The sequence below is a fragment of the Azonexus sp. MM2026_4 genome, assembly GCF_055901855.1.
This window is the reverse complement of the sequence record NZ_CM148380.1, coordinates 3,258,675-3,374,017: the sequence shown is the minus strand read 5'-3', so window position 1 is coordinate 3,374,017 and position 115,343 is coordinate 3,258,675. Positions and strand designations below refer to the sequence as shown.

Below are 115,343 nucleotides of genomic sequence, written 5' to 3'. Positions count from 1 at the left end.
CGGTCGGCGTCTCGAAACCGGCCAGCATCATCAGGCAGGTCGTCTTGCCGGAACCCGACGGTCCGAGCAGGGTGAGGAACTCGCCGCGCTGGATGTCGAGGTTGAGATCGCGAACGATCAGATGTTCGCCATCATAGGTTTTCTGTACCTTGCGGAAGGTAACGTGAGCGCTTCCACCGTCTTGCTGGCCCATGGCCTCTCTCCTGAATCACGCCTTCGCCAGCGCCGGGCAAACCGCCCGCTGGCACTCGATGGGTTGATCATAGGGGAACGATTGGTCAAAATGAGAACCAATTTTTCCGAAAAACAGGGAACCAATTCCGGAGCGCACGATGGAAGCCCGACTGATCACCGAATTGCTGGAACAATATCTGGACCGCCAGTCGGCGCCGCTCAAACTGCGCATCAGGATATACCTGGCGCTGCGCCAGGCCATTCTCGACCGCGCCCTGGCTCCCGGCACCAAGCTGCCGCCGACGCGCAGCCTGGCCGAGGACCTCGGCATGGGGCGCAACACCGTGGTCCGCGCCTACGAGCAATTATTGGTCGAAGGCTATATCGAGAGCCGCACCGGCGACGGCAGCTACGTTTCGGAAGCCGTGCAGGGCGGTCTGCGCCGGGTGCCGCCCAAACGTTTGCTCGGCACCCGGCGCGAAGGCCTGTCGCGGCGCGGCAGCATCGTCGCCGCCAATGCCACCAGCAGCGTCGTGCAACGCGGCGCCTTCATGCCCGGCGTGCCCGACATCGACGCCTTTCCCTTCGCCATCTGGCGCCGTCTGCTCGCCAAGTACCACAGCGCCGACCAGGCCCATCTGCTCAATTACGCGCATACCGGCTACGGTCCGCTCAAGGTGATGCTGGCCAACTACCTGCGCGTGACGCGGATGATGCCGGTCGATCCGAAGCAGGTGATCATCATCAACGGCTCGCACCAGGCGATCGACCTCTGCGCCCGCCTCCTCGCCGATCATGGCGACCGCGCCTGGATCGAAGACCCGGGTTACTGGGGGGCACGCAACGTGCTGGTCGCCGCCGGCCTGCAGGTGACGCCGATCCCGCTCGACGCCAAGGGGCTGGCGCCCACCGTCGAAGACTGGGCGCTGCCGCCGCGCCTGATCTTCTGTTCGCCGTCGAGCCAGTACCCGACCGGCACCGTGCTCTCGCTCGACCGCCGCATCCAGTTGCTGGAGAACGCCGATCATGTCGGCTCATGGATCATCGAGGACGACTACGACAACGAACTGCACTTCCACGAACGGCCGATCGGCTCGCTGTTCGGCCTGGCCAACCGGCAGCGGGTGATCTATCTGGGGACGTTCAGCAAGGTCATGTTTCCCGGCATCCGGCTGGCTTACCTGGTGGTTCCCGAGGATCTGGTCGAGGCTTTCGTGATCGGCAATTCCGAGCTCTATCGCGGCGGCCGTCTGGCCGAGCAGGCGGCGCTCGCCGAATTCATTGACGAGGGACATTTCACTGCCCATATCAAACGCATGCGCAGCCTCTACGCGGAGCGCCGCGAAGCTCTGCTGAGCGCCATGCAGTCGCGGCTCGGCGACGTCGTCATGCCCTCGGGCAGCCAAGCCGGGCTGCAACTCCTCTACCGCTTCAACCGACCGATCGACGACACCATGGTCGCCGCCCAGGCGCTCGCCGAAGGCGTCATCTGCCGCCCCCTGTCGCTGTATTACCTCGACCAGGAAGCGCGCCAGCCGGGCATGAACCTCGGTTTCGCTGCCGTCCCGGTGGAGCGGATCGGTCCGGCCACGGACATCCTGGCGCGCGTCATCGAACGCAATCTCAAGTAGGGAACGCAGGCCGCGGCGGCGGCATGGCAAGCGGCAGGAAATTGGGCAGCAAGGGCCGGCGACCTGATCCCGGATGAAGAAAATCCGCGCATATTACTTTTGGCGTAGTACCATATTTCCCATCTTTGGAATGCCGTCATCATGACGATGGCCGGATCGATGCCATGCCCAGCGCCAAACAGCTCATGCAAGTCGTCGCCATCCAGACCGAGATCATCAAGCTCGGCCCTGATCTCGGCGCCGTCCTCGCCATCGCCACCGACCGCAGCCTCTCCCTGATCGCTGCCGACGGCGCTGTCGTCGAGCTGGCCGAGGGCGACGAGATGGTCTATCGCGCCGTCTCCGGGATTGCCGGCGCGCACCTCGGCCTGCGCCTGAAACAAGCGGGCAGTCTGTCCGGTACCTGCGTCCGCGCCGGCACGATATTGCGCTGCGACGACAGCGAAACCGACGACCGCGTCGACCGCGATGCCTGCCGCCTGGTCGGCCTGCGCTCGATGCTGCTCCTGCCGCTCAAGCACGACGGCAAGACGATCGGCGTCCTCAAGGCGATGTCACGGCGGATCGCCGGCTTCGACAAACGCGACGAATCCCTGCTCGGCCTGCTCTCCGAGAGCATCGGTGCGGCCATGTACTTCGCTTCGCAACTGGGCAGCGACGACCTGTTCCACCGGGCGACGCACGACCCGCTGACCGGCCTGGCCAACCGCTCGCTGTTCATGGAGCGCCTGCGCAACGTGATCGCCCGCCAGCGGCGCGCCGACACCCCGGCCGGGCTGATCATGCTCGACATGGATGGCTTGAAGCAGGTCAACGACACTTACGGCCACCGTGCCGGCGATGTCCTGCTCTGCGAATTTGCCCAACGCATCCACGCCACCGCCCGCCAGTCGGACACCGTTGCCCGGCTCGGCGGCGACGAATTCGCGATCATCCTGCAGCCGGTCGAAACCAATCCCAACGGTATCGAGGCGGCCATCCGGCGCCTCGAACAGCAGATCAACCAGCCGTTCGCCTTTGAGGGCATCGAACTGCCCTTGCGCGCCAGCATCGGTGCCGCCGCCTTCCCGCACGACGGCGACGACCTCATGGCACTGCTCGAACTGGCCGATCAACGCATGTACGCCACCAAGCACGCCCGCTACCGTCTCGCTCACTGAAGCGCGACCGCCCCCCTGCTCAGTCCCCCGGCGTGTCGTCGTCGTATTGCCGGCGCAGGCGGTTCAGGCCCTGCTGGAAGGCTTCGGCGTCGCCGTAATCGAAGAATTTCGGGTAGCGATCGTGCGCCGCCCTGATCCGCCGCGCATGCTTGATCGGGCACCAGTATTGTTCGGTGCGCGCCGCCACCTCGCGGGTATAGGCGGCGACGCCGTTGCCGTAGGAGCAGTAGAAGCAGTTGAACTTCTCGATCAGGTTCAGGTAGGGCAGATCGCCGCGGTCGAAAACGATGTAGTCGGCCCGCCGGACGCGCGGTATGCGATAGACCCGGAAGCAGATGTGCTGGTACACCGTGACGAAGAAATCGATCAGCAGGAAGGGAATCCAGCCGGCGTAGATGACCGGCGCGGTGAGAATCACCAGCAACCGGGAACGGACCAGGAAACGGAACAGCCCGGTCTTGTAGCGGCGCTGCTGACGCGCCAGTTCGTCGGCCAGTTCGGCCTTCTTGCGCGCCCAGTCGTCGCGCGCCTGGCGATACTCACCGTCCAGCTCGTCCTGCAGCGCGGCAATGCGCGCCAGCAGTTCGTCGATCCTGCTTTTCATCGGCACTCCTCCGGTCAATCCCGGATCATGCCCGATGCCCCACGGCACAGGCAAACGCGTGCGATACTGCGGACCATATCAACCGCCAGAACAAGATCATGGAGACAGCTCAAGAACAAGGGCGCGGCCCGCTGGCCGGCGTCAAGGTCGTCGAATTCGCCGGCATCGGCCCCGGCCCCTTCTGCGGCATGCTGCTCGCCGACATGGGCGCCGAGGTCACGCTGCTCGAACGCGCCGGCGGCACCTTCGCCTCGCAGCTCTTCGGCGGCGGCCGCAAGGCGGTGGCCAACCGCGGCAAGAAATCGCTGTGCATCGACCTCAAGAATCCTGAAGTCCGGCCGCTGGTGCTGCGCCTGATCGCCGACGCCGACGTGCTGATCGAAGGTTTCCGGCCCGGCGTCATGGAACGCCTGGGCTTCGGCCCCGACGTCTGTCTGGCGGAAAATCCGCGCTTGATCTACGGCCGCATGACCGGCTGGGGGCAGGACGGCCCGCTCGCCCCGCGCGCCGGTCACGACGCCAACTACGCGGCGATCGCCGGCGTTCTCGACAGCGGCCGGCGCCACGGCGGCGCGCCCTGGGCGCCGCCGACGCTGGTCGGCGACATGGGCGGCGGCGGCCTGGTGCTGGCCTGGGGCATCGCCTGCGCGCTGTTCGAGGCGCAGCGCAGCGGCCGCGGCCAGGTGATCGACGCCGCCATGTGCGAAGGCGCGGCGCTGCTCGGCCACGGCCTGTTCAACCTGGAAGCGCTCGGCGAATGGCAGGGCAATTGCGCGATCGATTCGAGCGCCCCGTTCTACGACGTCTATCAGTGCGCCGACGACCTCTGGCTCAGCGTCTGCCCGCTCGAACCGCAGTTCTACGCTAGCTTCGTCGAACGGCTGGGGCTGGCCGGCGACCCCGACTTCAGCGGCGCGCAGTACGACAGCCGCCGCTGGCCGGTAATGAAACAGCGCCTGAGCGAAATCTTCCGCGCCCAGCCGCGCCGGCACTGGGAAACCCTGTTCGCCGACAGCGACGACTGCGTGTGGCCGGTGCTGGCGCTGGGCGAAGCCGCCGACCATCCGCACAACCGGGCGCGCGGCGCCTTCATCGAGCTGGCCGGGGTGCGCCAGCCGGCGCCGGCGCCTCGCCTGTCGCGGACGCCGGGCGCCGTGCAGTCGGCGCCGCCGCTGCTCGGCGAACACAGCCGCGAACGACTGGCCGCGCTCGGTCTCGACGATCAGGAAATCGAAAGACTGGCGGCGCTCGGCGCCGTCACGCTACGCCCGCCGACCGCCGACTGACCCGGATCAGGGCTCGCAGGGGCCGAGCAGGTCGGCCTCGAGCTCGATCTCCATGCCCTTCTGCAAGGGCCGGTCGAGGAACAGGCCGCGGTAGAGGCGGCCGGTGTTTTCCGCCTTGCGCACGTGCGGCGTCTCCCAGTCGTCGACGCGCAGGCGGACGACGCCGACCTGCGCGTCGCGCTCGGCCTCGCCGGCGGCCAGGCAGGGCGTCGCCTCGACCAGGCGGACGTACTCCTGGCGCGTGTATTGTTCGCGGGTCTTGCCCGGCACCGCCGGACACTGCTGCAGCTTGCGCGTCGTCACCTCGCTGCTGACGACGGTACCGCGCAGGTAGTACATCGGTTCGACCATGATCCAGCCGGCGCCGCCCTCGCGGTACACCGTGCAACTGCCCGGGCGCAGCAGCTCGGGATACTTGAACAACAAGCTGGCAGACGGACGCAGCGAGGCTTCCTCGGCTTGCAACGGCACGGCCAGCAGGGCCAGGGCGAGAGCAAGTACACGCATTGACGGGATTCCGGGTCAGTAGACCCGCCTATCTTCGATCACCTTTCCATCGTTCGGCAAGCCCCCGGGGGCAACAAATTCGATCGAACCGCGCAATTTGGTCTGTTCGCGCAGGCTTTCGACCAGTTTTCCGCTCAGTCCGTCCGGATTTGCCGCCATTTCGCAGTGCAGCACCATGCGGTCCTGGGCATCCGGGTTGTCGACGACCAGGCGCATGCGGGCGACTTCCGGAAAGCGGCGGGCGATCTCGGCGATCTGCTCGGGATGGACGAACATGCCCTTGATCTTGGTCGTCTGGTCGGCGCGGCCGAGCCAGCCGCGCAGGCGGATGTTGGTCCGGCCGCAGGGCGAGATGCCGGGCAGGATCGCCGACAGGTCGCCGGTAGCGAAGCGGATCAGCGGGTAGTCGGTGTTGAAGCTGGTCACCACCACCTCGCCGACCTCGCCGACCGGCACCGGATCGCCGGTCCCCGGGCGGACGATCTCGACCAGCAGGTCCTCCTCGACCACCATGCCGTCTTCGGCCTCGCTCTCGTAGGCGATCGCCCCGATGTCGGCGGTCGCGTAGCACTGGCGGACGGCGATCCCGCGCTCCTTCAACCAGGCGCGGGTGACGCCGGGCAGCGCTTCGCCGGAGACCAGCGCCTTCTTCAGCGAAGAAATGTCGGCGCCCAGTTCTTCGGCTTTCTCGACGATGATCCTGAGAAAGGACGGCGTGCCGACGTAGCCGTCCGGGCGCAGGTTGACCATCGCCTGCACCTGTTGCTCGGTCTGCCCGACGCCGCCCGGAAAGACCGCGCAGCCGAGCTTGCGGGCGCCGCCCTCCATGAGGAAGGCGCCGGGTGTGAAGTGGTAGGAGAAGCAGTTGTGGATCAGTTCGCCACGGCGAAAACCGGCGGCGAACAGGACGCGCGCCATGCGCCAGTGGTTGACGTCGCCGCCCTGCAGCTCGTAGATCGGCCCGGGCGACGCGAAAACCCGCCGCGCCTCGCCCGGCGCCAGCGCGTTCAGCCCGCCGAACGGCGGCGCCGCCTTCTGCAGTTCGATCAGGTCGCGCTTGCGCGTCAGCGGCAGGCGCGCCAGCGCCGCCCGCGTCGCACACGCCGCCGCCTCGACCCCGGCCAGCGCCTGCCGGTAATAGGCGGTCCCCGACCGGGCATGCGCCACCTGGCGCGCCAGACGTCCCATCAGATCCGCTTCCCGGTCCTCCGGATCGCGGGTTTCGAGCGGGTCGTAGAAGCTCATTTCATTTTTCTCCGTTTTGACGGTCACCGCGGAAAAGCGGTTCTGCCAGCGCCAGCGTCAGCGTCAGCGTCAGCGTCAGCGTCAGCGCCAGCGCCAGCCGCCTGTGCCTGTGCCTGTGCCTGTGCCTGTGCCTGTGCCTGTGCCTGTGCCTGTGCCTGTGCCTGTGCCTGTGCCTGTGCCTGTGCCTGTGCCTGTGCCTGTGCCTGTGCCTGTGCCTGTGCCTGTGCCTGTGCCTGTGCCTGTGCCTGTGCCTCTGCCTCTGCCTCTGCCTCTGCCTCTGCCTCTGCCTCTGCCTCTGCCTCTGCCTCTGCCTCTGCCTCTGCCTCTGCGCCAAGGGTTGCAAAGTAGCCCCGCAGGGCAAGGCGGAGGCCGGCGCCGTTGGCTCCTGCCAACAAGCCGGCCGACAACGCCGCCATGCGGGGCGCCCTGCAACCCTCTACGAGAGCCAGCGCTTGCGGCGGCGGTAGTGCTTGACGTCCTTGAAAGATTTCCGCCCCGCCGAACTCAGGCCAAGGTAGAACTCCTTCACATCCTCGTTCGTCCGCAGTTCCTCGGCCCCGCCTTCCATCACCACCCGCCCGTTTTCCAGGATGTAGCCGAAATCGGCGTAGCGCAGCGCGACCATGGTGTTCTGTTCGGCGAGCAGGAAGCTGACCTGTTCGCGGGCGTTGAGGTCCTTCACGATTTCGAAGATTTCCTCGACGATCTGCGGCGCCAGGCCCATCGACGGCTCGTCGAGCAGGATCATTTCCGGCTTGGCCATCAGCGCCCGGCCGATCGCGCACATCTGCTGCTCGCCGCCCGAGGTGTAGCCGGCCTGTGAACCGCGGCGCGTCTTCAGGCGCGGAAAATAGTGATAGACCTTCTCCAGGCTGTCCTTCAACTCGCCGCGCGAGATGCTGCGCGTATAGGCGCCGGTCAGCAGGTTTTCCTCGATGGTCAGGTGGCCGAAGCAATGGCGGCCTTCCATGACCTGGATGACGCCGCGCTTGACCAGTTCGTTGGGCGACAACTGGTCGATGCGCTGCCCCTTGTATTCGACCGAGCCCTTGGTCACGTCACCGCGCTCGGCGCGCAGCAGGTTGGAAATCGCCTTCAGCGTCGTCGATTTGCCGGCGCCGTTGGCGCCCAGCAAGGCGACGATCTTGCCTTTCGGCACGGCCAGCGACACGCCCTTGAGGACCAGGATCACGTGGTCGTAGATGACCTCGATGTTGTTGATGCTCAGGTAGTTTTCAGCCGTTGCAGCTTGTGTGTTCATGTCTTCTCCCATCACGGAAGGAAGCGCCGGGCGCGGCAGCGCGCCCGGCGGCCCGGCTTATTTTTCCTTGCTGCAGTCACGCGGCGTGATGCCCTTTTCCTTCGCGTACTGCTTGGCGGACGCCTGGAACAGCGGGTGGATCAGCCCCTTGTTGCCTTCGATCCAGTCGGACACCGGCACCCACTTGGCGCCGTCCCACTGCTGGATCTTCACCTTGCCGGAACCTTCGTGGTTGGCGCACGAGGTCTTGATGGTCGGCAACAGGTTGGTGGCGCCCAATGCCTTCAGGCGGGCCTCGGTGATGTCGAGGTTTTCCAGACCCCAGGCGACCTGGGTGCCGTTCATCGCCTTGCCCTTGCCGTATTTTTCCTGCGCCTTGCGGATCGCCTCGACCGACAAGACAGCAGCGGAAACGCCGCGGTTGTAGAGGATGGTGCCGATCTTGGCCTTGTCCTGCAGGTTGCCCTTGCCGGCGCCGTAGACCACCTTCTCGATGTCGGCGATCACCGGCACCTGCTTGCCGGCGACGTTCCAGGTCGCCGCCATGTAGCCCTTGGCGGCCTCGCCGGCCGGCACCACGTCTTCTTCCGAACCGGTCCACCACGAGCCGATCATCTTGTCGCGCGGGAAGCCGACCTTCTGCGCCGCCTTCAGCGCCGTCTGGTTCATCACGCCCCAGCCCCAGAAGATCACGAAATCGGGCTTTTCCTGGCGAATCTTCAGCCACTGTGCGCCCTGCTCGTTGCCCGGGTGGGCGACCGGAATCTGCACCAGTTCGAACTTGTTCAGGCCGGCTTCGGCGTTGAGGGCGACGATGGCTTCCTTGCCGTAGGCCGAGTCATGGTAGAGATAGACGATCTTCTTGCCGGCCAGGTTGCCGCCCAGCTTGTCCTTGACGAACTTGACGATGGCCGAGGCCTGCATCTGGTAGGTGGTGACCAGCGGGAAGGCGTAGGGGAAGACCGAGCCGTTGACGGCGTCGGTGCGGCCGTAGCCCATCATCGCCAGCGGCAGCTTGTCCTGCGCCGACTTGTCGATCAGCGCGTAGGAGATGCCGGTAGACATCGTGTGGATCGGCCCGGCCGACTGCGCCGCCTTGCCCTTCATCCGCTCGTAGCATTCGACGCCCTTGGCGTTGTTGTACTCGGTCTCGCACTCTTCCCAGGTCAGGGTGACGCCATTGACGCCCTTGTCCTTCAGGTTGACGTAGTTCAGGTAGTCGATGAAGCCGCCGTAGAAGGCCTGGCCGTTGGCGCCGTAAGCGCCGACGCGGTAGCTCGGGATCGGGAAGAACTGGTCGGCGGCAAAGGTGGTCGGCGCGATCAGGGCGAGGGAAACCGCGGCAGCGGCAACAGCGGGTTTGAAAACTTTTTTCATGTATATGTCTCCTCCAGTGTTACGAAAAACGGCCGGTTCTCAGTGCGGGAACGGCCACAGGCGCAGCTTCTCCTTGGCGATCTGCCACAGACGGGCCAACCCGTGCGGCTCGACGATCAGGAAGAACATGATCAGCGCACCGAACACCAGGATCTGGATGTGCGACACGGTGGCGCTGGAAAACGGCAGGCCGAACAGGTCGGCGAAGAAGGGCAGCATGATGTCGAGGAAGATCGGCAGCAGCAGGATGAAGGCGGCGCCGAGGAAGGAGCCGAGGATGGAGCCGACACCGCCGATGATGACCATGAACAGGATGCGGAACGACATGTCGAGCGAGAAGCCGTCCGGCTCGACCGAACCGAGGTAGCAATACGCGTAGAGCGCGCCGGCGACGCCGCAGTAGAAGGAACTGACGGCGAAGGCGAGCAGCTTGGTATGCATCAGGCGGATGCCGATCACCGACGCGGCGACGTCCATGTCGCGCACCGCCATCCAGGCCCGGCCGGTCGTCGAACGAACCATGTTCTTGGCCGCCAGCGCAAGCAGGACGACGATGGCGAGGACCAGCAGGTACTTGTCGCGCGGCGTGTCGAAGGCGTAGCCGAGAATCTCGATGTTCTGCGCCGAGATCACCCCGGACGACGAGTTGTTCGACAGCCAGGGGAACTTGGTCAGGCACCAGACGATGAAGAACTGCGCCGCCAGCGTCGCCACCGCCAGGTAGAAACCCTTGATGCGCAAGCTGGGCAGGCCGAACAGGATGCCGACGCCGGCGGCGGTCAGGCCGGCGCAGATGAAGGAAACCAGGATCGGGATGCCCTCGACGCGCAACTGGAAGTTGTACGCGGCGTAGGCGCCGACCGCCATGAAGGCGGCGGTGCCGAGCGACAACTGGCCGGCGTAGCCGGTCAGGATGTTGAGCCCGAGCGCGGCCAGCGAGAAGATCAGGAAGGGAATCAGGATCGCCGAGAACCAGTATTCGCTGGCGAACATCGGCACCCCGACGAAGGCGACGGCGAGCAGCAACAGCAGGCCGATGCGGTCCTGGCGGATCGGGAACAACTGCTGGTCGGCGGCGTAGGAGGTCTTGAATTGACCGGCTTCACGGTAAAGCATTTGTTGTTTCCTCTCTTACACGCGGTCGATGTGGCGTTCGCCGAACAGACCTTCCGGCCTGACCAGCAGGAAGAGCAACGCCAGCACGTAGGGGAACCAGCCTTCGATGCCGCCGAAGTTGCCGCCGAAGAGGTCCTGCATCACCGGCGGGATGTAGATTTCGGCGAGTTTTTCCGAGGCACCGATGATCAGGCCGCCGACGATGGCGCCCGGCACCGAGGTGAAGCCGCCGAGAATCAGCACCGGCAGCGCCTTCAATGCCGTGAAAGTGAGCGCAAACTGCACGCCGTTTCTGGCGCCCCACATCATGCCGGCGACCAGCGCGACGAAGCCGGCAACGCCCCAGACGATGGCCCAGATGTGCTGCAGCGGGATGCCGATCGACAGCGCCGCCTGGTGGTCGTCGGCGACGGCGCGCAGGGCGCGGCCGATCCGCGTGTACTGGAAGAACAGCGCCAACACGGTGACCAGCACGGCGGCGACGCCGGCGGCGATCAGGTCGAACTTGGAAATGACCATGTTCCAGTTGTCGAGAATCCAGGGAATCGGCTCGTTGACGATGCCGATGTCGAGGGCGCGCGGGTCGGCGCCGAAAATCATCGGCGCCAGGCCCTCGATGAAGAAGGTCAGGCCGATGGTGGCCATGAACAGCGCGATCGGCGGCTGGTTGACCAGCTTCCTGAGCACGAACTTCTCGGTGGCGATGCCGAAGGCGGTCATGATCGCGAAGGCGAGGATCACCGCCAGCCACAGCGGCGCCCCCCACTCCATGACGCCGACCACCGACAGCGCGGCAAGATAGACCATCGCCCCCTGGGCGAAGTTGAAGACGCCCGAGGCCTTGTAGATGAGCACGAAGCCGAGCGCCACCAGGGCGTACATGACGCCGGAGAGCAGGCCGCCGATGAGGACTTCAAGGAAGAATTCCATGGCTTACTCCCGGAAGTCGGCGCGGACGGTTTGACGGTGCCGGCGGGCGGCGTACGAACGGGCGGCGACCCAGAGCAGGATCGACAGCATCGTCGCGGCGAATACGAATTCCATGCTTGTCTCCTCAGTGACCGGCGCCCAGATAGGCTTTGATCACGTCTTCGTTGTTCTTGACCTCGTCGGGGACGCCGTCGCCGATCTTCTTGCCGTAGTCGAGGACGACGACGCGGTCGGAAATGTCCATGACGACGCCCATGTCGTGCTCGATGAGGACGATGGTGGTGCCGAACTGGTCGTTGACGTCGAGGATGAAACGGCACATGTCCTGTTTCTCTTCGACGTTCATGCCGGCCATCGGCTCGTCGAGGAGCAGCATCTTCGGTTCGGCGGCGAGCGCCCGGCCGAGTTCGACGCGCTTCTGCAGGCCGTAGGGCAGGCGGCCGACCGGCGTCTTGCGGATGTGCTGGATTTCCAGGAAGTCGATCACCTCCTCGACCTTCTTGCGGTGCGCCAGCTCTTCCTGGCGGGCGCGGCCGAACCACAGCGCGTGCTCGAGGAAGGTCGACTTCATCTTGGTGATGCGCCCGGTCATGATGTTGTCGAGCACGCTCATGCCCTTGAACAGCGCGATGTTCTGGAAGGTGCGGGCGATGTTCTGCTGTGCCGCCATGTGCGGTTCCATCTTCTTGCGCTCGCTGCCGCGCCAGAAGACCTTGCCTTCCTGCGGGTGATAGACGCCGTTGATGACGTTGAGCATCGAGCTTTTCCCCGCGCCGTTGGGGCCGATGATGGCGCGGATCTCGTGTTCGCGGACGTCGAAGGAAATGTCGGTGAGCGCCTTGACGCCGCCGAAGCGCAGCGAAATATTGTGCAGGTCGAGAATGACCTCGCCGATTTGTTTGCTCATCTCAGGCGGCCTTTCTGACGATCGGGAAGGTCTTGCAATCGACGATGCGCAGGTCGGCGGCAACCTTGCCGCGGCGACCGTCCTCGAACTTGACCTCGGTCTCGATGAACTGGCTGTCCTTGCCGGCGTAGAGGGCGTCGATCAGCACCTTGTACTTTTCCGAGACGAAGTTGCGGCGGACCTTGCGCGTGCGCGTCAGCTCGTCGTCGTCGGGATCGAGTTCCTTGTGCAGGATCAGGAAGCGATGGACCTGCGAATCGGCGACCATGACGTCGTGCGCCAGCGCCGCATTCACTTCCTCGACGCATTGCTGGATCAGTTCATAGACCTGCGGCTTGGCGGCGAGGTCGGTATAGCCGGAGTAGGCGATGCCGCGCCGCTCGGCCCAGTTGCCGACGGCGCCCATGTCGATGTTGATGAAGGCAGTGACCCGGTCGCGGTCGGCGCCGAAGCAGACGGCTTCCTTGACGTGCTGGAAGAACTTCAGCTTGTTCTCGATGTAGTTGGGGGCGAACATCGCGCCGTTGCCGAGCTTGCCGACGTCCTTGGCGCGATCGATGATCTTCAGGTGACCGTCCTCGTCGAGGAAGCCGGCGTCGCCGGTCATGAACCAGCCGTCGGCGTTGATCGACTCGGCGGTGGCATCCGGGCGCTTGTAGTATTCCTTGAGCAGCATCGGTCCCTTGACCAGCACCTCGCCGTTGTCGGCGATCTTGATATCGACGCCGGGCGCCGGCTGGCCGACCGAGTCGAACTTGATCGCCCCGTCCGGCTGGATGCAGACATAGGCGCAGGTTTCGGTCTGGCCGTAGAACTGCTTCAGGTTGATGCCGATCGAGCGATAGAACTTGAACAGCTCCGGGCCGATCGCCGCGCCGGCGGTGTAGGCCACCCTGATCCGGCTCATGCCGAGCACGTTGCGCAGCGGGCCGTAAACCAGCAGGTTGCCCAGCCAGTACTGGAAGCGGTCGCCGGCACCGACCGACTTGCCGTCGAGGATGTCGGACCCGCAGCGTTTCGCCACTTCCATGAAGTGGTGGAACATCTTCTGTTTGAGCTTGCCGGCATCTTCCATGCGGATCATCACCGAAGTGAGCAGGCTCTCGAAGACGCGTGGCGGCGCGAAGTAGTAGGTCGGCCCGATCTCGCGCAGGTCGGTCATCACCGTGTCGCCGGATTCCGGGCAGTTGATGGTGAAGCCGGCGACCATCGCCTGGGCGAAGGAGAACAGGTGGTCGCCGACCCAAGCCATCGGCAGGTAGGACAGGATGTCGCCGTCGGCGCTCATGCGGTCCACCTCGATGCCGCCGCGGGCGGCGGCGATGAAGGCGGCGTGCGTCTGGCAGACGCCCTTCGGCTTGCCGGTGGTGCCCGAGGTGTAGAGCATCACCGAGGTGTCGTCGAAATGCCCCTGGGCGATTTCGGCGTCGAGGAAATCCGGGTGGTTGCGGTCATGGATGCGGCCCATTTCCATCAACTCGTGGATGTCGTGCAGGAAGGGCTGGTTGTAGTGGCGCATGCCGCGCGGGTCGTCGTAGATGACGTGCTCCAGCGTCGCCACCTGCTCGCGCACTTCGAGCATCTTGTCGACCTGTTCCTGGTCCTCGACGACGACGAAGCGGATGCCGGCATCCTGCAGCACGAACAGCATCTCGGCTGCCACCGCGTCCTGGTAGAGCGGCACCGGCACGCCACCAAGACACTGGGCGGCGGTCATCATCATGTACAGGTGCGGCCGGTTGTCGCCGATGATCGCCAGGTTGTCGCCGCGCTTGAAACCGAGCGCGGCCAGGCCGCAGGCCAGCGCGCGGACGCGCTCGGCGACGTCGGACCAGGTCCAGGTCTGCCAGATACCGAGGTATTTCTCGCGCATCGCCGGCGCCTGTGGCCGCGTCGTCGCATGATGCATGAGCAGCCGCGGGAAGGTGTGCAAACCGTCCGGCGCGGCGTATTTCGCCTGCGTGGGCATAAATTGTCTCCTCCGCCGCGACTCGTTGTTCGCGGTCCTGTGTCGTTAGGTTCATTGTGGCGCCGGCTTTCTTACACCAGACTTGCAGGCGCCGGCTATTCCTGACCTGCGGGCCAGTGTAAGCACAGGCGCGACGTATAATTGTCATTCGGCAGACAATCCGGAAAATAAATGAAAAACGCTGAGGAGTTGCTCCGCCGGTCCCAGTGGGGACAGGCGCTGACCGAGGAAGAGATGCAGCGCGCCCTGGCCGGCACCGTCGAACGCAGTTTCGCGGCCGGCGCCTTCGTCTGCATGAAGGGCGAGGCGGTCACCCACTGGATGGGCATCGTCGACGGGCTGGGCAAGATGGCCAGCCACTGGACTTCCGGCAAGACCACGTCGCTGACCGGCATCAGCACCGGCGCCTGGTTCGGCGAGGGTTCGCTGCTCAAGGAGGAGCCGCGCCGCTACGACGTCATGGCGATCCGCGACACGCGCGTCGCCTTCATGAGCCGCGGCACTTTCCTGTGGCTGCTCGACCACAGCATCGCCTTCAACCGCTTCATGATCACCCAGTTGAACGAACGCCTCGGCCAGTTCATCGGCATGATGGAAAACGAGCGCATGCTCGACATCGACACGCGCATCGCCCGCGTCCTGGCGGCGCTGTTCAACCCGGTGCTTTATCCCGGCACCAACCGCCTGCTGCAGATTTCCCAGGAAGAACTCGGCTACCTCGCCGGCGTCTCCCGGCAACGCGCCAATCAGGGCCTCAGGGTGCTGGAGGAAGCCGGCCTGGTGCGCAGCGAATACGGCGGCATCAACGTCATCGACCTCGACGGCCTGCGCAGTTTCGGCGAGTGAGCGCTCGCCCTACTTGGCGTAGCCCCAACCCTTGAGCCGGCTGTAGGCGTATTCGGCAGCCTTGCCCTGGCGGTTGTCGCGCAGGTAGCCGGCATACTGCTGCGCCGCTTCCTGACGCTTGCCCATGCCTTCCAGCGCCACCCCCTTGAGGAAGCCGATGCCGGCGTCTCCCGGCAACAGCCGGTCGTAACGGTCGAGTCCGGCGTAGGCGGCGGCCGGGTCCTTGAGGCCGAGCGCCAGCACGCCGACCAGCTTGTGCGCCTGCGCTTCTTGCGGATAGATCGCCTTCGCCGATTCGGCGTAGCCCAGCGCGTCGCGGTCGCGATCCTGCGCCTGCAGGCATTGCGCCATCAGCAGGTTGGCGGAGTAATCGCGCGGCGTCTTCTGCAGGGCGGCACGGAACTGCCCTTCGGCCTTGCCGTACTGCTTGTCGGCCATCGCCACCTCGCCGTTCTGGCAGGATTCGATGGTCGGCTTGATGCGGCGCAGCGACGCCGTGTTGTCCATGAAGCGCTCGCGCCCGGGGTCGCGCTTCAGGCTCGCCGCGTACTTGCCCTCGGCCAGCCGACGCGCCGTATCGCGCCGCTCGACGTTCATCGGATGGGTCGAGAACATGGTCTGCAGCAAGCCGGGCGCTTCCTTCTGCTGGTCGACCAGCAACTGGTGCAGGCCGTTCATGCCGCTTGCCGGATAGCCGGCGCGCACCATGTATTCCTGGCCCAGGGCGTCGGCTTCGCGCTCGTTGTCGCGCGAATAGCTGGACAGCAGCGCGCTGGCGCCAAGCTGGCCGCCGACCGCGACCAGCCCACCCCACTCGGTGGACGAGGCGGCGATGCTGGCTCCGGCCACCGCCACCTGGGCGACCATCGCCTGCCCCTGGCGCTGCGCCGCGTGCCGCGCATTGACGTGCCCCATTTCGTGGCCGAGCAGCGCGCCCAGTTCGGCTTCGTTCTGTAGATCGACCATGATCCCGCGCGTCACCCCCATCGCCCCGCCGGGGAAGGTGTAGGCGTTGACGTGGTTGGCGTTGAGTACGCGGTAGGAATACGGCATCTGCGGCCGGTGCGTCAGCTTGTCCATGCGCTCGCCGACCGAACTCAGGTAGCGATTGACCTCGCCCTCCTGGACCGGCCCCATGTCCTGCGAAAACTGCTGCGGCGCCACCTGCTTGTCCACCGCCTTTTCGTCGTCCTCGCTCATGCCGACCAGGATCGACTTGCCGCCGACCGGCGACTGCGCGCAGCCGGACAATGCCGCGGCGCCGAACAACCAGAGCAGTTGGCGGCGGTTGAGACGGTTGCGCTGCAGCGCGACACTCAGGGAATCGTGATCGTTCATGGCGTTCTCCTTGCGAAAACAGACGGGCTTCGGAATTTTGCTGGAAAAAGCGGCTTGGGGACAGGGCAAGCCCGGAGATTCGCCGCCGCTCTCCGGCCCCGGGCTAACGTCCCATATCGCCCTCCACTGGACCGATCCGGCTTTCCACCTTGCTGACCTGCCGACGGGCCCGGAGTTCGAAACTACGGTCCTCGTCCGTCTCGGGGTGACGCGTCCATAGTGCGGCAAACAGGCCGCTGTCGGCAGCGTAATTGCCAAACCAGTCGACGACCCGACCAAGCAGGCATTCCTGGCCGATCCACACCGGCACGTCGCCGAGCATCTCATAGGTGTAATGTCCAGCGCCAAAGCCGACATATCTGCTGCGCGACGCGGGGTCGGCCCCCTCCGGCATCGGGCACAGAAGTTCATCCGGCGCCCCGGCGCCAGCGGAGTCCTGCCGGACGAAGCCGGCCAGCGCCCGCGTCAATGCCGCATGGGTTGGCGCGTCGAGCGTGAAGGGCGGCCGGCCATCGCCCCGCTGCTCCGTCGGTACCGACCAATCATAGCGATAGCGCAACGTCAGCGTCGGCACCTTGCCTGGCAGGCCGAAAGGACGCAGCAGGTAAAGATCGTCCTGGCCATAGACGCTGTTCCGGTAGGCAGCATAAACCCGGCCGGCCAGTCGGATCCACACGGCCTGCTGGTTGCTGCCGCGACCGTTGAGCGAATACAGGGGAGCATTGGCGGCGTGGGCGCCGGTGAAACGCTCGCCCTGGCGCCGCAGGACACTGATGTAGTTGAACAGGCCAGTACCACCGACATAGGAATCGACGATCAGGTCGCGTCGGCCGTCGCCGTCGAGGTCGTACAGGGTGTAACTGGCCTGACCATGCTCGCCGCCGCCATCGATCGGGGAATTGCGCAGCGCCCGCCACTCGTCGGGCGTCACCCCGGGCGGCCGATGGCGGGGAAAGCGGGCGACCGAGTCGTCCGCCCCGGCGTCGGACGTGTTGCTGAAGTGCGTCATTCCCTGGCGGATGCGCAAAGCGTCGAGGGTCTTTTCCAGGGGGAACTCGCGCTCGCTCTGCAGCCGCGGTTCAACGGCCGCGCGCAAGGCGTGCAGTGCCCGCTGGTCGGCCCGGTCCGGCATTGTCGTAGCGACAGTAGCCTGCCACTGCGTGGTCAGAACGCCAACTCTCTCGCTGTAACGCTGCTCCAGGCAGCCCGAGTTGCCGGCGCATTGATCGCGGCTGAGTAGCCAGTCCTTTTGCGCCCGCCGCAAGCCGGCAGCCTGATCCGGCAAGGCGCGTTGCAGATGGGCATGGATTTCGGCGAGCGAGCCATCCAGACGCAACAACTGCTCGTCGGCGCAGATCGCGCGCTCGACAGAATTGCTGGCCTTGGCGCAGACGATGCCCGCCGCCGAGGCATTCGCCGTCAGTGCCAACAGGCAGAGCGGCCAAGCGCCGACGATACCCGACCAGAACCCGATTTTCTCCATACGCGACGCCCCGCAGAATTCATGACATCCGCAATTTAACCCCAACACCCTGGCCAACCGCCATTTCTTGCCCGAGAAATTCATCGCCGCTGAGCGCGGGCGACTCAGCCCGCCCCGCCACCGATGAATCCGCCACCCGCCTCGAGCACCGTCACCACGGCCGGATGCTGCAGGCGGCGCTGGGTGGCGATGGCGTACCAGCTTTCGCTGACGCCCGACAGCTCGCCGATGGGCAGCGCGCCGAACTGGACGTGGATGTCTTCCTGCAGGGCGAGCGGCGCCGGAAAGATGCCGAGGCCGGCGCGACCGAAGGTCTTGAGCAGGGCGCTGTCGGAAAACTCGCCGATCACCTGCGGCACGATGTCGTGGGCTTCCAGCCAGGCATCGATGCCGGCCCGCAGCGGGTCGCCGCGTACCGGCAGCAGCAGCGGCGCGCCGTGCAGGCTGGCGGGGAAGGCGGCGCCGTAGGCCACCTGCAGTTGTGGCGAGGCGTAGAAGGCGACGGCCAGGTTACCGAGCAGTTTCGACTGCAGGCGCAAATTGGCGCGTTGCGGCGCCGAGCGGTCGGCAAGCACGAGGTCGAGCCGATTGACTGCAAGTTCGCCGAGCAGGTGGTCGAATTCGCCTTCGCTGCATTCGAGGCGGAGCTGCGGATGCGCGCGCAGGACGCCTTCGAGCACGCGAAAAGCGATCAGCTTGGGCACCGCGTCGGTGATGCCGACGGCAAGGCGGATGCGGCCCGCCGACGGCTCGGCCAGCGCGTCGCGCAGGCGGTCGCCGAGCTGGAAGATCTGGTCGGCATGGGCGAGCGCGGTCCGCCCCGCCTCGGTCAGGGTCAGCGAACGGCCGCGCGGCGCGAGCAGGGCCTGGCCGAGCTGACGTTCAAGCTGGCCGAGCTGGGTGCTGATCGCCTGCACCGACAGGCCGAGACGCTCGGCGGCGCGAGTGATGCTGCCTTCCTTGGCGACTGCCCAGAAGTAGAGCAGATGACGGAAGTTGAGATCGTCGGGCTTCATACGTTTCCATAAAACGGAAGTTGGAACACCAGTATTATCCATTCATTGGAAATCGATGAGGCCGTAAATTGCGTCCATGTGCCGCGGACTTCCCGCAGCCGATACCCAGAGGAGCCCCCCATGATCACCGTCGAAGATTGCAACGCCTTTTGCGATGCCCCGCTCGGCCAGGTCGAGGAAGTCGCCCGCCGCGAGGGACTGCCCCCGGTGCTGGCTTTTGCCCGCGCCCAGACGCAGGGAGGTTTCGCTGCCCCACGCCATGCAATGATGCCGTTCGAACGAAAGGAAACGATGATGATGACGATGCAGGCCCGTGCCATGTTCCCGCAGCCCAGCGAACCCCGCCACCCGCTGCGCGCCTACCCGATCAACAGTGCGTCGGCGAAGGCGCGCCTGGTGGTCCTCGCCCTGCTCGCCGACGGCCGGCTCGACGAATGCGAGCTGGAAGTGCTCAACCGGCGCGGCAGCTTCGCCGCGCTGGGCATCAACCGCGAAGGCTTCGTCCAGGTCCTGCACGAGTTCTGCGCCGACGTCTCGCGGCTGGCCGGCGGTGCCGCCGACTGGCGTGTCTCGCCCGACCTGCTCTCCGGTCTGTTCGCCGAAGTGACCGAAGTTGAGGCCCGCTACGCGGTGCTCCGGCTTATCATCTCGGTAATCAGCAGCGACGGCCACCTGGCGCGGGGCGAGGAACGCCTGTTCCTCGGCGCGCTCGACGCCTGGGGTAACGGTCTGGCCGGCAACGCGGCGCAAGCGCGCAGCACTGCGCGCAACGCCATCCACATCAGCTGAACGAGTTAAATCCGAAGAACGGGAGGGATCATGGAAACCATCGGCAATGTCTGGTTATGGACGGCTTTCGGCAGCACCGTGCTGGTGATGCTGGCCATCGACCTGTTTCTGGTCGGCGGCGGCAAGCAGCACCGCGTCAGCATCCGCGAGGCCGCCACCTGGTCGGTGATCTGGGTTTCCGTGTCCTTCCTGTTCGCCGCCGGCCTGTGGTGGTATCTGGACGGCGCCGCCGGCCGCGAGCTGGCCAACCAGAAAACACTGGAGTTCGTCACCGGCTACCTGATCGAGAAATCGCTGGCGGTCGATAACGTCTTCGTCTGGCTGATGCTCTTCGCCTTCTTCGGCATCCCCCTGGAGCTGCAGAAACGGGTGCTGATCTACGGCGTGCTCGGCGCCATCCTGATGCGTACCGGGATGATCTTCGCCGGCGCCTGGCTGATCGCCCAGTTCCACTGGATTCTCTACCTGTTCGGCGCCTTCCTGCTGGTCACCGGCATCAAGATGTGGTGGTTCGCCAACGAACAGCCGGACCTCGCCAACAACCCGCTGCTCAAGTGGCTGCGCGGCCACATGAAGATCACCGACGGCCTGCACGGCGAACGCTTCTTCGTCCACCAGGACGGCATCCGCTACGCCACGCCGCTGTTCCTGGCGCTGGTGCTGGTCGAAATTTCCGACCTCATCTTCGCCGTCGATTCGATCCCGGCCATCTTCGCCATCACCGGCGACCCCTTCATCGTCCTGACCTCGAACATCTTCGCCATCCTCGGCCTGCGCGCCATGTACTTCCTACTCGCCGACATGGCCGGCCGCTTCTCGCTGCTCAAGTACGGCCTGGCGGCGGTGCTCGTCTTCATCGGCGTCAAGATGCTGCTGATCGACCTCTACAAGATCCCGATCGGCTTCTCGCTGGCCGTTGTCGCGACCTTCATCGGCATCTCGATCGCCCTCTCGCTGCACAAGGAGAAGCTGCTCGCCCGCCAGGGCACCGACCGCGAGGGGTGAGCGGGCGATGGACGGCGCCTGGCTCTCGCTGATGCACGCCTGGCAGCACCCGCTGCTGACCAGCGCCATGAGCGCCGTCACCTGGCTCGGTTCGCTGGCCGTGCTGCTGCCGCTGGCCGCCGGCCTCGCCTGGTACGGCCCGGGGGACGGGCGGCAGCGCCTCTTCCTGCCGCTCGCCGTGCTCGGCGCGGCCGGGGTGGCGCAGATACTGAAGTGGCTGATCGATCGCGAGCGCCCCGACCTCTTCCCGGCGCTGGCGGCAATGCCGGCCGACGCCAGCTTCCCGAGCGGCCATGCGATGCAGGTCACCGCCTTCGTCGCCGCCTGGCTGCTGTGGCGGGAGCGGGCGCAGCAGGCTGGGCCGCTGGCGATCGGGATAGCGCTGGTCGGCTTGGTCGCCGTCTCGCGGACCTACCTGCAGGTGCATTTCCTGAGCGATATCCTGGCCGGGATCATCTTCGGCCTTCTGTGGAGCAGCCTGTTCCACCGGCTGCCTTTCTGGCGTTGGAGCGAACGATGCGGCACAAATTCCTAGGGATCGGCGAACCCGGCTATCACCCGCTGCGCAAGATCGCCACCGTCGTTTCCGGCCTGCGCTACGCGGTGCTCTACGACTGGTCGGTGGCCTACAAGCTCGCGCTGTCGGTCGTCGTCCTCGCCGGCGCCTTCGCCTTGCGCGCCTGGCTGGATTTCCTGCTGATCCTGGTGGTGACCGCCTTCGTGCTCGTCGCCGAAATCGTCAACAGCGCGATCGAAGCCCTCTGCGACTTCGTCGAGGAAAGACACAACGAGAAGATCAAGGTGATCAAGGACATCGCCGCGGCCGCGGTGGGCATCGCCATCCTGACCTGGATGATCGTCATCGGCGTGGAAATCGGCCGCTACCTCGGCGCGGGCGGCTGAGCCGCCGCTCCTATTTCCCCGGCCCGCCGGCGCACGCCGCCTGGCAGCTTTCATAGGCGCCCTGGCAGGACGGGCAATCGGCGCCGGCGCAGCCGCGTTTCTGGCATGTCCACAGACGATCGCCGCAGGCACGCACGCAATCGTTCCAGCCCGCCTGCTGCGCCGTCGGCGCGGCGCGCGGAATGGCCAGCACGTTGCCGCGTCGCGACGAACAGTGGCCGAGATCGAAATCGCGCGGCGGACCGCCTAGCAGCGACCATTCCTCGGGGCTGAACGAAAGCTCCGCCTGGACGGCAGGCAACTCCCGGCGCGTCACCGCGCCGCTGGCGAGCAGCGCATCCACCGCCTTGCAGTCGGCAAGCCGAGCGCGCTCCGCCGCCTGGGCGGCCCCCGTGTCGGCCAGGCCGACACGGGCGCATTCCTGCGTGTAGAGGAAGAAACGAGCGCCCTGGCTCAAGCGGGGGAGCAGGTCGGGGTTGTAGCGCAGGCTGCTCGCACCCGCCGCGCCCGTCGCCCGCACCAGCACCGGCAGTTGCGGGTCGGCGACGGCCTTGAGCAGCCGGCCGCGGGCGTCGACGCAACTTTCGAAGAGCGCGGCGTCGCCGGTTCCGGCGGTCGCCAGTTGCCACGACACACACCAGACCGCAACGCCGGCCAGCCATTTGCCCCAATCAAGGATACGCATCGCACCACCTCCCGGTCTTCATGACCGACACACCTTAACCGAAAGCCGGCCGCCGGGATAGCACGCCCCGAAAACCCCGCCCGGACCGCCCCGCCGCCAAGTCACAGGCGGATTGCCAGGGGCTGCTTGCCGCGCCGTCCGGGCAGCGCGGTGTGGATCAGCCGGCGGGCCGTCTTGTCCCAGACGGGCGCGACGCCGGTGTAGGGATGGTGCAGGCCGGCAGCGGCGCGGGCAATCGCCTCGTCATCGTTGCTCTGGCTGCGCAGCAGTTCGAACTGCAAGGCCACCATGGCATGCAAAGCCAGCAAGTCGTCGCGGCGCAGGAAGTAGCTCCCGTAATCGGCCGCCCCGACGCGGACCAGGATATGGCCGACCGGGTTGCGCAGCGCATAGCTGTCCGCAGTTGCCTTTTCCAGGTCGCGCCGGGCATCGGCGATCGCCCGCCGGTAGTCCTCCCCGGCCAGGGCATCGGCGGCGAGCCACGCGCGGTTCAGCTGGAAATACTCGTTGGCGCTCGCTCCGGGCAGATACAGGCGCTGCCCCAGCGTACCGGCCAGCCAGCGCGGGAGCGGGCTTTCGCTGCTGGCGGCAGCGAACAGCTTCCTCTCGCCCAGGCTCAGGAACATGCGTACACCGCCCCGTAGTTCGGTCAGGATGGCCCGCTGCAGGCTCGTCGCATCGCCGGGCAGCGGCGCCAGCAAGCCGGCGATGCGCGCTTCCCGCTGCCGCGCCGCCGCCGGCGCGTGCAGCATGTACTGATTCAGCAACTGCAGATCGCTGTGCAGATTCGCCAGCGCCAGCAGTTTCTCGATCAGCGTCGACGCTCCCTGCGCCTGCCGGCGGTGGAAGGCCATGGCGCGCTCCAGCAGATCGAGCGCCTCGTCGTGCCGCCCTTCGCTGACGGCGAGGGCGAAGCGGGTCGCGCCGAGCAGCCGGTAATGCTGCGGCTGTCGCGGCAACGCTGAAGTGAACGAGAAATCCGGCCGCCAGGGCTCCTGATACGCCGGCATGGCGAGCGCGACATCGCCGCGCGCCAAGGTAAGGCGCCCCTTCTCGAGCACGGCCCGGGCGTCGGCCGGCCATTTGGCGACCGCCGCCAGACAGGATTCGATCTCGCGGCAGCCGAAATCCTCGACCCGCAAGCTGTCCTTGCGCACTTCAGCATCGATCGCCAGCGCCTGCGTTTCACCGAAGGGCGCCCGATCGGCGCGCAACGCCTCCTGGAACCAGCGATAGCCCCAGGCATGGGGCGACTCTTTCTCCGCCCCCGGCACCCCGATCCAGGCAAAGTAGCCGTTCTCCGCCGCCGCTATCTGCGGTGGCTCGGCGGCCAGCAAAGCAGCCAGCGTCGGATCGAGGGGCTCGTCGTGCAGGTTGGCGAACACCAGGAAGGTCAACGCGGCGACCGGCAGCAAAAGCAGGATTGCCAGGACGATGACGGCGATTTTCAGGATTCTTTTCATCGGAGACTCGGATTCGAGAGAGCGTTCCGGTCGCCCCGGCGCCCCGGAGCAACGCATATGTCATTACCCGGATGCTGACACGCCAGCCGTGGCCTGGCAATCGCGCCGACGCGTCGGTTTTAATAGTTTCGACAGTCTTCCCAGTGCAAACCGGCGTCCCGCGTCTGTGCGACGATCCAGGGGATGGCCGCGGCGGCCTTGCCATGGCTGTCGTGGAACAGGATCACGCCGCGTCGCCAGAGCAGCATCAGGGTCAGCACGCGCTCGCCGGCCTGACGCGCGTCGAGGCTGGCGTTCCAGTCCTGCGCATCGATGTTCCAGAGCGCCACGGAAAGCCCGTTTTCGACGAAGAAGGGGCCGCTGTCGGCGCGCCGCTGACCATAAGGCGGCCGGAAATGCGGACGGTAGGCCGCCCCCAGCGCCTCCTGAACAAGATGTTGCGTGTCCAGGATCGACGCCTGCCAGCGCGGCGACTTCTGGTGACTCTCGTGCGCCCAGCCGTGCAAGGCCACGCACTGGCCGGCGTACAGCGTCTCTACCACCGGCCTGCCGTCTTTCTGCAGACGTTTCTGCAAGCGCTCGCCCAGGACGAAGAACATGCCGTGGATGCCCTGTTGCGCCAGCACCGGCAGCAACGCATCGGTCGTTCCGCCGGCGGCGGTCGGGCCGTCGTCGAAGGTCCACAGGAAGTGGCCGTCAGGCAGCTCCAGCCCGCTCCGCTCATGGGCGCCGAAGCTGTCGATCTCGCTCGACACCTTGGGAAAGAGCGCGGCCAGCCGCAGCAACTCGCCGGCATAGCGGCGATGAAAGGCATCGGCGCCGGCAAACCAGGGACGGTAGCGCGCCGGCAGTTGCGACGCGAGCTGGCGGCCCCGCTCGACCAGGGCGGCAGGGCTGTCCACCGGCGCACAGAAGGCCTCGTCGGGCGCGCAACTCTGCCGGGCGAGCCGGTAATTCTCGTACAGACGAGTCAGCACGCGATCGTGCAGACGCTTGACCGATCCCCGATCGACCGACTTGATGCCGAGCGTCGCCTTCAGTGTCTCGTCATCCCGAGCGGCCAACTCGCTCAAGGCATTGACGAAGACCAGCGCTTCGGCGCGCGAAGCGCGGTTGTAGTCGGCCACCGTGGCCACCCCGTCCGGCCACAGTGCCCGCTCGGCGCGGGCAATCGACGCCGGACCGGCCGCCTGCACCGGCAGGATGGACAGGCAGAGCAGCAGGCCGATCGCGAATTCACGTTTCATTTTCGATTCCCCTTCAAAGCAGCTGCGGGAGGGGCCGGCGGCTGCCGGCCCGCAGTTCTCACTTCACCAGCCTGCCGACGCGATCGATCGCCTTGTCGTACACCGGGTTGGCCTTCTCCCGACGGGCCGCCTGATACTGCTGCAGGGCATCGGCGTACTGACCGGCCGCCTCGTAAAGGCGGGCGATGTTGTAATGGGCGCCGGCCCGCACCGTGGCAGCGGTCGGTCCGCTGGCCAGGGCGATCGCCTTGCGGTTGGCCCAGATCGCTTCGGCGGTGTGACCGGCCTTGCCATGCGCCAGCCCCAGGTTGCCGTAGGCCTGACCGAAGTTCGAATCGATGTCGATCGCCTGCCGGTAAAGATCGATGGCCTGCGCCAGATCGCCGGCGTGATACGCCTGTTCGCCGGCCTTGTTGAGCGCCCTGGCGTTGTCGGCATTGGCGGCGCTCACCTGAACCGCCGCAACTTCGGTCGATGCCTTCAGGTAATTGTTGACGCTGCCGAGGACGCTCGCCGCGCTGACCAAGGTGCCGCGCATGGTGTTGATATCCTGAAACTCGCCATCGGCGGTGATCCGGAACACCGTCCACAGGTTGCCCGGTTGATTGGGCACATAGTAGCTACGGACCAGCGACTGACCGACATAGACCAGGACCTTGGCCTGACTCCTGGCGAGGGCGTCGGCAGCCGGGCTGTGCATGTTGGTGAAATCATGGACAGCGTAAACATACGTTTCGCCAACGCGCTTCCGGTTGATGGTGATGGTCTCCGGCCCGAAAGCATTGACGTCATCGACATCCAGATTGCCCTCGGCGCCGAGCTTCTTTTCCCAGTAGATGTGATTGCCGGGAAAGGCGAGGTGCGAATCCAGATCGGCGGGTTGCGCCCCCCAGTTCAGGACAATGCGCAAACCATCGAGACTGGTCATCACCGGACTCAGGGCGTAGGTCATCCCGGCGCACGGACACTTGGCCACCAAGTTGGAGTAGCCCGGCTTCTTGATGATGATCAGGCTGTCTTCGTGATCGGCGAATTCCGTGCCGAGCGCCGCCATCCCCTGCGCATCGCTCGTCGCTGTGGCACTCCTGGCACCGTTCTTCTGCACGATGACGGTGGCGCCTGCCAGCCGCTGGTCCTTCACCACCGCGCTCAAGACCTGCACATTCACCTCGCCGGCGAAAGCCGTCGCCGCCCCCAGCGACAAACCCAGCGCCGCCAGCCCGCGCAACATGCCCTTCTCTTTCATGATGTTTCTCCTCGCATTTCGATCTTCACCCCGGAAAAAACTGCTGTTGCGCCGATGTCGGGAAGATCGTCGCGATCACTGGCGGCATGCTTCGCATCGTGCCGCGCCATGCCGGGAGGAAGCCAGGCCGGCGGCGGGCGACTTTCCGCCGGCGCGTGAACAGATACTCACGGCCCCCGGCAAAACCTGCTGCGCCGCGCAATTCTATTGTCATCCGCCATGCGCCCGGTATAAATTCCAGCTCCGCGCAACAACGGCGATCGACATCACCCGCCGCAGCGCCACCTGGAACCCCCGCATGCCGAGAACACTCTGCCTCGTCGCCGCCCTGCTGCTCGCCCCGCTCGCCCACGCCAGACCGGCGCCGCCAGCGCCCGATCCGGCGGCCTATCCCGCCACCGTCGCCTTCCACGGCAAGCCTGCCGAACCGGTGCTGAACAGCCGCCAGGCCAGACGGTTTCGTACCGTGATCCGCGAAGGCGCAAAAGACGGACCGAACTTCGCCGGCCACTACACCGTGGTGAGCTGGGGCTGCGGTCTCGGTTCATTCAGCTTTGCCGTCGTCGACGCCATCAGCGGGCGCGTTTACCTGCCGCCGCTGGCCTGCCTGACCCTGGCGGGAGGCTATCACGCCCCCCTGCCCGGCTTCGCCGAGGCCGACAACCCCGGCTACCGACTGGACAGTCGGCTGATCGTCGTCAGCGGCATCGAAGACCGCCCCGAACTCGGCCCGGAGGACCGCCAGACAATCGTCTATGTCTTCGAACGCGGTCGCTTCCGCAAACTCTACAGCGCGCCGGCACTGCTACCGGGCACCGGACGCCGGATCGAGACGCTTCAACCCTGAGCATCGGAAAACCGCCATGTCGCTGCAACGCCTACGTCCTTTCCTGCTGCCACTGCTCCTGCTGGCCAGCAGCACCGCCTTTGCCGCCCCGTTCAAGGTCTGCCCGGCCAGCGGCAAGGTGCGGCTGATCTACATCTGCGTCGGCGACCCCAAGGATCTCGTCTATCTCGCGCCGGACGACGACTCTGGCAACTACAGCCTGGGTTACTTTTACGACCATGGCCAGTTCATCACCATTCGCTGCGAATACACCGATGGCAGCGTGCGCGACATCGAACTCAGGGAACGCGTCGAAATCTGCCGCGCAGCCGACAGCAAACGCCACGGGCTGCAATTGATCTGCGAAGGGGCGACGACAAAATAGGCGGCAGGCCGACCAAAGCAAAGCCGCCGCCGGCAGTTCGTACCCGACGGAGCTAAGCGCTGCCGTCGGCCTTCACCGCCTGCTTCGGTTCAGTCCTTGGCCTTGAACTGCACGCCCTTGGGATTCAGCATGTATTTGCCAGGAGAGGGATCCGCCGACCAGAAGGGCTCGATCGGTTTGAAATCCTGAGCGCTGACGTGTCTGCCGTTCGCCTCGGACCCGCTGGAAGATGACGTCGGCACGCCGGAAACCGGCGCATCGGGCAGCGGCGCCTTCGGCTGGAGGCTTTTCAGGGAAGGCGACGGTTCGCGCGAGATGGCCTCGATGGCAGCCAGATTCCTGGCCAATTCGTGACTCGTCGCCTCCTGAATGGCAGCATCCCCTTGCAAGGGATAGGGCCACAGGCCGGCGTTGACGCAGTTGATCAGTTGTCGCTCGAAAGCGGGAGGGAAACGGATTTGCGCCAGTGGCGTACCGATCATGAACACCTTCGTCAAACGGCCGATTTCGGTACATTTCTCCCGGTTCGGCTTGCCCGTCACCAACACCTTTAGCTGCGCCTTGCCGGGAGGCTGTTCGCTACGTTCCGGCATCAGCGGATCGCTCGCCGTGAATTTGGCGGCGACCGCGGGGAGAGACGTTGCGCCCGGCGCATAGGCCCGGTAGCCGCCTCCGATGCCGTTCGCCTGTTGCTGCAGAACGCTGGACATGGCTGATGTCGAAACCGGTGGCGGCGGCGAGTTATCGGCCACCATGGCAGAGAGCATGCGCACCATGACAAGCACGAGAAAAACGGTGCTCCAGCGCCAGTTGATCCCATGCCCGGCTGAAGCATAGGCAAAAGTGCTGGTTTCCCTGACCACTTTCTTGCGCTGAAACGAGAAACGGCGTTTCCACGCCGGCACCTCTTTATCCAGTTCCCGCCAACGCTGCAGGTTCTCCATGCTGGCGATCATTGGCAACCAGACGGGGAATCGGGCAATCAACCATTCGAACTGCGGCATCTTGGCGATCAATTCGCCATCGCTGGGCGGCGCCGGATCGCGCAGGCGCGCGATCAGATCGCGCTGGAGCTTGCGCTCGCCTTCGGCTTGCTGGTCGAACACCGCCCGCTCGGTGATGGCGCGGTTCAGGGCATTGCCCACCCAGCCGAAACGCGCCAGACGCCGCGGGTCGTCCTGCCAGCAAAAGACCCGGGAGGCGGCAACCAGCAGCGCCTCGTGGCCGGGCCGCCAGCCGGCTGCCAGGACCTCGGCGACGAACCACTCGAAGATATCGCGGGCGGCAATCGACAGGAGACGTGGATCGTCGAGGCAGCGCAGCAGCTTCTCCCGGTGCACCTTGTCCGACGACCAGCCGCTCGCGCTGGACATTGCGGCGAGTTCCGCCATCAACTCCTCAAACACCGCCCGCGCTTCGACCTCCGGTGGAACGGCGGCCAAGTCGGCCGGCGGAAGCGTCTGTGGCATCGCCTCCGGCGCCGCTTCGGACAACGGGGGCTGCGGAGAAGATTCGGCGTCGGCCACGCTTGCCGGCGCGGGATCAAGCTGCTCGGCTGGTGGCGCCGCGTTCTGTTGCTGCTGCCAGCGACTCCATTGCAAGGCCACCTCGTAAGCCTCGCGCAAGGCCTGGAAAGCGGCGGCATCCTTCTCCTGATCGATCAGTTTGAGTTGGCGCGCATAAGCCCGACGAATGGCGCGCTCGTCGGCGGAATCGTCGACACCCAGGTAGTCGAGGAAAGCCAGTTGCGTCATGGTTTCGATCCCGACATTCAGGGCTGGTTGGCCGGCGGGTTGATGAAGGTATCGCGTTCGACGGCGTCGAGAAGTTCCTCGAAGCTCTTCCGGTTCGCCGCAATCGAGCGGCCATCCTGGGCGGCCAGGATCTTTTCGAATTTCAGGATCTGCATCGCGAACCACTCGCGCTGTTCACCGCGCAACTGCTGGTAGAGACGTTCCGCACGCGCCAGGAGCGTCCGGTGCTCGAGGCGGTCGCGCGGATGTATCTTCAACTCGGCCAGCGCACTCAGGCGATCGGCGATTTCCTCCTCGCTCAGCAAGCCCGGATTGCCCTCGATGACCAGGGAGAAACGCTCACCGGTTTTCAGGACAGTCGCCTCGACCTGCAGCAAGCCGTTGACGTCGTAGGTGAAGCGGACGTCGATACCGCATTCCTCGATCTTGCCGGCGGGCAGCGGAATTTTCAGCGTGCCCAGGTGAATGTTGTCCTTGACCATCCGCGCCTCGCCCTGAAACACCTCCAGGTTCAGCAAGCGTTGCCCTTCGCGGGCCGGAAAGTATTGTTTCACCCGACTGATCGGAACCGCGCAGTTCCGCTCGATCACCGGGTCGAAGTGGCCATCCGAGTACTGGTTCTCGCCGATCTGGATCGACAGGGCGATACCCAGCGAATACGGCGTCACGTCGGTCATCACGACTTCGCTGAGGGCGGCGTCCTTCATCTTCAAGCCGGCCTGAACAGCGGCCCCCAACGCGACGACCTCGTCCGGATTGATCTCGCTGGCGGGAAAGCGCCCGAACATGCGGGCCACCAGGCGGCGCACCACCGGCATGCGCGTCGCCCCGCCGGCGAGGACGATGTTGTCGAGTTCGTTGCTGCGCAGGTTGGCATCGCGCAAAGCCCTTTCCACCGGCGTCCGCAGGCGGCCGAGCAAGGGGGCGCAAAGCCGTTCGAGCAAGGGCTCGTCGAGCGGCAGTGAATGGTCCTGACCGTCATGGTGCACGCGTACCGTGGCCTTTGCGGATTCGCTGAGCTGGCGCTTGGCGATTTCGACCTGCGCCGCCAGACGCTGCATGAACTCCCGGTTCTGTTTCAATTTGGCCGACAGTTTGTTGTGCTCGAAGAAGTGATCGACCAGGCAGCTGACGAAATCCTCGCCGCCCAGCCAGTTGTCGCCAGCCGAAGCGCGCACCTCCATGACGCCCTCGAAGAGATCGAGCACCGAAACGTCGAAGGTGCCGCCGCCGAGATCGAATACCAGGAAACGCGACTCGCCGTCCCGGTTGTGGATGCCGTAGGCCAGCGCCGCGCCGGTCGGCTCGTTGAGCAGGCGCTCGACGCGCAGGCCCGCCAGTTCGCCGGCGACACGGGTCGCCTTGCGCTGGGCGTCGGAAAAATAGGCGGGCACGGTGATGATCGCCTCGCTGACTGGCTGGCCGAGATCGGCCTCGGCGTCCTCGCGCAGCGAGCGCAGGACCAGCGCCGACAACTCCTCCGCCCGGAAATCGCGCTTGCCAAGCCGGATCTGCTTGTTGCTCCCCATGTGGCGCTTGAAGGCGCTCGCCGTCAGTTCCGGGTGGGTCTGCAGGCGCTCGCGGGCGGCACGACCGACCAGAATCGTCCCGTCCTCGTCGAGACTGACACAGGATGGCGTCAGTACCTCGCCGAGGCTGTTCTTTATCAGGCGCGGCCCGTTTCCTTCCCAGACCGCGATCAGGCTGTTGGTCGTACCCAGATCAATGCCAACTATCATTAACCGCCCCCACGCATGAAATCGGGATAATGCTACCGTGAGTGGCGCGCCCCCGTCCATGACGGGACGATACTTTGGCGAGTGGCGTCGGCAAGGCGCCTTCAGCGACGCCAGCGCTGCCGGCGGCAAGCAGCACAGGCGGCGGCAAGCAACCCGGAAGGACAGCGCTCGCCTTGTCGGAGCGCTACTTCGCCGCTTCCCTGGCGTTCTGCAGATACGTCTCCCACAGGTGCCCGTAGCGATCGTCGAAGCTTTCTACGAGCAGCTCGGCGGCGCCGATCCGGTTGACGCGGAAGGTGCGGAAGCTGTCGCGCAGTTCGCACCAGGCGCCGAGGGTCCAGCAGTGCCCCCAGAAGACGAGGCCGAGCGGCCAGAGCGTGCGGGCGGAGGTTTCGCCGTCGCCACGCCGGTAGGCAACGCGGACTTTGCGGCCGGTTTCCATCCCACTGCGCAAGACCGCCATCGGTTCGCGCAGCGCCGCCGGCAACAGGCAATCGAGGGCGAGAAAGCGGCGGCTGCTGGCTTCCAGTTTTTCTTCCAGATGGCGCGGCAATACCGCGTCGATACGCGCCAGCGCCTGTTCCGCCGCCTTGCCCAGCGCGCTGTCGCCCCAGGCGCGGACCAGCTTGGCGCCAATCGCCAGCGCTTCCAGTTCGTCGCCGGTAAACATCAACGGCGGTACCTGGTAGCCCCGGCGCAGGCGGTAGCCGACGCCGGCTTCGCCGTCGATCGGGGCGCCGGTCTTCACCAGGTCGGCGATATCGCGATAGATCGTGCGCTCGGACACTTCCAGCGCCTGGGCCAGGGCGGCGGCGGTGACGACGCGACCGTGGCGCAGCAGCAGGATGATCTGGAAGAGGCGATCGGCGGGGCGCATGGGGCTAGTCCGGAACGGGGGAATTTCAGGATAGCACGCGCTTTTTCCCGGCCAGGCCAAGCCTCCTGACACCCTGTTGTCAGGAGCCCGATTCGAGAATGGCGACCAGCAACGACAGCCCGTCGCTGCATTTCAGCGGAGAAAACCTCATGCAAACCCCCATCGCCTGGTTCGAAATCCCCACGACCGATCTGGAACGCGCCATCGCCTTCTACGAGAACGTCTTCGCCATCACCCTTCGCCGCGAGAACTGCGGCGGCGGCGAGATGGCCATCTTCCCCTACGAATGCCCGGCGCCCGGCGGCGCGCTGGTGGCCATGCCGCAATTGCAGCCGCGCGACAACGGCAGCCTGATCTACCTCAACGGCGGCGACGACCTCGCCGTACCGCTCGCGCGCGCGGTTGCGGCGGGCGCCAAGGTCATCATGGCGAAGACCGACCTCGGCAACAACGTCGGCCATATCGCCCTGTTCGCCGACAGCGAAGGCAATACGGTCGGCCTGTACTCGCCGGGCTGAGGCAAACGGCGTGGCAAGGAACAACAAAATTGAAACGGCGAGGTACATCGCCTCGCCGTGTTATTACTCCTCCGCCCTGTTCGGGTCCGGAATGCTGTTCCCCTTCCGGGGTCTCGCTTACATGCTGCGGCGGTACTGTCCACCGACTTCATAGAGCGCCGAGCTGATCTGGCCGAGCGAGCAGCAGCGCACGGCGTCCATCAGCACGGCGAAGACGTTGCCATCCTCGATCACCGTCTGCTTGAGCTTCGCCAGCATGGCCGGGGCGGTCACCGCGTTGCGCGCCTGAAAATCGCGCAGGCGGCTGATCTGCGACTGCTTTTCTTCCTCGGTCGAGCGCGCCAGTTCGATTTCCTGCTGCGCCATGCCCTTCGGATTCAGGAAGGTGTTCACGCCGATGATCGGGTAGGAGCCGTCGTGCTTCTTGTGCTCGTAATACATCGACTCTTCCTGGATCTTGCCGCGCTGGTAGCCGGTTTCCATGGCGCCGAGCACGCCGCCGCGGCTGGCGATGGCTTCGAATTCCTTGAGCACGGCTTCCTCAACCAGGTCGGTCAGTTCGTCGATGACGAAGGCACCCTGGTTCGGGTTTTCGTTCTTGGCGACGCCCCATTCGCGGTTGATGATGAGCTGGATGGCCATGGCGCGCCGCACCGACTCTTCCGTCGGCGTCGTGATCGCTTCGTCGTAGGCATTGGTGTGCAGCGAGTTGCAGTTGTCGTAGATGGCGATCAGCGCCTGCAGCGTGGTGCGGATGTCGTTGAAGTCCATTTCCTGCGCGTGCAGCGAACGGCCCGAAGTCTGGATGTGGTACTTGAGCTTCTGGCTGCGTTCGTTGGCGCCGTACTTGTTCTTCATGGCGACCGCCCAGATGCGGCGGGCGACGCGGCCGATCACCGAGTATTCCGGGTCCATGCCGTTGCTGAAGAAGAAGGACAGGTTGGGCGCGAAATCGTCGATCTTCATGCCACGGGCGAGGTAGGACTCGACGTAGGTGAAGCCGTTCGACAGCGTGAAGGCGAGCTGGCTGATCGGGTTGGCGCCGGCTTCGGCAATGTGATAGCCGGAGATCGACACCGAGTAGAAGTTCTGCACCTGGTTATGGACGAAGAATTCCTGGATGTCGCCCATCATCTTCAGCGCGAATTCGGTGCTGAAGATGCAGGTGTTCTGGCCCTGGTCTTCCTTGAGAATGTCGGCCTGCACCGTGCCGCGCACGGTTGACAGCGTCCATTCGCGGATTTTCTCGGCTTCGTCTTCGGTGGGCTGGCGACCGTTCTGCTGCTCGAACTTGACCATCTGCTGATCGATGGCGGTGTTGAAGAAACAGGCCAGGATGATCGGCGCCGGGCCGTTGATGGTCATCGACACCGAAGTGCTCGGGGCGAGCAGGTCGAAGCCGTCGTAAAGCACCTTGAGATCATCCAAGGTAGCGATCGAGACGCCGGAATTGCCGATCTTGCCGTAGATATCCGGGCGCTCGTCCGGGTCGCAGCCGTACAGGGTCACCGAGTCGAAGGCGGTGGACAGGCGATGCGCCGGCATGCCTTCGGAGACGCGCTTGAAGCGGCGGTTGGTGCGGAAGGCATCGCCCTCGCCAGCGAACATGCGGGTCGGGTCTTCACCCTCGCGCTTGAAGGCGAAGACGCCGGCGGTGTAGGGGAAGGAACCGGGGACGTTTTCCTTCATCAGGAAACGCAGGATCTCGCCGTCGTCGGTGTATTTCGGCAGGATCACCTTGCGGATCTTGGTGCCGGACAGCGATTCCGAGGTCAGCCGGGTGCGGATTTCCTTGTCGCGGATCTTCACCACGTATTCGTCGCCGGAATAGGCCTCGACGGTCTGCGGCCACATGTCGAGCAGCTTCTTCGCCTTCGGGTCCTGCTGGCTGTCCTTGAACGCCTGCAGTTCGTCGAAATCGGCCAGCGGCTTCTCGCAACCGGCGAAAATCTGCTTCGAGATGCGCAGCGACTGGCGTTCGCGGGCAATCGTCACCTGGTCGTCCACATGCTTGTGGTAGCCGCGCACGCTATCGGCGATCTCGGCCAGGTAGCGGATGCGGGCGGTCGGCACGATGGCGCGGCTGGCCGAGGACTGGCGGACGGTGACCAGCGGCAGCTTGCCGGACTTCAGTTGCAGCCCCTTTTCGCTGAGCGCCGGGACCAGCGCCTGGTAGAGCGCGGTGACGCCGTCGTCGTTGAAGCGGGCGGCCATGGTGCCGAACACCGGCATGTTCTCGGTCGGCGTCGTGAACAGTTCGCGGTTGCGCTGGTACTGCTTGCGCACGTCGCGCAGCGCGTCCTCGGCGCCCTTGCGGTCGAACTTGTTGATCGCCACGAAATCGGCGAAGTCGAGCATGTCGATCTTCTCCAGTTGCGAAGCGGCGCCGAACTCCGGCGTCATCACGTACATCGAGACATCGACGAAGGGCACGATGGCGGCATCGCCCTGGCCGATGCCGGAGGTTTCGACGACGACCAGGTCGAAACCGGCGAGCTTGCAGGCGGCGATCACTTCGGGCAGCGCGGCGGAGATTTCCGAGCCGGTGTCGCGGGTGGCCAGCGAGCGCATGAAGATGTTCGGGTGCTCGATCGCGTTCATCCGGATGCGGTCGCCGAGCAGAGCGCCGCCGGTGCGCTTGCGCGAGGGGTCGATCGAGATCAGGCCGATCTTGACGCTGTCCTCCTGGTCGAGCCGGAAGCGGCGCACCAGTTCGTCGGTCAGCGACGACTTGCCGGCGCCGCCGGTGCCGGTGATGCCGAGCACCGGAATGCTCGTCTCGGCCGCCGCCTTGAGCAGCGGCTCCTTGAGCGCCGGCGCGGCACCGTTCTCGAGCAGGGTGATGACGCGGGCGAGCAGGCGGCGGTCACCGGCGCGCAGGCCTTCGAGCACCTTGTCGGCCTTCGGGATGCCTTCGCCGGCGAGGTCGTAGTCGGACTGTTCGACGACCTCGTTGATCATCCCCTGCAGCCCCATGTGCACGCCGTCTTCCGGCGCGTAGATGCGGGTGACGCCGTAGGCGTGCAGTTCGCGGATTTCCGCCGGCACAATGACGCCGCCACCGCCGCCGAAGACCTTGATGTTCTCGCCGCCGTTGGCCTTGAGCAAGTCGATCATGTACTTGAAGAATTCGACATGGCCGCCCTGGTAGGAGGTAATGCAGATGCCCTGGGCATCTTCCTGCAGCGCGGCGTTGACGATTTCCTGCACGGAACGGTTGTGGCCGAGGTGGATGACCTCGGCACCGGTCGATTGCAGGATGCGGCGCATGATGTTGATCGACGCATCGTGACCATCGAACAGCGAGGCGGCGGTGACGAAACGGACCTTGTTCTTGGGCTTGTAGGGAACGAGTTTCTTGGCGACGGAAAGATCGGTCATGACATCGGCCTCGCGAAATTGACGGGAAGGCGCTCATGTTAGGCCGCTTTACGGCCCCCGCCATTGCCGGCCCTGACGACAATCATGCAAATTCCGCCAAGGTGATATGCTGGCGCCGTCCACCGCCGGAACGCAGCCCGATTGCTGCGCCGCACCATGAGCCAACGCGAAACCAAACGCCAAACCACTGTCGCAATGGGATTTGTCACCGGGATGCTGGCCGGGCTCGCCCGCCGCAACATCGACCCGGCGCCGCTGCTGCATGCCGCCGGCGTCGATCTTGCAGACCCCGCCAGGCGGATTCCGGTCGAACGCTACGCCGCGCTGTACAACCTGCTCAACCGCGAACTCGACGATGAAGGCTTCGCGCTGTTCGCCCAACCGATGCGCGTCGGCAGCTTCGAATTCCTCTGCCGCGGCTGCCTGACGGCGGCGACGCTGGCCGAGGCGCTGCAGCGCGCCAGCCGCTTCCTGCATCTGGTGCTGCCCGACCTGGCGGTCAGCGTCCGCCGCTGCCAGGGACGCGCCGACCTGGTGATCGCCGAAACCCGCCACCTCGCCGCCGACCCCGACGACCCCGGCCGCATCTTCGCCTTCGAATGGCTGCTGCGCCTGCTGCACGGCCTGTCGTGCTGGCTCGCCGGGCGCGGTATCGGCCTCGACAGCGTCCTCTTCCCGTACCGCAAGCCGGCACATTGCGCCGACTACGCGCTGATCTTCACCGAGGATTCGCATTTCGCGCCGACCCTGCCCGGCGGCAAGGGCGTGCTGCTCGCCAGCTTCAACGCCAACCTGCTCGAACTGCCGCTGCGCCGCGACGAAGCGGCGCTGACCGCCTTCCTCGACGGCGCGCCGGGCAAGATCACGACCCTCTACCGGCGCGACCGGGCGATGGTGATCCGCGTCCGCGACCTGCTGCGCGCCGCCCTGCCCGCCCCGTTGAGCCTGGACGAAGTGGCGGAGCGCCTGCACCTGTCGCCGCGGACGGTACACCGCCGGCTGGAAGAGGAAGGGTCGAGCTTTCGCGGCATCAAGGACGCGCTGCGCCGCGACATGGCGCTGGCCCGCCTGGTCAAGACCCGCGATCCGGTCGCCCTGATCGCCGCCGACCTCGGCTATACCGACACCTCGGCCTTCTATCGCGCCTGCGTCGAATGGACCGGCATGGCGCCGGCATATTACCGCCGGCATTGGGCGCAAACCCAGGACAGAGCGCGGGAATAGCGGTTGCCGAGTGCTCCCCGCAGGAGGAAAATCAAGGCTGTCTTCAGTGTCCGGTCAATGAAGGGAACCTCGACATGCCTGCCCAGATTCGTTCTTCCGGCATCCTGCGGATGGTCGTGGCGCTGTTCCTCGGTTTCTGGCTATCCGTCGCCGGCGCCCAGCAGGCACCGCTCAAACTCGGCATCATGCCCTTCAACAGCCCGCTGGCGCTGATCCGCACCCACCAGCCGCTGACCGAACACCTGGAACGCGAACTCGGCCGCAAGGTCGTCGTCCTCACCTCGCCCGACTACTTCACCCACGTCAACCAGTTGCTCGCCGGCGACTTCGACCTCGCCATCACCGGCCCGCATTTCGGCGCCATGGCCTCGCAGCGCGGCATGTCGCTGCTCTTCCGCTACTCTGCCGACCTGCAGCCGATCTTCGTCGTCCGTGACGATTCGCCCATCCACCAGGCAAAACATTTCGCCGGCAAAACGCTGGCCTTGTCGAGCCGGCTGTCGATCTCCTCGATCGGCGGCGTGGACTGGCTGCGCCAGCAGGGCTTGCGCCCGAATGTCGACTTCCGCGTCGTCGAGTACAGCTCGCACGGCGCCGCCATCGCCGCCGTCGCCGCCGGCGCCGCCGATGCCGCGGTGACGACCTACACGCCGCTGCGCCAGATTCCGGCCGACCTGCGCCAGCAGGTCCGCCTGCTGTCCAGCGAAATCCACATGCCGCACCTGATGACGCTGGCCCACGGGCGTCTCGGCGAACCCGGCATCGCACGGCTGCGCAAGGCCCTGCTCGACTTCCAGAAAACCCCGGCCGGCGAAGCCTTTTTCCGCGACACCGGTTACAGCGGCTATGCCGCCGTCACTCCCGACGACATCGAGAAGCTGCGCCCCTTCGTCGATCTGACCGTGCAGATGATGAGGTAGCACCTTGCCCCTGCCTGCCTTCACGCGCAGCCTGCGGTTCCGCCTGGTAATCAGCAGCCTGCTGATCGAACTCCTGGTACTGACGCTGCTGATCGGCAACGGGGTGCGGCTGATCGACCACCACCTCAGCGACCAGTCGCTGCGCCACCAGGCCGCCATCCAGCAGGCCTACAAGGTTGCCGTCGCGGTGCCGCTGGCGACCCGCGATTACGCGACGCTGCGCGACATCTTCGACGGCTGGCAGGAAAGCGAGGAAATCGTCTACCTCGCCCTGACCGACCCCGAGGGCCGCCGGCTGGCCAGCAGCCGCTGGCCGGAAAACCTGGCGCTGCCGCCCGCCGGCGCCGACCTGCAGGGCGCCGACATCGTCCACATCCGCTTCCCGATCGAAATCTACGGCCAGCATTACGGCGAACTGCAATACGGGCTGTCGCAGCAATTCATGATCGCCGCCCGCCAGGAACTGCTCACCCAGGGCGTACTGATCGCCCTCGCCGGCATCCTGCTGACAACGCTGAGCCTGATCGCCACCGGTTACTGGCTGACCCGTCACCTGAGAACGCTGGCCACCGCCAGCAGCCGGATCGCCGCCGGCGATTACCGGGCGCCGCTGCCGATCAGCGAAACCGGCGAGATCGGCGCCCTCAGCCACAATTTCGCCGTGATGGCGAACGCCGTCGAAACCCGGATCGAGGAACTGGCCGCCCACCTGAGCCGCCAGAAGTCGATCCTCGACGCCCTCGGCGAAGGCGTTTTCGGCATCGACGAACAACACCGCTGCATCTTCGTCAATCCGGCCGCCTGCGAACTCCTGCACTACCTGCCCGACGACCTGCTCGGCCAGGACACGCACCGCCTGTTCCACCACACCCGACCGGATGGGAGCTTCTTCCCGGAAGCGGAATGCCCGGTACACAAGACCGTCATCGACGGCTTGCGGCGCAGCGGCAACGACTGGTTCTGGCGTCGCGACGGCAGCGGCATCCCGGTCATGGTCACGGTCAACCCGCTGTGGCGCGACGGCCGGCACTGCGGCGCCATCGTCGCCTTCAGCGACATCACCGACCTGATCGGCGCCACCGCCGCGCTGCGCGAGAGCAACAGCCGCCTGACCCGCTTCATCGACGCCCTGCCCGACATCGTCGTCATCAAGGACGGCGAGAACCGCTGGCAGCAGATCAACCACGCCGCCGAGGAAGTCTTCGAGCTGAGCGACTACCCCTGGCAGGGCAGGACCAACCGGGAACTGGCCGAACTCCGCCCGACTTTCCGCAACTTCCACATGGCCGCTGCCGAAACCGACGAAGCCGCCTGGCGCGAAAGCGGTATCAGCCACAGCATCGAGTACCTGAATCCGGGCGATGCGCCGATCCGTATCTGCGAAGTGCGCAAGATCACCAGCCGCGCCGCCGACGGCACACCGCAGGCGCTGATGGTGATCGCCCGCGACATCACCGAGAAGCGGCGTACCGAGGCCGAACTGGAACACTACCGGCAGCACCTCGAGGAACTGGTCGAACAACGCACCGGCGAGCTGGCCGTCGCCAAGGAGGCAGCGGAAAGCGCCAACATCGCCAAGAGCGCCTTCCTGGCCAACATCAGCCACGAGATCCGCACCCCGCTCAACGCCATCACCGGCATGGCGCACCTGATCCGCCGCGGCGGCCTCAATCCGGAACAGGGCGAACGCCTGGACAAGCTGGAAGCCGCCGGCAACCACCTGCTCGACATCATCAACGCGGTACTCGACCTGTCGAAGATCGAAGCCGGCAAGCTGACGCTCGAGGAAATCCCGGTCAATATCGACAGCATCCTCAGCAACATCGTCTCGATGCTGCACAGTCGCGCCGAAGACCGCGGCGTCACGTTGATCGTCGAACCCGCCGCCCGCCTGCCCGGCTTGCTTGGCGACCCGACGCGCCTGCAGCAGGCCCTGCTCAATTACGCCGCCAACGCCATCAAGTTCACCGCCGAAGGCTGGGTCCGGCTCGCCGCCGAAACAGTGGACAGCGACGACGGCAGCGCGCTGATCCGGTTCACCGTCACCGACACCGGCGTCGGCATCGACGCCCAGGCGCAGTCCCGCCTGTTCTCGGCCTTCGAACAGGCCGACAACACGACCACCCGCAAGTTCGGCGGCACCGGGCTGGGGCTGGCGATCACCCGCAAGCTGGCCGAATCGATGGGCGGCGAAGTCGGCGTCATCAGCACGCCGGGCGAAGGCAGTTGCTTCTGGTTCACCGCCCGCCTGCGGCGCAACCTCGACGACAAACGCCTGGCGGAAACGGCCACTGCCGAGCGCCCGGCCGACAGCCTGGTCGGCCGGCGCGTGCTGCTCGCCGAGGACGAACCGGTCAATCGCGAAATCGCCCAGATGCTGCTCGATGAAATCGGCCTCGATTCGGCCTGCGCCGAGGACGGCTGCATCGCGCTGCAGATGGCCACGGCCCAGCAGTACGACCTGATCCTGATGGACATGCAGATGCCGAACATGGACGGTCTCGAAGCCACCCGCCGCATCCGCCAGCTCCCCGGCTACGCCAGCGTGCCGATCCTGGCCATGACGGCAAATGCCTTCGCCGAAGACAAGGCACGCTGTTTCGAAGCCGGCATGAACGATTTCATCGCCAAGCCGGCCCGTCCGGAAGACCTTTTCGCCAAGCTTCAGCAATGGCTGCGCTAGGCTGAAAAAAAGGCCGCCGGGTCAGCGGCGGCCTTGCTGAGATCGACTCCGCGCTTTCAGCGCAAACGCCCCAGCAGTCCGCCCAGCCCGCCAGCACTGGCGGCCTGGCTCTCGCAGGTGGTCCCCGCGGGAACCGCGCTGGCCGCCAACGTCGTCTCGCAACTCCAGTAGAGGTCGCCTTCGTCGTCCATGGTCGGGCTGTAGGTGATCGTCTGCTCGCCCTTCAGGGTCAGGGTGATGATCGCCGACTCGGTGTCGATGCTGCCCTGTACGCCGCTGCCCGGCGCGGCGACGCCGAGGACCGAAAGATCGGCCGGAATCTCGCTGTGTTCGAGGATGTAGCTGCCGGTCGCCCGGGTGATCTGGTCGCCGTAGCTGAACGCCGGCAACGCCGCGGCGCGATTGACGTATTCCTGGTAGGCCGGCAGCGCCACCGCCGCAAGCACACCGATCAGCGCGAAGAACATGATGATGCCGAGCAGCGGGCCGCCGGCGCCGACGCGCGGCATGAACAGCGCGAGCAGCCAGGCCAGCGGATGACGCGACGGCAGCTTGGCCATCGGTTCCTGCAAGTGCGCCATGCGCTTGCACAGCCAGGGATAGTCGCTGGCCAGTTCGTTGAGCGACATCCAGAAGCCGCCGGTGCGTTCGCACTGGGCAACGTAGGCTGCCGCGTCGAGGCTCTTCCAGCGCCGGGTGCCGGCGGCGAGGACGGCCAGCGCGCGCGCCGCCGAACCCTGGTCGGCGCAGCAGGCGAGGCCGTACTGGTCGCAGGTGTATTCCTGGGCCCGGCGGTAGGCGGCGCCGATCAGCGGCAACAGCATCGCCGGCGCCATCCACCAGCCGTTGGCGATGTGCTTGCGGTCGATATGGCCCAATTCATGGCCGATGTAGAAGTTGATCGCTTCCGGATCGTCTTCCAGCGCGTCGACCACGTCGGACAGCAGGACCACGTAATAGCGACGCAGGAAACGGGTGGCGAAGGCATTGAGCATGCCGTCGCCGGTCATCAGGAAGGCTTCCGGCAGATCGACGTCGAGACGCCCGGCGCAGCGCTGCAGCCGTTCGTGCAGGTCGGGAAACTGGGTCGCGCCGATGCGCACGGCGTTGCCCTGCAGGTAGGAAATCAGCGCCGAATGGGCGAACAGCGCAAACAGGTACATCGACAACATGTACAGCCAGACGGTGCCGAAAGTGCCGACGGTGAGCAGCAGCCAGAACAGTACGGAAATGACCGCCAGGACCCCGAACAGGGTTTTCTCGTGACGGTAAGCGGCGACCGGTGTCGCCGACAGCGCACCGATCAGGGAAGGAGAAGTCATGATGAGGCTCCGGGAACGACCAAAAGGCCGGCATTATTTCACGACAACGGGATACCCGCCAGTCATCCGTCATGGTCAGCGCACCGCCACCGTGCCCGCCTTCCACTGCGGACTTTGCCAGCGGTAGAACGGGGTCAGGCTGGACGGCCGGTCGGCCTGCCTTTCGGTGAGCAGCGTGCTCAGGGAAACGGTTTCGAAGCTGGTCCGGTACAGCTGCCCGGCGCGCAGTTCGCGCGCCGCCAGCAGTTGCTGGCCGCCGGGTACCCAGCCGGCGAACTCGATATAGCCGAGGTCGGGATTGTCGAGCGCCGGCGGCAGCACATCCAGTTGCCAGCCGGCCGCCCCTTTGCGGAACACCCACATCTCGCGCCAGGTATCGAGCGGCTGTACCGCCAGGGTCAGCGCGTCGCCCTGCGGCGAGGCAGCGGCCGACGCCGGCCAGACCAGTCCCCAGGTGCAGCGGCTGAACAAGGGGGCTTTCTTTTCATCCTTGGCATCGAGCAGATCGACGCAGCTTTCGCCCGGCTGCCCCGGGCGAACCCGGATCGCCAGCCCCGCGCCGGCCTTGACCGGCGTCGTCGGCGTTCCCGGTGCCGCCGCCCAACGCGAGGCGCCGACGCGGATGGCGGCGTCGCTGTAGGCGGCGGCATCGCTTTCCATCAGTTCGCCGGGATCGATCGCCGCCAGTTCGTCGAGCGAGCGGCGCGCCGCCTCGGCCGCCGCCGTCGCCGGCAGCTCCGGGCGCCGCGCCCGCTGGTAGGCGAGGCTCGCCCAGACGCCGGCGCGGCGCAGGTGCAGGCGGTTCTTCAGCATGCCCGGCAGGGCGTGCAGCGCCACCCGCTCGAGCAGGTCGGCGCGCCAGTTGTCGTAGGCAAAGCGCTCGCTCGGCGTCAGCGTCGGCGGCACGCAGTCGTGATCGGTCAGCGACAGTGCCGCCAGCGCCTTGTGGATTTCCGTCGACGACAGCGTGAACACCCGGCGCTGGGCCTCGCCATCGCTGCACAGGCGGACCGTGCCGTCGCTTTCGTGGCTGAGCAGGCGCACCCCGTAGTGGGCCGCCACTTCGACATGCGCTGCCGCCGCTTCGGCGGCCTTGCCGCTGCGCCCGGCGCTCGCCCGGCGGGCCAGGCGGTCGGCCATTTCGCCGAGGGCGGCGAAGGGCTCGCCGTCGATCGCGCTGGCCGGCGCGGCGCGCAGGTAGGCGGCTGCGTAGGCGATGCCGAGCGCTTCCGAGCCCGGGCTGTCCTTGAGGAAGCGCAGCACCGCCAGCAACTCCGGCGCCGCTGCGGGCTGCAGCGACTGGACGCGGACCTGGCTGGCGCGGATGTAGCCGGCGCGCTCGCGGCGGTGGTCGTAGACCTGCAGGAAATCGCCCTTCTCGCCACGGATTTCCAGGCTGTCGCCCTGCCACAGCACGGCCTGCTGGGCGGCGGAGTTGCGCGGCGCGGCGCGCAGCGCCGACTGGTCCTGGGTGACGATGGCGATCACGGTCAAGGCGGTGGCCAGCATGCTCATTCTCCTTCGTTGGCGGTGGCGACCGGCTGGGCGGCGCTCTGGCCGAGCAGGGCGCTACCGATGAAACCGCCGGCGGCGGGCGGCGGCGCGATGATCACCGAGACCTTGTCGGACAGCTTGTCGGCCATCGCCTTCTGGATCAGCAAGGGGTTCTTCTGGATCAGCGCGCCGTCGCGTTCGAGCTGTGCGCTGGCGATCTTGCCCAGCTTTTCCTGGCGGTAGGCCTCGGCGTCGGCGAGCTTGCGGCGCGATTCGGCTTCGCCCTGGGCTTCGATCTGGCGCGCCTGGGCATTCGCCTCGGCAGTCTTGATGCGAGTGATCTTGTCGGCCTCGGCTTCCAGGCCGCGCTGTTCGATCTGCTTCTGCTTGAACGGCAGGATGTGCTTCATCGCCTCGGCCTGCGCCTTGGCAGCGATGATCTGCTCCTGGCCGGCGGCTTCCGCCGCCTTTTCGCGGCGCACCTTGTCGGCCTCGGCGTCGAGATCGCTTTCCTTGACCTGCTTTTCCTTGAGCTGCAGCGTGTACAGCATCTTCTCGCTGGCCAGTTCCTCGGCCAGCAGGCGATCCATGCCGGCGCGGTATTCTTCCGGCAGTTCCACCTTGCCGATCAGCACCGATTGCAGCTTGATGCCGTCGCGGGCCAGGGCGGCGCGCAGTTCGCCCTCCATGCTGTCGCGGATTTCCTGGCGCTTGGTGGAGAAGATTTCGCGCACCGTGTAGCGCGCCAGCGTCTTGTACATGACGCCCTGCGCCGCCGGCTCGACCACCTGGCCGCCGATGTCGTCGGGCAGGTTGCGGGCGAAGCTGGCCAGACTGGCCGGTTCGAGCGCGTAGCGGACGGTGATGTCGACGCCGATCGACAGCCCTTCGACGGTCTGGAAGACGTCGCCGCCCTGCGCCCGGTAGACCTGGTCGCGCAGCGGGAAGCGGCGCAGTTCGTGCAGGCCGGGGATGACCAGCACGGCACCTTCGCGCACCTCGGCAACGCCGCCGGTGAGCTGGTTGATGCGCACCGCCGCTTCGCCGCGCGCCACCGACTGCATCGGCGGCCGCTGGTAGAGCGCATAGCCGCCGATGGCGGCGACCGACAGGGCGATCAGGCCGAAGCGAGCGCGCAACACCTGGCGCCCCAGGCCGGCGGCGGCACCGGCAGTGCGCGTGGCGGCAAAGGCCAGCCCGTCGTACATCCCTTCGCCCAGCCTGGACAGTCTTTCCTTCATGATCTTTCTCCTCGAATGGTGGGCCGCAGGCCCGGAATCAGCGTTGGCCGGGCGGGTTTTGCATGTCGTCCGGCATGTCGTGCATCGTGCCGCGCCCGCCGGGGAGGAAGCCATGCCGACGCCGGGCGACTTCAGTCAGGCACGGGAAGCGGCGCCGCCGGCGCGTGAACGAACGCTCACGCCGGCGGCATGCAAGGCGCGGGAAAAACGCGGATACTTCCCTCCTCTGCCAAGGAGCCGGACATGATCAAGGTCGCCGTCATCGAAGACGACATCCCCACCAGCAAGCAGTTGAAGGACTGGATCCTCGCCGCCCGCCCCGACCTCCAGGTCGACCAGTGGTTCAACCGCGACGACGCGGAAGCCGCCATCGCCCGCGAGGACTACGCGCTGGTCACGCTCGATATCGAGCTCGGGCGCGAACGCCACGCCGGCGTCGCCGTCATCAACGCCATCAACAAGACCGGGCGCGGCACGCCGGTGCTGGTCGTCTCGGCGATGCCGGCGGCGATCTACCGCAGCATCATGAAGGCGCTCGACGCCTGGGACTACCTGCAGAAAACCAGCTTCGAGGAAGCCGACTTCATCGAAACCTTCCTCGAAATCCTGCGCGCCGGGCGCGACCGCCAGACGCCGGCCGCAGTACCGGCCAGCGAACTCGCCCTCGACCCGCTGCGCCAGAGCACGCCGCTGTGGCGCGGCCAGCGCGTCAACCTGCCGCTCACCGCGCAGCGCATCCTGGCCACGCTCTACCAGCGACGCGGCGAGGTGGTGTCCTACGACGAACTGTTCGCGGTCGTCAAAAGCGGCCGCAACCGCGACAACATCCGCAAGCACATCAGCACCATCCGCGAGGCCTTCCGCGAACTCGACGCCGATTTCGACCGCATCGAGAACGTGCCGATGCGCGGCTTCCGCTGGACCGAAACGGGACGCTGACGGCGATGCGCGCCTTTCTCGGCTGGCTCGCCTCGTTCCGCCTGCGCATCCTGCTGCGCACCTCCTTCCTGTTCCTGGCGCTGGTCGTCGTGCTGATGACGGTCAGCGTGCTGCAGGAGGAAAAGCAGCGCAGCTTCAACAACTACCAGGCCGGCCTGGAGAAGACCAAGGAGCAGATCGTCGCCCGCCTGCATCACCCGGCCGGCCAGCTGGCGCTGCTCAACCCGCGCTGGGACGCCGCTTCGGCGGCGGCCGGGCGGCCGCTGGTGCTGCCCTTCTCGGGCATCGATTTCGACGACCAGAACAAGGTCAGGAACGCCATCGAGATGGCCAACTGCCTGATCCAGTACCCCGACCACGGCAGCCTCTGCGTCGCCATCGGCAACAACCCCTGGGCCGGCGGCTTCATCTACGTCGCCGGCACCTTCGCCAGCGAGCCGCTGCTCGCCCACCGCATCGGCGACGAATTCCTCGACGGCGCGCACCGGCTGCGCGTCACGGTCCGCCTCGGCGAACAGAGCTGGCGCTGGATCGCCCCCTTCGAAACGGTGAACGGCGCCCCGGCGACGGCCGATGAAGGCGTCCGCGGCCGCTTCACCGGCTATCTCGAACGGCCCGGCCGCGATTACACCGGCGCCCGCCCGCAGCGCGAATTCCGCGGCTGGGTCTGGCAGCGCGGCCGCTGCCTGGAGGCAGCACCAGACGATCCCGAGAACTGCCGACGCAAAGCCTTCTTCTCGCTGCGCCTGCCGATCGAAAGCCTGCGCGCGGCGATCCTGCAGCCGGGAAAACCGGCCTGGCCGCCGGCCGACCTCGATCAGTACCGGGTGCAGGTCGAAGTGCTGCCGCCCGGCGACGGCCCACCGCGCTTCGCCAGCGACCGGCCGGGCGTCGAACCGCCGCCGTTCGCGCTCGACGCCCTGGCCCGCCTGCTGCAACCGGGCGAAACCCTGACCCTGGCCCGCCTGCAGGACGAGCGCGAAATCCCGGTGGCACGCCTGGCCGGCCGCGACGAGGCCGGCGAGACGTCGTCGCCGCTACTGACCCGGCTGATCCGCCACCTGCCGGTCGACACGCTGGACACGCCGGTGGTCGAACTGGAGGACGAGATCGTCACCGGGCTGGGCAGTTACCGGCTGCGCCTGGTCGGCGACGCGCGCAGCGTGGACCAGCGGCTGTCGGCGGTCGCCACCCGGCTGTCCTGGTTCTTCAGCGCCATGCTCGGCGCCATCGCGGTCGCCTGGCTGGTCATCGAGGCCGGGCTGATCCGCCGCATCGCCCGGCTGACCCGGCGCACCCGCGGCCTGTCGCGCTCGGTGCAGGCCGACGGCGGGCTGGAGCGCTACGAGCTGGCCGACCTGCGTGGCAGCGACGAACTCGGCCTGCTCGCCAGCGGCCTCGACGACCTCTTGCGCCGGGTGCGCGAGGACGCCGGGCGCGAGCGCATCCGCGCCGCGCAGGAGAAGGACATGTGGCACGCCGTCGGCCACGAGATCATGTCGCCGCTACAGAGCCTGCTGGCGCTGCACGGCGACCCGACCGACCCCAGCCACCGCTACATCAGCCGCATGCAGCAGGCGGTGCGCGTGCTCTACGGCAGCGCCAGCCCGAGCGAGGCCTTCGCCGGCAGCCAACTGGAAATCGCCAGCCTCGACCTCGCCGCCTTCCTGCGGCACGTCGCCGAAAACGCCGGCATCGCCGACCTCAGCTGCGCCGGCGTCGACGCGCCGGTTCTCGTGCGCGCCGACGAGTTCGCGCTCGAGGACGTCCTCGCCCATCTGCTGCGCAACGCCGAACGCTACCGCGCGCCGGGCTCGCCGATCACCCTGACGCTGAGCGCCGACGAACACCAGGCCAGCGTCAGCGTCGCCAATCGCGGACCGGGCATTGCCGAAGAGATGCTCGAACGCATCTTCGAGTACGGCGTCTCCGACCAGGCCGACGCCGGCGCCGCCGGCAACCGCGGCCAGGGACTGTTCGTCGCCCGCACCTACATGGCCAAGATGGGCGGCACCATCGTCGCGCGCAATAGCGCCGACGGCGTCGCCTTCGTCCTCAGCCTGCCGCGCGCCGACTTCGCGCCGGCGCGCTGAACGGCGTCACTCGCCGAAGGTCAGCAGGCTTTCGTCCCAGGCCGGGTGCTTGTCGAAACCGAGCAGGTTGGCGACCGTCGCCGCGATGTTGGAGAGGCCGGCGTCCGCCGTCTGGCGCAGACCGAGGCGGGCATCGCCGCTGGCGTTGAAGAGGATCAGCGGCACCGGGTTCAGGGTGTGCGCGGTCTTCGCCTTGAACGAACCGTCGGCGTTGCGTGCCGGCTGCTTGCTCTTCTTGTCGAGTTCGAACATCTCGTCGGCGTTGCCGTGGTCGGCGGTGATCAAGGCGACGCCGCCAGCCGCTTCGACCGCTTTCAGCACGCGGCCGAGCGCCAGGTCGACGGCTTCGACGGCCATCGTCGCGGCGCGGAAGTTGCCGGTGTGGCCGACCATGTCGCCGTTGGCGAAGTTGCAGCGCAGGACCTTGTACTGGCCGGAAGCGATCGCCGCCACCATGGCGTCGGCGATTTCCGCCGCCTTCATCCACGGCCGCTGCTCGAAGGGAACGACGTCGCTCGGCACTTCGAGATAGGTTTCGCCGTCGAACTTGCCGGAGCGGTTGCCGTTCCAGAAATAGGTGACGTGGCCGAACTTCTGCGTCTCGGAACAGGCAAACTGGGTGATGCCGGCCTTGCTGAACCATTCGCCGGAAGTGTCGCGGATCGCCGGCGGCGGCACCAGGAAGCGCTCGGGCAGGTGCAGGTCGCCGTCGTACTGGAGCATGCCGGCGTAGGTGACGCGCGGGTAGCGGACACGGTCGAACTTGGCGAAATCGGCCTCGACGAAGGCGCGGGTGATTTCCAGCGCGCGGTCGCCGCGGAAGTTGAAGAAGACGACGGCGTCGCCGTCCTCGATGCAGCCGAGCGGCTTGCCGTCGGCGGCGATGACGAAGGGCGGCAGGTCCTGGTCGATGGTGCCGGGATACTGCACGCGCAAGGCTTCGACCGCCGCGCTGGCGCTGGCGAACTGCGGCCCTTCGCCGAGCACATGGGTGCGCCAGCCGCGTTCGACCATCGGCCAGTTGGCGTCGTAGCGATCCATCGTGATGTTCTGGCGGCCGCCGCCGGAAGCGATGCGGGCGTCGAAGCCGGCATCGCTGATGCCGGCCAGGAAAGCCTCGAACGGCAGAACGTAGTCGAGGGCGCTGGTTTCCGGCACGTCGCGGCCGTCGAGCAGGACGTGGATGCGTACCGTCTTCACCCCTTCCGCCTTGGCCCGCTCGACCATCGCCCGCAGGTGGTCGATGTGGCTATGCACGTTGCCGTCGGAAAAGAGACCGATGAAATGGAGAACGCCGCTGCGCGCGCTGGCGACGATTTCCTGCCAGGCCTGGCCGGCCCAGATCGTGCCCTCGGCGATCGCATTGGCGACCAGCGCCGCCCCCTGCGCATAGACCTGACCGGCGCCGATCGCGTTGTGGCCGACTTCCGAATTGCCCATGTCGTCGTCGGACGGCATGCCGACCGCGGTGCCGTGCGCGCGCAGGCGGATGTGCGGGCTGCCCGCGAACAGGCGGTCGAGATTCGGCTGACGCGCTTCGGCGATGGCGCTGCCGACGGGGTTTTCCGGCAGACCGTAGCCGTCCATGACGACGACGACGAGCGGACCGGCCACGCCGGCAAAGGAGTCGAGTTTTTTCAGCATCGGGTTCCCTACGAAAAAAATGGGGTGAAAACGCCGCCGGCGCCTGGACAATCCGCCCAGAGAAATGGAGTTGCGGTATTTTAACGCTTGACGCTTGCCTGAACGGCTGGCGCAGGCCAAAATGACAACAATAACAAATGTAAGAGGAACCACGATGGCTGACGCAGCTGCCTGCGACGACAAGACGGCCCGCCCGGTAGTGCTTGCCGTCGATGACATGAAGGCGAATCTGGCCGTCGTCGAGGCCATGCTCGAAGGCCTCGAGATCGACGTCCGCTGCGCCGAAAGCGGCGAAGCCGCGCTGCGTGCCGCCATCGCCACCCCGCAACCCGACCTCATCCTGCTCGACGTCATGATGCCCGGCATGGACGGCCATGCCGTGCTCGCCCGCCTGCGCGCCGACCCCGCCACCCGCGACATCCCGGTGATCTTCGTCACCGCCCTCAACTCGCCCAACGACGAGCAGAGCGGGCTGCTCGAAGGCGCCGTCGATTACATCACCAAGCCGCTGACCGCCTCGACGCTGCGCGCCCGGGTCAAGAACCACCTCGAACTGAAATGGGCGCGCGACCGCCTGGCCCGACACAATGCCGACCTGGAAATCGAGGTGCAGCGCCGCCTGCAGGAAAACCACGACCTCGCCGCCCGCCTGCAACTGACCCTGTCGGCCTCCGATCTCGGCATCTGGGAATACCATCACGACGACGACCGCCTCGACTGGAATCCCGACCTCTGCCGCATACTGGGCGTCGACCAGGCGCCGGGTACGCTGGCCGCCGCGTTGCCGCTGATCCATCCCGACGAACGGCGGCTGGTCATGGCCGCCATCCGCAAGCCGCCACCGCAGGGCAGCGAAGCGCAGATCCGCGAATTCCGCCTGCGCCACGCCGACGGCCACTGGCTCTGGGTCGAAGGCCGCGGCCAGGCGCTCTACCGCGATGCGGCCGGCGAGCCGCTGGTCAGCGCCGGCACCATCGCCGACATCACCCGGCGCAAGGAAATCGAGATCGAGCGCCAGCTCACCTCGGTCGTCTTCACCGGCATCAGCGACGGCATCTGCATCGCCGACCCGAGCGGCCGCATCCTCAGCGTCAACGAAGCTTTCTGCCACATCACCGGCTACAGCGCCGAGGAAGCGATCGGCCAGACCACCGCCATCCTGCGTTCCGGCAAGCATGGCCCGGCCTTCTACCACAGCATGTGGCAGCGTCTGGACCAGAACAGCGGCTGGCAGGGCGAGATCACCAACCGGCGCAAGAACGGCGAACTCTATTCGGCCTGGCTGAGCATTTCGGCGATCCGCGACCCGCTGGGCCGCGTCACCCATTACGTCGGCCTGATCAGCGACATTTCCGAACGCCTGGAGGCGGCCGAGCGCATCCAGTACCTGTCCAGCTTCGACCCGCTGACCGACCTGCCGAACCGCACCCTGCTCAGCGACCGCCTCGCCCAGGCGCTACACAATGCCAACCGCATGGCACGCCAGACGGCGATCCTGTTGCTCGATCTCGACCGCTTCCGGGTGATCAACGAGAGCTTCGGCGCCCTGTTCGGCGACGCGCTGCTGCAGGAAGTCGCCCAACGGCTGAAGGCACAGGTGCGCGATGGCGACACCGTCGGCCGCCGGTCCGGCGCCGAATTCGGTTTCGTGATGGTCAACCTGGAGCACGAGCGCGACGTCATCGCCCTCGCCCAACGCCTGCTCGACGCCCTCAGCCAGCCCTTCTCGGTCAACAGCCAGTCGGTTTCGCTCAATGCCTGCATCGGCATCAGCCTCAGCCCGCGCGACGGCGGCAGTGCCGACGAACTGATGAAGACCGCCGACGTCGCGCTGTCGCGCGCCAAGCACGCCGGCAGCAACGTCTTCCGCTTCTACTCGCCGGAGATGGACGCCGATGCGGCCCGCCGCCTGGCCCTGGAAAGCGCGCTGCGCACCGCCCTCGACAACAACGAACTGGCGGTTTTCTACCAGCCCCAGGTCAGCCTCGACAGCGGCCGCCTGATCGGCATGGAAGCCTTGCTGCGCTGGCACAGCCCGCTGTTCGGCACGGTCTCGCCGGCCGAGTTCATCCCGCTCGCCGAAGACAACGGCCTGATCGTGACGATCGGCGAATGGGTGCTGAAAACCGCCTGTCGCCAGGCCAGGCGCTGGCTCGACCTGGGCATTGGATCGCCGCTGCGGGTCGCCGTCAATCTCTCGGCCCGCCAGTTCCGCCAGGCCAACCTGACCCGCGTGGTCGGCCAGGCCCTCGCCGAGAGCGGCCTGCCGGCCGCCGCGCTGGAGCTGGAAATCACCGAGAGCGCCTTCATCGACGATGTCGAGCAGGCGATCGCCATGTGCCACGACCTGAAGAAGCTCGGCATCAAACTGTCGCTCGACGACTTCGGCACCGGCTACTCGTCGCTCTCCTACGTTTCGCGCTTCCCCTTCGACAAGATCAAGCTGGACCAGAGCTTCATCAGGGACATCATCGAAAACCCGGTCAACGCGGCGATCGCCACCGCCGCCATCGTCATGGCGCGCAGCCTGAACCTGGCGATCCTCGCCGAAGGCGTCGAAACCGAGGCCCAGGCGCGCTTCCTGCGCGGCCGCCGGTGCGACGCGATCCAGGGTTTCCTGTTCGCGCCGGCCCTGCCGGTCGGCGATTTCGAGCAACTGCTGACCGGCCGCCAGACGCTGCCCATCGCCGACCTACCGTCGGTTGGCGAGAACACGCTGCTCATCGTCGATGACGAACCGAACATCCTGAATGCCTTGTCGCGCCTGCTGCGCCGCGAAGGCTTCCACATCCTGACCGCGGAAACTCCGTCGGCAGCCTTCGAGCACCTGGCCAAGCACCCGGTGCAGGTCGTCCTTTCCGACCAGCGGATGCCGGAAATGTCGGGCAGTGAATTTCTCTCCCGCGTCCGCCAGATCTACCCGGATACCGTGCGCATCGTCCTCAGCGGCTACACCGACCTCGACAGCGTGACCAGCGCGATCAACCAGGGCGCCATCTACAAGTTCCTGACCAAGCCCTGGGACGACGACGCGCTGCGCGAGGAAATCCGCGAAGCCTTCCGCCTGGTCAAGGAAAGACGGCAGCACTTCGCCTCCGGCCACCCGACATGAGCGAACTGACCCTCCTGGCGTGGGCGCTCGTCGCCCTTTGCGGCGGCCTGCTCATCCGCCAGCGCCGGCGCCTGGTCCGCCTGCAGGCGGAACAACGGCGCAGCCAGGCGATCTTCGACAACGCCATGGTCGGCATGGCCAACTCGACGCCGGCCCGCCGCTGGATTGCGGTCAATCCCACCCTTTGCCGCATCCTCGACCAAAGCGCGGCGGCCCTGAGCGGCATCGACTGGCTCGACGTGGTCCATCCGGAAGATCGTTCGGTCACCGAGCGCCTGGTCGACGCCATCCGCTGCGGCGAACGCGATACCTGCACGCTCGAAGCACGCTGCCTGCGCCCCGACGCCAGCGTCGTCTTCGTCAATCTCGCGGTGCAGGCGATCCGCGGCGACGACGGCGAACTCGTTTCGCTGTCCATGGTGATCGAGGACATCACCCAGCGCCAGGTCGCGGAAACGCAGTTCGCCAACCAGGTGAACCGTTCGCTGGTCCTGATCGAACTGCCGCGCCAGGCCGAGCTCCTCGACGAACGCGAATTCATGCGCTACGCCCTGGAACGCGCCGAAGCGCTGACCGGCAGCCGGATCGGCTTCATGCACTTCGTCAACGACGATGGCGAGAACATCGAACTGGCGATCTGGACCCGCAACACGGTCGACCACTACTGCACGGCCGTGGTCGATCAGCACTACCCGATCAGCAAGGCCGGCATCTGGGCCGATGCCGCGCGCACCGGGCAGGCGGTGATGGTCAACGACTACGCCGCCGCCGAAAACAAGCGCGGCCTGCCGGAAGGCCATTCGCACCTGACCCGCCTGCTCAGCGTGCCGGTGGTCGAGAACGGCATCGTCCGCATGCTCGCCGGCGTCGGCAACAAGGACGCGGATTACGAAGGCTACGACAGCGAAACGGTGCAACTGATCGCCAACGAAACCTGGCGCATCGTCCGCCGCCAGCGCGCCGACAAGGCCTTGCGCCTGGCCATGCAGGTGGTCAACGCGAGCCCGGTGATCTGCTTCCGCTGGGCTGCGACTGCCGGCTGGCCGGTCGTCTTCGTTTCCGAAAACGTCCGCCAGTGGGGCTATACCCAGGAACAGCTACAGTCCGGAAAACCGGACTTCTCGGCCATCATCCACCCCGACGACCTCGCCCGCATCTGCGACGAAGTTGCCTGCCACACAGCAGCGGGACTCAGCGCCTACGAGCAGGAATACCGGCTGATCACCGCGCAGGGCGAGGTGATCTGGGTGGTCGACCGGACCAAGGTCAGCCGTGACGCGCAGGGCCAACCGACGTATTATGACGGCGTGATCACCGATATCAGCGAGCGCAAGCAGCAGCAACTGCTGATCGCCGACACCCTGGCGCAGCAACGGGTTCTCAACAAACGCCTGGAAGAAGCCAATACCCAGTTGCTGCAATCCGAAAAAATGGCGTCGATCGGCCAGTTGGCCGCTGGCGTCGCCCACGAACTGAACAACCCGATCGGCTTCGTGCATTCCAACCTCGGCACCCTCGACGGCTACGTCCGCGACCTGATGGCGATCATCGACGCCTACGCCGCCAACAGCGGCGACGACTGCCCGCACCAGAAGGAAATGCAGTTGCTGCGCGAGGAACGCGATTTCGACTTCGTCCGCGAGGACATCTTCAAGTTGCTCGCCGAATCGAAAGACGGTCTCGCCCGCGTGCGCAAGATCGTCCAGGACCTGCGCACCTTCTCCCGCGTCGGCGAACAGGAATGGCAGGAAGCCGACCTCCACGAAGGGCTCGACTCGACGCTCAACATCGTCTGGAACGAACTGAAGTACAAGTGCGAGGTGGTCAAGGACTACGGCGATCTGCCGCCGGTCTATTGCCTGATCTCGCAGCTCAACCAGGTATTCATGAACCTGCTGGTCAATGCCGGCCACGCAATTGCCAGCAAGGGCACGATCACCATCCGCACCCGGCGCCTCGACGAGAAACGGGTCAGCATCGAGGTCATCGATACCGGCTGCGGCATCGCCCCGGAAAACCTCAACCGCATCTTCGAGCCCTTCTTCACCACCAAGCCGGTCGGCAAGGGCACCGGTCTCGGCCTCTCGCTCGCCTACGGCATCATCCAGCGCCACCAGGGCAAGATCACCGTCGATAGCGAACCCGGCCGCGGCAGCACCTTCCGCGTCATCCTGCCGATTCGCCCAGACAGCGCCGGCATCCCCGAGGACCAGCCATGAACGAAACCAGTCCGGCGCCCACCCTGCTCCTCGTCGACGACGAGCCGAGCATCCTGTCGGCGCTGCGCCGCCTGTTCCGCCCGCACGGCTACCGCATCCTGACCGCCGAAAGCGGTGCCGCCGGCCTCGCCCTGCTGGAAGGCGAAGCGGTGGACCTGGTGATTTCCGACATGCGGATGCCGGAAATGGACGGCGCCACCTTCCTCAAGCAGGTCCGCGAACGCTGGCCGCAGGCGAAGCGCATCCTGCTCACCGGCTATGCCGACATCACGTCAACGGTCTCGGCCATCAACGAAGGCGAAATCTACCGCTACATCGCCAAGCCCTGGGACGACAACGAAATGCTGTCGATTGTCCGGGAGGCCTGCGAGCACCAGCGGCTGGAACAGGAAAACCGGCGCCTGACCGAACTCACCCAGGCCCAGAACGAGGCCCTGAAAACCCTCAACGCCAGCCTCGAGCACAAGGTCGCCGAGCGCACCGCCGAACTCAGCCAGGCGCTGACTTTCGTCGAACAGGCGCACGGTGAACTGAAGAAATCCTTCATGACCAGCGTCCAGGTCTTCGCCGGCCTGATCGAACTGCGCAGCGGCCCGCTCGGCAAGCAACTGGCCGGTCACGGCCGGCGCGTCGCCGAACTGGCGCGCAGCCTGGCCCGTCACCTCGGTCTGGCCGAGAGCGACGCCCAGAACATCCTGCTCGCCGGCCTGCTGCACGACATCGGCAAGCTCGGCCTGCCCGACGAACTGCTCGGCCGCCCGTTCAACATGCTGAGCGCCGAACACCGCGCCCAGGTCATGAAGCACCCGGTGGTCGGCCAGAACATCCTGCTCGGCATCGAACGCTTCAAGGAAGCGGCGGTACTCGTCCGCCACCACCACGAGTGCTACGACGGCAGCGGCTACCCGGACCACCTGGCGGCGATGGCGATTCCGCAGGGCGCCCGCATCCTGGCCGTCGCCAACGACTACGACGCGCTGCAGGTCGGCACCCTGGTGCAGCGGCCGCTGAAACCGGGCGAAGCGCTCGACTTCCTGATCGAGAATCGCGGCAAGCGCTACGATCCGTCGGTGGTCGATGCGCTGGTCCGGCTGGTCGCCGAAACCGTCAAGGGCGGTCCGCAGGAAGTTCCCCTGCGCAGCATGCACCTGAAACCCGGCATGACGGTCAGCCGCGACCTGATGCACCGCGACGGCTACCTGCTGCTGGCCGCCGGCAGCGTGCTCAACAACGACATCATCGGCCAGTTGATCCGTCTGGAACAGGTCGAGCAACAGAATCTCACCGTCTATATCCGCCAGGAGGAAAAATGAACCGCATCCTGATCGTCGACGACGAAGCATCGATCCTCAAGGCGCTGCAACGCGTCCTGCGGGTCGCCCCGTGCACCTACGGCAACCGCCACTTCACGCTCGAAGTGCACACCGCCACTTCCCCGCTGCACGCCCTGGAACTCGCCCGCCATGAAGAATTCGACCTCTTCATCAGCGATTACCGGATGCCGGAACTCGACGGCATCGAGTTCCTCAAGCAGGCCAAGGCGCTGCAGCCCGACGCGGCGCGCCTGATCCTCTCCGGCTACGCTGACCTCAACGCCCTGGTACGGGCGGTCAACGAAGTCGGCATCGAGCGCTTCATCGGCAAGCCGTGGAACGATTACGACCTGATGTCGGCGATCGGCCAGGCGTTGGCCCACCGCGAGCTGCTGCTGGAAAACCGCCAGCTCGCCGACCTGGTGCGCGTCGAAATGGGCGACAAGACGCCGGAACAGGTCGAAGCGGAACGCCTGGAACGCCTGGAACCGGGCATCACCAAGGTCAACTGGGGGCCGGACGGCTCGGTACTGCTCGACGAGGCCGGAGCCGACTGAGCATGGCCGATGTCGACCCGGCCCGCCTGAGCTTCAAGCTGGTCTATTACGGCCCGGCGCAGAGCGGCAAGACGACCAACCTGCTGCGCCTGCACGAACAACTGGCGCCCGAGCAGAAGGGCGAGATGATGACCATGGAGACGCAGGACGACCGCACCCTGTTCTTCGACCTGCTGCCGCTCGGTTTCCACGCGCCTTCCGGACTGTCGATCCGCTGCCGGCTATTCACCGTGCCCGGCCAGGTCGCCCACGACGGCACCCGCAAGGCGGTGCTGTCGCGCGCCGACGGCGTCGTCTTCGTCGCCGACGCCCAGCGCAACCAGGAAACCAACAATGCCGAGGCTTTCCGCAGCCTGACCGAAAACTGCGCGCGCGTCGGCATCGACCTCGAACATCTGCCGCTGGTCGTCCAGTTCAACAAGTGCGACCTGCCGGGCGCCATTCCCGCTGCGGAAATCCGCGAACGCTGGGCACAGGCGCCGTGGCCGCTGCATTTCGCCTCGGCGCTGCACGGGCGGGGCGTCCGCGAGACTTTCGCCAGCCTGCTCGGCGCTCTCTACCGGCGCCAGGACCCGCTCTGCGACCTGAACAGCGAACACGGCCTGAGCGAAGCCGCCTTCGTCGCCGGACTGATGGGGACGGTGTGAGCGAGCCCCATTTCGACCACGACTGGCAACTCGGCGAGCTGATCGACAGCCGCGAGCTGCCCGGGCTGGCCGGCGCCCTCGCCCGCCTGCTCGGCGGCGACCTGGCGCTGGCCGACGGCAGCGGCCACATCGTCTGGGGGACGCTGGCCAGCGGCGCCCGCCGACAACCGGTACTGCTCGAGCTGGAAGCCATCGCCACCCTGTACAGCAGCAGCGCCGACGCCGCCACCCTGGCGGCGGCCGGCGAACTGCTGCACGACCTGCTGCGCACCCGCATCCGCTACCGAATGGCGTCGGCGCTGCATCTCGAAGTGGTGGCCGAGGATTTCGCCAGCCTGAAACGCGAGCACGCCCGCCTCGCCGAATCGGAAGCGCGCTACCGCCAGTTGGCCGGCGAACTCGACACCCGGGTCAAGGCCCAGGTAGCGCAACTGGAAGAACGCCAGCAAATGCTCTACGAGGCGGAAAAGCTCGCCTCGATCGGCCAGTTGGCGGCCGGCATGGCGCACGAGATCAACAACCCGCTCGGTTTCGTGCGCAGCAACCTGGGCAGCTTCCGCGGCTACCTGCAGAAATTCGCCGCCCTGCGCGACGACCTCGACCACGCCCGCGCCGCCTGGCAGGCGCTCGACCTCGATTACCTGCTCGCCGACGGCGACGAACTGCTTGGCGAAACCATCGACGGGCTCGAACGCATCGCCCGTATCGTCGCCGACCTCAAGGCCTTCTCCAACGTCGACCGCAGCAGCGAAGCCTACGCCGATCTCAACACCTGCCTGCGCGAAGCCGCCGCCGTGCTCGAGGCGCAGCTGCCGGCCGGCATCAGCCTGCGCCTCGACCTGCTGCCCTTGCCGCCCTTCGTCTGCCTGCCCGGCCATCTCAAGCAGGCCTTCTACAACATCCTGCACAACGCCCGCCAGGCCATCATCGACAGCGGCCGACCGGGCGAGATCATCCTCTCCTCCGCCGCCGAAGCCGGACGGCTGACCGTGCGCATCCGCGACAACGGCATCGGCATGCGTCCGGAACAACTCGCCCACGCCTTCGAACCCTTCTACACGACGCGCCGCGTCGGCCATGGTGTCGGCCTCGGGCTGGCCACCGCGCGCAGCATCGTCGTCGCCCACAGCGGCACGATCACGCTGGACAGCGCGGTGGACGCCGGCACCACCGTCACCCTCTGCTTCCCGATCCCGGATGACTGACTACAGCAGCCTGTTCACCGGCAAGCAGGCGGTCGCCCAGGCGCCGGCCACACACCTGACGCCACCCCGCTACCGCTTGCTGCTGGTCGACGACGAGCCGGGCATCCTGCGCGCGCTGGCCCGCGTCTTCCGCCAGGAAAATTACGAGGTGATCAGCGCCGGCAGCGGCGAGGAAGGCCTGCAGCGCATCACCGAGGGCAGCTTCCACCTGGTGATCAGCGACTTCCTGATGCCCGGCATGGACGGCGCGCGCTTCCTGCGCGAGGTCAAGGAAAAGTCGCCCGACACCATTCGCATCATGCTCACCGGCCACGCCAACACCGACGCGGTGATGGGGGCGATCAACGACGGCGCGGTCTACAAGTTCATCCTCAAGCCGTGGAACGACGACGACCTGCGCATCACCGTCGCGCTGGCCCTCGAACAGCACGACCTGATCAGCCGCAACCGGGTGCTGAAGGCGGACAACGAGAAGAAGCAGAAGGAAATCTCCGCCCTGTCGCGGCTGGCGGCCTCGCACCGCAGCCGGCTGGGCATCATGCTGCACAAGCACCAGTTGCTGAGCGCCGCCCAGTTGCAGGAGCTCAGCCAGCTCCAGGAAAGGCGCAAGGAGGCGCTGATCGTCCTGCTGCTGGAAAAGGACTGGGTACCGGAGCAGCGCATCCGCGAACTGCTGCGCCGCGAAATGCTGATCGACGAAGTCCAGTTGCCGGAATTCCAGGTCGACAGCGCGCTGACCGAACTGATCCCGCACAGTTTCTGCGCTCGCCAGCTAGTGGTACCGCTCAAGCTGCAGGGCCGCCGCCTGCTGTTGGCGATGGCCGACCCGCTCGACGAAGGGCTGATCGACGAGGTGCGCTTCGCCGCCGGTCTCGACATCGACGTCGTCACCGCCGACATCGCGGCGATCAAGCGCAAGATCGACGAACTCTACGGCACCGATACCAGCGATTTCCGGGAACTGGAAACGCTGATCAGCACCAGCGATCCCTACGAGGGCATCGAGATCGTCATCGACGACGACGCCCAGGCCAGCCTCGAGGAGCTGTTGCAGGAAACCACGGCGCCACCGGCGATCCGGCTGGCCAACGCGATCATCCTCGAAGCGATCCGCCTCGGCAGTTCGGACATCCACATCCAACCGCGCACCAAGAGCGTCGTCGTCCGCTACCGGATCGACGGCGTGCTCGCCGACAAGATCAGCATCCCGCACCAGTTGCACCAGTCGCTGGTGTCGCGCCTGAAGATCATGGCCGAGCTCGACATTTCCGAGCGCCGGCGGCCGCAGGACGGACGGATCACGGTGAAGACGCCGCTGCGCCTCGTTGACCTGCGCATCTCGACCTTGCCGACGATCAACGGCGAAAAGGTGGTGATGCGCATCCTCGACCGCAACGCCGCCGTGCATACGCTGGAACACCTCGGCTTTTCCGCCGCCGACCTGCCACGCGTCGCCGACCTGGTCGCCCGGCCGCAGGGCATCATCCTCGCCACCGGCCCCACCGGCAGCGGCAAGACGACGACGCTGTACTCGCTGCTGCAGCACGACGCGACGCCAAGCAAGAACTACGTGACGATCGAAGACCCGGTCGAGTACTACCTCGACATGGCCGGCCAGGTGTTGATCCGGGAGAAGATCGGCCTGACCTTCCCGATGGTGCTGCGCGCCCTGCTCCGCCAGGACCCGGACGTCATCCTGCTCGGCGAAATCCGCGATTTCGAAACCGCCGAGGTCGCCTTCCATGCCGCGCTGACCGGCCACCTCGTCTACTCGACGCTGCACACCAACTCGGCAATCGCCACCGTCGCCCGCCTGTTCGACCTCGGGCTCAAGCCCTACGTGATCGCCACCGCCCTCGAAGGCATCATCGCCCAGCGCCTGGTCCGCCGCGTCTGCCCCAAGTGCAGCAAGGCCGGCGCCGCCGATCCGCTGCTGCGCGCCCGCCTCGGCGGCGCCTTCGCCGAGATCCGGGAAACCCGCCGCGGCAATGGCTGCAACGAATGCCATGGCAGCGGCTACAAGGGACGGGTCGGCATCTACGAGGTGCTGACGCTCAACGACGAACTGCGCGACCGCATCGGCAGCAGCGCCAGCATCCTGGAAATCCGCCGCCTGGTCCGCCACCAGGGCTTGCGCAGCATCGCCCACCACGCCGCCGAACGAGTCGCCGCCGGCATCACCACTTTCGAAGAAATCCTGCGCGTCCTCGGACCGCAGGCAGGAGAGGATTGACCATGGACGCCTTTGTCTGGGACCAACGCTTCACCACCGGCGAAGTCATCGTCGACGCCGAACACCGGGAGCTGGTCCGCCTGATCAACCAGATCATCGAGTCGCAATCGAAGTACGCCGACGCCGCAACCATTGCCGGCATCCTCGATCAGTTGGTCGCCTACGCCGCCCTGCATTTCGCCCACGAGGAGGCGCTGATGGCGGAATGCGGCTGCGATCCGCGCTTTGTCGCCAAGCACACCGCCGTCCATCAGGGCTTCGCCGAACAGGTGATCAAGCTCAAAGGCATGCCGGCCGGCAGCATCACGCTGCCCAGCCTGGTCAATTACCTGACCGCCTGGCTGGCCCAGCACATCCTCGGCATGGACCAGTCGATGGCCCGCCAGATCAACGCCATCCGCGCCGGCAGCACGGCTGCCGCCGCCTACGCCGGCGAAGCCGCACACGTTGCCGACCCGGCGACCTCCAGCATGCTCGACGCGATGGCGGCGCTGTTCCGCATCATCAGCGAACGCAACGATGCGCTGAGCGAGGCCAACCTGAGCCTGGAAGCCAAGGTGGCCGAACGCACCGACGCCCTGCGCGAAAGCAACCGCAAGCTGCTCGAATCCGAACACAAGCGCGCCACCGAAGCCCGCCGCCACCTGCAGCACTTCCTGTCGCAGATCATCGACGGCGACCCGGTGCCGACGCTGGTGATCGACGCCGAACACCGGATCACCCACTGGAACAAGGCCTGCGCCGCCATCAGCGGTCTGCCGGCGGAACAGATGATCGGCGGCAACGAGCACTGGAAGGCCTTTTACCCGGCGGCGCGGCCGATCATGGCCGACCTGATCGTCGACGGCAGCCTCGAAGAGCGCATCGACAGCTACTACCACAACATCTTCCGGCGCTCGTCGACGGTCCCGGACGCCTTCGAGGCCGAAAGCTTCTTTCCCCACCTCGGCGACAGCGGCCGCTGGCTCTTCTTCACCGCCGCGCCGATCCGCAATGCCGACGGCGCCGTCGTCGGCGCCATCGAGACCCTGCAGGACGTCAGCGAACGTCACCACGCGGAAGAACAGCTCCTCAGGCACCAGGAACAACTGGAAGCCCTGGTCGCCGAGAGAACCGGCGCCCTCGAACAAGCCAACCGGCAACTGGCGCGCGAGCAAGCCGAACTGACCGCGCTGCTGCACAAGGTCGAGGAAGCGCAGCAGCAACTGCTGCAATCCGAGAAGATGGCGGCGATCGGCCAGCTTGCCGCCGGCGTCGCCCACGAGATCAACAACCCGATCGGCTTCGTCAATTCCAACCTGAGTTCGCTGAAGCACTACGTCGACCAACTGCTCGCCGTCATCGCTGCCTATGAAGGCGGCAGCAGCGATGCGGTGGCCGGTGCGCGGCGCGCCGCCGACCTCGACTTCCTGCGCGAGGATCTGCCGGCGCTGCTGGCCGAATCGCAGGAAGGCCTCGGCCGGGTGACGCGCATCGTCCAGGATCTCAAGGACTTCTCCCGCGTCGACCAGACCGAACGCCAGAACGCCGACCTCAACGCCGCCATGCAGAGCACGCTCAACGTCGTGCGCAACGAGCTGAAATACAAGGCCGAAGTCATCCTCGAACTGGGCGAGATTCCGGAAGTGGATTGCGTCCCGGCGCAGATCAACCAGGTTTTCATGAACCTGCTGGTCAACGCCGCGCAGGCGATTCCCGAACACGGCAGGATCACCGTCCGCTCCGGCGTCGCCGACGACCGCGTGTGGTTCGAGATCGAGGATACCGGGCGCGGCATGAGCGAGACGGTACGTCAGCGCATCTTCGAACCCTTCTTCACGACCAAGCCGGTCGGCCAGGGGACCGGCCTCGGCTTGTCGATTTCCTACGACATCATCGTCAAGAAGCACCGCGGCTTCATCGACGTCCACAGCGAGCCGGGCAAGGGCAGCCGCTTCCGCATCTGGCTGCCGGTCAAGGCAGCGCGGGAGTCAGCCTAGAAAAGTTCGGCGTCGCCGTAGCTGGGGCTGGGGAAAACACCGGCGGCAACCAGTTCCTGGAAATCGTAGACGCGGTTGCGCCCGTCCTGCTTGGCCTGGTAAAGGCTGCGGTCGGCCCGGCTGAGGACCTCCACCGGCAGGATTTCCGGATCGACTTCGGCATAGCCGATGCTGACCGACAGATGGTCGATGCGCGGAAAGCTGTGCGCCTCGATCGCCAGCCGCACCCGTTCGAAGACGTTGCGGGCAATCGCCTCGCTCTCGGCGGCAACGATGGCGACGAATTCCTCGCCGCCGTAGCGGTAGAGCAGGTCCGAGGAACGGAAGGTGTTCTGCATCAGGCGCGAGACGAGGAGCAGGATCTCGTCGCCGACCATGTGGCCGAAGGTATCGTTGATCCGCTTGAAATGATCGATGTCGATCACCGCCAGCCAGTACTTGCCATGCCCCTGGCGGCGGCGGCCGTCCTCGCGCTCGCGGAAGGTCTCGGGCTGCGCCATCGCCGACCAGATGCGCTCGAAATTGTTTTCCAGCGCCTGACGGTTGAACAGCCCGGTCAGACGGTCGCGCTGGCTGACATCGAGCAGCGCGTAGTAGTTGGAGAAGACTTCAAGGACGCCGCGGATCGTCGCGTCCTCGTTCGCCGATACCTCGTGGTCGCGGCGGAAGACGAAATAACCGCAGACCTCGCCGGCGCCGAGCAAGGGGTAGGCAATCAGCATGTCGCCGTCGAGCACCCGGGTACAGGGCTTGCCGAGCAGACGCACGTTGTCGGTCAGGGCGATGACTTCCGGCGCCACGTCGGAGAGCTGGACGATTTCCTCGATCCGTTCGAGCATGCGGGCAACGCCATCGCCATCGACAACCTTGGAGCGATGGTAATGGATCACCCGGACCAGTAACTGTGCCTCGTCGAGCCGGTAGAGCGAGGTGTCGAGGACGCCGAGCAAGGGCCCCAGCGTGCGCAGCAAACTCTGCTCGAGCAGCTCGGTATCGCGGATCGAGGTCATCACCCCCAGTTTGCCGAGCAAACCGGGAACCCGTAACGGATTGCTGTTGTTCAACATGCGCATGGGCGAAAGACTCGGTGTAGCCGTTGCAGGGAGGCTGAATATGTTAATCCCGGCCTCATATGCCTTGGGCACTTTTTGTAAAAATGTCTAAAAAAAACGGGGCCTTGCGGCCCCGGGAAAGTATGAAGACCGAGGTCGTTTGCTGTTCTCCCTCAAATCTCCAACGCAGAGTTGTGCTGTTTACATGTTCGGATAGTTCGGACCGCCGCCACCTTCCGGCACCGTCCACACGATGTTCTGGGTCGGGTCCTTGATGTCGCAGGTCTTGCAGTGCAGACAGTTCTGGGCATTGATCTGCAAGCGCGGCGCGCCTTCGTCCTCACCGAGGATTTCATAGACGCCGGCCGGGCAGTAACGCGTTTCCGGCGCACCGTACTTCGCGTAATTGATCGACACCGGTACCGACGCGTCCTTCAGCCGCAGGTGACTGGGCTGATTTTCCTCGTGGTTGGTCGCCGACAGGAAGACCGACGACAGGCGGTCGAAGGTCAGCTTGCCGTCCGGCTTCGGATAGTCGATCCGGGCGTAGGCGGTCTTTTCACCCAACTGCGAGTGGTCGTCGTGATGCGCCAGCGTCCATGGCGCCTTGCCGCGGAACAGGAAGGTGTCGAGCGCGCCGTAGGCGAGGCCGCCCCACAGCCCCCACTTGAACGCCGGGCGCACGTTGCGCACCCGGTGCAGTTCGTCCCACAGCCAGTTGTCGCGCAGTGCCAGCGGGTAGGCCTGGGCCTCCCGGCCACCTTCGGCATCGGCCAGCAGCGCGACGACGGCATCGGCGGCGAGCATGGCGGATTGCATCGCCATGTGCGTGCCCTTGATCTTGGGCACGTTGAGGAAACCGGCGGTATCGCCGACCAGCAGGCCACCCGGGAAGGTCAGCCGGGGCAGCGACTGGAAGCCGCCTTCCGACAGCGCGCGGGCGCCGTAAGAGATGCGCCGGCCGCCTTCGAAGAAGCCGCGGATCGCTGGATGCGTCTTGTAGCGCTGGAATTCCTCGAACGGCGACAGCCAGGGATTCTTGTAGTCGAGACCGACGACGAAGCCGACGGCAACCAGGTTGTTTTCCAGGTGATAGAGGAAGGAACCGCCGTAGGTGTCGTTGGCCAGCGGCCAGCCAACCGAATGCACGATCAGCCCCGGCTGGTGCTTGGCCGGATCGATTTCCCACAGTTCCTTGATGCCGATGCCGTAGGTCTGCGGGTCGGCGCCGTCGCGCAGCTTGAAGCGCTCGAACAGTTCGCGGGTCAGCGAACCGCGGCAGCCTTCGGCGAAGATCGTCTGCCGCGCGTGCAGTTCCATGCCCGGCTGGAAATTGTGGCCGGGCTGGCCGTCCTTGCCGATGCCGAGGTCGCCGGTGGCGACGCCCTTGACCGTGCCGTCCTCGTGGTAGAGCACTTCGGCGGCGGCGAAGCCGGGGTAGATCTCGACGCCAAGCGCTTCCGCCTGCTCGCCCAGCCAGCGGCAGAAGTTGCCCAGGCTGACGATGTAGTTGCCGTGGTTGGCCATCTGCGGCGGCGTCGGCAGCTTGAACGAACCGCCTTCGGTGAGGAACAGGAAACGGTCCTCGCCGGCCGGCGTATTGAGCGGCGCGCCGCGTTCCTGCCAGTCCGGAAACAGCTCGGCCAGGGCGCGGGTTTCGATGACGGCACCGGACAGGATGTGGGCGCCGATTTCCGAGCCCTTCTCGAGCAGGCAGACCGACAGCTCACGGCCGGCGGCCGCCGCCTGCTGCTTGACGCGGATCGCCGCGGTCAGCCCCGCAGGGCCGCCGCCGACGATCACGACGTCGTACTCCATCGCATCGCGATCGGTACGCATGATGGCGCTCAGAACAAGTCTTCGGCGAGACCGAAGACGGCCTCGGCACCACCCATCACTTCCGCCGCGTAGGCGGCCGCGAACGGCAGCTGGTGCGTCGCGAAATACTCGGCGGTCGCCAGCTTGGCCCGGTAGAACGGGTCGCTGTCGCCGGCCGAGATGCGCGCAGCGGCAACGCCGGCCGACTTGGCCATCAGCCAGCCGCCGGCGACGATGCCGGTCAGCTTGAGGAAGGGCACCGAACCGGCATGCACTGCCTGCGGCTTGTCGTTGTAGTTGGCGAGAATCCAGTCGGCGGCGGCAGTCAGCGCCGCGGCACCGTTCTTCAGGTTGGCGGCAATGCCGGCCAGGCTGGCGTTGCCGGCGAGTTCGTCGGCGGTGGCGTTGATCTCGGCGAGCATCGCCTTCATGCCGGCACCCGGCACCTTTTCGCGCGCCAGCTTGCGGCCGACCAGGTCGTTCGCCTGGATCGCCGTCGTGCCTTCGTAGATGGTGGTGATCCGGGAATCGCGGTAATACTGCGCGGCACCGGTTTCCTCGATGAAGCCGACGCCACCGAAAACCTGCAGCGCGTTCGACGACAGCTCGACGCCCTGCTCGGTGCTCCAGCCCTTGACCACCGGCGTCAGCAGGTCGATGCGCGCCTGCGCGGCGGCGTCGCCGGCGTGCGCCTTGTCGATCTGGGCGGCGGCGTAGTAGGCCAGGGTGCGCATCGCTTCGGTGCGCGACTTGACGTCCATCAGCAAGCGGCGGACATCGGGATGATGCAGGATCGGCTTCTTCTCGCCCGACTTGTCGCCGACGATGGCGCCCTGGATGCGTTCCTTGGCGTACCACAGCGCATGCTGGTAGGCGCGCTCGGCGATGCCGACGCCTTCCAGGCCGACGTTGACGCGGGCGTGGTTCATCATCGTGAACATGTAACCGATGCCCTTGTTCTCTTCGCCGATCAGGTAGCCGACGGCGCCTTCCTTGTCGCCGTAGGACATCACCGCCGTCGGGCTGCCGTGGATGCCGAGCTTGTGTTCGAGCGAGGCGCAGATCAGGTCGTTGCGGGCACCGAGCGAGCCGTCGTCATTGACCAGGAACTTCGGCACCAGGAACAGCGAGATGCCCTTCAGTCCCGGCGGCGCGTCCGGCAGGCGGGCGAGGACCAGGTGGATGATGTTTTCGGCGCAGTCGTTTTCGCCCCAGGTGATGAAGATCTTGGTACCGGTGACCAGGTAGGTGCCGTCGTCGAGCTTCCTTGCCTTGGTGCTGATCGCCGCCAGGTCGGAGCCGGCGTTCGGCTCGGTCAGATTCATGGTGCCGGTCCACACGCCTTCGACCATCTTCGGCAGATACTTCTGCTTGAGTTCGTCGGAGGCATGGTGGTTGATCGCCTCGATGGCGCCGCCGGTGAGCATCGGGCACAGCGCGAAGGCCATGTTGGCCGACTTCCACATTTCGTTGACCGCCATCGTCACCGCCGCCGGCAGGCCCTGGCCGCCGAACTCCGGCGAGAAGGGCATGGCGTTCCAGCCGGTCTCGCAGAACAACTGGTAGGCGTCCTTGAAGCCGGGCGAGGTGGTGACCACGCCGTCCTTGACCACGGCGCCCTGATTGTCGCCATTGCGGTTGATCGGATCGAGCACGCCGCTGGCGAACTTGGCCGCTTCTTCAAGAATCGATTCGACCAGGTCGACGGAGCATTCCTCGTTGCCCGGCAAGGCGCAGATCTCGTCGAGACCGGCGATATCCTTGAGAACGAACTGCATGTCGCGCAGCGGTGCGGTGTAAGTACTCATTCACAGCTTCCTTTCAGACAAGACGGCGCCCGCGAGCGGACGCCAGGCGGCCCGCCGCGGCGGGCATGACGATGACGCTTCTGATAAGGATGGCCGGACCTGCCGGCCCGGCCAATCTCCTCGCTTTTTACTTCTTAATACCTGCCAGAGTGCTGTTCTCCTTAACGGCCGGTATCCTTCTTGTGGGCCGTAGCATTACAGAACACTCTTGCACAACTATTGGCGCAATGTAACGAATCATTGCATTGTCGTTCAACCGTGGCACCTTGCTCTAGAATCCCGCGATGCCTCATGCTCCCCTCCCCGCCGACCAGTCGAACCGGCTCGCCACGCTGCAGGACGGGCTCGACCTGCTCGACCAGGGGATCAGCGTCTTCGACCGCGACCTGCGGCTGGTCGCCTGGAACCGCCCCTTCCTCGAACTGCTCGGTTTCCCGGACGAACTGGGGCGGGTCGGCACGCCGTTCGCCGACTTCATCCGCTACAACGCACAGCGCGGCGAATACGGCCCCGGCGATGCGGAAAGCCAGGTCGCCGAGCGCGTCGCCGAAGCCCGCCACTTCGTCGCCCACGTCAGCGAACGCCGCCGCCCCAACGGCCGCCTCCTGCTGCTGCGCGGCGAGCCGCTGCCGCACGGCGGCTTCGTCACGCTGTACAGCGACATCACCGAACAACGCTACCTGGAGCAGTTGAGCGAGCACCAGAACCTGCAGCTCGACGAACGCGTCCGCCGCCGTACCGCCCAGCTGGAAAACGCCAACGCCAACCTGCGCCAGGCCAACGCCGAGAAGGAGCGGATCGCCGCCGCGCTCGGCCGCAGCGAGGCCCGCCTGCGCCTGATCAACGACACCATCCCGATCCTGATCGGCTACGTGGACCGCCAGGAAATCTACCAGTACGGCAACAAGGGCTACGCCGACTGGTACTGCCTGCCGGAAGGTAGCGTCACCGGGCGCTCGGTACTCGAGGTGGTCGGCCCCGAAGTCTATGCCCAGGTCGGCGAGCAGGTGCGGCGGGCGCTGTCCGGCCAGCGGGTCAGCTACGAATACCGGATGTTGCGCCACGGCCAGACGGTCTTCGCGCACAGCACGCTGGTTCCTGAAATCGGCAGCGATGGCGACACCCACGGCTTCTTCGTCTTCTCGCACGACATCACCGAGCAGAAGCGGATGCAGACGGCGCTGCTGCAGGCGCAGAAGATGGAAGCGATCGGCCGCCTGACCGGCGGTCTGGCGCACGATTTCAACAACCTGCTGACGGTGATCATCGGCAACCTGGCGGCGCTCCAGGACCACCGGCCGGACGACCCGGGGATCGCCGATTTCGTCAGCCCGGCGCTGCAGTCGGCGCGCCGCGGCGTGCAGTTGATCCGCCGCCTGCTCACCTATTCGCGGCAGCAGCCGCTGGAGCCGCAGGCGGTCGACATCGGCCAGTTGATCGGCGACCTGGCGCGACTGATCCGCCGTTCGCTGCCGGAAAACATCGCCGTCGATTGCCGCAACGCCGACGGCCGGCTGTTTGCCCGGGTCGACCCGGCACAACTGGAAAGCGCCCTGCTCAACTTCGCGCTGAATGCCCGCGACGCGATGCCGCAGGGCGGCCGGCTGACGATTTCCGCCGACCTCACCGAACTACCGGCCGACGCCCCGGAAACCGCCGAATTCGACGTCGCGCCCGGCAACTACATCGCCATCGCGGTCGCCGACGACGGTTGCGGCATGGACGCGCACACCCTGGCGCACGCCTGCGAACCCTTCTTCACCACCAAGCGCCTCGGCCTCGGCAACGGCCTCGGGCTGGCCATGGCGCAGGGCTTCATCCGCCAGTCGGAAGGCGGCATGCGCATCCGCAGCGAACCGGAGCGCGGCACCCAGGTCGAGATCGTCCTGCCGCAGACCGCCGCGCCCGCCGCCCGGCAGGCCGCCGACGACGCACCGCTGCCCGGAGCCGGCGGCGACCTGGTGCTGCTGGTCGAGGACGACGAGAACGTCCGCCGCGTCGTCCGCCAGCAACTGATCGACCTCGGCCACCCGGTGATCGAGGCGGAAAACGCCGGCCAGGCGCTCGACATGGCACGCCACATTCCGGACATCGCGATCGTCGTCAGCGACGTGCTGATGCCGGGCGAACTGAACGGCCGCCAACTGGCGCGACAGTTGCGGCGGGAATATCCACCGCTGCGCATCGTGCTGATGAGCGGCTACACCGAAGACGAGGACGCGCGCGGCCGGGACTTTCCCATTCTGGCCAAGCCCTTCCTCAGGCAGGAACTGGCGCGTGCTCTGCAACGCGCCGCGGGCGAGGAGACCCCATGAAGGAGCAGGACAGCGGCAAACTGATCGCCATCGTCGAGGACGACCCCGACGTCGCCCGCATCATCGAACAGGTACTCGCCGATTTCGGCTTCCGCACGCTGTGGTGCCGCAGCGGCGGCGACCTGCTGCGCCGCCTGCGCAACCTGTCGCCGGCACTGTGCATCATCGACCTCGGCCTGCCCGACATGGACGGCATCGAGGCCATGCAGCGGGTGCGCGCACAGACCGCCTGCGGCATCATGATCCTGACCGGCCGCGCCCATGTCAGCGACCGCGTCATGGGCCTCGAACTGGGCGCCGACGACTACGTGCTGAAGCCGTTCGAGCCGCGCGAACTGGTCGCCCGCGTACGCAGCATCCTGCGCCGCCGCGAGAGCGCCAGCGAACAGACGCCCAGCCAGGTCGCCCATTTCGGCGGCTGGCGCTTCAACCTGGCGAACAACACGCTCGGCGCGCCGGACGGCAACGAACAGGTGCTGAGCACGGCGGAAGCCGAACTGCTCAAGGTCTTCGTCAGCCACCCGAACCGCATCCTGCAACGGGAGAAACTGATGGGAACGCGCGACATCGGCCCCAGCGACCGCGCCATCGACGTCCGCGTTTCCCGCCTGCGGCGCAAGCTGGAGCCGGACGCCGAAAGTCCCTCCTTCATCAAGACTGTCTATGGCGCCGGTTACCTGTTCCTGGCCGCCGTCGAGTGGCACGAGACCGAAGCCGGCACCGGCCACTGAAAAGGCAAGGGCCGCGACGCGGCCCTTGCCAAACAACGATAGCGGGCACTCACTCTTCGTCGTCGTGGAGCTGGAAGCGGCTCGCCAGTTGCTGCTGGACATTGGGCGGCACCGCCGCATAGCGCGCGAAATCGATCGTGTAGCTGCCCTGACCACCGGTCAGCGACTTCAGCCGCGACTGGTAGTCGTCGAGCTCGGCCAGCGGCACCTCGCCGCTGATCGCGGCAAAACCGTGACCGCGCCCGTCGGTACCGGTAACGTGACCGCGGCGGCCGGAAAGATCGCCGGCGAGATCGCCGATGGCGTTCTCCGGGGCGACGATCTCGATGCTGACGATCGGTTCGAGGACGATCGGCCGCGCATTGCGGATCGCCTCGATCACCGCCTTGCGACCAGCGATGGTGAAGGCGACTTCCTTGCCGTCGACCGGATGGGTCTTGCCGTCATAGACGGTGACGCGCAGGTCCTGCACCTCGTAGCCGGCGACGACGCCACCGACCAGCGCCTGGCGCACGCCCTTTTCGACCGCCGGCATGAAGACGCCGGGAATCACGCCGCCCTTAACCGCATCGACAAACTCGAAGCCCTCGCCACGCGCCCGCGGTTCGATGCGCAGATGCACCTCGCCGAACTGGCCGGCGCCGCCCGACTGCTTCTTGTGCCGGTACATCGCCTCGGCCGGCGCGGTGATCGTCTCGCGATAGGGAATGCGCGGCGGCTTGGTATCGACTTCCAGCTTGTACTGGCCGAGCATGCGCGCCAGCTTGGCTTTCAGGTGCATGTCGCCGAGGCCCCGGATGACGGTTTCGTTGCTGCTCGGGTGACGTTCGATGACGAAGGTGGGGTCTTCCATCGCCAGCTTGCCGAGGATGTCGAAGAGGCGCTGCTCGTCGCCCTTCTTTTTCGTCTCGACCGCCAAGCCAGCCATCGGCCTGGGAAAGTCGAGTGGCACCAGGTGAATGTGGTCTTCGTCGTGCGAATCGTGCAGCACGCAATCGAACTCGATTTCCTCGACCTTGGCAACGGCACCGACCTCGCCCGGCAGCAGCGCATCGACCTCGACCGTGTCCTTGCCCTGCAGGCGGTAGAGGTGGGCCACCTTGAACGGCCGCTTGCTGTCGCCGACAAAGAGCTGCATGTCCTTCTTCACCGTCCCCTGATGGACGCGGAAGACGCCGATCTTGCCCAGATAGGGATCAACGACGACCTTGAAAACATGGGCCAGCACGTGCAGTTCGGGATCGGGCTGGGCGGCGAAGGCGGCGCTCTCGCCGCCCGGCTCGCCCCGGTAGAACGGCGGCGGGTTACCTTCGGCGGGATTCGGCGCCAGCGACGCCAGCACGTGCAGCAATTGCGCTATGCCGGCGCCGGTCTTCGCCGACGTGAACAGGATGGGAATCAGGTGACCGGCGCGCAGCGCCTTCTCGAAGGGGGCGTGCAGGTCGCTTGCCGAGGGGTCGGTACCTTCGTCGAGATAGCGGGCGAGCAGGTCTTCATCTTCTTCGACGATCTGATCGATGAGCGCCCGGTGGGCGGCGGCGACCGACGCGAAATCGGCATCGCCGGCGTCGTGTTCGAGGACTTCGACGACATCGGCAGCGGCATGCGCCGGCAGGTCGAGGACCAGGCACTGGCTGCCGAAGCGCTCGCGAATCTCGGCGACCAGGCCGGGCAGGTCGAGGTTGTCGGCGTCGATCTTGTTGACCACGATCATCCGGCACAGGCCGCGCTCGCCGGCCAGACGCATCATCCTTTCGGCGGTCAGCTCGATGCCGGCCTGGGCGTTGATCACGACCAGCGCGGTATCGGCGGCGGCCAGCGCGGCAATCGCCTGACCGGCGAAATCCGGGTAGCCCGGGGTATCGACGGCGTGGATGGTAATGCCTTCGTGGCGGATCGAAAATACGGCGCTGCTCAGGGAATGACCGGCTTCCTTTTCCTGCGGGTCGCTGTCGCAAACGGTACTACCGCGCTCGATGCTGCCCTTCGCCGCGATCGCACCGGTCGCGTAAAGCAGGGCCTCGGCCAGCGTGGTCTTGCCGGCGGCACCGTGGCCGACGAGGACGACACTACGAAGGGATTCACTGGTGAACTTGGACATCTTCTTCTCCCTGAGCAAATTGTCGGTACAACGCTAACGCATTTTTGCCGCCTCGACCATTTCGGCGATCAAACGCCCTGCAAAATAAGGACCAAAAGCGAGAATCAGGATGCCGGCCGCGGCCAACAGGGCGAGCGCTGCGATCAACTGGTAGCGCGCCCGGCGGAACTCGTCGCCCTGGGTCCACGCGAACCACAGCGGTCCGACCACCGGCAGCACGACGACCGGCAGCGCGATGCGCCAGCCGAAGCTGAGCGCTGCCGGCAGCGTATTGATGTAGCCGACCAGCAGCAGCGTGCCTCCGCCGGCCATGAGCAGCGAACTGACAATCGCGAAAGCGACGAACCAGCCATCCATCACTTCTTCTCCTTGACCGGACGCTTCCAGCCGGCCAGCGTGATCTGCTTGGGACGCGAAATGGTCAGCGCGTCGGCCGGCGCGTCCTTGGTCAGCGTCGTGCCGGCGCCGAGGGTCGCCCCGCGGCGGACAGTCACCGGCGCCACCAACTGGGTGTCGGAACCGATGAAGACGTCGTCCTCGATCACCGTCTTGAACTTGTTGGCACCGTCGTAGTTGCAGGTGATGGTGCCGGCGCCGACGTTGACCCGCTGGCCGATCTCGGCGTCACCGATGTAGGCCAGGTGATTGACCTTGGATTGCGCACCGACCGTGCTCTTCTTGATCTCGACGAAGTTGCCGACATGGACCTCGGGTCCGAGCTCGGCACCCGGCCGCAGACGGGCATAGGGACCGAGCACGCCGTCGGGACCGATCACTGCATCCTCGAAATGGCAGAAGGCGGCAATCCGCGTCCCGGCGCCGACCTTGACGTTCTTCAGCACGCAGTAGGGACCGACCTCGACCGCATCGCCCAATTCGACCTGACCTTCGAAAACGCAGCCGACATCAATCGCCACGTCGCGCCCGTGGGCGAGCTGGCCGCGGACGTCGATACGCGCCGGGTCGGCCAGGCGAACGCCGGCGACCAGCAACTGGTCGGCGATGTTGCGCTGATGCTGGCGTTCCAGCTCGGCCAGTTGCACCTTGCTGTTGACCCCGAGCACTTCCCATTCGCCGTCCGGCTGCGCGGTGCGCACCGGCAGGCCTTCCGCCACCGCCAGCGCGACGACGTCGGTCAGATAGTACTCGCCCTGCGCATTGTCGTTCTTCAGGCTGGACAGCCAGTCGGCCAGCCGCGCGGTCGGCATCGCCATGATGCCGGTGTTGATTTCGCGGATCGCCTTCTCGGCCTCGCTCGCATCCTTCTGTTCGACGATGCGGCAGACCTGGCCGCGCTCGTCGCGGACGATGCGGCCGTAGCCGTTGGGATCGGCAAGATCGACGGTGAGGATGGCCAACCCGTCGCGACCGGCCTGCAACAGGCGCTTCAGGGTCGCCAGCGAGGTCAGCGGCACGTCGCCATAGAGGACCAGCGTCTGCGCGCCGTCGCCCAGTTGCGGCACGGCCTGCGCCAGCGCGTGGCCAGTGCCCAGTTGTTGCGCCTGTTCGGCCCACAGGATGTCGGGAGCGGAGAGCGTCGAACGGACGACTTCGCCGCCGTGGCCATAGACCACGATCAGCTTTTCGGGCGCCAGCTCGCGAGCGGTGTCGATGACATGACGGGCCAGTGGCTTGCCGGCGATCGGGTGGAGAACCTTGGGCAAATTGGAATGCATGCGCTTGCCTTGACCGGCAGCGAGGATGACGATGTTCATGATGGTTTTTTCAGGTGATGGCCGGGACACCCGGCCTTGTCTCAGGCGAGTTTCTTGTCCTGGTGGTTGCCGACGATTTCCTCCAGCACCGCTTTGCCACGCGAGGAGACGAACCAGTGCAGGACGTTCTTGTCGTTGATCCGGGTTTCGATGACGCCCAGCGTCTTCATCACGGTCAGGCGCTGGCTGACGTATTCCCGGGGTAGCCCCGTGCGTTCGCAAACGGCCGCCAGATTGCCGTAAACGAATTTCTCCTGGGCGAGCGCCCGCAATATCTCGACGTCGTTGTAGGAAAGCACTTCGCTGGGATTGGCCTCGCTCCCTTCCTTCACCGCCGGCAGAGCGTCGCGCGCCTGCTTGAGATGGCCGACTTCGTCGCGAACCTGTTCGATCTGACCGAGCAGACGCTGGGCGAGGTTTTCGAAAAGACGGCGGGAAGCGACGACGTAGATCAGGCAGAAGCCGGCGAAGACGTAGAAATCGACCGGCTTGTTGCGCGCCCCTTCGAGCAGCGTGCTGGAAATCATGTTCAGGAATAGCGGAACGGTAAGTGCGGCGATCACGCCGAATACCGCATAGCGAGTCCAGTTGCGCCGGTTCTGCTCGCTCGCCTTTTCAGCGAGGAAAAAATTGGCGGTTCCGCCAAGAATACCGGCCAGCACCATGATCGCCAGGATCAGAAACATGTGTCCGCTGAGCAGCGGACCGGGCAAATCGATCTGAAATGCCTGTTGCAATTCCGACGCCATTATTTCTCCCTTTTTGTATCCCCATATTTTTGCACAAACAAAAACCCCGCGGGTCGAAACCGGCGGGGTTTTGCGTTCTCTTCACCCGACTTCAGCGAGGCAGGCTGGTCGATCCCATCAGGAAAGCATCGACTTCGCGAGCCGCCTGGCGACCTTCGCGGATCGCCCAGACCACCAGCGACTGACCGCGCCGTACATCACCGGCGGCGAAAACGCCGTCGACGCTGGTGCGGTAGCAGCCATCACCGTCGGTGCTGGCGCGGGCGTTGCCGCGGGCATCCTTGGCGACGCCGAAGGCATCGAGCAGGCCGCCCACCGGATTGACGAAGCCCATGGCCAGGAAAGCGGCGTCGCACGGCAGTTCGAACTCGGAACCAGCGATTTCACTCATCTTGCCGCCGACCCATTCGACACGCACGGCCTTGAGTGCCTTGACGTTGCCTTGACCGTCTTCGATGAATGCCTTGGTGGCGACTGCAAACTCGCGATTGGTATCGCCTTCCTTGTGCGACGACGAGGTCCGCATCTTCAACGGCCAGTACGGCCAGGTCAGCGGCTTGTCTTCCTGCGCCGGCGGGGCCGGCATCAGCTCGAATTGGGTGACCGACGCCGCACCGTGGCGGTAGCTGGTACCGACGCAGTCGGAACCGGTGTCGCCGCCGCCGATGACGATGACGTGCTTGCCCTTGACGCTGATCGGATTCTTGACCCCTTGCTGGACTTCCTTGTTCTGCGGGATCAGGAACTCGAGCGCCGCGTAGACGCCCTTGAACTCACGCCCCGGCACCGGCAGGTCGCGCGGCACTTCGGAACCGGCGGCGAGGACCACAGCGTCGAAATCCTTCTTCAACTGCTCGGCGGAAACCGTCTCGGTAGCATCGTTGTTGATGCCGGCCGGGATGGCCTTGTCACCGACGATGACCTTGGTCCGGAAAACGACGCCTTCGGCTTCCATCTGCGCCACGCGGCGGTCGATCACCGACTTGTTGAGCTTGAAGTCGGGAATGCCGAAACCGAGCAGACCGCCGATCCGGCTCGACTTCTCGAACACGGTGACGTCGTGGCCGACGCGCGCCAGTTGCTGGGCAGCGGCCATGCCAGCCGGCCCGGAGCCGACGATGGCGACCTTCTTGCCGGTCTTCGCCTTCGGCGGCTGCGGCACGACCCAGCCCATTTCCCAGCCCTTGTCGATGATGAAGTGCTCGATCGACTTGATGCCCACCGGCGCCGCGTTGATGCCCAGCGTACAGGCAGCTTCGCAGGGTGCCGGGCAGATGCGGCCGGTGAAATCGGGGAAGTTGTTGGTGGAATGCAGCACTTCCAGCGCCTGCTTCCAGTTGCCCTTGTACACCAGGTCATTCCAGTCCGGAATGATGTTGTTGACCGGGCAGCCATTGTTGCAGAACGGAATGCCGCAATCCATGCAGCGCGCGCCCTGCGTCTTGGCAGCGTCGTCCGACAGGGTCTGGACGAATTCCTTGTAGTGCGTCAGACGCTGTTCGACCGGTTCGTAAGCCTCTTCCAGGCGTTCGAACTCCATGAATCCCGTCGGCTTGCCCATTATGCGGCCTCCTTGCGTGCAGCAGCGGCCATCTCGGTGAGCGCCCGCTTGTATTCGTGCGGATAGACTTTGACGAATTTCTCGCGGTAGGCGTCCCAGTTTGCCAGGATATTTTTGGCGGTCACGCTACCGGTGTATTCGACGTGGCGGGTCAGCAGCTCCAGCAACTGGGCTTCGTCGGCCAGGCCGCGATGCAGGGGCTCGCCGGCGGCGTGGCGCGCAGCCGGCAGGACCTTCTCGAGGGCCACCTGGGCCAGGTTGCAGCGCTGCTTGAACGTACCTTCCTCGTCGAGAACGTAGGCGATGCCACCGGACATGCCGGCGGCGAAGTTGCGCCCGGTCATGCCTAGGACGACGACGGTACCGCCGGTCATGTATTCGCAACCGTGATCACCGACGCCTTCGACCACCGCCGTTGCGCCAGAGTTGCGGACGCAGAAACGCTCGCCGCCGACGCCAGCCAGGAAGGATTCGCCTTCGGTCGCACCGTACATCACGGTGTTGCCGACGATGATGTTCTGCTGCGTATCACCGCGGAAATCCGGGCTCGGCTTGATGATGATGCGACCGCCCGACAGGCCCTTGCCGACGTAGTCGTTGCCTTCGCCGCTCAGTTCGAGCGTCACGCCGCGCGCCAGGAAGGCGCCGAAGGCCTGGCCGGCAGTACCGGTCAGCTTGACGTGGATGGTGTCGTCCGGCAGGCCGGCGTTGCCGTAGCGGCGGGCGACTTCGCCCGACAGCATGGTGCCGCAGGTGCGGTTGACGTTGATGATCGACGTTTCGATCTGGACCTTCTGGCCCTTTTCCAGCGCCGGACGGGCCTGTTCGATCAGCTTGTGATCGAGCGCCTTCTCGAGACCGTGATCCTGAACTTCGGTGTGGCGACGCGACACCTCGGCGGGGACCGGCGGCTGATAGAAGACCTTCGAGAAGTCGAGACCCTTGGCCTTCCAGTGTTCGATGCCGGCGCGCATATCGAGTAGATCGGCACGGCCGACCAGGTCATCGAACTTGCGAATGCCCAGTTGGGCCATGATTTCGCGTACTTCCTCGGCAACGAAGAAGAAGAAATTGACGACATGCTCGGGCTGACCGGTGAAGCGCTTGCGCAGCTCCGGATCCTGGGTGGCGACGCCGACCGGGCAGGTGTTCAGATGGCACTTGCGCATCATGATGCAGCCTTCGACGACCAGCGGTGCGGTGGCGAAGCCGAATTCGTCGGCACCGAGCAGGGCACCGATGACGACGTCGCGGCCGGTCTTCATCTGGCCGTCGACCTGGACGCGGATACGCGAACGCAAGCGGTTCAACACCAGCGTCTGCTGGGTTTCGGACAGACCGAGTTCCCACGGCGTGCCGGCGTGCTTGATCGACGACTGCGGCGAGGCACCAGTGCCGCCGTCAAAACCGGCGATCACGACGTGATCGGCCTTGGCCTTGGCAACGCCGGCGGCGACGGTGCCGACGCCGACTTCGGAAACCAGCTTGACCGAGATCGAAGCCTGGCTGTTGGCGTTCTTCAGGTCATGGATCAGTTGCGCGAGGTCTTCGATCGAGTAGATGTCGTGGTGCGGCGGCGGCGAGATCAGACCGACGCCCGGCACCGAGTGACGCAGGAAGCCGATGTATTCGGAAACCTTGTGGCCGGGCAACTGGCCGCCTTCGCCGGGCTTGGCGCCCTGGGCCATCTTGATCTGGATCTGGTCGGCATTGACCAGGTACTCGGCGGTGACACCGAAGCGTCCGGAAGCGACCTGCTTGATCGCCGAGCGCAGAGAATCGCCTTCCTTGAACTCGTAATCGCGTTCGATGCGCGATGCGCCGACGATCTCGGACAGCTTCTGGCCGGCCTTGAGCGGCAGGAAGCGCTTGGCGTCCTCGCCACCTTCACCGGTGTTCGACTTGCCGCCGATACGGTTCATGGCGAGCGCCAGCGTGGTGTGCGCTTCGGTCGAGATTGAACCGAGCGACATGGCGCCGGTGGCGAAGCGCTTGACGATTTCCTTCGCCGGTTCAACTTCTTCCAGCGGCACCGGGGCGCCCTGCGGCTTGAATTCGAACAGGCCACGCAGGGTCAGGTGACGCTTGGTCTGATCGTTGATCAGCTTGGCGTATTCCTTGTAGGTTTCGTACTTGCCGGAGCGCGTCGAGTGCTGCAGCTTGGCGATCGAATCCGGCGTCCACATGTGCTCTTCGCCACGGATGCGGAAGGCGTACTCGCCGCCGGCATCGAGCATGCTGGCCAGGACCGGGTCGCTGGAGAAGGCGTCGCGATGCAGGCGGATGGCTTCCTCGGCGACTTCGAAGACGCCGATGCCTTCGATATTCGATGGCGTACCGGTGAAGTACTTCTCGATGAATTCCTTCTGCAGACCGATCGCTTCGAAGATCTGGGCGCCGGTGTAGGACATGTAGGTCGAGATGCCCATCTTGGACATCACCTTGCACAGCCCCTTGCCGATCGCCTTGATGAAGTTCTTGACGTACTTGTCGGCCTTCTCGGCGTCACCCTTGGCCAGCGCTTCGATGGTTTCCAGCGCCAGGTAGGGATGGACGGCTTCGGCGCCGTAGCCGCCGAGCAGCGCGAAGTGATGCACTTCGCGGGCGGAGCCGGTTTCGACGACGAGACCGGCGCTGGTGCGCAGCCCCTTCTTGACCAGGTGCTGGTGGATCGTCGACGTGGCGAGCAGCGCCGGGATGGCGACATGTTCGGCGTTGACCATGCGGTCGGAAACGATCAGGATGTTGGCACCGGAACGCACGGCATCTTCGGCATCGGCCGCCAGCGAGGCGAGACGGGCTTCGATGCCGGCCTTGTCCCAAGCCACCGGGTAGCAGATGTCGAGTTCGAAGGAGCGGAACTTGCCCGAGGTGTATTTCTCGATGTTGCGCAGCTTTTCGATTTCGGCGCAGGTCAGCACCGGCTGCGACACTTCGAGACGGATCGGCGGGTTGATGTCGTTAGTGTTGAGCAGGTTCGGCTTCGGTCCGATGAAGGACACCAGCGACATGACCAGCTCCTCGCGGATCGGGTCGATCGGCGGGTTGGTGACCTGCGCGAACAGCTGCTTGAAGTAGGCGTAGAGCGTCTTGTTCTTGCTCGACAGCACCGGCAGCGCCGAATCGGTCCCCATCGAGCCGGTGGCTTCCTCGCCATTCTGGACCATCGGCTCCAGGATGACCTTGATGTCTTCCTGGGTGAAGCCGAAGGCCTGCTGGCGATCGAGCAGCGAGGCGCGGGCGCCGACGCACTGTTCGTCGGCGGAAGGCACTTCGTCGAGCTTGATGCGGATCTTTTCGATCCACTCGCGGTACGGCTTGGCCTTGGCCAGCGAGTCCTTGAGTTCCTTGTCGTCGATGATGCGACCCTGCTCCATGTCGATCAGGAACATTTTGCCCGGCTGCAGGCGCCACTTCTTGACGATCTTCTTTTCCGGGATCGGCAGCACGCCGGATTCCGAGGCCATGACCACCAGGTCGTCGTCAGTCACCAGGTAACGCGCCGGCCGCAGGCCGTTGCGATCGAGGGTGGCGCCGATCTGGCGGCCATCGGTAAACGCCACGGCAGCGGGACCGTCCCACGGCTCCATCATGGCGGCGTGGTATTCGTAGAAAGCGCGGCGATTCTCATCCATCAGCGCATGCTTTTCCCAGGCTTCCGGGATCATCAGCATCACCGCCTGGGCGAGCGAGTAGCCACCGCCCATGACGAGCAGTTCGAGCGCGTTGTCGAAGGACGCGGAATCGGACTGACCGGGATAGTGCAACGGCCAGACCTTGGCCAGATCGTCACCGAGGATCGGCGAGGAAATCGCCTGCTCGCGGGCCTTGAACCAGTTGACGTTGCCACGCACGGTGTTGATTTCACCGTTATGGGCGATGTAGCGGAACGGGTGGGCGAGATCCCAGGTCGGGAAGGTATTGGTCGAGAAGCGCTGATGCACCAGAGCCAGCGCGGAAACCGTGCGCTTGTCCTGGAGGTCCTCGTAGTAGACGCCGACCTGATCGGCCAGCAGCAGGCCCTTGTAGTTGATCGTCCGCGCCGAGAACGACGGAACATAGAATTCCTGGCCGTGCTTGAGCTTGAGCGACTTGATCGCATTGGCGGCACGCCGGCGGATGATGTACAGCTTGCGCTCAAGCGCATCGGTAACGAAGACGTCCGGACCACGGCCGACGAAGACCTGGCGGATCACCGGCTCCTTGGCGCGCACGGTAGGCGACATCGGCATTTCGGCATTGACCGGCACGTCGCGCCAGCCGAGCAGGACCTGGCCTTCCGCCTTGATCGAGCGCTCGATTTCCTCGACACACGCGTGACGAGAAGCGGCTTCCTGGGGCAGGAAAACCATACCGACGCCGTATTCGCCCAGCGGTGGTAGTTCGACACCCTGCCGGGCCATTTCTTCGCGATAAAACTGGTCCGGTATCTGAATCAGAATGCCGGCACCATCGCCCTGCAAGGGGTCTGCGCCTACTGCGCCCCGATGATCGAGGTTTTTCAGGATCAACAAACCCTGCTCGACGATGCTGTGACTTTTCAGGCCTTTGACGTGGGCCACAAAGCCCACGCCGCAAGCGTCGTGCTCGTTGGCGGGGTCGTACAAACCCTGCCGCTCAGGTACAGCCGATTCCATCACACGCATTCCTTCAAATAATTTGGCCGACTTAACGGCCAATCATGAGAAAGCCGGGCTGGACAACGTCCGCACCGGCAAGCAAAACCCCACAGGCAACCGTTGATTTTAGCGGAAAAAGCCTTTTCAATTCAAGAAACTGTTTTGCACCAACATTGACATCCGAGGGCGATGCAAACACCAGTCAGGTGCATCCCCGCTCTATGGCCTGCGTGATCTCTCGCTCAGTTGCCTCTTCGGTCAGCACGCCGCGCCCCAATTGTTCCAGCAAAACCAAACGCAACCTTCCATCCAGAACCTTCTTGTCGTGCCGCATCAACTCCAGATAACGCGCCGTTCCCAGGTCCGGCGCCTGGACTGGCAAGCCACAACACTCGAACAATCGACGCACTCTTGCCACATCACTTTCCGACAGCCAGCCGAGCGCATGCGATAGATGAACAGCAATCATCGTGCCTGCCGCAACCGCTTCGCCATGCAACCAGACGCCATAGCCCAAACCGGTTTCGATCGCGTGACCAAACGTATGACCAAGATTGAGCAGGGCACGCTCACCACTTTCCCTTTCATCCGCGGCCACCACCTCCGCCTTGTTCCGGCATGAGCGTTCTATCGCGCAGACCAAGGCATTTCGGTCACGCGCCAGCAACGCTCCGACATTATTCTCGATCCATTGCAGAAACTCGGGGTCGCGGATCAGGCCGTATTTAACTACTTCCGCCAAACCCGCCCGCAACTCTCGGTCCGACAAGGTATCCAAGGTGCTTATGTCCGCCAAAACCATCTGCGGCTGATAAAAAGCACCGATCATGTTCTTTCCGAGAGGATGGTTGATCGCCGTTTTCCCTCCCACCGAGGAATCTACTTGCGCAAGCAGCGTCGTCGGCACCTGGACAAATGGCATTCCCCGTTGATAGCAGGCTGCGGCAAACCCTCCCATATCGCCGATCACCCCGCCACCAAGGGCAATTAGAGTAGTTTTGCGCTCACTGTTATTTGCCAGCAAGACGTCAAAAATGTGGTTCAAGGTTTCCCAAGTCTTGAATTCTTCGCCGTCAGGCAGAATGACAGGAAGAACACGAACGCCACCCCGGGCCAGGGTCTCGGTCAAGGTATCCAGATACAGTGGCGCAACCGTTTCATTGCTCACCACCACCACTTGGTTACCGCGTATGTGGGGCAGCAACAGATCTTCCCGGGACAACAGGCCAGCACCAATATAGATCGGATAGGCACGATCACCCAAAGCAACATCCATGGTAAGCATCACGTCTCCACACACAAGTGGTCAAATTCACGTATCAGGTATTGGACGACACCAGCCGCCACCAGTTGCCCCCCCTCCACCACCAAATGCGCTGACTCCCTATACAAGGGGTCACGAGCCTCATGCAGGCTCTCGAGTCGCGCCAGAGGATCCTCCACCATGAGCAGCGGCCGATTGCGATCATGGCGGGTGCGCTGATACAGCATCAGCGGGGGAACATTCAGGTAAACCACCCAGCCGGTTTCATGTAAACGGCGCCGGTTTTCGGGATTGAGCACAACCCCACCACCGGTTGCCATGACTATTCCGGTCTGCGCTGTCAGTTCGAATATTGTTTGAACTTCCCGGCGACGAAAACCATCCTCACCTTCGATTTCAAAGATCGTCGGTATCGGGACACCGGTCCGTTCAACGATTTCATGATCGGAATCGAAAAAAGGCCGTCCAAGGCGCCTGGCGAGCTGGCGGCCGATCGTCGTTTTCCCGGCCCCCATCAGCCCGATCAGATATATATTGGTTTGCTTGTTCACGGCCGGAATTCTAGCCGACTCTTCCCGGAGCACCAAAAAGAAGGCCGGCTTACGCCGGCCTTGCTTTCGCTTGAAGCGACATCAGCACTTAGTTCAAACGCAACTTGTCGGAAATTATGCGCGGCGTGATGAAGACCAGCAACTCGCGACGCGTGCTCTTTTCCGTCTTGTACTTGAAGAGCCAGCCAAGCGCAGGCAAATCGCCAAAGAAGGGAACCTTTTCCACGCCGTTCTGAATATCGTTGATGAAAACCCCACCAACAACTACGGTGCCGCCGTTTTCCACCACAGCGTTGGTCTGCACCACGGAACTCTTGATTGGAGGATTAAGGTACGAAACACCGTTTGCGCCAGTGATAGCAACCGCCTTGGTCCAGTCCGCTTCTTCCTTCTTAACTTCCAGCTTCATCTTCACCGTTCCTTCCGGTGTGATCTGCGGAGTCACGGTAAGCATCAACTTTGCCGGCTTAAACGTGATAGTCGCGGGAGAGTCTCCACTCGCGGGAGTAACGTAGGGAATTTCGGTTCCATCCTCAATCTTCGCTTCGACATTGTTTGCCGTCACGACTCGCGGACTCGAAATAATCTTTCCGAGGCCATCGCTCTGCAATGCAGCGATTTCGAGGTTGAGAATCCGCGTTGCCGCAGCATTGAAAAGGCTGAGCGCAAACGTTCCCCCGGTCGATGAATAGGAGGGCAGATTAATCCCCATCATCGGGTTCTGGATCAATGTCGGCGGCGTAGTCGTCGTAACCCCCCCCGATGTCGTGCTGGTCGCCGGCGTCATTGAGCCACCCGCCGTGTAGACACCAGACCCTCCGAGTTGAACCGCCTTGGAGTTGATGAAATTGATCTTGGCCCCAAGCTCCCGATTGAAATTATCTTGAGCCTCGACAATTCTTGCTTCGATCATTACCTGTCGAGCACCCACATCAATGGTTTTGATGAAAGTACGGATTTCCGCGAGCTTCGAAGGAATATCGGTGACAAAAAGGATGTTCGACTGCGGATCGGCAACAGCACTACCACGTTTGCTCAGAATCTTTTGGGTAGCGATCGCTCCACCACCTTCGGGCGCTGCCCCACCATGCTGCTCAGCACCGGACAACAAGCGAGCCACGTCACCTGCTCGTTGGTAATTGAGCATGAACTGCTCCATCTGCAAAGGCTCAAGCTCACTGATCTGCTGCCGTGACTCAAAATCCAGCTTTTCACGGGTGGCAATCTCGTCGCGCGGAGCAATCATGATGATGTTGCCCTTCTTGCGCATGTCGAGTCCCTTCTGCTGGAAGATGATGTCGATCACTTGGTCGGCCGGCACATCCTTGAGCACCAGAGTCGTCGTCCCGGTGACCGTCTCGCTGATCACGGCGTTCAATCCAAGCTCCTCAGCCATCAGGCGGAGCAATGCGCGCACGTCGCCGTTCTGATAGTTGATGCTGACACGTGGCCCCTGGTAACCGATCTTGGTCCCTTGAACCAGTTTGTTCGGATCCTCTACGATTTCCTTGACCTCGACGACAAATTGATTGTCGGTCTGGTATGCGTTGTGCTCCCACAACCCCTTCGGCGTGATCGTCATACGCACGTTTTCGCCCATAACGCGGGTTTCAACACCCAAGACCGGCGTAGCAAAATCCGTTACGTCGAGCTTGCGGCGCAGATGTTCGGGAACGCTCGTTTTCATGAAATCGACAATCAGACCAGTACCCTGCTTGCGAATGTCGATCCCCGTACCAGCGTCGCTCAACTCAACCACGACGCGACCTTCGCCATCTTTACCGCGACGGAACAGCACATCCCGCACCGCGTGACGAGAACCGACCAGACTCTCTTCGGCGAAGCGCACCGAACGTTCTGCCACGGCATCACCCAGACGTTCGACCGGCGTCAGCGTGACATACAGCGACTTACCGTCAAGACGCGTACGGTAATTCATGTTGCGTACCAAATTCAGGACTAGGCGAGTTCTGCCGGCAACCTGAACGACGTTTATGCTACGCAAATCACCTTGATTGAGAATTTCCGTTGTCTTGCCCAGTGCGTTCGCCGTTCCCGGAAAATCAAATGCAATTTTAGCCGGGTTAGCAACCGCGAACCCGGCCGGCGGCGAAGCCAGCGCCTCCTTCAGATCGATCTTCACGGCTGTTTCGTTGCCTTGCTGGGCGACATTTACCGCTTCTATAGCGTTCGCCGCAACAGTTTCCGCCCGCACGGAGGAAAGCATCAGCACACAGATTGCCGCAACGGCCGTTGCGTAGTTGATCAATTTCATTTACCGCTCCCCTCCGTGGTCTGCAGGAACAACGAACTCTGGCGCTCGCTCCATTCCCCCGCAGAATCCTGAATCAATTCCTTCAATTTCAGTTCACTCTCGCCAATCTCGGTCACCATGCCGAAATCCAGCCCAAGATAATCGCCAACTTTTACCTGCTTGACATTATCTTCATACTTAATGACTGCTATAGGACGCTTATTCACCACCAAACGCCCAATCAAGGTCAACGACTCAAGGGGATATTTTTCCAAGACGCTGTTACGCAATTCCCTAGCCTCGAAATCAGGCTGAAACTGCCCCCCCTTCCCCGTCCCGAAGCGATTCTTGGTATCAGGATCGATTTTTTTCGCCCGGAAGGGCTCAATCATGTCACTCGCTTCATATGGCACAGGCTCGTACGATTTAACTTCCGGCAAGGGCTCAACTTTCCCCCGCAAATCTCTGGAGTTTTCTTCCATCCATGACCTGAGCTCGTCCTGCTCGCTGCCGGAACAGCCAGCTACAGCAATGCACAAGGCCACAAGCGCAATATGTCTCACTTGCCCCCTCCCTTTGCCTTGTCAGATTGTTTCAGCTTCTCTTCTGCCCGTTTTTGCTCAGCCAGTTCTTCATCATCGAGATAGCGGAAGGTTTTCACAGTCGCATCCAGCGAGAGGGTTTCACTTCCCTTCAGAGGGGCAACCGAAATACCGTTCAAGGTCACGATGCGAGGCAATTTGGCCACGTCAGCCGCAAACGCACCAATATCGTGATAGGAGCCGTTGATCTTTACCGTTACCGGCAACTCAGCGTAAAAATCCTTGATCTGTTCTGCCCCTGGCCGAAACAGTTCAAATTGCAGCCCCCGCCCGAGGCCAGCCTGATTGACCTCAATCAATAGCGCCTCAATCTCGGACTTATTCGGCAATTGCTTGAGCAAAGCACCGAAAGAGCGATCAATCTCCGCCAATTGCTGCGTATAGAGATCCAGATTGACCGCTTGGCGCTTCTTGGCAATAAATTGGTCCTTGAGACTCAATTCCTCCTGACCAGCACCTTCGAGCCGCCCTAGCTGATCACTCCAAAAAAACCACCAACCCGCCAGCAATATGACAAGAAAAACACCAGCCAGTACGGTGAATTTTGGAATAGCAGGCCACGCCCCGGGATCATTGGGGTTCATGTAGCGAAAATCGTCGAGAATCGCCTGGTAATTGACACTCGACACTTTCCGACTCAAAGCAGGCATTTTCGGGCTCATTATTTCGCCCCCTCAAGAGGCACGCGGGTCAGCGTAAAGTCCATACCAAACTCATTGACCCTCCGCCCATCGAGAACGACAGCTTTAGTCTCGATTAGACGCGGATTCTCAAGCCATGGAGACCCTTCGACATTACGCATTAATGCCGACACCCTAGCATTGGATTGAGCATAACCCGTGACATTAACTTTCAAGCCTTCTTGTTTAAGTGACTTGAGGTACACGCCTTCCGGCACTTGGCGAACCATTTCGCTCAGCAAATGAACCGTCTCTCCGCGATCACGCTGCAAATCTTCAATCACTTGCTTACGCGCCAGCAAAGCTTGTGTTTGCTCTTTGAGGCGCTTAATTTGCGTCAATTGCTTGTCCAGAACAGCAATTTCCTGCTTGAGAAATTCATTTCTCTCGTTCTGCGCCTGAATTTGCGCATCGATCAGGGAATAAACTGCGAACACGACAACCACACCGAGGGATAACACCAGCCCAGCCAGAACGTAGAACTGCTCACGCCTAGCCTTTCTGGCTTCTTCCCGGTGTGGCAAAAGGTTGATACGTATCATGCTGAATCAAACCTCCGCAAAGCTAGGCCGCACGCCACCATCATGGACGAAGAGTCAGCAAGAAGATTTCTCGCCCTTACTCGGTCGGACAACAACATGTTTGCAAACGGATTGGCAATCAAGGTGTTGAACTGTGTTCTGGTGGCCACAACCTCATCAATTCCGGGAATCACTGCACACCCGCCGGCAAGAACGATATGGTCGACCTGATTGAATTGTGTTGAGGTGAAAAAGAACTGGAGCGACCGAGAAACCTCGAGTGCAAGATTCTCCATGAAAGGATTGAGTAGTTCTGCCTCGTATCCTTCTGGCAAGTTCCCCGAGCGTTTGGCCAACTCGGCTTCTTCGATTGCCATTCCGTAATGACGGGAGATATCAAGCGTCAACTGGCTTCCACCAAAGGCCTGTTCGCGTGCGTATACCTGCTGCCCGTTTCGCATGACCGTGAGATTCATCACATTGGCGCCAATATCGACCAAGGCAACGACCTGATTCTTACCCCCCTCGGGCAACTGACGCTCAACGAGTTCGAATGCCGCCAAGGTAGCAAAGGACTCAACATCCACAACTACCGCCTTGAGTCCAGCAGCCTCGGCAACCGCCACCCGATCTTCAACCCGCTCCTTCTTGGAAGCCGCGATCAACACTTCCACCTCATCAGGAACCGAAGGCGCAGGCCCCAGAAGCTGATAGTCAAGATTCACATCGTCGATCGAAAAGGGAATGTATTGATTGGCCTCGGTTTCGACCTGAACCTCCAGGTCCTCTTCCCGCAAACCGGCCGGCACAATGATCTTTTTTGTAATCACCGCCGAGGCAGGAAGCGCCATCGCGACATTCCGAGTCGAAGTTCCAAGGCGCTTCCAAGCGCGCTTAACCGCTTCAACCACCGCATCAAGGTTCGCAATATTGCCGTCCGAAACCGCGTCCTTGGGCAATACTTCTATGGCGTACCGCTCGACGCGGTAACCATCTCTCCCGTTAGCGGTCAATTCGACAAGCTTAACAGCCGACGAACTGATATCGAGCCCTAGCAAAGGGCGCGCCTTGGGATTTAGCAAAGCTGAGATATCGAAGCCCACCACACCCCCAGAAAGTCCTTACAGATTACGATCTTAGAAGAAAAACCAATAATTCACTTCAGATGCTAACAACAAGCCATAGCAGTGTAAAGCACTTTTATACCCCGAAAATGACCTCAGCGTATAATGCCCGCACACTTGCCACACAACCAAATAACCCATGCCCCGCGCGCTTCGCCTAATCGCTTACCCATTCATCGCCCTATTCGGCATCGCTCTTGTTGGCCTGGCAATCGCCGTCATCGTGATTGCCCTCGCCTACCCGAATCTACCTTCACTCGAAGTACTGACCGACTACCGCCCCAAGATCCCCCTCCGGATCTATACCGCTGACGGCTACCTGATTGGCGAATTCGGCGAAGAACGACGCGCCGTCGTATCGATTTCAAAAGTCCCCGACATCATGAAGCAAGCGATCCTCTCAGCCGAAGATGATCGCTTCTATCAGCATATGGGAATCGATTATACCGGAATCATACGCGCGGCTGCTTCGAACGTGCTGAGCGGCGGAAAAAAACAAGGGGCATCGACAATCACGCAACAGGTTGCCAGGAACTTCTTCCTGACCTCTGAAAAAACCTATACGCGCAAGCTCTATGAAGCCCTGCTGTCGCTAAAGATCGAAAGCAACCTGAGCAAGGACCAAATCCTTGAGCTTTACATCAACCATATTTTCCTGGGGCAACGCGCTTACGGCTTCGGTGCTGCCGCTCAGATCTACTTCGGCAAGTCCTTAGAAAATGTATCGATCGCCGAAGCTGCGATGCTGGCCGGCCTGCCGAAAGCGCCCTCCGCCTACAATCCGGTCGCCAACCCCCGACGCGCGAGAATTCGCCAGCAGTATGTATTGCGCCGCATGCTTGACCTCGGCTTCATTTCGGCAGAACAACACGAGCAGGCACTCAAGGAACCGCTGGTCATCAAACGCGAGCTCTCGGAATATGCAGTGAATGCAGAGTTCGTTGCCGAAATGGCGCGACAAATTGCCGCCGACAGTTTCCCGGAGGACGTTTACACCCGCGGCATGAAGGTTTACACAACCCTGATCCGAGCCGACCAGGAAGCCGCCTACCGCTCCTTACGCAAAGGGGTCATGGACTACGATCGACGAAACGGGTATCGCGGCGCGGAATCCTACATCGACATGAGCAGCCTGACCTCGGATCAGGATGAAACAATCGACATCCTGCTCCAGGACATCCATGACGCGGGGGATCTACGCCCGGCTCTGATCTTGCAGGCGGGACAAAACACCGTTCAAGCCTATGTCAAAGGTGGTGAACTGCTAACGTTATCGGGTGACGCCATCCGTTTTGCACAGCGGATGCTCGACGACAAGGCCCCGCCCAACAAGCGCATCCGCCGTGGAGCAATCATCCGGGTAATCAAGGACGATGCCGGAAAGTGGTCAATTTCCCAACTTCCAGAAGTCGAATCGGCTTTTGTCGCCGTTGATCCGGCAGATGGCGCCATTCGAGCCCTGGTTGGTGGCTTCGACTTCAACCGCAACAAGTTCAATCACACCACCCAGGCCTGGCGACAACCAGGTTCGAGCTTCAAACCCTTCATTTATTCGGCGGCGCTGGAAAAGGGGTTCCACCCAGGCAGCATTGTCGAAGACGAGCCAATCGTCATCTCCGCCGGCGAAACCGGCTCCCAGGCTTGGCAACCGAAAAACTACGACGGCAAGTACGAAGGGCCGATGCCATTGAGAACCGCCCTTGCCAAGTCGAAAAACATGGTCTCAATCCGTTTGTTGCAGGCGATCGGCACGCAATACGCCCAAGACTACATCGGCCGCTTCGGTTTCGATACGGCAAAGCACCCTCCATATCTGACGATGGCACTGGGTGCCGGCTCGGTTACCCCGTGGCAGATGACTACCGCCTACGCGGTATTTGCCAACGGCGGCTTCCGCATCACCCCCTATGTGGTCAGCGAAATCCGCGATGAGAAGAATCGGGTTTTAGCCGTCGCCAAGGCGGCCAGAGCCGGCGACGAATCGATCCGGGCAATCGATGCCCGCAACGCCTTCCTCAGCGATTCGATGATGCGCGACGTGACCATCTACGGCACCGCCGCCCGCGCCTCCAACCAGCTAAAACGACGCGACTTGGCCGGCAAGACGGGTACGACCAACGAGTATGTCAACGCCTGGTTCTGCGGCTATCAGAAGACCGTTGCCGCTTGCGCCTGGGTTGGCTATGACCAGCCGCGAAAACTGGGCAGCCGCGAAACCGGAGGCGTCGCAGCGCTACCAATCTGGATCGGCTATATGGCCACTGCGCTGAAAAATGTCCCCGAGGAACTACCATCACCGCCACCGGGGTTGACTACCGTACCTACCACCGAAGGGAAGAACCCCGACTTGATCTATACGGAAAACCTGCCGAAAGCAACGGCAGAAACCACCGCGCTCCCTGGCGACCTGCCGCAATCACCGCCGGCCTCCCCTCGAAGCGAGGCCGGCGCCTCAGGGCTACCGCAAGGTGTCCGCCAGTTGATGGGAAACCACTGATCAGGAGAAGCTGAACGACTCGCCGGCCTGTTGACTGGCGAGCACCGCCAGCTTTTCCATCAGCGCGGCCCCATCTCGAGTATCTAGCCACTTCACGCCATCCCAGCGAAAATGGAATCCGCCGCTACGCGCGGCCACCCAGATCTCCCGAGCGACGCCGTGACGATTGACGATGATCTTGCTGCCATCGGCAAACTCGATTTCAAGCACACCGCCAGCCAGCGTTTCAAAATCGATGTCGGCACCTTCCAGCACCGCCTCGATCTGCTGAAAAGCCTGATCAGTCAAGGTGTTGAATTCTTTGTCATCCATCGTGTGCTAACATCCCGCTCTTCGCAGACCGCGACCGAAACCATGCCCCGAATCGCTGCCGTACTGATCATCCTGAGCCTTGCCGCCTGCGGCATGAAAGGCCCGCTCGAGTTACCGCCCAAGGGCAACGCGGCAGATGGTAGCACGGCGCAACAAAGCCACGCCCGATGACCCACTTCGCCCTCAAGAACGGCGTCCTGCACGCCGAAGCCATTGCCTTGCCAGCCATTGCCGAACAATTCGGCACGCCCGCCTACGTCTATTCGCGCGCCGCGCTTACCGCAGCGCTCAAGGAATTCCACGACGTCCTCGGCGCCCATCCGGCTGGTGCCGGCGCGCTCGTCTGCTACGCCGTCAAGGCCAACTCCAACCTCGCCATCCTGAACCTGTTCGCCCGTCTCGGCGCCGGTTTCGACATCGTTTCCGGCGGCGAGTTGCAGCGCGTGCTGGCGGCCGGCGCCGACCCGCAGAAGGTCGTCTTCTCCGGCGTCGGCAAGACGGCGGCGGAAATGAAGCTGGCGCTCGAAGCCGGCATCTTCTGCTTCAACATCGAATCGATCCCGGAAATCGAGCGCCTCAACGAAGTTGCCGGCCAGCTCGGCAAGCAGGCGCCGGTCAGCCTGCGCGTCAATCCGAATGTCGATCCGAAGACCCATCCCTATATCTCGACCGGCCTCAAGGAAGCCAAGTTCGGCGTCGCCTACGACGACGCGCTGGCACTCTACCGCCGCGCTGCCGCGCTACCGAACATCGCCGTTGCCGGCATCGACTGCCACATCGGTTCGCAACTGCTCGACCCGTCGCCGTTTGCCGAAGCCCTTGACCGCATCCTGGTGCTGATCGACCAGCTTGCCGCCGAAGGCATCGCCGTGCATCACATCGACCTCGGCGGCGGCCTCGGCATCCAGTACCGCGCCGATGAAGTGCAGCCGACCGTCGCTTCCTACCTGAATCCGCTGCTCGACAAGCTGCAGGGCCGCGGCCTCAAGGTCGTGCTCGAACCGGGCCGCCGCCTGGTCGGCAACGCCGGCCTGCTGCTCACCCGCGTCGAATTCCTCAAGCATGGCGAAGCCAAGGATTTCGCCATCATCGATGCGGCGATGAACGACCTGATGCGTCCGGCCCTCTACGAGGCCTGGCACGACATCGAGCCGGTCGTGCCGCGCGCCGGCGCCACGCGCGACTACGACGTCGTCGGCCCGGTCTGCGAAACCGGCGATTTCCTCGGCCAGGCACGGCCGCTCAACCTGCAGCCGGGCGACCTGCTCGCGGTGATGTCGGCCGGCGCCTACGGCATGGCCATGGCCTCGAACTACAACACGCGCCCGCGCGCCATCGAAGTCATGGTCGATGGCGACCAGGTCCACGTCATCCGCCAGCGCGAGACCGTCGAACAGCTCTACGCTGGCGAATCCGTCCTGCCGTAGTGGCTGGTATCCGCATCGACAAGTGGCTGTGGGCTGCGCGTTTCTTCAAGACGCGCAGCCTGGCCACCGATGCGATCGGCGGCGGCAAGGTCAAGCTGAACGGGGCGCCGACCAAGCCGGCGCGTGAGGCCAAAGTCGGCGACCGACTCGACATCAGCAACAGCGAAACCCGCTGGCAGGTCACCATTCTCGGCCTGTCCGAAAAGCGTGGCCCAGCGCCGGAAGCTCGCCTGCTCTACGAGGAAACGCCGGAGAGCATCGCCGCGCGCGAAGCCGAGCAGATGCGGCGCAAATTCACCCAGGAACCCGCCGCCGACATCCACGGCCGGCCGACCAAGCGCGACCGGCGGCAGATGGATCGCTTCAACAGCTGAACGGCAAAATCCTGCGGTCGACCGCCAAAAAAGGCGAATTTTCTACAACACCAGGGCCAAGGCCAGCGGCAGGAAGATCAGCGCCGCCAGGTTGCCGATCAGCACGATCGACGCCACCCGCTGCGGCTCCTGCTGGTAGCGCTCGGCAAAGAGGAAATTGAGCACGGCCGGCGGCAGCGCGCCAAACACCAGCAACATCGCCGCATCACGCCCTTGCAGTCCAAGCAATTGGATCACCCCGTAGGCAATCGCCATGCCGGCCAACGGCCGCAGCAACGCGCTACCGACCGACAGCTTCCACTCGCCGAAGGAAACGTCGGTCATGCGCACGCCGAGCGAGAACAGCAGCAGCGGCACCGAGACGTCGCCGAGCATCTTGATGGCGATGACCAGTGGCTGCCACACGGGAATCTTCAGAATTGCCACGGTCAAGCCGGCAATGGCAGCAAAAACCACCGGGATGCGCCAGAGCATCAGGATGCGCGTCTTCGGGTCGAGCAATTTGGCACCGAAGGAGAAATGCAGCGTGTTCTCGACCATGAACAGGATCACCGCCGCCGGCAGCGCGTTCTCGCCCCAGGCCAGCACGGCCAGCGGCAGGCCGATGTTGCCCGAGTTGTTGAACATCATCGGCGGCACCAGCGTCTTCGGCTGCACGCCGCAGAGCCGGGCAATCGGCCAGGCAAGCAGGCCGCAGACGGCGAGGACGATGAAACCCCCAAGCGCCAGCGGGGCGTAAGCGGCGAGATCGAAGGACTTGCCGGCCATCGCCGCGAAGACCAATGCCGGCACGAAGACGTCCATGTTCAGCCGGTTGGCCACCGCCATTTCCGGCTTGTGCTTGCGCCCGTAGAAAAAACCGGCGGCGACGATGCCGAAGATCGGGAAGAGGATGGCCAGCAGGCGGAAGGTCAGGCTGCTTTCGTCCACGGTTCGGTCTCAGCAAGGGATGGAAAAGCGGATTGTGCGGGCAGCGCTGCCGCCCGCCCATCCGGGAATGCCCTTAGAGCACGTAGCGCGACAGGTCCTCGTCGGCCGCCACTTCGCCGAGCTTGTCATTGACGTAGGCAGCGTCGACCGCGATGTTTTCCAGCCCAACCTTGCCGGCCTCGAAGGACACCTCCTCCAGCAGCTTCTCCATCACCGTATGCAGGCGGCGGGCGCCGATGTTCTCGATCTTCTCGTTCACCTGGAAGGCGATCTCGGCCATGCGGCGGATACCGTCTTCGGCAAACTCCACCTTGACTCCCTCGGTTTCCAGCAAGGCCTGGTACTGCTTGGTCAGGCAGGCGTCGGTCTGGGTCAGGATGCGTTCGAAATCGGCGACCGACAGCGAATCGAGCTCGACGCGGATGGGGAAGCGGCCCTGCAACTCGGGGATCAGATCGGACGGCTTCGACAGATGGAAGGCGCCGGAAGCGATGAACAGGATGTGATCGGTCTTGATCATGCCGTACTTGGTCGATACCGTCGTCCCCTCGACCAGCGGCAGCAGGTCGCGCTGCACGCCCTGGCGGGAAACGTCGGCACCCTGCACGTCGGAACGACTGGCCACCTTGTCGATCTCGTCGATGAAGACGATGCCATGTTGCTCGACCGCCTTGACGGCGTCGAGCTTGATTTCCTCATCGTTGACCAGCTTGGCAGCTTCCTCGTCGGCAAGGAGTTTCAGCGCCTCCTTGATCTTCAGCTTGCGCGACTTCTTCTTGCCGCCGCCCATGTTCTGGAACATCCCCTGGATCTGCTGGGTCAGCTCCTCCATGCCCGGCGGCGCGAAGATTTCGGCCTGCATCGAAGGTGCGGCAAGCTCGATGTCGATTTCCTTGTCGTCAAGTTCGCCCTCGCGCAGCTTCTTGCGGAATTTCTGGCGGGTGGCGTTATCGCTGCTGCTCGCCGACTCCTCGGCGTAGAAACCGGGGCTGCGCGCCGGCGGCAACAGCGCATCGAGCACGCGCTCCTCGGCGGCGTCCTCGGCCCGCCCGCGGTTGGCCTTCATCGCCCGCTCGCGGTGACCCTTGATCGCCATCTCTACGAGGTCGCGGATGATCGTCTCGACATCGCGGCCGACGTAGCCGACCTCGGTGAACTTGGTCGCCTCGACCTTGATGAAGGGCGCATCGGCCAGCCGCGCCAGGCGGCGGGCGATCTCGGTCTTGCCAACGCCGGTCGGGCCGATCATCAGGATGTTCTTCGGCGTGATTTCCTGGCGCAGCGGCTCGGCCACCTGGGCGCGCCGCCAGCGGTTGCGCAGGGCGATGGCCACCGCCTTCTTGGCCGCGTTCTGGCCGACGATGTGCTTGTCGAGTTCGGAGACGATCTCCTTCGGGGTCATCGTGGCGCCACTCATTCCAGCGTCTCCAGCGTGAAGTTGCGATTGGTGTAGATGCACAGGTCGCCGGCGATTTCCAGCGACTTGGTGACGATCTCCAGCGGGCTCAGTTCGGTGTTCTCGACCAGCGCCCGCGCCGCGCTCTGCGCGTAGGCGCCGCCGGAACCGATGGCGACGATGCCGTACTCCGGTTCGAGCACGTCGCCGTTGCCGGTGATGACCAGCGACGACTCACAGTCGGCGACCGAGAGCATGGCCTCCAGCCGGCGCAGAGCGCGGTCGGTACGCCAGTCCTTGGCCAGCTCGACGGCGGAACGGACGAGATTGCCCTGATGCTTCTCCAGCTTGGCCTCGAAACGCTCGAACAGCGTGAAGGCATCGGCGGTACCGCCGGCAAAGCCGGCGAGGATGCGCCCCTGGTAGAGGCGACGGACTTTCTTGGCGGTGCCCTTGATGACGATGTTGCCCAGCGTCACCTGGCCGTCGCCGCCCATGGCGACGGAATTGCCCCGGCGCACCGACAGGATCGTCGTGCCGTGATATTGCTCCATGTTTTTTTCCTGAATTAAGACTTGGGAACGATGATGCGCGCCTGCTTGTTGAGGCCGACCACGGCCATCAACTCGGCGACAAGGTGATTCGGGCTGCGGATCACGATATCCTGACCGGCAGCCTTGAACGGTGCCAGCCGGTTGACCAGTTGACCGGCCGAATAGAAATCGACGCGGCGGACTGCGGAAAAGTCGATGATGGACGGACCACCCGCTTCGAGCAAGGGCAGCAGTTCCTCGAAACGCAGCGCCTTGAGGTCGCCGGCGAGGTAATAAACTTCGTCCTTCGGCGCGGCGGCGAGCGCCGTCTGCTTGGCCACGACATCCTTCGGCAGAGTCTCCCAGGACGGCGGCGAAAGCTCAAAGGTGATCGCGTAATCGACCGCCTTTTCCTCGAAATGGGCCTGTGTCCCGAGACGCTGCAGCAACTCCAGCAGCAGGCGCCACGCCGCTTCATGCGCAGCCTCGCCGGTCTTCAATCGCTCTTCCAGACGACGGGCGAAAATGTCGGCGCCCTGCAGCGTCACCACCTTGCCGGAACGTCGGGCAACGATCAGCACGTCGGCCAGACGGCCAGCAGCAATGTCGTCGCAACCGACCAGGCGACTGCAATCGACCAGCAGATCACCGGCCTGCTTCAAGGACTCGTCGAGTTGCTGCAATGCGGCACTATCGTCGCCTGCCAGCACGCCCTGCAGCGTAAACCCCTTCGCCGCCGAGGCCGTCCCGATGCCAGCACCGGAGGCATCCCGCCAGGCCGGCGGCGACATTTCGCAACTACGCGCGAACTCCATGCCGTAGCGATCGAAGGCGGCACGGTCGCCCTGTATCTGCAGGAGGTCGAACAACATCCGCCACAGGCGGATGCCCTCTCCTCCCGAATAAGTCTGCAACACGTTCTGCAACAAGGCCCGCGCGGCATCGTCCTGGCTATTGGCGAAGAGGACCGCCACCTGCTCAACATCGGCCTGCAAGGGGTCGATATCATGAACGACATCGATCGCCATCACCGACGACGCGGTAAATTCGCCGTCGAAGTCATCTTCCGCCGACATCGCCAATGCCACACGGTTGGGCGATGATGGCGGCGGGGCGGGCGGTTTGGCCTGTCTGGCGGGCGCCGGCGACTTGGCCGGTGGCGCCTTTTCCACGGAAAACTCCAGATCGGGCAATGGCTGCTCAAGCTTCGGCGGCACGGCGGATTGCGCCGGCGGCACTTTCATCTCCGGCAACGGAGCGCGCGGCCTAGCCACCGTGGCTTTTGGCACCACCTTCTCGGGCTGTTTCTTGAAAAAAGAGAAAACCATGAGCACTCCGCATCCAGAACAGCTTTTTTAGCATGCCGCAGCCATTCATGGCAATGCCTTGCATCCCGTCGGCAAATTATTCGCTCAATCCACCTGTACCAGCAAGCCCTTCAGGTATTCGCCTTCCGGGAAGTTCAGGGCTACCGGATGATCCGCAGCCCCCGCCAGGCGATGCACGATGCGCGCCTCGCGCCCGGCGTCGTGGGCGGCGCTGGCGACGATCTTCTGGAACAGTTCGAGGCCGATGCCGCCGGAACAGGAGTAGGTCATCAACATTCCGCCTGGGCGCAGCAGGCGGCAGCCGAGGACGTTGATGTCCTTGTAGGCGCGCGCGGCGCGCTCGGCGTGAGCGGCCGACGGCGCGAACTTGGGCGGATCGAGAACGATCAGGTCGAACTTGCGACCGGCCTGACGGAAATCGCGCAAGGCCTGGAAGACGTCGGCCTCCAGCCATTCGGCACGTTCCGCCGGCAGTTGCGGATTGAGCGCCAGGTTGGCGCGGGCCTGCGCCAGCGCCGGCCCGGACGAGTCGATCGACAGCACGCTGGCGGCGCCGCCAGCCAGCGCCTGCAGCGAGAAGCCGCCGGTGTAGCAGAAGCAGTTGAGGATTTCCTTGCCGGCCGCCAGCTCGCCGAGCAGGCGGCGATTCTCGCGCTGATCGAGGTAGAAGCCGGTTTTGTGGCCGCCGGCGATGTTGACCGCCAGGCGCACGCCGTTTTCCATGATCGCCAGCGGCACCGTCGGCGCCTCGCCGTGCAGCCAGCCGGTGGTCGGTTCCAGCCCTTCGAGGGCGCGCACTTCGGAATCCGAGCGTTCGTAGATGCGGGCGCAGCCGGTCGCCTTGACCAGGCCGGCGACGATCGCCTGGCGCCATTTGTCGGCACCGGCCGAGGTCAGCTGGACGACGACGGTGTCGCCGTAACGGTCGGCGATGACGCCGGGCAGACCGTCGGATTCGGCATGGATCAGGCGCACGCCGTCCTGGCCGCGCAACTCCGGCAGCGCATCGCGGCGGGCGACGGCGGCAGCGATACGGCGTTTGAAGAAGGCGTCGTCCACCGACTCGTCGGCGTCGAAAGTCCAGAAACGGGCGCGAATCTGCGATTGCGGGCTGTAGGCGGCGCGCCCCAGCGGACGCAGGTTGTCGGCCAGCACCTCGACGGTGTCGCCGGGCCGGGCACGCCCTTCGAGGCGGCCGACCGAACCGGCAAACAGCCAGGGGTGGCGCTGCTTCATCGCCGACCGTTCCTTGCCGGGCATCAGGATCAACTGGGCCATGATTCTTTCTCGACCGGTAAAAGCAAGAAGCCCCGGTTACCTTGCGATAACCGGGGCCGGGAATGCGTGGTGTGGCTTAGTTGCCCAGCGGCTTGCGATTGCGCTGATGGCATTCGACGGCGTACATGGTCTTGAACGTCGTCTTGCCGTCGCTCTTGAACAGGCGCTTGACGGTTTTCGAAACGCAGCGGCGTTCCAGGATGTTGCGGCGGTTGCGGTTGATGGCCATGACTGACTCCGGATTACGGCGAAATTTTGAAAGACGGCCATTATGCCGGGTTGACCGGACGATGGTCAATTACCACTTGATTTGTTTGCCGTTTTCAGCGCCGACCTTCAGCGCTTGGCCCGCGGATGCGCCTTGTCGTAGACGCTGGCCAGGTGCTGGAAGTCGAGGTGGGTATAAACCTGGGTCGAGGCGATGCTGGCGTGGCCGAGCATTTCCTGCACCGCGCGCAGGTCACCGGACGACTGCAGGACATGCGAGGCGAAGGAATGGCGCAGCATGTGCGGATGGACGTGCTGCGGCAGGCCGAGTTGGACGGCTCGCTGCGCCAGCCGCTGTTCGACGCTGCGCGGCCCGATGCGGCGGCCGCGAGTATTGACGAAGAGCGCAGCTTCATCGGGCAAGGCCAGCGCGCTGCGCACCGCCGCCCAGGCGGCGACCGCCTGCCGGGCCGGCGTACCAACCGGCACCAGGCGCGGTTTGTTGCGTTTGCCGAGAACCCTGACCTCGCCCTCATGCACGATGCCTTCAAGCGCCGAACAATCGAGGCCGACCAGTTCAGCGAGGCGCAGGCCGGACGAGTAAAGCAGCTCGAACATCGCCGCGTCGCGCCGCTCGAAGGGGTCGTCGGCGTCGGCCAGCGGCTGCATCAGTTGCGCCGCCTCGTCGACCGACAGCGCCTTCGGCAACAGGCGCGGCGACTTCGGCGCCCGGATGCCTTCGCAGGGATTGGCCCGGATCAGCCCGCGCATGCCCAGCCAGGCAAAGAAGCCGCGCCAGGCCGAGAGCAGGCGGGCCAGCGAGCGGCCGGAGAGGCCGCCGCCATGCAGTCCGGCGACGAAACGCCGGATGTGATGGACCAGCAACTGGTCGAGCGGCAGTTCACCCGCCGCGGCCAGCAGTTTTTCCAGGTCGCGCCGGTAGTTGCTCAGCGTGTGCGGCGACAGCCGGCGCTGCCCGGCGAGTTCGCCGAGGTAGGCGTCGACCGCGGCCGCCGGCGTCACAGCGTGCTCTTGGTGACCCGTGCCAGCGCCGCCGAAACCATCTCGCCGATGCGCTCGAGGTAGAGCGTCCCCATGTCGGCATAGAAGCGCTGGGTTTCTTCGCTGCCCAGAGCGACCATGCCAATCGTTCCGCCGCCGTTGCGCAGGGCGATCAGCGCCTGCGAACGGATGTGCGGCGCCGCTTCGCCGAACCAGGAGGCGGTACCGAAGCCGGCGGTCGAACCGCAGTAGGGGCGCGCCAGCGTCTCGGCGAACACCTGCAGTTCCTCGCTGACCGCGGCGAATTCCGGCAGGTCCTCGATGCCTGCCGGCTTGTCCCACAGGCGCAGGGCGACGTGCGGCACGGAAAAATCGTCGCGCAGGTGGAAGTTCAGCAGGTGAATCACCGCCTGGAAGGTTTCGGCGGCGATCAGGCCGACCGCCAGCCGATGCACCTTCTCGGAAATCTGGTCGTTCTCCTCGCCGAAGGCGATCAGTTCGGCCAGCTTCGACTCGCTGGCGCGGTTCTTCTCGCGCAGCGTCAGCATCTGCCTTTCGGCCAGCGAAACGGCACGCCCGCCGTGCGGATGGGGCACGAAAATCTGCGCCATCAGATCGGCGTACTGCTCGAAGAAACCGGGATTGCGCTTCAGGTACTCGGCGACGTCTTCGGGAAACAGGGCGCTCATAAATCGATTTCTCCGGAAAATACGGTCTGGGCGGGACCGGTCATCAGCACCGGACGGCCGTCGCCGCCCCAGGCGATGGTCAGGTCGCCACCACGTGTGCTGACGCGCACCGGCGATTCGAGCAGGCCACGCCGGATGCCGGCCACTGCGGCGGCGCAGGCGCCGGTACCGCAGGCCAGGGTTTCGCCAGCACCGCGCTCATAGACCCGCAGCCTGATCGCGTGCTTGTCGACAACCTGCATGAAACCGGCGTTGACCCGTTGCGGAAAACGCGCGTGCGATTCGATCAATGGCCCATGCTCGCCAACCGGCGCGCTATCCACGCTGTCAACGACCTGCACGGCATGCGGGTTGCCCATCGAGACGACGCTGACTTCCAGCGTCTCGTCGGCGACGTCGAGGTTGTAGACGACCACGTCGTCGTCGTGCAGGAAAGGAATCTCATGCGGCAGGAAACGCGGCACACCCATGTCGACGGTGACGTTGCCGTCGCCCTCGAGGCGCGGGGCAATCACGCCCTTCATCGTTTCGACGCGGATTTCGCGCTTGTCGGTCAGCCCCTGCTCGTGCACGAAACGCACGAAGCAGCGGGCGCCGTTGCCGCATTGCTCGACCTCGCCGCCATCGGCGTTGAAGATGCGATAACGGAAATCGACGCCGTCCCGGGTCGGCTTTTCGACGACCAGAATCTGATCGCAACCGACGCCGAAGTGGCGGTCGCCGAGGTAGCGCAACTGCTCCGGCGTCAGGGAAAACTGCTGGCGCACGCCGTCGAGCACGACGAAGTCGTTGCCCAGGCCGTGCATCTTGGTGAATTTGAGCTTCACGAACCGCTCCACTATTGATCAAGAAAAAGAATAACAGAGACAGGTAGTTATCTCAAATTCCTAAAGCTTTTTCTCCATCACGAAATCGTCCATCACGTAGCCGCGGCCGATGTCGTCGACCGTCGTCTCACGTACCGTGAATCCGTATTTCTGGTACGAGTTGATGGCATTCACGTTGCGCTTGTTGACCTGCAGGATCACGCAGGGATAGCCCTGCTTGCGCGCCCGCTCGGCGACATGGGCGATCAACTGGCCGCCGACACCGCGCCGCTGGACGTCGGGATGGATGTAGAGCTTGTCGAGCTTGAATTCGCCCTTGTACAACTCGCTGAACGCAAAACCGACGCGCCGCCCCTCGTAGATGGCCTGATCGAGCCATTTGTGGGCGTCTTCCAGGTCGTCGTAGAGGCGCTCGTGACCGTAACGCTGCTCGAGCATGAAGTCGATCTGCTCCTGGGTGATGATCCCGGGATAGGTCGCCTGCCAGATTTCCCGCGCCAGCGAGGCAATCGCCGGTACTTCCGGCGGCGTGATGGGGCGAATCTCGATATTCAGGCTGCTCATGGGTAAATCCTGTTCTCAGTCGGCCATGGTCTGTGGATTGCCACCGGCGCGGCCCTGGCCGGCAACAACGGGATGATACCTGCCCGGCCAGTTTCTAGGCCGGCGGCGGTTCGGCGCCGCGCGGCGTCTTGTAGCGGTTGTAGCCCCACAGGTACTGGACCGGGCACTGCCGGATCAGGGTTTCGATCTCGTGGTTGATCTGTTGCGCGCGCGCCACGGTATCGCCGGCAAGCGGCGCCGTCAGCGCCTGGAAGTGCACCCGGTAACCGCGCCCGCCGGGCAGGCGCTCGCCCCAGGTCATCAGCACGGCGGCGCCGGTTTCGGTCAGGCGGGCAGCCAGCGTCATGGTGTAGGCCTTACGCCCGAAGAAATCCAGCCAGACGCCTTCGCCGGTCTTCGGCGCCTGATCGGGCAGCATGCCGACCATCTGTCCCTTCTTCAGCGCCTTGATCAGCGCCCGTACTCCGGACAGGTCGGCCGGCGCCAGATGCAGTTGCGCCCGCTTGCGCCCCATCAGGATCAGCTCCTGCGCCGCCGCCGACTTGGGCGGCCGGTAAAGAACGGTGATATCGCCAAAGGAAGACAGGTACTGGGCGGTGATTTCGAAGCAACCGAGATGCGGCGTCAGGAAAACGACCCCCTTGCCGGCCAGCAGCGCGGCCTCGAGCAGCTCGCGACCAACCACCTCGACGACCTGGGCGTTGGCCTCTGCCAGCGGCCGCATCCAGATACGGGACAGCTCCAGCATCTGCTTGCCGGTCTCGGCCGCCACCGGCAGGCGTAGCGCCGGATCGATGCCGGCCTGCGCCAGGTTGTTGCGCAGGTGGCGCCGGTAGCTTGGCGAGAGCAGGTAGGTCAGTTGCCCGAGCAGGGCGCCGAGCCGGTGAATGACGCTCAAGGGCAGGCGCGAGAGCAGGCGGAACAGAAAAACCATGAGACCCCGGGGGTTGAATCGGACCGACAAAGGCTTATCATTATGGGATCGCCGAGTTAAACAGACAACTTGCGGGGCGATTCACAAAATCCGCTAAAGCGTCGCCTGCTCGTGGTCCGAAGCCGGTAACGCCGGAGACAAGGACCACTGGAGCATTCCATGAGCGAATACCTGTTCACCTCGGAATCGGTTTCCGAAGGCCACCCCGACAAGGTTGCCGACCAGATTTCCGACGCCATCCTCGACGCCATCCTGGCCCAGGACAAGCATTCCCGCGTCGCCGCCGAAACCCTGTGCAACACCGGCCTGGTCGTCCTAGCTGGTGAAATCACCACCAACGCCAATGTCGATTACATCCAGGTGGCACGCGACACCATCAAGCGCATCGGCTACGACAATACCGAATACGGCATCGACTACAAGGGCTGCGCGGTGCTCGTCGCCTACGACAAACAGAGCCCCGACATCGCCCAGGGCGTGAACAAGGCCTACGACGACAACCTCGACCAGGGTGCCGGCGACCAGGGCCTGATGTTCGGCTACGCCTGCGACGAAACGCCGTCGCTGATGCCGCTGCCGATCTACCTGTCGCACCGTCTGGTCGAGCGCCAGGCCCTGCTGCGCAAGGACGGCCGCCTGCCCTGGGCGCGCCCGGATGCCAAGTCGCAGGTGACCATCAAGTACGTCGACGGCAAGCCCTACTGCATCGACACCGTCGTGCTGTCCACCCAGCACTCGCCGGACATCAGCCTGGAAGACCTGCGCGAAGCGACCATCGAGCAGATCATCAAGCCGGTACTGCCCAAGGAACTGATCAAGGGCGACATCAACTACCTGGTCAACCCGACCGGCCGCTTTGTCGTCGGCGGCCCGCAGGGCGACTGCGGCTTGACGGGGCGCAAGATCATCGTCGACACCTACGGCGGGGCCGCGCCGCACGGCGGCGGCGCCTTCTCCGGCAAGGACCCGTCCAAGGTCGACCGCTCCGCCGCCTATGCCGGCCGTTACGTCGCCAAGAACATCGTCGCTGCCGGGCTGGCTTCGCGCTGCCTGGTGCAGATTTCCTACGCCATCGGCGTCGCCCACCCGACGTCGATCATGGTCGACACCTTCGGCACCGGCAAGGTCAGCAATGAAACACTGACTGCGCTGGTGCGCAAGCATTTCGACCTGCGCCCCAAGGGCATCGTCAACATGCTCGACCTGCTCCGCCCGATCTACCAGAAGACCGCCGCCTACGGCCATTTCGGCCGCGACGAACCGGAATTCTCCTGGGAAGCCACCGACCGGGCCAACCTGCTGCGCAGCGACGCCGGTCTCTAAGCGGGCAATTTGGCGCACGACAACGCGGGCCACGAGCCCGCGTTTTTGTTATTATTGCCAGATATGCTCAAGAAAATCCCTGTCGATCAACTCCGTCTCGGCATGCATCTCCAGGCCTTCTGCGGCGCCTGGCTGGATCATCCGTTCTGGCGCACACGCTTCGTCATCGAAGACCCGAACGACCTCACGCTGATCCGCGAGAGCTCGATCCGTGAGGTGTGGATCGATATCGGCAAGGGACGTGATGTCGAGCCGACGGCGAACACCAGCGTCACTTACGAAATCGCCGACGCGGTACCGACGGAAGCAACCATGCCGCCTGAAAAAACCGCCTTCGCCGACGAGCTGCAGCGCGCCACGCGCATCGTCGCCCGGGGTCGGGAGGCGGTCGTCTCGATGTTCCAGGAAGCGCGACTGGGCAAGGCAGTGGACGCCGATGCCGCGGCACCGCTGGTCGAGGAAATCTCCAACTCGGTGTCGCGCAATCCCGGCGCCCTGATCAGCCTCGCCCGCCTGAAGACCGCCGACGACTACACCTATCTGCACAGCGTCGCCGTCTGCGCATTGATGATCGCGCTGGCCCGCCAGCTCGGCCTCGACGAACGCCAGGTGCGCGAAGCGGGCATGGGTGGCCTGCTGCACGATCTGGGCAAGGCGCTGATGCCGCCGGCCATCCTCAACAAACCGGGCAAACTCACCGACGATGAATTCGCAGTGATCAGGACGCACCCGGACGAAGGCCACCGGATGCTGCTCGAAGGCCGGGGAATCAGCGAAACTATCCGCGACATCTGCCTGCACCATCACGAGAAGTTCGATGGCAGCGGCTATCCGGCAGGTCTCAAGGGCGAACAGATCAGCCTCCTGGCCCGGATGGGCGCGGTCTGCGACGTCTATGACGCGATTACCTCGAACCGCCCGTACAAGGCCGGCTGGGACCCGGCCGAGTCGATCCGGCGGATGGCCGAATGGCAGGGCCATTTCGACCCGGCGGTGTTCCAGGCCTTCGTCAGGAGCCTGGGCATCTACCCGGTCGGCTCGCTGGTCCGGCTGGAATCCGGCAAGCTCGGCGTCGTCATCGAACAAAACGAACAATCGCTGCTCAAGCCCAAGGTCAAGGTCTTCTTCTCGACACGATCACTGGCCTATCTCAAGCCGGAGATCATCGATATCGCCAGGAGCCGCGAAAAGATTGCCGGCCGCGAGGATGCGGCAAAATGGGGCATCCGCGATGTCGACCGCTGGCTGGCCGGCGACAAGCGCTGAAAACGCGTTTATAATCCGCCACCTACCGAGGAGCGCTGCAGGGGTTCCATCCCTCAGGCTCGGTTCTAAACGGCGCTCACTGTCCAACCCTGCCGGGCGCAGGGGGCGCAGCTGAGTCCGCCGCACCTCCCTCCCCGGTCACAGTTCAAGGAGCTTACTGTGGCTGAAACCAAAGATTACGTCATCGCCGACCTTTCCCTTGCCGATTGGGGACGCAAGGAAATCCGCATCGCCGAAACCGAAATGCCGGGCCTGATGGCGATCCGCGAAGACTTCGCCAAGACCCAGCCGCTGAAGGGTGCGCGCATCACCGGCTCGCTGCACATGACCATCCAGACCGCCGTGCTGATCGAGACGCTGACCGCGCTCGGCGCCGAAGTCCGCTGGGCCTCGTGCAACATCTTCTCGACGCAGGACCACGCCGCTGCCGCCATCGCCGCCACCGGCGTGCCGGTGTTCGCGGTCAAGGGCGAATCGCTGACCGATTACTGGGATTACACCCACCGCATCTTCGAATGGGCCGATGGCGGCTATTCAAACATGATCCTCGACGACGGCGGCGACGCCACCCTGCTGCTGCACCTCGGTGCCCGTGCCGAAAAGGATCTGTCGGTGCTCGACCACCCGGACAGCGAGGAAGCCGTCGTCCTCTTCGCCAGCATCAAGGCCAAGCTGAAGACCGATCCGACCTGGTATTCCACCCGTCTCGCCCAGGTCAAGGGCGTCACCGAGGAAACCACCACCGGCGTGCATCGCCTGTACCAGATGTTCGAACGTGGCGAGCTGAAATTCCCGGCGATCAACGTCAATGACTCGGTGACCAAGTCCAAGTTCGACAACCTCTACGGTTGCCGCGAATCGCTGGTCGACGGCATCAAGCGCGCCACCGACGTGATGATCGCCGGCAAGATCGGCGTCGTCCTCGGCTACGGCGACGTGGGCAAGGGCTGCGCCCAGTCCCTGCGCGGCCTCGGCGCCACCGTCTGGGTCACCGAAATCGACCCGATCTGCGCCCTGCAGGCGGCGATGGAAGGCTATCGCGTGGTCACCATGGAAGACGCCGCCGCCATGGGCGACATCTTCGTCACCACCACTGGCAACGTCGGCGTCATCACCCACGACCACATGAAGGCGATGAAGAACAACACCATCGTCTGCAACATCGGCCACTTCGACTCGGAAATCGAAGTCGCCAGCCTGCGCCAGTACGAATGGGAAAACATCAAGCCGCAGGTCAACCACATCATCTTCCCGGACGGCAAGCGCATCATCCTGCTTGCCGAAGGTCGCCTGGTGAACCTCGGCTGCGCCACCGGCCACCCCAGCTTCGTCATGAGCAACTCCTTCGCCAACCAGACCCTGGCCCAGATCGAGCTGTTCACCAAGACGGCGCAGTACCCGGTCGGCGTCTATGTGCTGCCCAAGCACCTCGACGAAATGGTGGCCCGCCTGCACCTGAAGAAGATCGGCGCCAACCTGACCACCTTGAGCGAAGCCCAGGCCGCCTATATCGGCGTGCCGGTGAACGGCCCGTACAAGCCGAACCACTACCGCTACTGAGTCCAACCAACATGCTCCGACTACTCGCCGTCTGGATCGTCAATGCGCTGGCCCTGCTGGCGCTACCCTACCTGCTGCCGTCGATCCAGGTGGCGGGTCTGAGTACCGCCTTGCTGGTCGCCGTCGTGCTCGGCCTGATCAACACGCTGCTGCGGCCGCTGCTGATCCTGCTCACCCTGCCGGTGACGCTGCTGACGCTGGGGCTGTTCATCTTCGTCATCAATGCCGTGCTGTTCCAGTTGGCCGGCAGCCTGATCAGCGGTTTCCAGGTCGGCGGTTTCTGGTCGGCGGTTTCTGGTCGGCGCTGGCCGGCTCGCTCGCCTACAGCCTGCTCTCCTGGGCTCTGAGCAGCGTGCTGCTGGGCAAATCCCGGCGATGAGCATGAATTCCTTCCACGCCCGGCAGGGGGGGCGCCCTGCCGCCGACAAACCGGCCAAGCCGCCGGTCGAACGCCATGGCCTGCTACGCGCCGACGCTCTGCTCGTCCAGCGCGGACTGGCGACGTCGCGCACCCAGGCGCAACGGCTGATCGGCGAAGGCCGGGTGTTCGCCGATGGCAAGGCGGTCGGCAAGCCGGCGCAGGAATTGCCGGCCGATGCGGTGCTGACCGTGCAGGCGGACGACAGCGACCGCTACGTCTCGCGCGGCGGCCTCAAGCTGGCCGGTGCGCTGGCCGCTACCGGCATCGCGGCGAGCAACAAAACCTGTCTCGATGTCGGCCAGTCCACCGGCGGCTTCACCGACTGCCTGCTGCAGGCTGGCGCCGCCCATGTCGTCGGCGTCGATGTCGGCCACGGGCAACTGCACGGCAAGCTGAAAAACGACGCGCGCGTCAGCGCGCTGGAAGGCATCAACTGCCGTGCCCTGACCGCCGCCGACCTCGGCGACGCCATGCCGGCCGGCGGCTTCGACCTGATCGTCGGCGACGTCTCGTTCATCTCGATGACCCTGGTGCTGCCGCAACTGCCGGCGCTGCTTGCCGCCGACGGCGACCTGCTGCTGCTCGTCAAGCCGCAGTTCGAAGTCGGCCCGCACAACATCGGTAAAGGCGGCATCGTCCGCGATCCGACGCTGTACCGTGACGTCGAGGGCCGTTTCCTCGATCTCGCCCGGCAGCTCGGCCTGACGGCAAAAGCCTGGCTCGACAGCCCCATCACCGGCGGCGACGGCAACCGCGAATTCTTTATCTGGCTGAAAAAATGAAACCCGAAATCTCGATCGAATTCTTCCCGCCGCAAACGCCCGAAGGCGTCGACAAGCTGCGCGCGACGCGCGCCGAACTGGCGCAACTGCAGCCGGAGTTCTTTTCCGTCACCTACGGTGCCGGCGGTTCGACGCGCGAGCGCACCTTCTCGGTGGTCAAGGAAATCGCCGCCGAAGGCTTCGACGCCGCGCCGCACCTGTCGTGCATCGGCTCGACGCGCGAATCGATCCGCGAAATCCTCGGCGAGTACCAGGCCGCCGGCATCCGCCGCATCGTCGCGCTGCGCGGCGACCTGCCCTCGGGCATGGCGGAAACCGGCGAGTTCCGCTACGCCAACGAGCTGGTCGAATTCATCCGCGCCGAGACCGGCGATCACTTCAGCCTCGAAGTTGCCGCCTACCCCGAATGGCACCCGCAGGCGCGCAGCCCCAAGGACGACCTGCAGAACTTCGCGCGCAAGGTGAAGGCCGGCGCCAATTCGGCGATCACCCAGTATTTCTACAACGCCGACGCCTACTTCCACTTTGTCGACGAAGCACGTGCACTGGGCGTCGACATCCCGATCATCCCGGGCATCATGCCGATCGTCGGTTTCACCAAGCTGGCCCGCTTCTCCGACGCCTGCGGCGCCGACCTGCCGCGCTGGATGCGCAAGAAATTCGAGAGCTTCGGCGACGACAGCGAATCGATCCGCGCCTTCGGCCTCGACCTGGTCAGCGAACTGTGCGCCCGCCTGCTCCAGGGCGGCGCCCCGGGGCTGCACTTCTACAGCATGAACCAGGCGCCACTGACCCTGGAAATCTGCCGCCGCCTCGGCAACTGAACCGCGGGCCGGCAATGCCGGCCCGCTGCCGCCTCAGGACTGCGTCAGCAGCACGTTCTGCGCCGGCATTGGCGCCGGGAAACCCGCTTCGGCCAGCGCTTCGCGCAGGATCCGGTTGGTCTCGAAATAGACCTGCCAGTAATGGTCATTATGGCAGTACGGACGCACCGCGAGGACCGGCCCCACCAGGTTGAATTCAAGAATCTCGACATCAACCGCCGGCACGGCGAGCACGTTCGGAATCGCCGCAATCTTCTCGCGCAGCAGCGCAATCGCCGCCCGGTGATCGGCAGCACCGGCCAGTTGGCACTTCAGATCGACCCGGCGGAACGGGTTGTGGGTGAAATTCTGGATGTTGTCGCCGAAGATCTTGTTGTTGCCGACCACCGTGGCGATGTTGTCCATCGTGTTCAGCGTCGTCGCGAACAGGCCGATCTCGGTCACCGTCCCGGTAACGCCGCCGACGCTGACGAAATCGCCGACCTTGAACGGACGCAGGACGATCAGGAAGGCGCCCGCCGCGAAATTCGATAGCAGCCCCGCCCAGGCGGCGCCAATGGCAATGCCGGCGCCAGCGACGAGGGCCGCAAAGGTCGTCGTCTGCATGCCGAAATAGCCGAGGATGCCGATCACCAGCAAGATGTTCAGCGTCACCGTGACAATCGAACCGACGTAGCGCAACACCGTCGGATCGACCTTCTGGCGCTCCAGCGCCGCACGCACCATGCCGACCGCAATGCCGATCAGCCAGCGACCGACCACCCAGAAAACAATCGCCGCCAGCACCTTCAACCCAACATCGGTGGCCGTGGCCAGCAACAAATCCTGATAGCGGGACAGACTTTGCGTATCCATGATCAAGCTCCTGAGTAAAAAGGGAAAATTCCTCATCGATTTTAGCCAACGCTGACTGCTGAACACTTATCAGCTACATAACTTCACCATTCGACAAGCATAGCCATATAACCGCATTCCCGAAAAACGCTCACAGGCGTTGACGCCAATCGCCTCCCCCCCCTATAATGCGCGCTTCCCGTGGGGCGGGTCGGTAGCTCAGTCGGTAGAGCAGCGGACTTTTAATCCGTTGGTCGCGAGTTCGAATCTCGCCCGACCCACCAGGATAAATTCTGGGTCGTTAGCTCAGTTGGTAGAGCAGCGGACTCTTAATCCGTAGGTCGAGTGTTCGAATCACTCACGACCCACCAGAATTTCAAGATTTAGGCCGCCTCCGGGCGGCCTAAATCGTTTCTGACGGCTTATTTGCTGCATTTCTGCTGCTGACCCCACCCCAATCAAAACCTTCGAGACCAGAACCGAAGCGGGGAGTTGGACGCGGATCAGCGAAGCCAAGCTGGACACCCACCGATTCCAGGACCGCCGGGAAATCGAGAAAAACGACGCTCAGGCAGCTACTTCATCAGCAGCTTGAAGAAGTCAGCATCAAGAACCCATTTTTGCCGGGAGGCCAGCCATGATCGAAGCCAGCTCACTTCCCGCCGACCTCATCGAAACCTTGCGCCGCAGCCACCGCATCGTCGTTCTTACCGGTGCCGGCGCCTCCGCTGATAGCGGCATTCCGACTTTTCGCGATACGCTGACCGGTCTCTGGGAACGCTTCGATGCCAGCGAACTGGCGACGACCGAAGCCTTCCGGCGCGACCCCGAACTCGTCTGGGGCTGGTATCTCTGGCGCCTGGCGAAGATCCGGCGCGCCCGACCGAATGCGGGGCACCTCGCAATTGCCGCTCTGGCGGAAATCCGACCGGCGCTGACGCTGATCACCCAGAATGTCGACGACCTGCATGAGCGCGCAGGCAGCCGCGGGGTGAACCATTTGCATGGCCGCCTCGATGCCTTCCGCTGCGCCGATTGTTCTCGCCCCCTCGACACACCCGTTCCCGACGAGGACGAACCCGAGGGCGGTCGGCGCCTGGCGCCGCCGCGGTGTGTGCATTGCGGCGGCGTGATCCGGCCCGGCGTTGTCTGGTTCGGGGAAAATCTGCCGGCAGATGCGTTGGCCGCTGCTTACGCGGCAGCCAGCGATTGCGACTTGCTGATCAGCATCGGCACCTCCGGTGCCGTCATGCCGGCCGCACAACTGCCAGCGCTGGCCAGACGGGCGGGTGCCCGCGTGCTCGAGGTCAACCCGACAGGCAGCGGAGTGGCGGTTGACTGGCAACTCGCAGCGCCAGCCGGGCTGGCTCTGCCAGCGCTGCTGCGCGCCGTATCCGGCGCCTGAAAAAAACAAGGCCCGTGCGCAGACGGGCCCGACGGTTGCTGCGACGCCGTTTACCTGCGCCCGAATTTCTCGGCCAGTTCGAGCAGTTTTTTCTGCTTCTGGGCTTCGGCCTTGGCGGCGGCCTCGGTTGCCTTGCGCTGCTCGGCCTGTTTCTTGAAGCGCTCCTTGAGCTGCTCGGTCGCGTGCTGACGATTTTCGTCGGTGACTTCGCCGGCTGGTGTGCCGTCCAGGTTCAGGCGTTGCGTTGCCTTCTCCATTTCCTTCAGGTAGCGCGTGGTCATCGTGTGGCTGCGCATCGCCAGCCGCACCGACTTGCGGCTCAGTTCGGGCAAGGCGGCGAATAGCTGCTTGTCGATACCGATCGCCAGCGGGCTGTAATTGCGGAAGACGGCGAAACGTTCCTGAAGGTCCTTGAGCAGGGCACGAACGTCGGTGGTTTTTTCAGCGGTGGCGGAATCGGCGGTAGTCATGATCGACAGCGGGCGGGACAAGGGACGAAGCGTAGCACGAAAGCGCTCCGCCGTGCCCCAGAACGGCGTTTACACGCCATTCCGGCGGAACCAGTCGAGCATCCGGCGCCAGCCGTCTTCGGCCTCTTCCTTGCGATAGCTGGGTCGGTAATCGGCATGAAAGGCGTGCGGCGCGTTGTCATAGAGATGCAGCTGCGACACCCTGGCGGCCGGGCTGCCGTTCTTCAGCGCCGCCTCCATGGCATCGACCGTTTCCACCGGAATACCGGTGTCGACGCCGCCGTAGAGGCCAAGCACCGGCGCCTTCAGTTCGCCGACGAGGTCGATCGGATGGCGCGGATTGTAGGCATTGACCGGGCTGACCAGGCGGCCGTACCAGGCGACGCCGGCCTTGACGCCGGGGTTGTGGGCGCTGTACAGCCAGGTGATGCGACCGCCCCAGCAGAAGCCGGTGATCGCCAGGCGGCCGGTGTCGGCGCCCTGCTGCCCGGCCCAGGCCACCGTTGCGTCGAGGTCCTGCATGACCTCGGCGTCCGGCGTCTTGCTGCTGATCTTGTCGATGATCTCGGCCACGCTCTCGATCTGGCGCGGATCGCCCTGGCGGGCGAACAGTTCGGGGGCAACGACGAAGTAGCCGAGCTTGGCGAGCCGGCGCGCGGTATCGCGGATGTACTCGTGAACGCCGAAGATTTCGGAGATCAGCAGCACCACCGGTGCCTTGCCGACGCCGGCCGGCGTGGCGCGGTAGGCGACCATCTCGCCAGCGCCGACCGGCACCCGCACTTCGCCTTCGGTCAGGCCGGCAGCATCGGTGTGAATTGCCGTCTGCGCTGCCACCGGTTGGGTGGCCAGGGCGAAGCCAGCCCCCAGGCTGGTGACCAGGAATGCGCGCCGGCTGAAACCCTGCGCCGGCAACAGGCTGTCGAATTCCGCACGGTCGTTCATGTCGCTCTCCTTGCTTGGGTCACATCAGTACGATGTCGTATTGCTCTGTTAAAAACATAATAAGTGTTAAAAAATCATAGGCATAGGCCAATCGTTTTTCGCGTATATCATTGGTGGCTACCCATCTAGCTACCAAAGATCGCTGCGGATCGGAAAATGCTGGTGGATGCCTCACAGCCAACTGCTTTGAAAGGAAGCCGCGATCACCAACCTCTCCATGCCAGTTGGTGTAGCAATACTAGTAGATCGTTTCGTCAAAAAGACAATTTATCCATCAAAGCGTTCGGGAAGAGCCCGTCGGTCTCGTGTCCCCTCAAGGTTTTCTGCGGATATGAACCGGCTGTACGCTTGGGCGTACTCGCACACTATTGAAATGCTCCCGGACATCCCGTGGGCGAAACTGCCTCGGGAACTGGGCTGCGGCAGCGGGATCACCTGCCTGCATCGCTTGGAGGAATGGCAGGCGGCCGGTGTCTGGGAAGAACTTCACCGCCGGCTGCTGGCCAAGCTCGAGTACGCTGGGAAGATTGACTGGTCCCGCGCCGTGGTGGACGCTGCCAGCGTCCCATCCCCCCCTGGGCGGCGAAGATACCGGCCCCAATCCCACAGACCGGGGAAAACAGGGCAGCAAACATCACCTGCTGGTCGACCGTAACGGCTTGCCCTTGGCGGTGGCCCTGTCCGGCGCCAACGTCCACGACAGCCAGCGGTTCATCCCGCTTATCGAGTCGATTCCACCCGTCCGCGGAAAACGGGGCCGGCCCCGTCGGCGGCCGGGAAAGCTCCATTCCGACAAGGGCTACGACTGTCCTTTCTGCCGGGCTTACTTGCGCCGCCGGGGCATCGTGCCGCGTATCGCCCGCCGGGGTGTCGAATCAAGAGAGCGGCTCGGACGCCATCGCTGGGTCGTCGAGAGAACAGTCTCCTGGCTGCATCGCTTCCGTCGCCTGCGCATCCGTTACGACCGACGGGCAGCCATTCACCTCGCCTTCCTACAACTCGCCTGCGCCGTCATCCTCTGCAGAGCACTAGACGGTATTGGATGGTGGCACTAAATGCGGTGACTGCCAAACGTCGATGGACGCGGCAACCACCTCAAAGCCACGAGACAGCCAGGTAGCCGAGTTGCTGTCATGGAGGGGCGCTTACGCAGCCACGCTGTTGCATCAGTTTTGCTCCGCAGGCGCAGCACGTTGATCACTCAACACCCGGGGGCGCCCCAGCTTTTTGCCGCCAACCTTCGGAAATTGTCCCCTGCGAATCAGATTAAACCCGCGTGCTGCCTTGGGCTTCAAGAACTGGCTGGACTTGCACATGTAACGGATCACACGATTTTTCAGGTTGTCTCGCAGATGGGTCTGATGCGCATTGATTTCTCCGATACCTAAAATCCCTTTTTTTTCATAGTCGCGAAAATGGGCATTGCAGTTCCAGTAATCGCCTCTGCCTTTCGTTATGGTGTTCACCCAATATTTCCCGATCTCCTTGGCCAAATGAACATGACTCGATGGTTTGCGGTAGGAACCGTCGAAGAGATAAAGCACGTGGAAATGCAAGCCCTTATCAACGCCGTATTCAAGTTTTGCGATGTAGGCTTTCATGTGGGCGAAGATGGCGTTGCAGCGACGGTTTTCGACTAGATGATTTAAGTCGTCGATAGCCTGCTGCGCGGAGACTTGGCCAAACAACTCCTTCCGGTAATAGAGATCGACCCGTACCGCCACAAGCCTCGTACACACCTCGAACCAAGCGTCGACGTAGCGGGTTTTTTCGATAAACGTATCTTCGGCATGTACTCGCCGTTGTCGAATCTTGGATTTTATTTTCGTTGTCCGGCATTCAGTGCGCAGCCTGAAGACAAGAGCATTGAACAGCTCGGCGGCTGACTGTCCGCCAAACTGAGGATATTTTTGGTTTGCCGCGCGAAAGGTGTTGCGCCAGTCAAAGTTCTGCCGATTTAGACCCATGGTTTCTACACAAGCTCTGAAAACGGTGATGTGCTCGTTGTAGTCGTATTCGACAGAAAGCATATTGACCACGTCAATGTACTCAGGCACGAGCTCGAAATGCTTGAACGCCAGTGGAGAGATATCGTATTGCCCAAGTTGAGCCGTGCTTCCCCACCGGGGAAGAAACGGGATGCTGTCATCAGCCAGCAGGTCGTCGATGAAATATTCCAGAAGCGTCAACTGGCGGGAATTGATGCGTGGGTAGAACCAGGGACGCGTCGATTGGGATGCAATCCACAGTGATGGCGTTAGTTCGCTATAGACTTGTTGGCACAGGCCTCTGTCGAGCGCCTCTGGGCTAGTCGAAATGTTTACGGCCCGGGATCGGCGCCCGAACACGACGGGCGCCTGGAGACCATTACGGGTATGGGGCTGAGCGTTCATGGCTCAAAACGGCGAACTAGACTGTGGCAGGAAATTGATCGGATATCTGCCTAAGGCGGGCATGACCGTGCCGACTTGCTTGTTTGGAATGTCGCTGGTCCCGATGTGGTCCATGTCCTGAAGCCCCTCAGCCAACCGAAGGTAGGCGGTGCTCATGATCGCCTGTTTGATTACCGATACAACTAGATCAGTTACGAGTGCTGGTGGCCAAGGCACAATTGCCATGCCCTGACCTTGGGTAACTTCCGACCAAAGATCGGCGAGATAGGTAACGACACCCCGGAAATCCTGCATTTTTCGAGGGTCAACGAAGTAAATAAGTTGAGTTCGATAGCCGACTTCCGGCAGGTAATTTCGGAACCAAATATGCCCGACCGGCGCTTCGAGACCAATGGAACTTTCGAAGCCAGCTTGGTAGTTTTCGAAATGATTGGCCGCGTCGCGCAAGCGAATTTCGCAGGTTCGATGCGGCTGGTACTGCAGGTCCATAGTGAAAATGCAGAGGCCGGGATGGTTTTCGACCAAGCGCTGGGTCAGGCGCTGCGTCCTCGACGCCAATTGCTTGCAGTCGATCCGGCGTTGCTTGAGGTTGTGTTGGAAATTACTCTTCCCAGCGGCTTCCCGTAGCCTAATGACCAACGCATTTAGGTACTCGCCTTCGCGCACCCCATCTGCGCTTACCATGGCCATTGGGTTATTTGAAATGGTCGCCTTTGCAAGATTCAGGCGTTCGGCCACGGACAGGAATAGCTTGGCGTACTCGCTCGCTTCGTATTTCGGGAGTTCCAGGCGATACGGGGTTGCAAAAAGGGAATAAATTTCCCTCCCCAAAGAATTGATACGCAACAGCTCCGTGCCGGCAAG

General features: G+C 64.4%; 97 protein-coding genes, 2 tRNA genes and 1 riboswitch (2 of these 100 cut by a window edge). Of the genes, 40 read left to right on the top strand and 59 right to left on the bottom strand.

Annotated elements, in window-relative coordinates; genetic code table 11:
• On the bottom strand, window positions 1-193 hold the 5' portion of the coding sequence (locus tag AC0KWY_RS15800; protein ID WP_474026446.1) for an ABC transporter ATP-binding protein. Its footprint begins 917 nt before the window's first position; the window shows 193 of its 1,110 coding nt (coding positions 1-193); its start codon is at window positions 191-193; its stop codon lies off the left edge, out of view.
• Between the two features lie 139 nt (window positions 194-332).
• On the opposite strand from AC0KWY_RS15800, the gene pdxR reads away from it, so the two are divergent.
• Both pdxR and AC0KWY_RS15790 read left to right on the top strand, forming a co-directional pair.
• Window positions 333-1,805, top strand: a complete 1,473-nt coding sequence (gene pdxR, locus AC0KWY_RS15795; protein ID WP_474026445.1) for a MocR-like pyridoxine biosynthesis transcription factor PdxR — start codon at window positions 333-335, stop codon at window positions 1,803-1,805.
• Between the two features lie 164 nt (window positions 1,806-1,969).
• Window positions 1,970-2,965: a sensor domain-containing diguanylate cyclase gene (locus AC0KWY_RS15790; protein ID WP_474026444.1), complete on the top strand. Its 996-nt coding sequence runs from the start codon at window positions 1,970-1,972 to the stop codon at window positions 2,963-2,965.
• A 19-nt stretch (window positions 2,966-2,984) separates the two neighbouring features.
• On the opposite strand, the gene AC0KWY_RS15785 is transcribed toward AC0KWY_RS15790, so the two are convergent.
• Window positions 2,985-3,569, bottom strand: coding sequence for a hypothetical protein (locus AC0KWY_RS15785; RefSeq protein WP_474026443.1), 585 nt, complete (start codon window positions 3,567-3,569; stop codon window positions 2,985-2,987).
• A 98-nt stretch (window positions 3,570-3,667) separates the two neighbouring features.
• On the opposite strand from AC0KWY_RS15785, the gene AC0KWY_RS15780 reads away from it, so the two are divergent.
• On the top strand, window positions 3,668-4,855 hold the full coding sequence (locus AC0KWY_RS15780; RefSeq protein ID WP_474026442.1) for a CaiB/BaiF CoA transferase family protein: 1,188 nt from the start codon (window positions 3,668-3,670) through the stop codon (window positions 4,853-4,855).
• A 6-nt stretch (window positions 4,856-4,861) separates the two neighbouring features.
• On the opposite strand, the gene AC0KWY_RS15775 is transcribed toward AC0KWY_RS15780, so the two are convergent.
• From AC0KWY_RS15775 to AC0KWY_RS15735, 9 genes are all read right to left on the bottom strand, one after another.
• Window positions 4,862-5,362, bottom strand: a complete 501-nt coding sequence (locus AC0KWY_RS15775) for a hypothetical protein (protein WP_474026441.1) — start codon at window positions 5,360-5,362, stop codon at window positions 4,862-4,864.
• 15 nt (window positions 5,363-5,377) lie between these two features.
• Window positions 5,378-6,607, bottom strand: coding sequence for a phenylacetate--CoA ligase family protein (locus tag AC0KWY_RS15770; RefSeq protein ID WP_474026440.1), 1,230 nt, complete (start codon window positions 6,605-6,607; stop codon window positions 5,378-5,380).
• 23 nt (window positions 6,608-6,630) lie between these two features.
• Window positions 6,631-7,023 (bottom strand): hypothetical protein, encoded by a 393-nt coding sequence (locus tag AC0KWY_RS15765; protein WP_474026439.1) that lies wholly within the window; start codon window positions 7,021-7,023, stop codon window positions 6,631-6,633.
• 20 nt (window positions 7,024-7,043) lie between these two features.
• A complete protein-coding gene (locus AC0KWY_RS15760) occupies window positions 7,044-7,868 on the bottom strand; it encodes an ABC transporter ATP-binding protein (RefSeq protein ID WP_474026438.1) in 825 nt (274 codons plus the stop codon).
• Between the two features lie 57 nt (window positions 7,869-7,925).
• The gene (locus AC0KWY_RS15755) at window positions 7,926-9,245 is read right to left on the bottom strand and encodes an ABC transporter substrate-binding protein (protein WP_474026437.1); all 1,320 of its coding nucleotides are present in this window, start codon (window positions 9,243-9,245) and stop codon (window positions 7,926-7,928) included.
• Window positions 9,246-9,284: 39 nt separating this feature from the next.
• The gene (locus tag AC0KWY_RS15750) at window positions 9,285-10,361 is read right to left on the bottom strand and encodes a branched-chain amino acid ABC transporter permease (protein WP_474026436.1); all 1,077 of its coding nucleotides are present in this window, start codon (window positions 10,359-10,361) and stop codon (window positions 9,285-9,287) included.
• 15 nt (window positions 10,362-10,376) lie between these two features.
• Complete coding sequence (locus AC0KWY_RS15745; protein ID WP_474026435.1) at window positions 10,377-11,291, bottom strand: branched-chain amino acid ABC transporter permease; 915 nt, start codon at window positions 11,289-11,291, stop codon at window positions 10,377-10,379.
• A 124-nt stretch (window positions 11,292-11,415) separates the two neighbouring features.
• Window positions 11,416-12,198 carry an ABC transporter ATP-binding protein gene (locus AC0KWY_RS15740; protein WP_474026434.1) on the bottom strand — a complete coding sequence of 261 codons (783 nt, stop codon included), beginning with the start codon at window positions 12,196-12,198 and terminating at the stop codon, window positions 11,416-11,418.
• A 1-nt stretch (window position 12,199) separates the two neighbouring features.
• A complete protein-coding gene (locus AC0KWY_RS15735) occupies window positions 12,200-14,167 on the bottom strand; it encodes an AMP-dependent synthetase/ligase (protein WP_474026433.1) in 1,968 nt (655 codons plus the stop codon).
• A gap of 171 nt (window positions 14,168-14,338) precedes the next feature.
• Here AC0KWY_RS15735 and AC0KWY_RS15730 point away from each other — a divergent pair, with 171 nt between their 5' ends.
• On the top strand, window positions 14,339-15,013 hold the full coding sequence (locus AC0KWY_RS15730) for a Crp/Fnr family transcriptional regulator (protein ID WP_474026432.1): 675 nt from the start codon (window positions 14,339-14,341) through the stop codon (window positions 15,011-15,013).
• A 9-nt stretch (window positions 15,014-15,022) separates the two neighbouring features.
• Here the strand turns inward: AC0KWY_RS15730 and AC0KWY_RS15725 are convergent, their stop codons facing one another.
• The 3 genes from AC0KWY_RS15725 to AC0KWY_RS15715 all read right to left on the bottom strand — a co-directional run bounded on the left by AC0KWY_RS15725 (window position 15,023) and on the right by AC0KWY_RS15715 (window position 18,850).
• A complete protein-coding gene (locus tag AC0KWY_RS15725) occupies window positions 15,023-16,351 on the bottom strand; it encodes a M48 family metalloprotease (protein ID WP_474026431.1) in 1,329 nt (442 codons plus the stop codon).
• A gap of 103 nt (window positions 16,352-16,454) precedes the next feature.
• On the bottom strand, window positions 16,455-17,834 hold the full coding sequence (locus tag AC0KWY_RS15720; RefSeq protein ID WP_474026430.1) for a lysozyme inhibitor LprI family protein: 1,380 nt from the start codon (window positions 17,832-17,834) through the stop codon (window positions 16,455-16,457).
• 104 nt (window positions 17,835-17,938) lie between these two features.
• Window positions 17,939-18,850, bottom strand: coding sequence for a LysR family transcriptional regulator (locus AC0KWY_RS15715; RefSeq protein ID WP_474026429.1), 912 nt, complete (start codon window positions 18,848-18,850; stop codon window positions 17,939-17,941).
• Between the two features lie 120 nt (window positions 18,851-18,970).
• Here AC0KWY_RS15715 and AC0KWY_RS15710 point away from each other — a divergent pair, with 120 nt between their 5' ends.
• From AC0KWY_RS15710 to AC0KWY_RS15695, 4 genes are read left to right on the top strand one after another with little or no spacing between them, the layout of a single operon-like run.
• Window positions 18,971-19,639 carry a tellurite resistance TerB family protein gene (locus AC0KWY_RS15710; RefSeq protein ID WP_474026428.1) on the top strand — a complete coding sequence of 223 codons (669 nt, stop codon included), beginning with the start codon at window positions 18,971-18,973 and terminating at the stop codon, window positions 19,637-19,639.
• Window positions 19,640-19,669: 30 nt separating this feature from the next.
• The gene (locus AC0KWY_RS15705; RefSeq protein WP_474026427.1) at window positions 19,670-20,644 is read left to right on the top strand and encodes a TerC family protein; all 975 of its coding nucleotides are present in this window, start codon (window positions 19,670-19,672) and stop codon (window positions 20,642-20,644) included.
• Window positions 20,645-20,651: 7 nt separating this feature from the next.
• Window positions 20,652-21,179: a phosphatase PAP2 family protein gene (locus AC0KWY_RS15700; protein ID WP_474026426.1), complete on the top strand. Its 528-nt coding sequence runs from the start codon at window positions 20,652-20,654 to the stop codon at window positions 21,177-21,179.
• Window positions 21,161-21,547 (top strand): diacylglycerol kinase, encoded by a 387-nt coding sequence (locus AC0KWY_RS15695; protein WP_474026425.1) that lies wholly within the window; start codon window positions 21,161-21,163, stop codon window positions 21,545-21,547. The genes AC0KWY_RS15700 and AC0KWY_RS15695 overlap by 19 nt, the downstream gene beginning before the upstream one ends.
• Before the next feature lie 10 nt (window positions 21,548-21,557).
• On the opposite strand, the gene AC0KWY_RS15690 is transcribed toward AC0KWY_RS15695, so the two are convergent.
• From AC0KWY_RS15690 to AC0KWY_RS15675, 4 genes are all read right to left on the bottom strand, one after another.
• Entirely contained in the window at window positions 21,558-22,232 is a 675-nt protein-coding gene (locus tag AC0KWY_RS15690) for a hypothetical protein (RefSeq protein ID WP_474026424.1), read from the bottom strand.
• Window positions 22,233-22,333: 101 nt separating this feature from the next.
• Window positions 22,334-23,695, bottom strand: a complete 1,362-nt coding sequence (locus tag AC0KWY_RS15685) for a tetratricopeptide repeat protein (protein WP_474026423.1) — start codon at window positions 23,693-23,695, stop codon at window positions 22,334-22,336.
• A 119-nt stretch (window positions 23,696-23,814) separates the two neighbouring features.
• Window positions 23,815-24,942: a polysaccharide deacetylase family protein gene (locus AC0KWY_RS15680; protein WP_474026422.1), complete on the bottom strand. Its 1,128-nt coding sequence runs from the start codon at window positions 24,940-24,942 to the stop codon at window positions 23,815-23,817.
• Between the two features lie 58 nt (window positions 24,943-25,000).
• Window positions 25,001-26,188 carry a YfaP family protein gene (locus AC0KWY_RS15675; RefSeq protein ID WP_474026421.1) on the bottom strand — a complete coding sequence of 396 codons (1,188 nt, stop codon included), beginning with the start codon at window positions 26,186-26,188 and terminating at the stop codon, window positions 25,001-25,003.
• A gap of 298 nt (window positions 26,189-26,486) precedes the next feature.
• Here AC0KWY_RS15675 and AC0KWY_RS15670 point away from each other — a divergent pair, with 298 nt between their 5' ends.
• Window positions 26,487-27,035, top strand: a complete 549-nt coding sequence (locus tag AC0KWY_RS15670; RefSeq protein WP_474026420.1) for a hypothetical protein — start codon at window positions 26,487-26,489, stop codon at window positions 27,033-27,035.
• Between the two features lie 16 nt (window positions 27,036-27,051).
• Window positions 27,052-27,399, top strand: a complete 348-nt coding sequence (locus AC0KWY_RS15665; protein ID WP_474026419.1) for an STY0301 family protein — start codon at window positions 27,052-27,054, stop codon at window positions 27,397-27,399.
• A gap of 89 nt (window positions 27,400-27,488) precedes the next feature.
• On the opposite strand, the gene AC0KWY_RS15660 is transcribed toward AC0KWY_RS15665, so the two are convergent.
• From AC0KWY_RS15660 to AC0KWY_RS15650, 3 genes are all read right to left on the bottom strand, one after another.
• Complete coding sequence (locus AC0KWY_RS15660; RefSeq protein ID WP_474026418.1) at window positions 27,489-29,153, bottom strand: J domain-containing protein; 1,665 nt, start codon at window positions 29,151-29,153, stop codon at window positions 27,489-27,491.
• A gap of 17 nt (window positions 29,154-29,170) precedes the next feature.
• The gene (locus AC0KWY_RS15655) at window positions 29,171-30,892 is read right to left on the bottom strand and encodes a molecular chaperone HscC (RefSeq protein WP_474026417.1); all 1,722 of its coding nucleotides are present in this window, start codon (window positions 30,890-30,892) and stop codon (window positions 29,171-29,173) included.
• 184 nt (window positions 30,893-31,076) lie between these two features.
• Window positions 31,077-31,769: a helix-turn-helix transcriptional regulator gene (locus AC0KWY_RS15650; protein ID WP_474026416.1), complete on the bottom strand. Its 693-nt coding sequence runs from the start codon at window positions 31,767-31,769 to the stop codon at window positions 31,077-31,079.
• A 149-nt stretch (window positions 31,770-31,918) separates the two neighbouring features.
• Here AC0KWY_RS15650 and AC0KWY_RS15645 point away from each other — a divergent pair, with 149 nt between their 5' ends.
• Window positions 31,919-32,287, top strand: a complete 369-nt coding sequence (locus tag AC0KWY_RS15645) for a VOC family protein (protein ID WP_474026415.1) — start codon at window positions 31,919-31,921, stop codon at window positions 32,285-32,287.
• Between the two features lie 117 nt (window positions 32,288-32,404).
• Here the strand turns inward: AC0KWY_RS15645 and icmF are convergent, their stop codons facing one another.
• Complete coding sequence (gene icmF / locus AC0KWY_RS15640; RefSeq protein ID WP_474026414.1) at window positions 32,405-35,668, bottom strand: fused isobutyryl-CoA mutase/GTPase IcmF; 3,264 nt, start codon at window positions 35,666-35,668, stop codon at window positions 32,405-32,407.
• 195 nt (window positions 35,669-35,863) lie between these two features.
• On the opposite strand from icmF, the gene AC0KWY_RS15635 reads away from it, so the two are divergent.
• From AC0KWY_RS15635 to AC0KWY_RS15625, 3 genes are all read left to right on the top strand, one after another.
• Entirely contained in the window at window positions 35,864-36,892 is a 1,029-nt protein-coding gene (locus tag AC0KWY_RS15635; protein WP_474026413.1) for an AraC family transcriptional regulator, read from the top strand.
• 74 nt (window positions 36,893-36,966) lie between these two features.
• Window positions 36,967-37,812 (top strand): phosphate/phosphite/phosphonate ABC transporter substrate-binding protein, encoded by an 846-nt coding sequence (locus tag AC0KWY_RS15630; protein ID WP_474026412.1) that lies wholly within the window; start codon window positions 36,967-36,969, stop codon window positions 37,810-37,812.
• 4 nt (window positions 37,813-37,816) lie between these two features.
• Window positions 37,817-40,495: a response regulator gene (locus AC0KWY_RS15625; protein ID WP_474026411.1), complete on the top strand. Its 2,679-nt coding sequence runs from the start codon at window positions 37,817-37,819 to the stop codon at window positions 40,493-40,495.
• A 56-nt stretch (window positions 40,496-40,551) separates the two neighbouring features.
• On the opposite strand, the gene AC0KWY_RS15620 is transcribed toward AC0KWY_RS15625, so the two are convergent.
• From AC0KWY_RS15620 to AC0KWY_RS15610, 3 genes are all read right to left on the bottom strand, one after another.
• Window positions 40,552-41,817, bottom strand: a complete 1,266-nt coding sequence (locus AC0KWY_RS15620; RefSeq protein ID WP_474026410.1) for a M48 family metalloprotease — start codon at window positions 41,815-41,817, stop codon at window positions 40,552-40,554.
• Window positions 41,818-41,892: 75 nt separating this feature from the next.
• Window positions 41,893-43,326: an SH3 domain-containing protein gene (locus tag AC0KWY_RS15615; RefSeq protein ID WP_474026409.1), complete on the bottom strand. Its 1,434-nt coding sequence runs from the start codon at window positions 43,324-43,326 to the stop codon at window positions 41,893-41,895.
• A 2-nt stretch (window positions 43,327-43,328) separates the two neighbouring features.
• Window positions 43,329-44,552 carry an SPFH domain-containing protein gene (locus AC0KWY_RS15610; protein ID WP_474026408.1) on the bottom strand — a complete coding sequence of 408 codons (1,224 nt, stop codon included), beginning with the start codon at window positions 44,550-44,552 and terminating at the stop codon, window positions 43,329-43,331.
• A 243-nt stretch (window positions 44,553-44,795) separates the two neighbouring features.
• On the opposite strand from AC0KWY_RS15610, the gene AC0KWY_RS15605 reads away from it, so the two are divergent.
• Entirely contained in the window at window positions 44,796-45,491 is a 696-nt protein-coding gene (locus AC0KWY_RS15605; protein WP_474026407.1) for a response regulator transcription factor, read from the top strand.
• A gap of 5 nt (window positions 45,492-45,496) precedes the next feature.
• The gene (locus AC0KWY_RS15600; RefSeq protein WP_474026406.1) at window positions 45,497-47,584 is read left to right on the top strand and encodes an ATP-binding protein; all 2,088 of its coding nucleotides are present in this window, start codon (window positions 45,497-45,499) and stop codon (window positions 47,582-47,584) included.
• A gap of 6 nt (window positions 47,585-47,590) precedes the next feature.
• Here AC0KWY_RS15600 and gpmI read toward each other — a convergent pair whose 3' ends face one another.
• Complete coding sequence (gpmI, locus tag AC0KWY_RS15595) at window positions 47,591-49,228, bottom strand: 2,3-bisphosphoglycerate-independent phosphoglycerate mutase (RefSeq protein WP_474026405.1); 1,638 nt, start codon at window positions 49,226-49,228, stop codon at window positions 47,591-47,593.
• Between the two features lie 154 nt (window positions 49,229-49,382).
• On the opposite strand from gpmI, the gene AC0KWY_RS15590 reads away from it, so the two are divergent.
• Genes AC0KWY_RS15590 through AC0KWY_RS15555 form a run of 8 tightly spaced genes read left to right on the top strand, consistent with a single transcriptional unit; the run spans window position 49,383 to window position 62,493 of the window.
• Window positions 49,383-52,340, top strand: coding sequence for an EAL domain-containing protein (locus tag AC0KWY_RS15590; protein WP_474026404.1), 2,958 nt, complete (start codon window positions 49,383-49,385; stop codon window positions 52,338-52,340).
• The gene (locus AC0KWY_RS15585) at window positions 52,337-54,559 is read left to right on the top strand and encodes a PAS domain-containing protein (protein ID WP_474026403.1); all 2,223 of its coding nucleotides are present in this window, start codon (window positions 52,337-52,339) and stop codon (window positions 54,557-54,559) included. The genes AC0KWY_RS15590 and AC0KWY_RS15585 overlap by 4 nt, the downstream gene beginning before the upstream one ends.
• Complete coding sequence (gene nosR / locus AC0KWY_RS15580; RefSeq protein WP_474026402.1) at window positions 54,556-55,872, top strand: response regulator c-di-GMP phosphodiesterase, NosR family; 1,317 nt, start codon at window positions 54,556-54,558, stop codon at window positions 55,870-55,872. The genes AC0KWY_RS15585 and nosR overlap by 4 nt, the downstream gene beginning before the upstream one ends.
• Window positions 55,869-56,429, top strand: coding sequence for a response regulator (locus tag AC0KWY_RS15575; protein WP_474026401.1), 561 nt, complete (start codon window positions 55,869-55,871; stop codon window positions 56,427-56,429). The genes nosR and AC0KWY_RS15575 overlap by 4 nt, the downstream gene beginning before the upstream one ends.
• 2 nt (window positions 56,430-56,431) lie before the next feature.
• Entirely contained in the window at window positions 56,432-57,076 is a 645-nt protein-coding gene (locus AC0KWY_RS15570; RefSeq protein ID WP_474026400.1) for a GTP-binding protein, read from the top strand.
• Window positions 57,073-58,281 carry a sensor histidine kinase gene (locus AC0KWY_RS15565; protein ID WP_474026399.1) on the top strand — a complete coding sequence of 403 codons (1,209 nt, stop codon included), beginning with the start codon at window positions 57,073-57,075 and terminating at the stop codon, window positions 58,279-58,281. The genes AC0KWY_RS15570 and AC0KWY_RS15565 overlap by 4 nt, the downstream gene beginning before the upstream one ends.
• Window positions 58,274-60,514: an ATPase, T2SS/T4P/T4SS family gene (locus AC0KWY_RS15560; RefSeq protein WP_474026398.1), complete on the top strand. Its 2,241-nt coding sequence runs from the start codon at window positions 58,274-58,276 to the stop codon at window positions 60,512-60,514. The genes AC0KWY_RS15565 and AC0KWY_RS15560 overlap by 8 nt, the downstream gene beginning before the upstream one ends.
• 2 nt (window positions 60,515-60,516) lie before the next feature.
• The gene (locus AC0KWY_RS15555) at window positions 60,517-62,493 is read left to right on the top strand and encodes an ATP-binding protein (protein ID WP_474026397.1); all 1,977 of its coding nucleotides are present in this window, start codon (window positions 60,517-60,519) and stop codon (window positions 62,491-62,493) included.
• On the opposite strand, the gene AC0KWY_RS15550 is transcribed toward AC0KWY_RS15555, so the two are convergent.
• The 3 genes from AC0KWY_RS15550 to AC0KWY_RS15540 form a co-directional block, all read right to left on the bottom strand.
• A complete protein-coding gene (locus AC0KWY_RS15550) occupies window positions 62,490-63,566 on the bottom strand; it encodes a GGDEF domain-containing protein (protein ID WP_474026396.1) in 1,077 nt (358 codons plus the stop codon). The two genes, AC0KWY_RS15555 and AC0KWY_RS15550, sit on opposite strands and share 4 nt — an antisense overlap.
• A 180-nt stretch (window positions 63,567-63,746) precedes the next feature.
• A complete protein-coding gene (locus tag AC0KWY_RS15545; protein WP_474026395.1) occupies window positions 63,747-65,384 on the bottom strand; it encodes an electron transfer flavoprotein-ubiquinone oxidoreductase in 1,638 nt (545 codons plus the stop codon).
• Between the two features lie 8 nt (window positions 65,385-65,392).
• A complete protein-coding gene (locus tag AC0KWY_RS15540; RefSeq protein WP_474026394.1) occupies window positions 65,393-67,171 on the bottom strand; it encodes an acyl-CoA dehydrogenase C-terminal domain-containing protein in 1,779 nt (592 codons plus the stop codon).
• A 284-nt stretch (window positions 67,172-67,455) separates the two neighbouring features.
• Here AC0KWY_RS15540 and AC0KWY_RS15535 point away from each other — a divergent pair, with 284 nt between their 5' ends.
• Complete coding sequence (locus AC0KWY_RS15535; RefSeq protein ID WP_474026393.1) at window positions 67,456-69,486, top strand: PAS-domain containing protein; 2,031 nt, start codon at window positions 67,456-67,458, stop codon at window positions 69,484-69,486.
• A complete protein-coding gene (locus AC0KWY_RS15530) occupies window positions 69,483-70,217 on the top strand; it encodes a response regulator transcription factor (protein WP_474026392.1) in 735 nt (244 codons plus the stop codon). The genes AC0KWY_RS15535 and AC0KWY_RS15530 overlap by 4 nt, the downstream gene beginning before the upstream one ends.
• 49 nt (window positions 70,218-70,266) lie before the next feature.
• On the opposite strand, the gene fusA is transcribed toward AC0KWY_RS15530, so the two are convergent.
• The 13 genes from fusA to AC0KWY_RS15465 all read right to left on the bottom strand — a co-directional run bounded on the left by fusA (window position 70,267) and on the right by AC0KWY_RS15465 (window position 87,937).
• Window positions 70,267-72,318: an elongation factor G gene (fusA, locus tag AC0KWY_RS15525; protein WP_474026391.1), complete on the bottom strand. Its 2,052-nt coding sequence runs from the start codon at window positions 72,316-72,318 to the stop codon at window positions 70,267-70,269.
• A 33-nt stretch (window positions 72,319-72,351) separates the two neighbouring features.
• Window positions 72,352-72,675, bottom strand: a complete 324-nt coding sequence (locus AC0KWY_RS15520) for a hypothetical protein (RefSeq protein WP_474026390.1) — start codon at window positions 72,673-72,675, stop codon at window positions 72,352-72,354.
• Window positions 72,675-74,033 (bottom strand): bifunctional UDP-N-acetylglucosamine diphosphorylase/glucosamine-1-phosphate N-acetyltransferase GlmU, encoded by a 1,359-nt coding sequence (gene glmU, locus AC0KWY_RS15515; protein WP_474026389.1) that lies wholly within the window; start codon window positions 74,031-74,033, stop codon window positions 72,675-72,677. The genes AC0KWY_RS15520 and glmU overlap by 1 nt, the downstream gene beginning before the upstream one ends.
• Before the next feature lie 41 nt (window positions 74,034-74,074).
• Complete coding sequence (locus AC0KWY_RS15510; protein WP_474026388.1) at window positions 74,075-74,719, bottom strand: YEATS-associated helix-containing protein; 645 nt, start codon at window positions 74,717-74,719, stop codon at window positions 74,075-74,077.
• 154 nt (window positions 74,720-74,873) lie between these two features.
• Window positions 74,874-76,343, bottom strand: coding sequence for a glutamate synthase subunit beta (locus tag AC0KWY_RS15505; RefSeq protein WP_474026387.1), 1,470 nt, complete (start codon window positions 76,341-76,343; stop codon window positions 74,874-74,876).
• Window positions 76,343-80,980: a glutamate synthase large subunit gene (gltB, locus tag AC0KWY_RS15500; protein WP_474026386.1), complete on the bottom strand. Its 4,638-nt coding sequence runs from the start codon at window positions 80,978-80,980 to the stop codon at window positions 76,343-76,345. The genes AC0KWY_RS15505 and gltB overlap by 1 nt, the downstream gene beginning before the upstream one ends.
• Before the next feature lie 184 nt (window positions 80,981-81,164).
• Window positions 81,165-82,247 (bottom strand): 3-dehydroquinate synthase, encoded by a 1,083-nt coding sequence (gene aroB, locus AC0KWY_RS15495; RefSeq protein WP_474026385.1) that lies wholly within the window; start codon window positions 82,245-82,247, stop codon window positions 81,165-81,167.
• Window positions 82,247-82,741, bottom strand: a complete 495-nt coding sequence (locus AC0KWY_RS15490) for a shikimate kinase (protein WP_474029740.1) — start codon at window positions 82,739-82,741, stop codon at window positions 82,247-82,249. The genes aroB and AC0KWY_RS15490 overlap by 1 nt, the downstream gene beginning before the upstream one ends.
• A gap of 124 nt (window positions 82,742-82,865) precedes the next feature.
• A complete protein-coding gene (locus AC0KWY_RS15485; protein WP_474026384.1) occupies window positions 82,866-85,052 on the bottom strand; it encodes a type IV pilus secretin PilQ in 2,187 nt (728 codons plus the stop codon).
• Window positions 85,049-85,594 carry a pilus assembly protein PilP gene (locus tag AC0KWY_RS15480; protein WP_474026383.1) on the bottom strand — a complete coding sequence of 182 codons (546 nt, stop codon included), beginning with the start codon at window positions 85,592-85,594 and terminating at the stop codon, window positions 85,049-85,051. Before AC0KWY_RS15480 ends, AC0KWY_RS15485 begins: the two co-directional genes overlap by 4 nt.
• Window positions 85,591-86,295, bottom strand: a complete 705-nt coding sequence (locus tag AC0KWY_RS15475; RefSeq protein ID WP_474026382.1) for a type IV pilus inner membrane component PilO — start codon at window positions 86,293-86,295, stop codon at window positions 85,591-85,593. The genes AC0KWY_RS15480 and AC0KWY_RS15475 overlap by 4 nt, the downstream gene beginning before the upstream one ends.
• Complete coding sequence (locus AC0KWY_RS15470) at window positions 86,295-86,855, bottom strand: PilN domain-containing protein (RefSeq protein ID WP_474026381.1); 561 nt, start codon at window positions 86,853-86,855, stop codon at window positions 86,295-86,297. Before AC0KWY_RS15470 ends, AC0KWY_RS15475 begins: the two co-directional genes overlap by 1 nt.
• On the bottom strand, window positions 86,852-87,937 hold the full coding sequence (locus tag AC0KWY_RS15465) for a pilus assembly protein PilM (RefSeq protein WP_474026380.1): 1,086 nt from the start codon (window positions 87,935-87,937) through the stop codon (window positions 86,852-86,854). Before AC0KWY_RS15465 ends, AC0KWY_RS15470 begins: the two co-directional genes overlap by 4 nt.
• 160 nt (window positions 87,938-88,097) lie before the next feature.
• Here AC0KWY_RS15465 and AC0KWY_RS15460 point away from each other — a divergent pair, with 160 nt between their 5' ends.
• Window positions 88,098-90,455 (top strand): penicillin-binding protein 1A, encoded by a 2,358-nt coding sequence (locus AC0KWY_RS15460; protein WP_474026379.1) that lies wholly within the window; start codon window positions 88,098-88,100, stop codon window positions 90,453-90,455.
• Here the strand turns inward: AC0KWY_RS15460 and cyaY are convergent, their stop codons facing one another.
• Window positions 90,456-90,767, bottom strand: a complete 312-nt coding sequence (gene cyaY, locus AC0KWY_RS15455) for an iron donor protein CyaY (protein WP_474026378.1) — start codon at window positions 90,765-90,767, stop codon at window positions 90,456-90,458.
• Window positions 90,768-90,809: 42 nt separating this feature from the next.
• On the opposite strand from cyaY, the gene lptM reads away from it, so the two are divergent.
• From lptM to AC0KWY_RS15440, 3 genes are read left to right on the top strand one after another with little or no spacing between them, the layout of a single operon-like run.
• Window positions 90,810-90,938, top strand: a complete 129-nt coding sequence (gene lptM / locus AC0KWY_RS15450) for an LPS translocon maturation chaperone LptM (protein WP_474026377.1) — start codon at window positions 90,810-90,812, stop codon at window positions 90,936-90,938.
• Window positions 90,935-92,194: a diaminopimelate decarboxylase gene (gene lysA, locus AC0KWY_RS15445; protein ID WP_474026376.1), complete on the top strand. Its 1,260-nt coding sequence runs from the start codon at window positions 90,935-90,937 to the stop codon at window positions 92,192-92,194. Before lptM ends, lysA begins: the two co-directional genes overlap by 4 nt.
• An 8-nt stretch (window positions 92,195-92,202) precedes the next feature.
• On the top strand, window positions 92,203-92,568 hold the full coding sequence (locus tag AC0KWY_RS15440) for an RNA-binding S4 domain-containing protein (protein WP_474029739.1): 366 nt from the start codon (window positions 92,203-92,205) through the stop codon (window positions 92,566-92,568).
• Window positions 92,569-92,610: 42 nt separating this feature from the next.
• Here AC0KWY_RS15440 and AC0KWY_RS15435 read toward each other — a convergent pair whose 3' ends face one another.
• The 11 genes from AC0KWY_RS15435 to AC0KWY_RS15385 all read right to left on the bottom strand — a co-directional run bounded on the left by AC0KWY_RS15435 (window position 92,611) and on the right by AC0KWY_RS15385 (window position 102,256).
• On the bottom strand, window positions 92,611-93,483 hold the full coding sequence (locus tag AC0KWY_RS15435; protein ID WP_474029738.1) for an AEC family transporter: 873 nt from the start codon (window positions 93,481-93,483) through the stop codon (window positions 92,611-92,613).
• Between the two features lie 88 nt (window positions 93,484-93,571).
• Window positions 93,572-94,915, bottom strand: a complete 1,344-nt coding sequence (gene hslU / locus AC0KWY_RS15430) for an ATP-dependent protease ATPase subunit HslU (RefSeq protein ID WP_474026375.1) — start codon at window positions 94,913-94,915, stop codon at window positions 93,572-93,574.
• The gene (gene hslV, locus AC0KWY_RS15425; protein ID WP_474026374.1) at window positions 94,912-95,448 is read right to left on the bottom strand and encodes an ATP-dependent protease subunit HslV; all 537 of its coding nucleotides are present in this window, start codon (window positions 95,446-95,448) and stop codon (window positions 94,912-94,914) included. The genes hslU and hslV overlap by 4 nt, the downstream gene beginning before the upstream one ends.
• A gap of 14 nt (window positions 95,449-95,462) precedes the next feature.
• Window positions 95,463-96,755, bottom strand: a complete 1,293-nt coding sequence (locus AC0KWY_RS15420; RefSeq protein WP_474026373.1) for an STAS domain-containing protein — start codon at window positions 96,753-96,755, stop codon at window positions 95,463-95,465.
• A gap of 84 nt (window positions 96,756-96,839) precedes the next feature.
• On the bottom strand, window positions 96,840-98,033 hold the full coding sequence (locus AC0KWY_RS15415) for a class I SAM-dependent rRNA methyltransferase (RefSeq protein WP_474026372.1): 1,194 nt from the start codon (window positions 98,031-98,033) through the stop codon (window positions 96,840-96,842).
• A 76-nt stretch (window positions 98,034-98,109) separates the two neighbouring features.
• Window positions 98,110-98,262 carry a hypothetical protein gene (locus tag AC0KWY_RS15410; protein WP_474026371.1) on the bottom strand — a complete coding sequence of 51 codons (153 nt, stop codon included), beginning with the start codon at window positions 98,260-98,262 and terminating at the stop codon, window positions 98,110-98,112.
• Window positions 98,263-98,369: 107 nt separating this feature from the next.
• A complete protein-coding gene (gene xerC, locus AC0KWY_RS15405; protein ID WP_474026370.1) occupies window positions 98,370-99,263 on the bottom strand; it encodes a tyrosine recombinase XerC in 894 nt (297 codons plus the stop codon).
• A complete protein-coding gene (locus AC0KWY_RS15400; protein ID WP_374325973.1) occupies window positions 99,260-99,931 on the bottom strand; it encodes a DUF484 family protein in 672 nt (223 codons plus the stop codon). The genes xerC and AC0KWY_RS15400 overlap by 4 nt, the downstream gene beginning before the upstream one ends.
• Window positions 99,928-100,758 carry a diaminopimelate epimerase gene (gene dapF, locus AC0KWY_RS15395; protein ID WP_474026369.1) on the bottom strand — a complete coding sequence of 277 codons (831 nt, stop codon included), beginning with the start codon at window positions 100,756-100,758 and terminating at the stop codon, window positions 99,928-99,930. Before dapF ends, AC0KWY_RS15400 begins: the two co-directional genes overlap by 4 nt.
• A gap of 60 nt (window positions 100,759-100,818) precedes the next feature.
• Window positions 100,819-101,322, bottom strand: coding sequence for a GNAT family N-acetyltransferase (locus AC0KWY_RS15390; RefSeq protein WP_474026368.1), 504 nt, complete (start codon window positions 101,320-101,322; stop codon window positions 100,819-100,821).
• A 94-nt stretch (window positions 101,323-101,416) separates the two neighbouring features.
• Entirely contained in the window at window positions 101,417-102,256 is an 840-nt protein-coding gene (locus AC0KWY_RS15385; RefSeq protein WP_474026367.1) for a lysophospholipid acyltransferase family protein, read from the bottom strand.
• A 159-nt stretch (window positions 102,257-102,415) separates the two neighbouring features.
• Here AC0KWY_RS15385 and metK point away from each other — a divergent pair, with 159 nt between their 5' ends.
• The 6 genes from metK to metF all read left to right on the top strand — a co-directional run bounded on the left by metK (window position 102,416) and on the right by metF (window position 108,432).
• Complete coding sequence (metK, locus tag AC0KWY_RS15380) at window positions 102,416-103,579, top strand: methionine adenosyltransferase (RefSeq protein WP_474026366.1); 1,164 nt, start codon at window positions 102,416-102,418, stop codon at window positions 103,577-103,579.
• A gap of 63 nt (window positions 103,580-103,642) precedes the next feature.
• A complete protein-coding gene (locus tag AC0KWY_RS15375) occupies window positions 103,643-104,845 on the top strand; it encodes an HD-GYP domain-containing protein (protein WP_474026365.1) in 1,203 nt (400 codons plus the stop codon).
• Window positions 104,846-104,866: 21 nt separating this feature from the next.
• Window positions 104,867-104,930, top strand: a riboswitch (S-adenosyl-L-homocysteine riboswitch).
• Between the two features lie 74 nt (window positions 104,931-105,004).
• Entirely contained in the window at window positions 105,005-106,405 is a 1,401-nt protein-coding gene (gene ahcY / locus AC0KWY_RS15370) for an adenosylhomocysteinase (protein ID WP_474026364.1), read from the top strand.
• A gap of 11 nt (window positions 106,406-106,416) precedes the next feature.
• Window positions 106,417-106,752, top strand: coding sequence for a phage holin family protein (locus tag AC0KWY_RS15365; RefSeq protein ID WP_474026363.1), 336 nt, complete (start codon window positions 106,417-106,419; stop codon window positions 106,750-106,752).
• A 34-nt stretch (window positions 106,753-106,786) separates the two neighbouring features.
• Complete coding sequence (locus AC0KWY_RS15360) at window positions 106,787-107,608, top strand: TlyA family RNA methyltransferase (RefSeq protein ID WP_474026362.1); 822 nt, start codon at window positions 106,787-106,789, stop codon at window positions 107,606-107,608.
• On the top strand, window positions 107,605-108,432 hold the full coding sequence (metF, locus tag AC0KWY_RS15355; protein WP_474026361.1) for a methylenetetrahydrofolate reductase [NAD(P)H]: 828 nt from the start codon (window positions 107,605-107,607) through the stop codon (window positions 108,430-108,432). The genes AC0KWY_RS15360 and metF overlap by 4 nt, the downstream gene beginning before the upstream one ends.
• 33 nt (window positions 108,433-108,465) lie before the next feature.
• On the opposite strand, the gene AC0KWY_RS15350 is transcribed toward metF, so the two are convergent.
• Window positions 108,466-109,287: a mechanosensitive ion channel family protein gene (locus AC0KWY_RS15350; protein WP_474026360.1), complete on the bottom strand. Its 822-nt coding sequence runs from the start codon at window positions 109,285-109,287 to the stop codon at window positions 108,466-108,468.
• A gap of 187 nt (window positions 109,288-109,474) precedes the next feature.
• Between AC0KWY_RS15350 and AC0KWY_RS15345 the strand changes: the two genes are divergently transcribed.
• The 3 genes from AC0KWY_RS15345 to AC0KWY_RS15335 all read left to right on the top strand — a co-directional run bounded on the left by AC0KWY_RS15345 (window position 109,475) and on the right by AC0KWY_RS15335 (window position 110,671).
• Window positions 109,475-109,550, top strand: a tRNA-Lys gene (locus AC0KWY_RS15345).
• Window positions 109,551-109,561: 11 nt separating this feature from the next.
• Window positions 109,562-109,637: transfer RNA gene (locus AC0KWY_RS15340), tRNA-Lys, on the top strand.
• Between the two features lie 266 nt (window positions 109,638-109,903).
• Entirely contained in the window at window positions 109,904-110,671 is a 768-nt protein-coding gene (locus AC0KWY_RS15335; protein ID WP_474026359.1) for an SIR2 family NAD-dependent protein deacylase, read from the top strand.
• Window positions 110,672-110,721: 50 nt separating this feature from the next.
• Here AC0KWY_RS15335 and AC0KWY_RS15330 read toward each other — a convergent pair whose 3' ends face one another.
• Both AC0KWY_RS15330 and AC0KWY_RS15325 read right to left on the bottom strand, forming a co-directional pair.
• Window positions 110,722-111,141, bottom strand: coding sequence for a ProQ/FINO family protein (locus AC0KWY_RS15330; RefSeq protein WP_474026358.1), 420 nt, complete (start codon window positions 111,139-111,141; stop codon window positions 110,722-110,724).
• A 69-nt stretch (window positions 111,142-111,210) separates the two neighbouring features.
• Window positions 111,211-112,086, bottom strand: coding sequence for a dienelactone hydrolase family protein (locus tag AC0KWY_RS15325; RefSeq protein ID WP_474026357.1), 876 nt, complete (start codon window positions 112,084-112,086; stop codon window positions 111,211-111,213).
• Between the two features lie 217 nt (window positions 112,087-112,303).
• Between AC0KWY_RS15325 and AC0KWY_RS15320 the strand changes: the two genes are divergently transcribed.
• Window positions 112,304-113,141, top strand: a protein-coding gene (locus AC0KWY_RS15320) for an IS5 family transposase (protein ID WP_474026356.1) whose coding sequence is annotated in 2 segments (ribosomal slippage) — window positions 112,304-112,657 and window positions 112,659-113,141 — 837 coding nt in all. Because the reading frame shifts where the segments join, the coding sequence is not laid out codon by codon here.
• A gap of 111 nt (window positions 113,142-113,252) precedes the next feature.
• Here AC0KWY_RS15320 and AC0KWY_RS15315 read toward each other — a convergent pair.
• Both AC0KWY_RS15315 and AC0KWY_RS15310 read right to left on the bottom strand, forming a co-directional pair.
• On the bottom strand, window positions 113,253-114,479 hold the full coding sequence (locus tag AC0KWY_RS15315; RefSeq protein ID WP_474026355.1) for a YagK/YfjJ domain-containing protein: 1,227 nt from the start codon (window positions 114,477-114,479) through the stop codon (window positions 113,253-113,255).
• A 3-nt stretch (window positions 114,480-114,482) separates the two neighbouring features.
• A protein-coding gene (locus AC0KWY_RS15310; protein ID WP_474026354.1) for a hypothetical protein crosses the window boundary here: on the bottom strand, window positions 114,483-115,343 show its 3' portion. Its footprint extends 258 nt past the window's final position; only the last 861 of its 1,119 coding nucleotides appear in the window; the start codon falls outside the window, past its right edge; its stop codon occupies window positions 114,483-114,485.

Coding starts and splice junctions, on each gene's coding strand:
- nosR (WP_474026402.1), top strand. CDS start 54,556: ATGAACGAAACCAGTCCGGCGCCCACCCTGCTCCTCGTCGACGACGAG.
- AC0KWY_RS15570 (WP_474026400.1), top strand. CDS start 56,432: ATGGCCGATGTCGACCCGGCCCGCCTGAGCTTCAAGCTGGTCTATTAC.
- hslV (WP_474026374.1), bottom strand. CDS start 95,448: ATGGAGCAATATCACGGCACGACGATCCTGTCGGTGCGCCGGGGCAAT.
- AC0KWY_RS15730 (WP_474026432.1), top strand. CDS start 14,339: ATGAAAAACGCTGAGGAGTTGCTCCGCCGGTCCCAGTGGGGACAGGCG.
- AC0KWY_RS15670 (WP_474026420.1), top strand. CDS start 26,487: ATGCCGAGAACACTCTGCCTCGTCGCCGCCCTGCTGCTCGCCCCGCTC.
- AC0KWY_RS15615 (WP_474026409.1), bottom strand. CDS start 43,326: ATGCTGGCCACCGCCTTGACCGTGATCGCCATCGTCACCCAGGACCAG.
- AC0KWY_RS15555 (WP_474026397.1), top strand. CDS start 60,517: ATGGACGCCTTTGTCTGGGACCAACGCTTCACCACCGGCGAAGTCATC.
- aroB (WP_474026385.1), bottom strand. CDS start 82,247: ATGCTTACCATGGATGTTGCTTTGGGTGATCGTGCCTATCCGATCTAT.
- AC0KWY_RS15315 (WP_474026355.1), bottom strand. CDS start 114,479: ATGAACGCTCAGCCCCATACCCGTAATGGTCTCCAGGCGCCCGTCGTG.
- AC0KWY_RS15390 (WP_474026368.1), bottom strand. CDS start 101,322: ATGAGCAGCCTGAATATCGAGATTCGCCCCATCACGCCGCCGGAAGTA.
- AC0KWY_RS15780 (WP_474026442.1), top strand. CDS start 3,668: ATGGAGACAGCTCAAGAACAAGGGCGCGGCCCGCTGGCCGGCGTCAAG.
- AC0KWY_RS15330 (WP_474026358.1), bottom strand. CDS start 111,141: ATGACTACCGCCGATTCCGCCACCGCTGAAAAAACCACCGACGTTCGT.
- AC0KWY_RS15400 (WP_374325973.1), bottom strand. CDS start 99,931: ATGAGCGCCCTGTTTCCCGAAGACGTCGCCGAGTACCTGAAGCGCAAT.
- metF (WP_474026361.1), top strand. CDS start 107,605: ATGAAACCCGAAATCTCGATCGAATTCTTCCCGCCGCAAACGCCCGAA.
- AC0KWY_RS15620 (WP_474026410.1), bottom strand. CDS start 41,817: ATGACTTCTCCTTCCCTGATCGGTGCGCTGTCGGCGACACCGGTCGCC.
- AC0KWY_RS15335 (WP_474026359.1), top strand. CDS start 109,904: ATGATCGAAGCCAGCTCACTTCCCGCCGACCTCATCGAAACCTTGCGC.
- AC0KWY_RS15695 (WP_474026425.1), top strand. CDS start 21,161: ATGCGGCACAAATTCCTAGGGATCGGCGAACCCGGCTATCACCCGCTG.
- AC0KWY_RS15680 (WP_474026422.1), bottom strand. CDS start 24,942: ATGAAACGTGAATTCGCGATCGGCCTGCTGCTCTGCCTGTCCATCCTG.
- AC0KWY_RS15690 (WP_474026424.1), bottom strand. CDS start 22,232: ATGCGTATCCTTGATTGGGGCAAATGGCTGGCCGGCGTTGCGGTCTGG.
- fusA (WP_474026391.1), bottom strand. CDS start 72,318: ATGTCCAAGTTCACCAGTGAATCCCTTCGTAGTGTCGTCCTCGTCGGC.
- AC0KWY_RS15545 (WP_474026395.1), bottom strand. CDS start 65,384: ATGCGTACCGATCGCGATGCGATGGAGTACGACGTCGTGATCGTCGGC.
- AC0KWY_RS15560 (WP_474026398.1), top strand. CDS start 58,274: ATGACTGACTACAGCAGCCTGTTCACCGGCAAGCAGGCGGTCGCCCAG.
- AC0KWY_RS15510 (WP_474026388.1), bottom strand. CDS start 74,719: ATGTTTCTGATCCTGGCGATCATGGTGCTGGCCGGTATTCTTGGCGGA.
- lptM (WP_474026377.1), top strand. CDS start 90,810: ATGCCCCGAATCGCTGCCGTACTGATCATCCTGAGCCTTGCCGCCTGC.
- hslU (WP_474026375.1), bottom strand. CDS start 94,915: ATGAGTGGCGCCACGATGACCCCGAAGGAGATCGTCTCCGAACTCGAC.
- AC0KWY_RS15485 (WP_474026384.1), bottom strand. CDS start 85,052: ATGAAATTGATCAACTACGCAACGGCCGTTGCGGCAATCTGTGTGCTG.
- AC0KWY_RS15590 (WP_474026404.1), top strand. CDS start 49,383: ATGGCTGACGCAGCTGCCTGCGACGACAAGACGGCCCGCCCGGTAGTG.
- AC0KWY_RS15660 (WP_474026418.1), bottom strand. CDS start 29,153: ATGACGCAACTGGCTTTCCTCGACTACCTGGGTGTCGACGATTCCGCC.
- AC0KWY_RS15775 (WP_474026441.1), bottom strand. CDS start 5,362: ATGCGTGTACTTGCTCTCGCCCTGGCCCTGCTGGCCGTGCCGTTGCAA.
- AC0KWY_RS15650 (WP_474026416.1), bottom strand. CDS start 31,769: ATGCGCCCCGCCGATCGCCTCTTCCAGATCATCCTGCTGCTGCGCCAC.
- AC0KWY_RS15600 (WP_474026406.1), top strand. CDS start 45,497: ATGCGCGCCTTTCTCGGCTGGCTCGCCTCGTTCCGCCTGCGCATCCTG.
- AC0KWY_RS15755 (WP_474026437.1), bottom strand. CDS start 9,245: ATGAAAAAAGTTTTCAAACCCGCTGTTGCCGCTGCCGCGGTTTCCCTC.
- AC0KWY_RS15785 (WP_474026443.1), bottom strand. CDS start 3,569: ATGAAAAGCAGGATCGACGAACTGCTGGCGCGCATTGCCGCGCTGCAG.
- AC0KWY_RS15605 (WP_474026407.1), top strand. CDS start 44,796: ATGATCAAGGTCGCCGTCATCGAAGACGACATCCCCACCAGCAAGCAG.
- AC0KWY_RS15530 (WP_474026392.1), top strand. CDS start 69,483: ATGAAGGAGCAGGACAGCGGCAAACTGATCGCCATCGTCGAGGACGAC.
- AC0KWY_RS15770 (WP_474026440.1), bottom strand. CDS start 6,607: ATGAGCTTCTACGACCCGCTCGAAACCCGCGATCCGGAGGACCGGGAA.
- AC0KWY_RS15550 (WP_474026396.1), bottom strand. CDS start 63,566: ATGCGCATGTTGAACAACAGCAATCCGTTACGGGTTCCCGGTTTGCTC.
- AC0KWY_RS15645 (WP_474026415.1), top strand. CDS start 31,919: ATGCAAACCCCCATCGCCTGGTTCGAAATCCCCACGACCGATCTGGAA.
- AC0KWY_RS15700 (WP_474026426.1), top strand. CDS start 20,652: ATGGACGGCGCCTGGCTCTCGCTGATGCACGCCTGGCAGCACCCGCTG.
- AC0KWY_RS15470 (WP_474026381.1), bottom strand. CDS start 86,855: ATGATACGTATCAACCTTTTGCCACACCGGGAAGAAGCCAGAAAGGCT.
- AC0KWY_RS15715 (WP_474026429.1), bottom strand. CDS start 18,850: ATGAAGCCCGACGATCTCAACTTCCGTCATCTGCTCTACTTCTGGGCA.
- AC0KWY_RS15610 (WP_474026408.1), bottom strand. CDS start 44,552: ATGAAGGAAAGACTGTCCAGGCTGGGCGAAGGGATGTACGACGGGCTG.
- AC0KWY_RS15375 (WP_474026365.1), top strand. CDS start 103,643: ATGCTCAAGAAAATCCCTGTCGATCAACTCCGTCTCGGCATGCATCTC.
- AC0KWY_RS15410 (WP_474026371.1), bottom strand. CDS start 98,262: ATGGCCATCAACCGCAACCGCCGCAACATCCTGGAACGCCGCTGCGTT.
- AC0KWY_RS15685 (WP_474026423.1), bottom strand. CDS start 23,695: ATGAAAAGAATCCTGAAAATCGCCGTCATCGTCCTGGCAATCCTGCTT.
- AC0KWY_RS15655 (WP_474026417.1), bottom strand. CDS start 30,892: ATGATAGTTGGCATTGATCTGGGTACGACCAACAGCCTGATCGCGGTC.
- AC0KWY_RS15325 (WP_474026357.1), bottom strand. CDS start 112,086: ATGAACGACCGTGCGGAATTCGACAGCCTGTTGCCGGCGCAGGGTTTC.
- AC0KWY_RS15360 (WP_474026362.1), top strand. CDS start 106,787: ATGAATTCCTTCCACGCCCGGCAGGGGGGGCGCCCTGCCGCCGACAAA.
- AC0KWY_RS15665 (WP_474026419.1), top strand. CDS start 27,052: ATGTCGCTGCAACGCCTACGTCCTTTCCTGCTGCCACTGCTCCTGCTG.
- AC0KWY_RS15585 (WP_474026403.1), top strand. CDS start 52,337: ATGAGCGAACTGACCCTCCTGGCGTGGGCGCTCGTCGCCCTTTGCGGC.
- AC0KWY_RS15725 (WP_474026431.1), bottom strand. CDS start 16,351: ATGAACGATCACGATTCCCTGAGTGTCGCGCTGCAGCGCAACCGTCTC.
- AC0KWY_RS15760 (WP_474026438.1), bottom strand. CDS start 7,868: ATGAACACACAAGCTGCAACGGCTGAAAACTACCTGAGCATCAACAAC.
- AC0KWY_RS15520 (WP_474026390.1), bottom strand. CDS start 72,675: ATGGATGGCTGGTTCGTCGCTTTCGCGATTGTCAGTTCGCTGCTCATG.
- AC0KWY_RS15705 (WP_474026427.1), top strand. CDS start 19,670: ATGGAAACCATCGGCAATGTCTGGTTATGGACGGCTTTCGGCAGCACC.
- gltB (WP_474026386.1), bottom strand. CDS start 80,980: ATGGAATCGGCTGTACCTGAGCGGCAGGGTTTGTACGACCCCGCCAAC.
- AC0KWY_RS15710 (WP_474026428.1), top strand. CDS start 18,971: ATGATCACCGTCGAAGATTGCAACGCCTTTTGCGATGCCCCGCTCGGC.
- AC0KWY_RS15420 (WP_474026373.1), bottom strand. CDS start 96,755: ATGGTTTTCTCTTTTTTCAAGAAACAGCCCGAGAAGGTGGTGCCAAAA.
- AC0KWY_RS15675 (WP_474026421.1), bottom strand. CDS start 26,188: ATGAAAGAGAAGGGCATGTTGCGCGGGCTGGCGGCGCTGGGTTTGTCG.
- gpmI (WP_474026405.1), bottom strand. CDS start 49,228: ATGCTGAAAAAACTCGACTCCTTTGCCGGCGTGGCCGGTCCGCTCGTC.
- AC0KWY_RS15505 (WP_474026387.1), bottom strand. CDS start 76,343: ATGGGCAAGCCGACGGGATTCATGGAGTTCGAACGCCTGGAAGAGGCT.
- AC0KWY_RS15350 (WP_474026360.1), bottom strand. CDS start 109,287: ATGGATACGCAAAGTCTGTCCCGCTATCAGGATTTGTTGCTGGCCACG.
- AC0KWY_RS15475 (WP_474026382.1), bottom strand. CDS start 86,295: ATGAGCCCGAAAATGCCTGCTTTGAGTCGGAAAGTGTCGAGTGTCAAT.
- AC0KWY_RS15630 (WP_474026412.1), top strand. CDS start 36,967: ATGCCTGCCCAGATTCGTTCTTCCGGCATCCTGCGGATGGTCGTGGCG.
- lysA (WP_474026376.1), top strand. CDS start 90,935: ATGACCCACTTCGCCCTCAAGAACGGCGTCCTGCACGCCGAAGCCATT.
- AC0KWY_RS15535 (WP_474026393.1), top strand. CDS start 67,456: ATGCCTCATGCTCCCCTCCCCGCCGACCAGTCGAACCGGCTCGCCACG.
- AC0KWY_RS15635 (WP_474026413.1), top strand. CDS start 35,864: ATGGGATTTGTCACCGGGATGCTGGCCGGGCTCGCCCGCCGCAACATC.
- AC0KWY_RS15460 (WP_474026379.1), top strand. CDS start 88,098: ATGCCCCGCGCGCTTCGCCTAATCGCTTACCCATTCATCGCCCTATTC.
- AC0KWY_RS15790 (WP_474026444.1), top strand. CDS start 1,970: ATGCCCAGCGCCAAACAGCTCATGCAAGTCGTCGCCATCCAGACCGAG.
- glmU (WP_474026389.1), bottom strand. CDS start 74,033: ATGAACATCGTCATCCTCGCTGCCGGTCAAGGCAAGCGCATGCATTCC.
- AC0KWY_RS15750 (WP_474026436.1), bottom strand. CDS start 10,361: ATGCTTTACCGTGAAGCCGGTCAATTCAAGACCTCCTACGCCGCCGAC.
- pdxR (WP_474026445.1), top strand. CDS start 333: ATGGAAGCCCGACTGATCACCGAATTGCTGGAACAATATCTGGACCGC.
- AC0KWY_RS15575 (WP_474026401.1), top strand. CDS start 55,869: ATGAACCGCATCCTGATCGTCGACGACGAAGCATCGATCCTCAAGGCG.
- AC0KWY_RS15365 (WP_474026363.1), top strand. CDS start 106,417: ATGCTCCGACTACTCGCCGTCTGGATCGTCAATGCGCTGGCCCTGCTG.
- metK (WP_474026366.1), top strand. CDS start 102,416: ATGAGCGAATACCTGTTCACCTCGGAATCGGTTTCCGAAGGCCACCCC.
- AC0KWY_RS15490 (WP_474029740.1), bottom strand. CDS start 82,741: ATGGGGGCCGGGAAAACGACGATCGGCCGCCAGCTCGCCAGGCGCCTT.
- AC0KWY_RS15720 (WP_474026430.1), bottom strand. CDS start 17,834: ATGGAGAAAATCGGGTTCTGGTCGGGTATCGTCGGCGCTTGGCCGCTC.
- AC0KWY_RS15740 (WP_474026434.1), bottom strand. CDS start 12,198: ATGAGCAAACAAATCGGCGAGGTCATTCTCGACCTGCACAATATTTCG.
- AC0KWY_RS15735 (WP_474026433.1), bottom strand. CDS start 14,167: ATGCCCACGCAGGCGAAATACGCCGCGCCGGACGGTTTGCACACCTTC.
- icmF (WP_474026414.1), bottom strand. CDS start 35,668: ATGACCGATCTTTCCGTCGCCAAGAAACTCGTTCCCTACAAGCCCAAG.
- AC0KWY_RS15415 (WP_474026372.1), bottom strand. CDS start 98,033: ATGGCCCAGTTGATCCTGATGCCCGGCAAGGAACGGTCGGCGATGAAG.
- AC0KWY_RS15385 (WP_474026367.1), bottom strand. CDS start 102,256: ATGGTTTTTCTGTTCCGCCTGCTCTCGCGCCTGCCCTTGAGCGTCATT.
- AC0KWY_RS15745 (WP_474026435.1), bottom strand. CDS start 11,291: ATGGAATTCTTCCTTGAAGTCCTCATCGGCGGCCTGCTCTCCGGCGTC.
- AC0KWY_RS15540 (WP_474026394.1), bottom strand. CDS start 67,171: ATGAGTACTTACACCGCACCGCTGCGCGACATGCAGTTCGTTCTCAAG.
- AC0KWY_RS15765 (WP_474026439.1), bottom strand. CDS start 7,023: ATGGCGGCGTTGTCGGCCGGCTTGTTGGCAGGAGCCAACGGCGCCGGC.
- cyaY (WP_474026378.1), bottom strand. CDS start 90,767: ATGGATGACAAAGAATTCAACACCTTGACTGATCAGGCTTTTCAGCAG.